This window comes from Enterovibrio sp. QJM3NY_24, from assembly GCF_057786035.1.
Window position 1 is genome coordinate 979,034 of record NZ_CM173520.1, and the last position, 115,343, is coordinate 1,094,376.

Here is a 115,343-nt window from a genome sequence, read left to right on the forward strand (position 1 = left end):
TTTTCCACCCCAATATTCAGCGCTGGACCCGTCAGGGGATAGACGGCAAGGTGGAAGACCACTCGATATCTCAAGAAATAAAACGATGGTTGCCCCACCTAGAAACACTGGCTGCATTTTGTTCACTACTCATTTTCGTGATGTGGCTTTATGGATGACAAATATATGCCTTTGCCAAAAAGGTTACTGACGTAGAAAACGGCTTCGGGGAATAAAGCAAAATCGTATCTGCTCCCCGTTCTAAGGCCTTATTACGTAACTGGTTCACCGCTCCTTCCGTTAACACACCGTCACCAATCAACCAAAAATCATACCAATGCCCCTGAGAGCCAACGACCACACCCTTATCTTCACAATCGGTCATTTCAAGTGCGTCGCCCCACAAAACATTAATATTTTCACTTTCTGGCTCTGCCGTAGTCACACAAGCTGAGAGCACAAATGGAACAAAAAATGGTAGCCATTTTTTCATGCTTTTCTCTACGTTTATTATTGTCTTAATCCCTGTGAGTATATGCATTTCTTAACCCGCTTGCGACGCTTTCAGCCTGCGACTATCTCGATTGACACAGACAGAAATGCAGTAAATCACACTTGCTCTCTCATTAAGATCCCCCTAGAATAATACTGTACATATATACAGTATTATTGATTATGCTTGATAACATTCTTGCTCTGCATTCTGGGATCTGGACGGCGAATCGCCTCTACCAACCCAACACACATTGCCGACCCAGTGGCCATGCCATTATTGATGAAAAGCTCGATGGTGGTTGGCCTGAATCTGGCGTGGTTGAACTGCAGCTCCCTTGCTTTGGCATTGGTGAACTGCGATTGGCTTTACCTGCCATCGCACGTGCAATGAAAGACAGTGAACTCATCTTGTTTGCTTCGCCTCCGGGAGAACTCAACCCCCTTGCACTTTGCCAAGCTGACCTCGATTTGGACAAAGTGATTATCTTGGATGCGTCTTTACCATCAACATTGTGGTGTGTCGAACAAGCACTAAAAAGTGGTTGTTGTCGCACAGCTGTCTTGTGGGGAAAATCATTGTCGGTTACGCAAGCAAGGCGCTTGCAATTGGCAGCCGCTGAGAATGATTGTTTGCTGTTTATGTTCACGCACCAAAAAAGTACCCAAGGCTTGCCTGTCAGCTGTCGATTGTCCGTCACTCCATCCGCAGATGGACTCACGATCAACGTGGTTAAACGCCGGGGGCAGACTGTTCCGCCCTTCTCATTGTCACTTCCAGCCGTTTACAGCACCTATTCTCACCATCACTGTCGACATGACTCTGACACTGCCTGCATCAATGTCGTTCCACTGTTTCGCTGATGCTGTGGCTCTATTTGTATTTTCCAGCATTGCTGCTCAATACCATAGAACGTGATAACGGCTCTAAGTCACCCCTGATTGTGCTTTCTCACACTAACGGTGAAGTGTGCCAGGCAAATCTTGCAGCCCGAGAACATGGCATTGTTCCTAGCAACGATTTGGGTACCGCGAGTGCACTTTGCCATGGGCTTCATGTGATAGATTACGATGAAAAACAAGAAGCTGAACGCCTATTGCAACTGGCAGCTTTGATTTATCACGTCAACGCAGACATTGTGCTTTATAAGCCCAATGGGTTATTGATGAAAGTGAGTCCGATGCTCAAGCTTTATGGTTCACTCGATCATTACTGGCAGGCATTATTGCCCGTCTTAAAGAACGAGCAAATCACCTTCCATTTTGCGTTAAGCCCTTACCCTGAAGCGGCGAGATATCTGGCACAAGCAAGCGCTGACAAAGGCTTTCTCACCAAAGAAATCACAGAAAGTGCATTAACAACCCTGAGCGTGCATCAATTAGGATTCACCCACAAGCAAGCAGTTCAACTAGAACGAATGGGGATCCGCCACGCCAAGCAGTTGTTTGATTTGCCTATTGCTTCTCTCGGCCAACGCTTTGGGAAAACCTTTTCTGCGCAACTTCGCGCCCTGACACAGAGCCACATTGCACAGCAGGCGTTCTTTTCGCCTCCGGAATATTTTCATCAATCGCTCGAGCTTCTGCATGAGATTGCCAACAGCCAAACCCTCAGCTTTCCACTTCAACGCATGTTAAGGGAAATGGAGAAATTCCTTTTCGCAAGGGAGGCCGTTGTACCCAATATCACGCTTACTTTCAGGCAGCGTGAACATGACGACGATAAGGTAATCAGCCTCTCGGCAGCCACACCTGAATCAGCAGCAAGCCGTTGGATGCCTCTGCTGCAACTGTACTTGGAAAAGCTAAAGCTCGATGCGCCCGTCACGCATATTCGCATCGACGCTAACACCTTGCTCGCCAAACAATCCCCCACACAGGATCTCTTTGCAGGAAAACGCGGACAGCTTACACCAGGGGAGCTGATCAGCCTGATGCAGGCCAAAGCCGGAAAACAGGCGGTATACAGTTTAACGCTAGAAAATGATCATCGACCTGAGCGCGCATTTCGTCGCCAAAACCCCTTACAACCGTGTGCGCAAACATTGCCTTCCCACCTTCCTCCTCGCCCCTCATTACTGCATGTCACCCCACGTCCATTGCTTTCGCGCCCAGACACGCTTGCAGGGCCTGAGCGTATCAGCGGGGGATGGTGGGACAAAGCCCCCATGCAGCGCGATTACTTTGTTGCACGCAATAAACAAGGGCAGCTGTGTTGGGTGTTTCGCACTGCAACGGGAGAATGGTTTGAACATGGTTTGTTTTGTTGAGAGAACACAACATGTCGCATAAACATTCGCCTTGGTTTAGCGAGTTTCACTGTAAAAGCAACTACAGCTTTCTGGTTGGCGCTTCACACCCCGAAGAGCTGGTCGTACGCGCGGCCACCTTAGGCTATAACGCACTCGCCATTACGGATGAATGCTCACTTGCTGGCGTAGTGCGTGCTTACACCGCAATTAGAGATCAACAGCTAGATCTGACACTGATCATAGGTTCTGAGATTCTCTTTAAAGGAGAAAAATTAGTACTGCTCTGCCCCAACCGCATCGCTTATGGTGAACTAGCCCGATTAATCACCCAAGCGCGAATGCGAAGCGAGAAAGGTCACTATCAAGTCTTCAGCGAGGATTATAGTCACATCAAACATTGCCTGTGCATTTGGCTCCCGACATTGGAGCATGAACAAAAAAGTGATTCTGTACATTTCCAGTATTGGGTTAAGCAAACCTTCGATGGTCGACTTTGGATTGGTGCTGAGCGCCTTCTTTTGCCCGATGAAGCTCGGTATCTCACTCTGATAGATACCCTTGCCAATACCTTAGATTTACCTGTTGTCTGTACCAACGATGTATTAATGCACCACCCGCGACGCCAGCCCTTACTTGACGTGATCACCGCTATTCGCCTTCGCAAGCCGCTAAATGAATGCGGATTATCACTGCCACGCAATGGTGAGCAAGCGCTTAAGCCTCTCGATAAAATCGCCAAACTCTATCCTGACGCATGGATACAAGAAACCGCGCGCATTACGAGTCGATGCGATTTCTGTCTAAGTGAATTACGTTATGAATACCCAGCCGAGTTGGTTCCCGACGGATTTACCATTAGCCACTACCTTCGTCACCTTGTCGAAAAAGGCATCATTCTGCGTTTTCCTGACGGCATAAAACCGGAGGTTCGCGCTATTATCGAAAAAGAATTGGTGCTGATTGCCGAGCAGAAGTACGAGTACTTTTTCCTAACGATTTACGACATCGTTCAATTTGCGAAATCCCAAGGGATTTTGTACCAAGGACGGGGATCAGCCGCTAACTCCGTGGTGTGCTATTGCCTTGAAATTACGGCGGTAAACCCAGAAAAAATCAACGTACTCTTTGAACGCTTTATCTCCAAAGAACGTGACGAGCCCCCCGACATTGATGTGGATTTTGAGCACGAACGTCGTGAGGAAATCTTCCGCTATATTTACCAAAAATATGGCCGTCAACGCGCAGCATTGGCGGCGACCGTGATCACCTATCGCTTCAAAAGCGCCTTTCGTGATGTCGGCAAAGCACTTGGCATCCATGAAACGCAACTGGATTACTACATTAAAAACCTTAACCACAGAGACAAGGAATTAGACAAAGCCGAACAGCTCAAAAATCTCGGACTAGACACCCACTCTCACCTTGGACGCTGGCTATTAGAGTTGGTGGAAGAAATCCGCGGCTTTCCGCGCCATTTAAGCCAGCACGTAGGCGGGTTTATTATCTCGGCAGGGCCATTGTATGAACTGGTTCCGGTTGAAAACGCTGCCATGGCTGAGCGCAGTGTGATCCAATGGGACAAAGATGATCTGGAATCTCTAGGCTTATTGAAAGTTGATATTCTCGCCCTTGGCATGCTCAGTGCGATTCGAAAAGCCTTCGCAATGATCAGTCAGCATCATCAACGATCACTATCTATCGCAGACATAACCGCAATGGGCGATGACCCCGTGGTTTACCAACAGCTACAAAAAGGCGATTCTGTGGGTCTATTTCAGGTCGAATCTCGCGCACAAATCAACATGCTGCCAAGGCTAAGACCCTCTTGTTACTATGATTTAGTCATCCAGATCGCCATTGTACGTCCAGGCCCCATACAAGGGGATATGGTGCATCCCTATCTCAAGCGTCGGTGGGGACAAGAAGCCGTTTCATACCCATCAAAAGCGGTGGAATCTGTATTGTCGCGAACCATGGGCGTGCCGATTTTTCAGGAACAAGTTATTCAACTGGCGATGGTCGCCGCTGGTTTTACCGGCGGTGAAGCCGATCAACTTCGCCGAGCCATGGCGGCATGGAAACGCAATGGGAAATTAGCGCCGTTTCGCGAGAAACTGATCGATGGGATGCAAGCACGCGGCTATGACCTCGCATTTGCCGAGCAAATTTTCAAGCAGATACAAGGCTTCGGCGAGTACGGGTTTCCGGAATCTCACAGCGCTTCATTTGCGGTGTTGGCATATACCTCGGCATGGCTCAGACATTACTACCCCGTCGCTTTTTACTGCGCCTTACTCAATAGCCAACCCATGGGGTTTTACAGCCCATCCCAGCTATTACAGGATGCAGCACGTCATGGTGTGAAAGTCTTACCAGTGTGTGTCAATCACAGCCAATGGGATCACCAGCAAATACTGGAAAACGACCTACCCGTTTTACGCTTGGGTTTTCGTCTCGTAAAAGGCTTTTCCGCTCAAGGTGGCGAGTTGTTAGTGTCTCGTCGTCCCCAGCACGGATTCCAGCACTTGAATGCTCTGCGTCAAAGCGGCCTCAGTCGTGGCGACCTTCAAGCACTCGCCAGCGCCAATGCCACACAAATACTCGCCAACAACCGTTTTTCAGCGCGCTGGCAAATGATGGATGATACGCACACGTTGCCACTACTGGTAGACACAACACCAACAACCGACGACACCCAAGCCATTATTTCGCCCACCGCGATAGAAGATGTGATTGAAGACTACGCCGCAACAGGATTAACACTAGGCCAACACCCTATTGCGCTGCTCGACGAGAACGGAAAGTTAGGGAAACATCGCCTAGCCAACGAGTTAACAAGGATTCAATCAGGCACAGCGGTGACAGTGGCAGGAGTGGTCACAGGGAGACAACGCCCAGGTACCGCCAGCGGCGTCACTTTCATGACGTTGGAAGATCAAACCGGGAATATCAGCGTGGTGGTTTGGTTAGCAACGGCAAGGGCGCAAAATACGCCGTTTGTGACTGCGAAGATTTTAAAAATAAAGGGGATTTTGGAGCGAGAGGGCGATGTGGTGCATATTATTGCGGGTCGCCTGATTGATATGACTCCAGCACTTGATCAGCTACTTATCCAAGCGAGGGATTTTCACTGATTCCGCCATGACTCACGATGGCTAAGCTCATAAATTGACATTTCCAACGAAATATCATTTTTGCCACTATTTGGGATGATTTTCATATAGCCTCGCGATTAGGCGCTATACAAACACGATAAAGTGATCACCCTAAAACGTTTCGACAGATAACTAGTCATTAAAGAACGCCTTAGCCTGCATGATATTATCCGGATAATTTATGTTAAATATAACGCCTTCACACCTCCCCCAGACAACCACATCAATTCTTGAATTTTTCTATCAATATTATGAAATTAGCTAGCGAAATTACGATCTGTGTATTTTACTTAACGTTAGAGTAAGGAAAGTTCATGGACGGAAAAATGACTAACGAAAACAACCTCAAAAAAAACTCAAAACTTGATTCAGTTGAGCCATCTAGGGCCCAATCAGAACGAGCAGTAAAACAGAGAAAACGTAAAAAAGTTCGATTGCATTCGAGAATTCAGGTTAATGTGCCCTTAACTCAGTCTTTGATGCTGATCCTTCCTTCGTTAGCAAAACATGATTCAGCTGAAACGACGAACATCACTGAAACTGTCAACATCGCTGATGATGTCACGTCGGAGAATCAAAAGTCCGTCAACAATCAAGAAAGTACCGCTCGTAAAACCACTGATATTTCTAAAGACCAAAATCAAAAACCAATAACAAGAAATATTCTAGAACCCGATGACACTATTGTTCATGAACATACCTCTCAGGGCGGAGGGAGCACTCTAAGGCCTTCACATCACCTTTCAAACGTATCTCACCCTCAGGTGCATTACGTCCCTGCAAGTTCGCTCGCCTCTATTGAACCAGGTGGAGTCGTCACACCAAGCAACAAACCACCTACAACGCCCAGCGTCCCTGTCACCTTTACTCAGGAAGTTATTAAAGGAACCTACGGAGAACTTCACGTTGATGCGAGCGGTAAATACACCTTTGTATTAAACCCGCTTTCGCCTCAGTACATTTTATTGCACCAAAATCAACCTGGCACAGATAAGTTCGTGCTTCACTTATCGAATGGCTCCAGTGTTGTTGTACAAATACCGGTTGCAGGAAAACAAGACAGTCCATCCATTTCCGGAGATTTACACGGCATTGTGACTGAAGATCTGAACGCGGATTCTAACGGCTTATTGAATGCGGCAGGTAAGATTGATGTCGTCGATCCTGACCACGATCAGAGCGCTGTAATTGCTGAAACGATTATAGGTAAATATGGCACTCTGACTATCGACGTAAATGGGGCATGGCATTACCAAGTCGACAACTCACTCCCTAACATACAAGCACTGACCTCACTCACTAGCCTTCATGAGTCGTTTGTCATTCATACCATAGATGGCACGCCTCAATCGCTCGAAATGACAATTGGTGGTATTGATGACAACGCCGTTGTCACTGGCCTAGATAGCGGGACTTTAATCGAAGATGCAACCATACATATTCATGGGCAACTGGCCGTTTCAGATTCAGATTTAAACCAAGATCACTTTCAAGCGGAACAACTCCAAGGCCATTGGGGTAACTTATCGATTCGAACAGACGGCTCTTGGACTTACGATTTAGATAATACCAACCCAAAGATTCAATCGTTGGCGAAAGGCTCCACAGAGACAGACATCATCACTGTTCACTCAGCTGACGGCACACCGCACCAAATTACGTTGACGATTAGCGGCACCAATGATGCCGCAACCGTGAGCAGCGCTAGCGTTGCATTCAGCGAAACCGACACTCACATTACCACTTCAGGCACCTTAACCACCACCGACATTGATAACCCTGATAACGCATTTATCGCTAGTTTGATTACAGGAAACAATGGCGACTTAGCCATTGATGCAAACGGTCATTGGGTATTCACCGCGAACAGCGCATTTAACCAACTCAATGTGGGCGACAAGGTCGAAGAGACATTTACTGTAGCTTCCGTTGATGGCACTCAGTCAACCATCAAGGTAACCATCAACGGTACGAATGATGCCGCAACCGTTAGCAGTGCTTCGGTTTCTGTAGATGAAACCGACTCTGCGATAATCACATCTGGCACCTTAACCAGCACCGACATTGATAACCCTGATAATGCATTTACACCAGATTCGATCACGGGTACTCATGGCAACTTAACCATTGATGCAAACGGTCACTGGGTATTCACCGCTAACAGCGCATTTAACCAACTCAATGTGGGCGACAAGGTCGAAGAGACATTTACGGTAACGTCAATTGATGGAACTCCATCCAACATCAAAGTCACCATCAACGGCACCGACGACAAAGCTGTGATTGGCGGTGTCTCAACGGACTCAGTTAAAGAAGACATCGATCCTGGCGTTAACTCTTATGGCAACTTTGGTGGTAGCAATTACGCTAGCTCGCATTGGCATCAATTAACAATTACCGATAGTGACAATAGCGTCGATCAGGTCAACATTGAATTTGGCGGTAAAACTGTCACTTGGCAAGTTGGCTCGCCTCTTGATATCCAAACCAATTATGGCAAGTTCGAGCTCACAACATTTTCGCATGGCCCTCACAAGGGAGAGCTTGTTTGGTTGTATAACGGTGATAATCGCAACCCATCGATTCAAGGTTTAAAAGAAGGAGAATCTTTACACGAAAGTATCACTTTAGTTGCGCCAGATGACACTCGCCAGTCCTTATCTGTCGAAATTAAAGGGACCGAAGATCACGTTGTTATCGATTCACCCAATCATCTTGGTGATGTGATTGAAGATCAAAACGCGGGTGCACAAATTACAGGACAGCTACTCGCACATGATACTGACACACATGACTCTGTAAGTTGGACTGTCACCCAAACTGCCGGTAAATATGGTGATTTTTCGGTTGATGCTGATGGCAACTGGCAGTTCATTGTTGATCAATCTAAAGCGATATCTTTAGGTGAAGGCGATGAATGGAACGAGCATTTCACCATTGAAGCGTTATCGACTGATGGAAGCAAAGTCAGTAAAACGGTCACTGTCGTCGTGCACGGTAGTAACGATGCTCCAACTGTGACCGGTGGACTTGTGTTAACCCAAGGCATTGAAGATAAACAGGTTATATTAACCCAACAGGATTTGTTAGCCCATGCCAGTGATAGTGACCGCAACGATCAAGGCTGGCTAAGAGCCACCCACTTAAGCGCCGACCATGGTTCAATCAGCACCAATGCCGATGGCAGTTTCACCTTTACGCCAGAAAAAGACTACAACGGAGATGTGCACTTTACCTATGATGTCATTGATCGCCACGGGGGGACTACGCACACAGACGCAACGATCAATTTAGTTGCTGTCAATGATGCTTCCGTACTTGCGAATGCGTTATCTAGCAACGAAGTAATTGAAGATCATCTTAGCGGTTCCTCTTCTCATACTTTAACTTCTTATTGGAAAAATCTTGATATTACTGACACCGATGCTCAAGCAGATGCACAAATTGTCAAAATTGAAGTTAATGGTGTTGAGCATAGCGTCCCCGCCAATTTTGCAATGACTTTACAGGGTGCTCACGGTTCATTTGTCAACACTCATGGCTTTGATGGACATAATAAATGGCGTTATATCGCAGATAATAATCACCCTGAAATTCAACAATTAAAAGATGATCAAAGTCTCACCGATCACATGACATTGATCACCGCAGATGACACACGCATTCCTATTACAGCGACGATTAAAGGCACAGAAGATAGCGTCATTATCGATACTCCCGATTCGTTAACAGCATCGATAGGCACTGCCATTGAAGATCAAAAAACCTCCCTATCGGGCACATTACAAGCACACGATGTTGATAAAGATGACAGCGTGCATTTTCAAACGCAGAATTTAACCGGTAATTTTGGCAGTTTCAGTGTCGCGAAAGATGGTACTTGGCATTACCAATTAGATCCGGCCAAAGCACAGCACTTAACGGCGGGACAAAATCAAACAGAAGGATTTGATATTGTCGCTATTTCAAGTGATGGCTCTACAGCAACACAACATATTCAAATTAATGTTCAAGGTAGCAACGACTCTGCGATCATCGCAGGTGTCGATACTGGCAGTGTTACCGAAAACAGCGCGGGTGTCGACATGTCACCTGACTATGCGCAACCAGGCATCGCCACACTTGGCAATACAACACTCTATGCTGATGGTAAGCTGACCATCACAGACCCCGATGTAGGCGAGTCAGGATTTGAACGCCAAAGCAGCAATGGTTATGACTATCACGGCACCTATGGCGATCTAATCTTACTCACCGATGGCACCTGGCATTACCATGTCGATGCTGGGCATCTATCAGGTATAGGTGCCAGACCCACAACGCGTGGCACTGCGATTGACCAGCTTGGTGAAGGCCAAAACCTAACCGACACGATTACGGTTCACTCAAAAGATGGTACAACACACGATATTGTTATCACCATTCATGGCAGTAATGACCGCCCCTATTGCTCATCCGAGGTCGTACTACAAAGTGGCAGCGAAGATACACGCCAAATCTTAACCACCGCGCAACTGTTAGCGAATACCGTTGATGTCGATAAAAACGATGCTGGATTACTGACCATTGAAAACCTACACGCCGACCATGGATCGATATTAATAAATGGCGATGGCACCTTCACCTTCACCCCAGAAAAAGACTACAACGGAGACGTACATTTTACTTATGACGTAAAAGATGCTCACGGTGGTATTACACATACAGGCGCCTCCACCAACCTAGCGGCCGTTGATGACAAGACAGTGTTTGGCGGTGTCTCAACGGACTCAGTTAAAGAAGACATCGATCCTGGCGTTAACTCTTATGGCAACTTTGGTGGTAGCAATTACGCTAGCTCGCATTGGCATCAATTAACAATTACCGATAGTGACAATAGCGTCGATCAGGTCAACATTGAATTTGGCGGTAAAACTGTCACTTGGCAAGTTGGCTCGCCTCTTGATATCCAAACCAATTATGGCAAGTTCGAGCTCACAACATTTTCGCATGGCCCTCACAAGGGGGAGCTAGTTTGGTTGTATAACGGTGATAATCGCAACCCATCGATTCAAGGTTTAAAAGAAGGAGAATCTTTACACGAAAGTATCACTTTAGTTGCGCCAGATGGCACTCGCCAGTCCTTATCTGTCGAAATTAAAGGGACCGAAGATCACGTTGTTATCGATTCACCCAATCATCTTGGTGATGTGATTGAAGATCAAAACGCGGGTGCACAAATTACAGGACAGCTACTCGCACATGATACTGACACACATGACTCTGTAAGTTGGACTGTCACCCAAACTGCCGGTAAATATGGTGATTTTTCGGTTGATGCTGATGGCAACTGGCAGTTCATTGTTGATCAATCTAAAGCGATATCTTTAGGTGAAGGCGATGAATGGAACGAGCATTTCACCATTGAAGCGTTATCGACTGATGGAAGCAAAGTCAGTAAAACGGTCACTGTCGCCGTGCACGGTAGTAACGATGCTCCAACTGTGACTGGTGGACTTGTGTTAACCCAAGGCATTGAAGATAAACAGGTTATATTAACCCAACAAGATTTGTTAGCCCATGCCAGTGATAGTGACCGCAACGATCAAGGCTGGCTAAGAGCCACCCACTTAAGCGCCGACCATGGTTCAATCAGCACCAATGCCGATGGCAGTTTCACCTTTACGCCAGAAAAAGACTACAACGGAGACGTGCACTTTACCTATGATGTCATTGATCGCCATGGTGGCGTGACACCCACGGACGCAAGCATGAACCTGGCAGCGGTGGCAGATAACGCATCCTTCTCTGGCCAGTTGCAAGGAGAGGTTATTGAAGATAAAGGCATGCTCTCAAATAACAATAATGTTATCGAAGTAAGCGGGCATATTTTTGTCAATGACCCCGATGCAGGTGAACAAGGGTTTCGATATGGTACGGGAACAAAGATCAATGACCCTTTTGATGGTGTTCTGCATATCTCAGCCAATGGCACTTGGACATACGACGTACATAACGACAAACTACAGCACCTTTCAGCCAACGAAGACGTACTGGTCACTCACCGGGTATACAGTAAAGACGGTAGCGCACAAGATATTGTCATCAAAGTCACCGGCACCAATGACAAACCGCTCGTAACAGAGGTACAGCAAGGCCCTCATGTTATTAGCGAGGATTCAAATCGTGATGTATCAGGACAGATAACGATTAGCGATGTTGATCATAGCGATCAACATTCTGTCACTATTGATAGCCAACATCAGCCACAGTATGGTTCTGTTACCTATAACAGCAATACACAAACTTGGGTCTATACACTTAATAACAGCAATAGCCATGTTAATGCTTTAAATAATGGCGAAAAATTGACCGATAAGTTTTCTTTGTTGGTCGATGATGGACACGGGGGCGTTACAACTCAAGAAGTTGAAATGCGTATTGATGGACACAGCGATGTTCCACCAATGCCAACCCTCGTTGCCCCTGCAAAAATTACCGGCAGTGCAGGCAATCAGAACCTGCATGTGTCAATTGGAGTTCCTCCAATTATTCACCAAGGTACCCCTACGTCAATGACAGGCTGGGGAATATCGGATGGCCATGGGCATTCATTGACGACCTTACATGGGCAATTCGGCACTTTGCATGTCAACCCTGCAACGGGAGAGTTGAATTACGATTACCAACAATCTTCAGGGGTCGTTAAAACACACACAGGAGGCTCATACGGTAGTGGTACAGACGAAACCGACTCGTTTGTTTTAACCTTAGGAGGCGATCAAAACTCACAAGTCGCGGTGCACCTGCATTTGCATTCGCAATCCGTCCATGGAAACAGTGGACATCACATTGACCAAACCACGCTAACTGGCATGGATTTATCGCCAATCGCCCCACCACCACCTCCCCCAGCACCCGGCATGAGCCAAGCGGATGAACCGGATGCCTCTTTCAGCACCCCTGATGAAGTGACTCATCATTTTGATGAGGTGACGGCAAACCTGGAACATACAGCGATAGGTGAACACGAACAGCGCTCTGGTGCCCATGCCTACCTCGACGCTCTGGGTATTAATGTTGACTCATCGTCTATGGATTCACCGCTACACCATGAGCCAATGGCACAGGATATCGATATCATTTTCAGTGAAGCCGAGAGTGCTTCTGAGGCCGAGAAAACTGACGATGGTATGAGTGATGGGCTGTCTCACCATACCGCTAACCCATCTATTGATGATTCTTTACACCATCATAATGACGTTGACGGACTGCCTGACATAGACCCAAATAACTAGAACATCACCCCTTCGGTTAGATAAAAAAGGAGCACGGCATGTGCTCCTTTTTTATGCAAGCCAGAGTGGATGACTTTACCGCTCTCCAAACGCCACGCTCACATTGGTATAAATCGGTTTCCATAAGTATTGGAACACCGACTTCTCGCCAGTTGTGATGTCTACTTCACCCGTCATACCCGGCAGTATGGAAAAGCTTTCAGGGTTATCACGGAAGTAAGGCGTATCAACCGACACTACAACTTCATAATAGATCTCGCCACGTTCGCTTTGACTTGTGGTCGGTGAAATACTCTCTACCGCCCCTTTTAAAGCCCCAAAGCGGCTGTAATCAAACGCATCAATCTTGATTCGAGTGGGCTGCCCAACACTCACAAAACCAATATCTCTTGGGGACAAACGTGCTTTGAAGTCAGCGTTCCCTCCGACAGGCACAATTTCAACTACCGTGCCACCCGGCTGAATAACACCACCATCCTGTGTGCTTGGTATGCTTTGCACCAAGCCTTGTAGCGGTGACACTAACAGGGTGTTTGTCAATTTCGCTTGGCTTGAACGCACTCTGGCATTCAGTGCAGATAAATCAGACACAGCTTTAGAACGTTCGTCGCTCACTTTTACTTTCGTCTCAGCCAAAAGCTGTTCAATTTTTTGATCATTGCTGTCTGCTTGCCTAATCAATACCGACTTTTTGCCACGAGCTTCTTCAATTTTCTGCTCGATGCTGGCCAGTTTTTGGCGCATTTCGAGCACACGTAAACGAGAAATATTGCCCGACTTATAGCCATCTTCCAGTAAGTTCAATTCTTGTGTGGTGGCGTCGAGTTCTTTCTCATAGCTAGGTAAAGACTTTTCAACACTGCGAAGCTGCTCTGCAATTTGCTCACTCTCTTTCTCAAGTACCACTCGTTTTTGGAAATAGAGGGCTTTTTGCGCGTTCAACTGCGCTTTTTGTTGGCTGACGATCTCTGGATAATCGACCTCGAATTCAGCCAGATTCGGCTCACGTTGTTCAAGTAAAGCATTCATACGCTCCACACTGGCGAGAAGCGTGACTTGTTGAGACTTCAATTCTTCAAGTGCCGAGCGCTGGAAAGTGGCATCGAACTCAACAAGCGGCTGGCCTTTCTCAACCAATTGGCCCTCTTTAACGAGAATCTGCTTTAACTTCCCACCGATTTCACTTTGTAATACTTGCTTCTCGCCCTCAGGAATCACCGCGCCTTTTGCTTTCGCAATTTCATCTACTTGAGTGATAACAGACCAAGTGACAAAAGCAATCACACACAAAGCAACCGACCACGTCGCTAGCGACAATGTACGAGCCGTATTTTGTGATTCCACAAGTTCACCGAAGCGCTTGCCCTTCTCGATAGGTTGTTTAGCCATTAGCGACTCCTTGCTTGGACTCTGATTGTTCTTGATGGGCTGCATTTTGTTGAGCAGACGGTTTTTGAGACGATTGAGGTTCTGAAGGCTGCTCTGCTTCTAATGGGCCTGAATAAACCACGGTACCTTCATTTAACACCACGACTTTATCGGCAAGCTTGATTAAACCCGGATCGTGGGACGTGAAGATCACCGTTGCTTTTCCTTTTTTGGATTGCACAAACTCACCAAATATACGCTTGGCATTTGGATGCGCATCAGGCACTGGGTTATCCATTAAGAACATTGGGTAGTCATAAACCAGCGCTTTCGCATCAATGAGGATCTGCGCGACACTGCCTGACAACATGTCAAAAAGGCTATCCGGCTGAATACTGCTAATGGACATATCTAGCCCACCAGCTAACGTCTCGAACCAACGCTTCCCGCCCACCATTTCAATCGCAGAAATCATTTTCTGATCTTCGACTTTATGTCCATCACTTAACCACTCCCGAATACTCAAGGTGAGCAAGTCAGGGTATGCTGCACGAATAAAACACCAATGGCGATAAAGCTGCGGGTCGTATTGCGCGAGGTTAACGCCTTCAAGCTCAACCATACCGTTTTGTATAAGCTGTAGGCCCGATAGCACTTCGATCAACGTTGATTTACCACTCCCAGAAGGGCCAGTAATCGCGACAATTTCACCCGCTTCAATATCAAAGCTCACGCCATTCAATGCCGGACGACTCTGCTTGGGATAACGCAGCGTCACCTGCTCTAATTTCAATCTAGGTGCTAGCATTGGCAACGGGTGATGCTGATAACTAAATTCACGCTCCGACGGTTGAGACAGAATACGGTTCACTTGCAACTTGGACTGACTAAAGCTATTAAAACGCATCGCGCTATTCACCAATACCTGAGCAGGGCCTGTCACTTTAGATATCAACATCATGGAAGCAATCAAACCACCGGGCGTCATGATTTGTTCAAAAATGAGCTCTATCCCTAACCCCATTACGGCCAATGTCGAGCCCACACCAATGAAGTAATAAATAGAGGTATACCGACTCTGGAGAACCGATTGATTGAAAGTCACTGTAGAGGCGAGAAGATTGGCCTTTTTAAAGCGTTGAATCCAGTGCTCAGAGAAGCCAGCACTGCGAATAAAGGCAAGCTTAGAGGACAGTTCATTCGTCATGTTTTGACGATTAGTACCAGCAACCGTCGATTGCATTGCACGCTTGCTACTAGCGCGGATAGAACGTTTTGCCAATAGGTAATAAAGAACCAAAGACACGATAGGAACCAGGACTAACCAACCGCCCAGCACACCTATCGCCAACACGAAAATAACAATGAATGGCAGATCAAACAGCGCATTTCCGAGTGGCCCTGACAACACATTTGAAATACGCTCAGACAGCATCACTTGGTTTTGTTGGCTAGAAGACGCCATTTGCTGATTTTGAGCATAGCTATTGCGAAGCAGGCGCTGAACCAGAGATTGAGATATCTCGCGGCTCACTCGGTTTGACACTGAAACAAAAACACGGCTACGCAATGTTCTTAGCCAGCCCATCATCACAAACAGCAATGCCGCACCAATGGCAATCCCCTGTAGTTCGTGTCCTGCATCACCACCAATAACATGGTCATAGATCGACATCGTAATGAATGGAACCGCGAGTGCAAACAAGTTGGTGACAAAACTAACCAGCAGTAATTTAGGAATGATGGGGAGAAACGCATGTAACCTTTCGCCAACCCAATCAGGAGAAGCCTTCTCTAAGGGAGGACCATCTATCACGATGCAAAACTGCGGGGCATCGACAATGTGCCCACTCGTGTTGGAAGCAACAAATCGCGTGGATTCTATATAACCGGAAACCAACTCGTTTTCACCAAGTACCAGTAATACTAACTTGTGATCACCTACCTCATTTAGGTTAGCAACCAATCGATATGGCAATGCAAGCCTATCGAACATGGCAAACATATCATCTATTGATTCAATGCCATTCTCATCGACCCATTGATGAGCGAACAACTGGATATTGGCGTTAACTTCCAGTTGTTTCAGAACAGAAATACTCTCGGTTTCTAAATGGCTCATTACCTTTTGTCGACTGTTCGTGTCTACACGATTACCAGCATCTATACGATTCATGCAGCAGCCTCCCGATCACTTGGGTTTTCAGTCTTAATTGCTCGACTCTCCACTGTGATGATTCGATTCGCTAATTCACGAAGTTTCGGATGATAGCTCACCATCAGTATCGTGCGTCCTGCCAACACTTCTTCTTCCAACACCTTCACTAGGTTTCGAAGGGCGTCTAAATCAAGAGATGAATCTGGTCTGTCCAACATCACTACGGGCTTGTCACTTGCTAGCTGAGCCGCGATATTGAGCATCTTCACGTTGCCCATACTCAACAAAGAAGCACTCGTATGGCCAACGTGTGTTTCTAACCCATCAGGTAAGCGAGTCATTTCTTTTGTTAATCCCAAACGCTTAGCGTAGTCGTTGGCGCTTTGCGTTTTTTCGGGATCAAAGCCACACAAATTATCGAGTATGGTGCCCGACACCAGTTGCCCTTTTACTCCACAATAAGCTGCAATCTTGTTTACGGATGCTATTGAAACGGATTCCCCATCAATGAAGCACTCTCCCGTTGTCATAGCATCAATACCTGCAATCGATGATAAGAAATGACTGTCGATATGGCGATTCTCACTCTCCAGCAATACCCATTCGCCTTTACTGAGCGTGATATCTGAAAAAGTAAGTTCACCATACCTTTCAACGGTCGCTTGCTTGATCTCGAGCACTTGAAAATCGCCCACCGCTCCAAGACCAGTCAGTGTAGTTTGAGATTGCTCAGAAATGAGCCGCTCGGAAGTGGAACCTTGATACGTCGAAGAATCAGAGAATTCACTTAACTTTTCTATTGCCTGATTAGCACTGTGTATGGAACTGAGCTTGATTCGAACACCCACCAAAGCGCTTAACGGTGCGACAGCTCTACCCGACAAGATGGAACATGCGGCCAATCCACCTGTAGTTAACTGACCATCCAATACCCACAAGCTACCGGTAATCACCAGTAAAACGGAAGTTGCTAACGCTGCGAGCTGAATACACTCTTGAGCAAAAGCGTTATGCTCTTCTTCCTTTGCTTTAGACTGAGATCGAACATTATTGAGGGATTTAAACTGATTAAATACTCGAGATTCAACGGCCTGACGTTTTACTCCCTGAATGGTTTGGCTTAGCAAGTTCAAGAACGCTTTTCGCTCCTGTTCATCTTTGGAAGCTTCTTCACTTAAGCTTTTAACGCGAAGAGAAGATAGCCAAACAATCCCCAATGTAATGAGCCAAACTGCCAAAGGTATCGCCACCAATCCGCCGCCGATGTAAGCCACCAAACCCAAGAAAATCAGCGCAAAAGGAAGGTCTATAAAGCCCGCAATTACCCCTCCCGAATACCAGTCTTTAACTTTGGATACGGCGCCCAGTCCCTCTTCAATGCCACCAACACCAAGTTGACGAATATGACGAGATGAAGTGCTCGTCACTCTTTCTACCAATGTTTGATACGTTGCTTTTTCGGTATTGCTCGCCGCGGCTGACAACAACCAAGTGCGCACAAATCGAATGATTGCTTCCATGGCAACGGCCAACGTCGCGCCAGCCAATAGTAGCGTGGCCGTACCGTAGCTTTGGTTAGGTAAAATACGATCGTAAATTTGTAAAACCGTTAACGGCACGGCGAGAGAAAGAAGATTTATGAGCAAAGTAGGAAGTAGGACTTTCCCTACCACTCCTTTGTTTTTCATTGTACGTGAGGGCATACACAATCCTTATCCATGCTTATGCAATAAGGTTGGTACATGGTGTCCGGTTTCGCAAGGTAAGGCGCTGATTTAATTTAATTTTAAAAATAAAAACAAGTCCTCTCCCTCGTACACGACAATGACCCCATAATGTCATGGCGAAAGACCACAGACACGATGTAATGCGGAAAATCACCGCGAAGGCGAGAGGTGTTCTATGACAAGACGGATATACTGCCTATTCAATATTTTAAATTTACTGCCCCAAAATAGGCCATGACAGCCTATATGAACCAAATGTTATATTGGGGTTACAGCCACATTTGTGCTGATCGTGTGTGTTTCAACAACTAGCATCAATCAACCAAAAACTTCTTCTACATCAACAACTTTTGAGCGATTCACTGTTATCTTCCAACGTTGTAGCGTCATGCTGCCATCTTGGTTTTTCTGCTTAGAAATCAAATTGAACTGATGACGTTTATCGATAGATTCCTGCGTCACTTTCCCTTCATTAAGGGTATAAAAACGCTGCTTACCACGCGCCATCAGACGAGAAAACGGACGGAAATCTACTTTCCACACTTCTCGTGTCATGTCATACCCACTGAGGAATTTCGTGGTCGACATTTGCGTCACCATTTTAATGCGAACAACAGACTCTTCCCGTTGACGAAGCTTCCCACGACGTACTTTTCGCACATCTTCAGGGATCTTGTCGAACGGAATATAATCGAGCCATTCAAGCTGATTGCCTATTCGCTGCCCCGACGTTGGGTCCGTAAACAACTTGCGCCATTTGGGGCGACCTTTACGAATCCAGCGCCACAATACATCACGAAGATCATCTTTAAAGATTTCACGTAATGCATATAAACCTGCCATCGCGAGAACAAACGACAAAGTGATTTCGCCAAGGAAACTTCGCATACGGATAATCGCGATAGTCACGAAAATCATCACAAGCCCAGTTGCTGTGCCCTTCGCAATCTTATTCAGTGTTTGTCCCAGAACCACGTCGTTTTGACGGATCGTTACCGGGTATTCAATCAAACGTCGCGCAAGACGCATTTTGTTTACCATGCGGGTTGGATCATTTTGCGCTTTGAGCGAGTTATAGTTGCGATCGAGGCGATAAGCCGCTTCTGATTCGCAGAATTTAATCAATTGCTCGCGGATAGGCTTGAACGCTGCGCTTCTTGGCATGTGAGCCACAAGAGACAGAAAACGCTGCTCGGTGAGCCATGACAAGTAATTATCAATATTATTGAAGTACTTGATCAGGCTGTCATCTTTTGGCTTATAACGGCGCAGACGACGCAAAATTTCCACCGCCATGTCCGTGATCACTTCAAGCTGCTCAACTGCATCCTCTTCTTCAAGATCTTTAAGAGAATCAAAAAAACGGTGGGTCGTTTTCTCTAAGGACAGTGAATACTGGTAAGCATACAAACTCAAACTGACGCGATATTTATCCGATGGGAGTTTGTCCCGGCTAGCCAAGCGTGAGTGTACAAGAGGAAGATGATATTGAGACGTAAAATACGTACGGGTGTTAGAAAGCACCGTGTTATAAAAATCGTCTTCGCTCAATACGTTCTTGGAAAAATCGAGTTCTCCAGGAACGAAAAGGTAGAATTCGACATCCTGTCGTTTTATCTCTTCATTTAGTATCGCGATCCGTGCGGTCAATCCCTCATATTTTTCAACAGAGATCAATTAGGTACTCCAAATTTTTCATTTTTTAACGGGCCTTTTCCACTTGTTGTACAGTTTAACGAATTTGCTTTTCAAAACCGAAGTAAAAGTGAAGAGTCTTACAAAATAACAAAGAGCGTGCAATTTATGACCACCCAGCCCATGTCGCACCACAGTCCGCGTCTTTCAAGGGTAAAAGCAATAACAACACGTAACACTCACTGAGTTATCCACAGAAAAAGTGAATAAAATCTCAGGCATACATAGTCACAGAAAGGGACTCGTCGTTGCCACGCAATGGTTTGGGCGACCTTGCGAAAAAGCAACGATGGGGTAAATGCGCAATATCGGTGAAAAGCGGGCAATGGCTTGCCGTGTATCTGTTCCCTCTTCTTCGCTTTTTCTAATAATTCACTTTTGCTCCAGCGCTTCTCGCATACGCGTTTGCACCACATCCACCAAGAGATCAGGTTGAAACTTAGACACAAAACGATCACAGCCTACTTTTTCAACCATGGCTTCATTAAAGCTGCCACTTAGCGACGTATTCAACGCAACATAGAGATTGCTCATTCTGCTATCGGCACGAACTTCGGACGTCAGCTTGTATCCGTCCATTTCTGGCATCTCAGCATCGGTGATCATCAACAATATTTCGTCAGTGACTTTTTTGCCTTCATCACACCATGACTTAAGCAAATTCAATGCATGCGCGCCATTTTTCATCTCAATGCATTCAATGCCAAGTTGTTTCAATGTTTCTGTTACTTGTTTTCTGGCGGTGGACGAATCATCAACCACCAAGACTTTTCTGCCCATTAAGTGATGTGACAAGTCCTGATCAAGCACTTCCTCAGAAATACCGATGTCATAGGAAACAATCTCAGCCAACACTTTTTCAACATCGATGATTTCAACCAGCTTATGCTCATTTTCATGCTCTAGCTTGGCGATCGCCGTCAAGTAGTTACCGCGCCCAGTACTCGGCGGCTCCATGATTTCATTCCAGCCCATATTCTTGATATAAACCACTTTACCCACCAAAAAAGCCTGAATGGAGCGGTTATATTCGGTCACGATCAGGTTCGCATCCTGATCTTTTTCAAGTGGGCGCATCCCTACTGACTGGCGCATATCAATCACAGGAATCGCGTTACCACGAATGGTCGCCACACCACAAATTTTAGGGTGAGAACCTGGCATCTGATTAAGATGTGGCACTTTAAGGACTTCACGAACTTTGAAGACGTTGATAGCAAAAAGCTGTCGCGTACCAAGTTGAAAAATCAATAACTCGAGTCTATTTTCACCAACGAGGCGGGTGCGGGAATCTACGGAATCTAAAATACTCGTCATGGTTCTACTAACCGCTCTTTGATCACTTCAGTATGTGGATACTAGTGTCTAATTCAGATGACCAGTAAAACACATTTCATTGCACGGCTCATCATCGCGTTATTATTTAGCGCGTAACCTATCAATTACCCTTAATAATAGAAAAAATCCTTGAACAAAGCGAAACCTCAATCGCCAAGCCACATAACAGATCCTTACAAATCAAATCACTATCACAGAATTTTTTGCTAATCTTCACTGATAAATCAGAAGAACCTAGGTGTTATCATGACGATGAAAAGCTACAATTAAAGAACAAGCATTAAAACACATCTGCTTACTGACAGGCGCTCATATGAAAAGCAAGGCCAATGAATCTCAGGGAATGTTGCTCTTTAAACTTTCTGCCATGCAGACATTTGCTATTGGCACGCTTAAAGTGAGAGAAATCGTTCCCTTCTGCCCACTGACAGCACTTCCTGGCTCTCACCACACCGTCATTGGCACTGCCAACATGCGGGGCATCACTACCCCTGTCATTGATATGGCGAAAGCGATTGGCTATCCACCCGTAAGCAAAGAAGATTACAAAGACTGCTTTATCATCATTACAGACTGCCAACGTCGTGTGGTTGGGTTTCTCGTGCGAGGCATTGAAAAGATCAGCGAATGTGACTGGCGAAATATCACCCCTCCACCAAACACATTAGGATTGCACGCATTCCTGACCGGGGTAATGCATGTGGATGAAAAAATCGTCCAACTGCTCGACGTCGAACTCATTATGTCTAAAGTATTTCCGACCTCTTACGATAAGCTACATCCGATCCTTGCTGATGTGGACCGTGAAAAACTTAAACCCATGCATATCCTCTTGGTGGATGATAGTAGCTTAGCTCGACGTCAGCTTTCAGAAGCGCTCGACAGCATTAATATCCCCTATGTCGTGAGTGCCAACGGGCTTGATGCGCTCGAAAAGTTGAAGAGTTCCGCCTTAGAAGGCAGACCATTTGATATTGTTGTCAGCGATATTGAAATGCCGGGTATCGACGGATATGAGTTGGCGTTTGAGATTCGGAGTAATAGCGCAATTTCAGAGGCTTATCTGATTCTTCATACCTCATTATCAAGTGAAATCAGTGTTGACCGCGCGAAGCAAGTTGGCGCGCATGAAGCACTGGAGAAGTTCGATGCGACAGAACTGGTTAATGCCATGCTTCGAGGAGCCAACTTGAAGACGGAGAATGAGCATGTTTGCCTAGAGGGCACGATCGAGTAATTTACTTTCATTTGTCATCATGTAGCGTAAACATACCGTACAATGTACTCCTTGCATGATGACAAATGCATCCCAATACACATCTGCACTCCACGTCCATTACATCTTTAGCAATTACTCGCTTTTCCTTGATCAAAAGACTGTTTCCCGCTCCCTCGATGTGGTTTAATTTCGTCAGGATCACACATAGAAGGTTAAAGACCTATGAACAATGTATTCGAGATCGTTAAGTTCTCTCGTCGCAAAAATAAACTGAAGCGGGAAATTCAGGACAACGAGAAAAAAATCCGCGACAACCAAAAGCGCGTTACTTTGCTTGAGAACCTGCTTGACTACATTCAGCCAGACATGACTCACGACGAAATCGTTGAAATCGTCAAGAACATGAAAGCAGACTATGAAGATCGCGTCGATGACCACATCATCAACAGCGCGGAAATCTCTAAAGAACGTCGTGAAATCAGCCGCCAAATCAAAGAACTGACTCGTCAGGAAAAAGAAGGCAAGAAATAATCCTTTCACGCATGTGATTGGAGCCAATCGTTGTTATGGTCTATTTCTTAGTTGTCACTTATCGCTTCGAAATAGGCCATTGTTACGCAATTTATTAACACCTTGACCCAAAGCGGTTTGCGCTTCATTTTTCTGCTCTCCCCCCCGCGATACTTCATATTCGTTTGCTCAGATACAAACGTGATAATTGTACAAATAATAAGACACCACTGTCGCTACTGTTTGTATAAAGTCTGTCCTATGAATCGATTGTAGGCATAGTCATTTCTTGTTCATCAATATGAATATGAACACTCATTTTTCTTAGTTTATCAATGATAATATGTGCGTTCGAAACTGGAGTCCCATGAGATACACGCCAGAGCATTAACCAATATATTAATTTTGGCTAGCACCCTTCACTTTGATGGGAAAAATACCCAAGATAGACCTTTTGGCTATTAACATTGAACTATGGCAGAATTTTATCAAAAGCATGGAAGCGGCATTTCGCAAAGTTTATCAATACGCTGAACCAAACCTGACACTCGTGAGCTGGATGGGATTAATTGGCTTTCCGGCTTACTATTTCATTTGGCAATTTATATATCCTCAAGCTTATGAAAACTTGCCTCTTCGACTGTTTTGTTGCTTGTTTTTTGTCATTGTATTAGTAAGAAACAAGCTAAGTCCCGCACTGAAAGAACGTATGCACTGGTTCTATCAAATCGCCATTTCCATTGTTCTTCCCTTCTTTTTCTTCTATATGCTATTGATGAACAATTGGTCCACCGTTTGGCTACTTTCCTTTATGGCCGCAATTTTCCTTCACATATTGCTGGTACATATTACTTGGGTAATGTTTGCTCAAACATTGGCAGGTATTACCATGGCAACGATCTGGGCCTGGGCTGAGAAGGGGTATCACCTCGCATTCTCGATGGATTGGACCTACATGCCAGTGTTCCTTTTCATCTACCTTTTCGGCAATTTATTTTTCTTCCGCAATCAACAAGAGCATGAAACCAAAGTGTCGATTGCCAAAGTGTTTGGTGCAGGTATTGCTCACGAAATGCGAAACCCGCTCAGTGGTCTTTGCTCTTCCATTGATTTAATACGTTTGACGATTCCGGATCCTAAGGACAGCAACAATCGGGTTTATCAACTCCGCGAAGAAGACGTCTTGTTACTCCGTGAGATCAGTGACGACGCGATGAACATCATTCGTGCCGGTAATGAAACCATCGATCTTCTGCTGACGTCCATTGATGAAAACCGCGTTTCCCGTTCAACGTTTAAAAAGCACGCTGTCAAAAATGTGCTTCAACATGCTGTCGATAGTTTTGGTTTCACGAGCGCCACAGACAAAACGGCGATCACCATTAGAAACACCGATACCTTTGATTTTTTTGGCAGCGATACCCTGCTGAAGTACGTTATCTATAACCTGTTTAAAAACGCTTTTCATCATCGAATCGGAGAAGACTTTGCGATAGATCTGATGGTGGAAGTCGGTGATAGGGAAAATCGAATCATTGTTCGTGACAATGGTCAGGGAATATCCAGTGATATTCTTGACCTCATTTTCGAGGACTTTTACACCACAGGAAGAACCGGAAATTACGGACTGGGATTGCCATTTTGCCGAAAAGTCATGCGTTCCTTTGGTGGCGAAATCAGTTGCGATTCTAAGGCCGGGGAGTGGACTGCGTTCACTCTCACCTTCCCCACATTAGACTCCTCAATTGCTCAAGATATCAAACACAACCTGATCAAGCTTAAATCGATGCTGATGGTGACCAATGACGCTGATTTAGTCCGGCGTACGGCGAAAATCAGTAAAAAAATGGGCTTCAACCAGCAAACTATCGATGTGCTGCACGTTCTGAAGAAGCCCGAGTTTGATTTTGAATACGATGTCATCATTGTCGATTTGGAGAGTGTAGGAACAAATGGTGATGTGCTTGGCCATATAGAACCTTTACTTTCGTTCACTGAAGCAAAAATCATATACCTGCACAACAGTTCATCGACCGGCCCTCAATCGCATGCTGTGTACAACCCAATCTGGATTGAGGGGCTAGCATGGCGCTTGAATACCCCAAGGGTGATTGAGCAGTTATTTTTCGACACCGTAGATGCTTCAATACCCAACAAGCGTTCACAAACCCCAAACAATACCGAGACACAAACCATTATGGTAGTGGATGACAGTGAGTCACTCCGCCAAATGACTTCTATCGTTTTAGAAAAACAGGGGTTTAACGTTATTCAATGCGCCAATGGTCACAATGCAATAGCGATGCTTAAACAAGATAAACAGCATGTGGATTTGATCCTGATGGATATCGAAATGCCTGTGATGGATGGGCTGGAAACATCGCGTCGTATTCGCTCTTCACTCCAAGCTTATGCTGATGTCCCTATTATTGCTCACACAGGTGACAATTCTCGACCTACTCTCGAAAAAATCTCATCCTCAGGCATGACAGACTTCATTATCAAACCTTCCGAGCAGCAGCAATTGAGAGACAAAATAACGACCTGGCTTTCATAAAAAACTCTGCCATTGCAGAGCTTCTTATCCATACATGATTTACCAAGCCTTACTTCAATGGAAGGTGAGATCAGAATTTTCATAAGCAGCCTGACAAACAGTCAGCACATGATCTACCTCCCGATAGCTCATATCAGCATTCAAGGAGAACCGGATCAATGCTTTGTTCTTTGCCGTTGCCGGTGCACAGAACACCGCACCGAACACACCGTTGCTTTCCAAAAAATCCCTCACATGTTCTGTGTTTTTCTCATCACCACACTCCAGAGAAATAATTTGGGATTCACTACGGATTTTAAAGCCGATATCACGAAGTCCTATGCGCAGCACATCCGAGATTTCAAACAAGCGCTTTCGCTTCTCATCGCCCTTTTTTATCACGTCCAATGTCGCATCAAGCCTTGCGACCTCCTGCGGCAATACAGTGGAACTGAATATCGCAGGGAACGACACAAACGGTAACGCTTTGATAAGACTCGCTGGACCAAGTACTGCCCCAGCTCGATAAGCAAACGCCTTTGCAAGACTGGTCGTAACAAAGTCCACTTGATCCCGCACTTCCATTTCATTAATTAGGCCCGAGCCGTCTGGCCCATGCGTGCCAAGCGAATGCGATTCATCAACCACCAACGCACAATCAAACTCCTGAGCCACTTCGTAGATGGCGCGAAGCGGTGCGATGGTACCTATCGTGCTGTAAACCGAGTCAATCAATATAATACCAGGGCCGTATTTTTTAATTTGTCGTTTAAGGTTTGATACGCTGTTGTGAATAAAAGGGATAATCCGTGCACCCGCAATCCGGGCGCCTTCCCATAGTGACATGTGCGCAAAGAAATCGATATATACGCATTTTTTCGGCTCACAGATGGTTTGCAATAAGCCGATATTCGCCGACCATCCAGATTGAGAAAGTACACAGCCCTCCAACCCCACAAACTCTGCCAGACGCTTTTCAAAGTCCGGTTTATGATCCTCATCCTGAAGAAAAACAGCAGACATCACCACATTTTCATTCGACGCAATAATGGCGTCCACATGTGCTTTCTGAATATGGCTATCAAGACTCAACGACAAGTAGTCATTACTTTGCATGATCACCGCATCTTTTCCCGGTCGACTGCTGACGGGCAATGGCCGACCATTTTCATATGGTTCAGTCATATCACGTAGAAACGAATTCAAACGCGCATCGACGAAAGAAGGAAGCTTTTTTCTCATTGTAGATTGATGTTCCATGGGCCTAACCTCGTCCTGTTAAAGAAAAACGCCGAATTCGGCGCGTTTTTTATCAAGAGCAACTTAGAGATACCCCGGAGAGAAATAAGAGGCATCTATATATTGCCTGAATATATGGCATATTATGAATCAAACTTGTTTTCCGATTATTTTTAAGTTTGCGAATATTCACACCTATTATATGAAACTTTTTTAATACGGGTATGGGTATAAAAATGGCTGAAAGCATTAAAAAACCTTCCTTGTATTTATAAATAAAACCCCGACATTCACCTTTCGTACTGACTAACAACGATCAGATCACTTACCTATTTCCCTTTATAAAACTTAGCGTTAAGTCCGGCATTGAGACGTTGATCTTTTAGAAGCCAACCTTGTGCTTTTAAAGCCAATCATTTTGCACTTAGCGGATCAAAAATCGTCTTAGCCCTCCTTTTTTTAATGCCCTGCATTTTTGCAATAGAAAACCGAAACATGATGCTATTTTGGTGCAACGAAAAAAGCCCAGCGCGAGGCTGGGCTTTCAAAGCAGTGTGAAGTTTAAGCGTATTTAGTGGAAGTGATTACCAGTAAACGCGTGCACCGATGGCGAACTGAGCGTCACCGTCGACAACACTAGGTGAAACACTGAAACCATCATTTTTGTTGTTCTTGTAACCCAAAGTGACACCGTCTGAGTATGCCGCTTCAGCCCAAAGGCGGAAGTATGAATTGAATCTGTGTACTGCACCTACGTAAACATTGGTGTAGTCATCTTTCTCAGCAAGTCCAACTTGGTCAGCACGCGCTTCAATCTCAGTGAATTCGTACCCGCCGTAGACGTCAGATTTAGCTGACAATGCATAGTTCAGCGCTAGTGTGTAACCTTGGCGATCAATGTCTACGGCCAAAGCATCACTTTCAATTGCGCTGGTTGCGAACTGAGCACTGACGGTCAAGTCACCAAACGTACGATCTGCCCACAATGTGTAGTAAAGATCGTCTACTGCACCTGCCTTAACGTTAACAGTCTTGGTTTCGTTAACCTTGTAGTCAAATGCGCCATGCTCTTGCTCAGCAGAAGATACACCCGCTGTTACAGAAAAACCTGCAATGTCTTTGCTTACGAATAGTTCAGCTACTTGTGCTGCTGAACCGTCTTCACCCAGACCGTAGCTTGCGTCAAATGTTGCAAAATCAGTCTCAAGAATATACCGAACAGCGCTGTCATGTTTACCGCCAGAAACTGTACCTTCTACGATGTGAGAGCCACCGAACCAGTAAGAGTTATCAACACCCCATAGGTCATCAGCAGTCAGGTACTGTTTACCCAGAATGACTTTACCGAAGTCACCTGTAAATCCGAAATAGCCTAGACGGTTAGCCATAGCATCTTTGTCGTAGCTGATGCTGTACTCAAGTCTTGCGAATACATCAATGTCGTCAGTGACAGTGTAAAGAGCGTTAACACCTGCACGAGAGCTGCCATCATTCAACGTAATATCTTTGTCTGGGGCTTTAGAAAGCGTTGCACGAAGTTGTCCGTACACTTCTACTGAGCCCGCATCGCCATTATATGCTTCGAATGCACTGACATTGCCTGCGAAAAGTACTGCTGGGATTACTACTGCCAAAAATTTCTTATTCATATACTACGTCCTGTAATTCTTATCATCATTCCATTTGCAACGATGCTGCGAAATAAAATTAACATCCATGAAACACAGGGATCAACGATACATTTTCTAACAATTACAACGATTAATGAATATATTGGCTGATTTACAACCAATATAAGGTGATTAATGCAGATGATAGATAGCGCATAAAGAGTCGCATTTATGATGCTTTTGTTGCAGTAAATGGGGATTTAATTCACGCGAAGAATGAATTTATTCGGTATCAAGGGGCATCTAAAACGTTCAATAAATGAACGTATTTTGTAAAAAAACTCATCAGACCATTTGCGAGCCACATCTAATATTTATAACTTTATCAATGGAACTTTTTACTAAGATGCTCAAGAGCGCGCAAATAAAACGTGCAACAGAACACTGATAACGCACAAAAATCGCTGCCATTATCGCGTAAATCGCCCTATTTCAGACCGAGTGAACGCAGTCGCTTATAGATAGTGTTGCGACTCACACCAGTGAGTTGCGCTAAGCGGGTAATGTTTCCATCGGACGACGCATAAAGCGCGGGAAGGGTATCGCGCCAGCTCGCAGACTGTGCAACCGGACTTGCTACGTCATTTTCTGGCAGGGTGGAAATAGAAGGCGATTGCACATCCAAGAAAAAATCATCGGGCAAATGATGAGTCTGTATCCGCTCCCCCTGTGACAACGCCAATGCCACACGGAGGGTATTGACCAACTGACGAATATTTCCCGGCCATGGGTGCTGGGCAAATAAGTGAAATACTTCTCGGTCGATAACCACATTTTGATCGGCTGCAAGTTCAGGTAACAACGCACTGACTAAGGGTTCTATATCTGATCGTTCGCACAATGCGGGTAAAAACAGCGTTAATCCGTTGATACGATAGTAAAGGTCATCTCTGAAGCGCTTCTCAGCAACCGCCGACCTCAATGACTGATGGGTTGCGCAAATCACGCGAAAATCGACAGGGTAGCTTTCCGTACTGCCTAGCGGTGTCACCGCTTTTTCTTGCAGCACCCGCAACAATCGCGCTTGAACATGCAGTGGCATATCGCCAATTTCATCCAGCATCAAGGTGCCACCATCAGCTTGACGAATATAGCCCATGCTGCCTTTCGCATTGGCCCCCGTAAACGCGCCTTTTACGTAACCAAACAGTTCTGATTCCACCAGCTCAGCAGGGATCGCGGCACAGTTCACCGCCACCATTTTTTTCTTAGCGCGGTTTGACGAAGCATGTACCGCCTTCGCAAACACCTCTTTGCCTACCCCCGTTTCGCCTTGTATAACCAAAGGGATATCGCTGTTAACCACACTTAACGCTTGGCGTATTGCCTTTTGCATTTTCAGATCACCAAGGTCGAGATGTGGCAACTGGCGATCGCTAGGCGCAATAGCCGCTTTTTTTGGCATTGGCGCAGATGAGTTGGGCGAGAATGCAGGCGTCTGCGTTGAAAAGGGGGAGCGAATTGTCCGCGTCATAGGCTGCTTGATCGCGCCAAACAAACGATATTTAGACAGACCAATAAAGGAAAGAGAATGATTTTCAGGATGTGCAGAAAGCTTTAGCGCTGATATACCCGTTACATATTCTATGTTCAAACCTGCCAACGTCTGACCCACTAATAGATCGGCACGTCGATTTGCAGCAACAATGTCTCCGCTTTCATTAAACACCAACAACCCCGCCCATTGGCTCGTGAGGTTATCACTGCTGGTATTGAAAATAAGCATGTGGTGATGATGACGATAGGTTGCGATGATCAGTTGGTTCTCTACCGCCTGCGTCATTACCTTCACCATGCCGTTCACATGTGAGGTGGGCAGATACGCATCCGACGATATGTTCAACACACCCACAAGATGACGATCACTGTTATAAATTGGCGCTGCAGACGCCGTCATATAACGGTTGGCGATCAAGTAATGTTCATCGCGTCCCACCGCAACAGCTTCACCTGTTTGCAAAGCCGTTCCGACTGCATTAGTGCCATTGTATTTTTCTAGCCAGCTTGTCCCTTGGTCAAACAAATGCTTTTCCATTTGGCTAACAAAACCCGGTCTTCCCCAGCGGCTTAGCAAATTGCCATCATTGTCTGCCAGCAGCACAAGGCTATTGCTGTTCACCAATATATTTTCATAAAAAGGCAGGACTTGCTCCTGAGTGGTCGCAATGAGGTCATTAGACCGATCGCGGGCATCATGCCATTGACCTTGATTCAACTGCACGATTTCAGGTGTGGCCTTTGGTGACAGCCCAAGGGACTGACATCGACGCCAAGAGGCCTGAATAATCTCATCATGAGTGTGAGCTATATCGCTCATTGTGAATCCCTTCCATGCGCATTCGAACAGAAAATGAGCGTTAAGCATTGTTCACATTCTGTTAACAGTCAACAAAATGGGTGACACTTTTTTCACACACCTACTGTTCACCCTCTCTTAAAATATCTATAAATCAATATCTTAACATCTCATTAACTATTGGCACGGTTCTAGCGTATGTCATTCGGAATGTGATGACGATGCGCGTTTTCGCCAAACGTATTGTTGCACCGCGGCATCGACCCCAACACTTATCAGGGAGCCTTCATGTCACTTGAATTGAAAAATGTCACAAGGGTAAGTAACAACGAAGTGTGGCTAGACAACATAGACCTTCGTATTGAGCCCGGTTCTTTCAACGTATTACTTGGTCGAACATTGGCAGGGAAAACCAGCCTAATGCGGCTGATGGCAGGGCTCGATAAGCCTTCCTCTGGAACGGTCTTGTTCAATGGGCAAGATGTCACTGGCGTACCGGTTCGCGAGCGAAACGTGTCTATGGTGTATCAGCAGTTTATCAACTACCCCAACATGACGGTGTATGAAAACATCGCTTCACCACTGCGATTAGAAAAACACCCTAAGCACATCATCAAAGAGCGCGTGCAGGAAATAGCTGAAATGCTGCACATTGAATCTTTTCTGAATCGGCTTCCTCTTGAATTGTCAGGTGGGCAACAACAGCGCACAGCCATGGCAAGAGCGTTAGTGAAAAATGCCGATTTGATTTTGTTCGATGAACCCTTGGTGAACCTTGATTACAAACTGCGCGAAGAGCTCAGACAGGAGATGCGCGAACTGTTTGCCGAACGCAACACGATCGCAGTGTATGCCACCACCGAACCGAATGAAGCCTTGGCGCTGGGTGGCAACATATTGCTCATGCATGAAGGTCAAGTGATCCAATCTGGCCCCACGGCAGAGGTGTACCACCACCCCGCGTCTGTCACCAGTGCCGAACTTTTTGGTGAGCCGCCAATTAACCTTATTCGTGGTAGCGTCGGCGAAGGCAATGTCTCTTTTGACGAACATATCCATTTCCCGCTCAACACGAATCTCGGCGAGTTAGAAGACGGTCAATACCAATTCGGTATTCGACCAAACCATCTCAGTCTGGTCCCCCACAACGATGACGACCTTGAACTTTCCGTCGACGTTGAGCTAGCAGAGATCAGTGGCAGCGAAACTTTCCTTCACGTACGCAATCGTGACATCAACATGGTGCTGCACCTACCTGGTGTTCACGACTACGCCGTAGACGCAAAAATCAGCATCTATGTGCCCACGCATAAGCTCTATGTTTTTGATCAGTCAGAGCAGCTCATTCAATCTGCGCGCCGTTTGTGAGGAAATAAGCATGGCAGAAATTATTCTCGATTCACTGGCGCATTCTTACTCGCCCTCACCACAGGGACGAAGCGACTACGCCATCAGAAAAATGACACACACTTGGCGCAACGGCGGAGCCTATGCCCTGCTGGGCCCATCAGGCTGCGGTAAAAGCACCATGCTGAATATCATTTCCGGCTTGCTAACGCCTTCTGAAGGCAAAGTCGTGTTCGATAATCAAGATGTCAGCCAACTTGCGCCACAAGAAAGAAACATCGCGCAGGTTTTCCAGTTTCCTGTGGTGTACGACACCATGACGGTGTACGACAACCTCGCCTTTCCACTTCGCAACATGAAAACCCCTGAAGCCAAAGTCCGGTCGCGAGTCAGTGAGGTTGCAGAACTTCTCGAACTCACGTCCGTGCTGAACAAACGGGCCAGTAACCTTACCGCGGATGAAAAACAAAAAGTCTCCATGGGGCGCGGGTTAGTTCGTGAAGATGTCTCGGCGATTTTGTTCGATGAACCACTGACGGTGATCGACCCGCATCTGAAATGGAAACTTCGCCGCAAGCTCCGTCAAATTCACGAACAGTTTCATATCACCATGATCTACGTGACGCACGATCAGCTAGAAGCCGCCACCTTTGCCGAAGAAATTGCCGTGATGTATGACGGTACCATCGTGCAATTTGGTACGCCTCGCGAGTTGTTTGAATCCCCCAATCATACCTTTGTCGGCTTTTTTATCGGCAGTCCCGGCATGAATCTTCTCACCGTGCAAAGAACCGATGATGGCAATGTCAGTTTTGAAGACATTGCACTTCCGCTGACAGTTGAACAGCGCGAGGTATTAGCCGCGACAGAAAGCGACAACATCAAAGTCGGCATACGACCCGAATTTGTTCATCTGTGGCAGGAAAAGCGCGATCACGCGTGGCAAGTGCCCGTGCAATACATCGAAGATCTTGGGACATACAAAATCGTGACCGTTCGGTTTGGTAGCCAAACGTTAAAGCTGCGTATCGCAGAAGAAGCGCCCGAGCCAAAAGACCACGCCTACATCAGCTTTCCCGCGCAATGGTTAAAACTGTATGTGGATGAATACCTGACCGGTGAACCGCAACACCCCACACTGGAAACGGGAGATCAGGATGCAGACTAAAACTGAAAATAATCGCGCATGGTTGCTGGTGATGCCCGTGTTCCTGCTGGTTGCCTTCTCCGCCATCATTCCGCTGATGACGGTGGTGAACTACTCGATTCAGGACATTTTCGACCAAAACACCCGCTATTTTGTCGGCACCGAATGGTATCGCGAAATTCTTAATGACCCCCGCCTCCACGATTCGTTAGTACGCCAGTTTATCTACTCCTTCTGCGTATTGGCGATAGAAATCCCACTGGGTATCGCCGTGGCGTTGACCATGCCAGCAAAAGGCTTAAAAGCCTCCATTGTGTTGATTGTGTTGGCTGTACCGCTGCTGATCCCTTGGAACGTGGTAGGGACAATTTGGCAGATTTTCGGGCGTGCCGACATTGGCTTACTGGGCTGGTTTCTCAACAACATTGGCGTCAGTTACAACTATGCGTCCGATCCCGTTGATGCTTGGATCACTGTGCTCGTCATGGACGTGTGGCACTGGACCTCACTGGTCGCACTTTTGTGTTACTCAGGCTTACGCGCTATTCCCGATGTGTATTACCAAGCGGCGAAAATCGATCGCGCATCTAACTGGGCAGTGTTCCGATATATCCAGTTACCCAAGCTTAAAAGCGTGCTGTTGCTCGGCGTCCTGCTGCGTTTTATGGACAGCTTTATGATCTACACCGAGCCGTTTGTGCTTACGGGCGGGGGCCCCGGAAACTCCACCACCTTCTTGTCACAAGCACTCACAAAAATGGCAGTCGGTCAGTTTGATATCGGCCCCGCAGCCGCTTTCTCCATTATCTACTTTTTGATCATTTTGCTGGTTTGTTGGGTGTTCTACACCGCCATGACCCGCATGGACGCGAGGAACTAAGCCATGACAAAAAAATCGATTGGCCTATCTGCCTACATCCTCTTCTTGATGCTGCCGATTTATTGGTTGCTAATGATGTCGTTCAAAACTAATGAGGAAATATTGGGTGGCCTCACCTTCTGGCCACATTCTTTTACCTTGGATAACTACATCGTTATCTTCTCTGATCCGAGTTGGTATAACGGTTACCTGAATTCACTGACTTACGTCACCATCAATACCTTGTTGTCGCTTTCCGTCGCTTTGCCTGCCGCTTACGCATTCTCACGCTATCGGTTCATTGGCGACAAGCACCTGTTCTTTTGGTTGCTCACCAACCGCATGGCGCCTCCTGCTGTGTTTCTGTTGCCATTTTTCCAGCTCTATAGCTCTGTCGGTCTCTTTGATACCCACATTGCTGTTGCCCTCGCGCACTGCTTGTTCAACGTGCCATTGGCGGTATGGATATTGGAGGGCTTTATGTCCGGCGTACCGAAAGAAATCGACGAAACCGCACACATTGATGGTTATAGCTTTCCCCGCTTCTTTGTTCGGATTTTTCTTCCCATGATCCGCTCGGGTATCGGCGTCACCGCTTTCTTCTGTTTTATGTTTAGTTGGGTGGAACTGCTCTTGGCACGAACGCTCACGTCAGTGAACGCCAAGCCCATCGTTGCCACCATGACCCGTACCGTGAGTGCGTCTGGTATCGATTGGGGCGTGCTGGCAGCCGCGGGCGTGTTAACCATTGTTCCCGGACTATTGGTGATTTGGTTTGTTCGAAACCATGTCGCGAAAGGTTTTGCATTAGGACGTGTGTAATACCAATCGGCGTAAGTAATTGGTTTAAGGAGAAATACGATGAGTTGGATGGCCTGGACACTCCCAAGCACACTGTTTTTTATCACTATTGGCTGCATGTTGACAGCAATGACCGTACTCGAAGTACTTCGGCCTTGTGTAGAAAGGAAAGGATTTTTGCCTATCAGCACAACCCGAGGTGATCGATTATTTATAGGCCTGCTTAGCAGCGCTTATATCCACCTTTTCTTCATCGGAATGACAGATCTACCCATCTGGTATCCCTTCGGGATGTCAATCGTGTGGTTAGTGGCCGTTATTCGCTGGGGTTAGGGAAAAACGACAAAGGAGCGAAACTATGAAGCAATTGTCTGCTGTACCCAAGTGGACCCCTTTCGGGTTCATGATCGGGCTGTTACTGGCACCGGCGGCGCTCGCCGACCAGTACAGCGATGCGGCAACGAAGTGGGTCGATGATAAATTTACCCCTTCAACGCTTAACAAAGATGAACAGCTGAAGGAAATGGCGTGGTTCACTAACGCTGCCAAACCTTTCCGCGGTATGGAAATCAAGGTCGTATCCGAAACCAACACCACCCATGAATATGAATCAAAAGTGCTGGCAAAGGCTTTCGAGCAAATCACGGGCATTAAGGTCACGCACGATCTTATCCAAGAAGGTGATGTGGTAGAAAAGCTACAAACTGAAATGCAGTCAAACCGGAGTATCTATGATGCCTACATCAATGATTCTGACTTGATAGGTACTCACTTCCGTTACGGTAAAGTGTTCCCAATCAGTGATTACATGGAAAGTGAAGGCAAAGATATCACGCTGCCAACGCTGGACCTTAATGACTTCATCGGCCTCAGTTTCACCACTGGCCCAGACGGAAAACTTTACCAACTGCCTGATCAGCAATTTGCCAACCTTTACTGGTTCCGCGCCGATTGGTTTGCTCGTGCAGATCTCAAAGCCAAGTTCAAAGAAATATACGGCTATGAGTTAGGTGTGCCCGTCAACTGGTCAGCCTATGAAGACATCGCCGAGTTCTTTACCGTTCATGTTAAAGAAATCGATGGTGAACGCGTTTACGGCCATATGGATTACGGTAAGAAAGACCCATCACTTGGCTGGCGCTTCACCGATGCATGGTTTTCCATGGCAGGTGCAGGTGACAAAGGCATTCCAAACGGGATCCCTGTCGATGAGTGGGGCATCCGTGTCGATGGTTGCTCGCCAGTCGGTTCAAGCGTTGAACGTGGCGGCGCCACAAACGGCCCAGCTGCCGTGTTTGCGACCACCAAATACGTGGACTGGCTGCAAAAATATGCGCCACCAGAAGCACAAGGCATGACCTTCTCTGAAGCGGGACCTGTGCCAGCGCAAGGGTACATTGCACAGCAAATCTTCTGGTACACCGCATTTACGGCAGACATGACCAAGCCAGGTTTGGCCGTCGTTAATCCTGACGGCACCCCGAAGTGGCGCATGGCACCATCGCCACGCGGCCCTTACTGGGAAGAAGGCATGAAGCTTGGCTACCAAGACACAGGTTCATGGACACTGATGAAGTCCACCGAGCCTAAGCGTCGTATGGCAGCATGGTTGTATGCACAGTTCACGGTTGCCAAAACCGTGTCACTGAAGAAAACACTGGTCGGTTTAACGCCAATTCGTGAGTCTGATATTAACTCTCAGGCAATGACAGACGTTGCACCTACTCTTGGCGGTCTGGTGGAATTCTACCGCAGCCCCGCGCGTGTGCAGTGGACACCGACCGGTACCAATGTGCCTGATTATCCAAAACTGGCACAGCTTTGGTGGCAATACATTGCTGAAGCATCAAACGGTGAGAAAACACCACAAGAAGCGTTAAACGGACTGGCAGCGGCACAAGACAAAGTATTGCAACGTCTTGAGCGTGCCAACGTGCAAGGCGAGTGTGGTCCTAAGCTGAACAAACCGCGTGATGCTGAATACTGGCTAAACCTGCCAGGTGCACCGAAAGCGAAACTGCAGAACGAAAAACCAAAAGGGCAAACCATCAATTACGATGCGCTGCTTGAAGAGTGGAAATCGGCACTTTAATGACATGACGGCCACTTCCTATTCATACCGGAAGGGGTAACCCAGCGTTTCTCGTTGGGACGACATGACGCAAAACGCCTGCGAGAGATCCGCAGGCGTTTTTTATTCATCATCAATGATTGACCCATCATCAGTGCTCGTGATTCTCCAGCACACAAGGCTCTGTGTTAGCTAGTCTTGGCTTTTTCCTGCACAGAACCTGGCATGTACATTTTTATCATGCGCTCCAAGTCATCTTTTCTCACTGGCTTAGCAATATAGTCATCCATACCCGCTTTTAAGCAATCATCTCTGTCTTGAGCCGTCGCATTTGCGGTTAATGCCACGATGGGTGTGTGCTGTGCATAGCCGTGTTCTCGAAGCAATCTTGACGCTTGATAGCCATCCATTATCGGCATTTGACAGTCCATAAAGATCAAATCAAAGCATTCGTCTTCACACATATCTAACGCGATTTTACCATTTTCAGCCACAACAACTTCAACCCCTAAGCGCGCCAACATCGCCTGTACCACGCGCTGATTAACCAAGGTATCTTCGACGACCAACACGCGTCCTTCATAAGAATCAGATTCTTCTGCATGTCGAACAGGAAGTGTCTTCTCTGTTTTTTCTCCAGTCATCGAAATCACCCCTAGCTGTGCTTGGTGACTTCGCAGGATTTTCGCTAAGATATTCCGAAGATCATTGAACTTGTAAGGGCGAGATAGATAGCCTTCAATATGAAAACTCTCCAATTTTACGCTGTCATGCATTTCTGGGGCTGCGGTGATCATAATTAAACTTGGGCACCGCTTACCAAAGCGGTTACGCAATTTTGATGCAATTGAAAAGCCATCTGTATTCGGCATCAATTTATCGAGAATCACTATCTTATACGGTCTCGCCGTATCAATACGCTCGGCAATCATGTCTTCTGCATCTTCGGGATGCACACAACAAGAAATCTGAGACCCCATATTGCCAAGCTGCGCGCTGGTAATGCGCATGTTCAATCGGCTGTCATCCACCAACAGCATGGCTGCGTCAGCAAATAATTGAGAATCAACGGGTATACTTTCAGGGATCGACGCACGGTCGAAAGTCAAAACGAAGTAAAAGCGACTGCCCTCCCCTTCGGTACTTTCTAACAGCAAGCGTCCACCCATCAGGTCAACAATTTGGCTGGAAATAGCCAGCCCTAAACCTGTGCCACCAAAGTTGCGGCTCATGCCGCCATCAGCCTGTTCAAATTTTTCAAAAATTGTATCTTGCTTCTCCGCCGGGATACCAATTCCGGTATCACGGACTTCGAACAATACCGTGCACTGTTCACCAACATCTTCAAGCTGCCTGATCCCAACATGAATACTGCCATGCTGAGTGAATTTCACTGCATTCCCTACCAAATTGATCATCACCTGACGCAACCTAGCTGCGTCGCCCATCAAAATAGGCGCCAAGCTATCCTCTACCTCGCACTTAAACTCGAGGTCTTTTTCTTTGGTTCTTAGGCGGAAAAGATGTTCTATGTCTCGATTGAGCTCAAACAGATTCAGCTCCAGCACTTCAAGTTCGAACTTGCCTGCTTCAATTTTTGAGAAATCCAGAATGTCATTAATAATGTCTAGCAACGATAGCGATGACGTCTCGAGCATATCGATGAATTCTTGCTGCTCATCATCCAGTTTGGTGCCTTTAAGCAGTGACGCCATGCCAATAATGCCGTTCATCGGCGTACGGATTTCATGACTCATGTTAGCCAGAAACTCACTTTTCTTAAGATTGGCACCTTCAGCATGCGCCTTGGCTTCATGAAGATCTGCGCTGTACTCACGCATTTTTTCCACCGTGGTATTGTACTGGGTGTAAAGCGTCACCAGCTCTTCGCCCATTTTACTTTTTGGCGTATCAATGGTTAATGGCAAATTATCAACATCAAATTTGGTCACACGCTGAGAAATCCAAATCAATGGCCTCACAACATCCATGTAAACAATGAAAAACACCAAGCCACCCAAAATCAATGTGGCGCCACCTAAAAACAGCAACAGCATCACAAATCGCTCAGTCAGCGCGTTGTAGACATCTTGTAGACTGACCTCAATTTGCACAAAACCAAGTTCATACTCTTTACCAAATTGGTTCTGAATCAAGGGCCATTGATAGGAAATTTTGGGTTCAGGCGGGCTTTTACCTTCTTCAGCAACCAGTCGACCTGCATCGAAAACGCGAATATAGCTAACGTCGGGGTGTTGGTAGATCCCCTTCGTAATCACGCCCACTTGGTCCACATCCTCTTGCCACAAACTGTTCGAAATACTTGGTAAATCCGTTTCTTGGATCAGCAACGTATTTTCTCGTAACAGTTCAGTGCGTGCCTGATAATCCAAATACAACGCAAAGGCCGCGACTAGAAATGCCAATAAACTGCAGACGAACAAAATTCGACCCACCAATCTGGCGGCCATGCTGGAAGGCTGACGAAGATTCTCTTTTTGATTCAACATAGTCTAGGCTTATGAGTGTCTTATATGTGGATCATATTTCTCTAATAATAGTCATAAAACACAAACTTGGATGACGATTACCATGTCCAGAAAAAAACCATTTTTCTCTTTTCAGTCCACAATGACCTTGTCAATTTTGGCTGGCTTCTTTTTCAGTACCAACGCCACCGCTTGGACACTTGATTACTATGTTGTTCAAGACCAATCAGAACCTCTGCAAATTCAAGAGGAAGGCCAAAATCACCGCGGCATTATAACGGACGTACTCTACAAGGCGCTGGAAGGAACGTCGCATCAGCTCCGAATCCATACCTATCCATTTAACCGCATGCTCGCTGAACTCACAGAATCTCAAAAACAGAATTGGGTCACCTATGGCAGTCCGCTATGGGGCGGAATGCAAGCAGCAAATCTTTCGTCACTGCCTCTATTTGAGATTGAACACAGTATTGTCAGCAACGCCAACAACGTTTTGCCTTATGACAACCCTGACGATCTCGATGGAAAAGTTGCGGTGTTGCTGTTTGGGTTTGATTACCCTGGGCTCGACGCAAAAATACACAAAGGGGTGGTAAGTGAAGTACGAGTAAAAAACTATGACGCAGCATTTCGAGTAGTCGATCGCCTTAAAGGCACAGGGGGGTTTGTCGAAATGGATATTCGCCTCAAATATCATTTGAAGCGCCTCGGGTTTACACCTGACGATTACAATCTTCGTAAAATTAGTAACTTGATCCCCAACTACTCTATTCATTTAGCCTATTCACCAGGCATTGATCCCGAGATTCAACGCTTCCTCGACATGCGTCTAACGCAATTGTTTGAAAACAATGAGATCAGCATGATTGTAGACAAATATCAGTAGAGATACTCATGCCCTGGTTTATCGCATAACCCAACAAGCAATGGAACATAACTATGCAATCACTAAAAACTGAGGGGTCCGATAGTTTCTACAAGCTGCTGGCAGTCGGTGCCCGATTAAATATTGAGCTTTCTGATGATCCAAAGAAAATGCAGGTTGCATCTCGGCTCGTGGGTTATCGAAAAGAGCAATTTCTTTTGATTGATTGCCCAACGGGAAAAGACCCTTTTATCGAACGATTCTATATTCCCAACAACGAAATCATCGTTCGTGCTATCACGGATAGTGAATTTAGGGATGTCATCGCATTTCGTTGTTTAGTCATGGGCGTCATACAAAGGCCCATCCGACTGCTTATCGTTTCCATTCCTGAGAACATTGCACACCGACAAATCCGCCAAGAACCCCGCATAGACACAAACATGTCTATTCGCATCCAAGGCGGTGAAGGTATCTTTAGCGGAAGAATGACTGACTATTCAGTGTCAGGGTGCTGCTTAGAAATCACTGCCGATGAGCATTTGCTGTTTGAAGATGAAACGTTAGAAATCATCATTGATTACGGTAATGATTTGAGCGGTAAAATCAAAGGCACTGTTGTTGCAGTCAATAACGAGAAAGACCCACCCACGGCAGGTCTTCGGTTTGACGAAAGCGGCGCCTCACTGCGAAAAGAGTTTTTCTATCAACTGCTGTTTGATATCCGTAAAAACGACAAATCGCTGGACGTCTGACTAAGTATTTGAAAACAAATACCGTCCAACAGGCTGTCACTCTCAGCAAGAACGACAGCCTGGTTCCATCTCTATTATCTCATTATCATCCTGCGTCCAACACGCCTCGACGTATCTGGTCCATTTCAATCGATTCAAACAATGCCTGAAAATTCCCTTCGCCAAACCCTTGGTTGCCTTTACGCTGAATAATTTCAAAGAACACAGGACCAATCACGGTATCGGTAAATATCTGTAACAGAATACCGGTACTCTCATTGCCATCAATCAATACACGCAGTTCGCGAAGTTTATTCAGGCTTTCATCGTGTCCTTCTACTCGCCCATTGACGTTCTCGTAATACGTATCGGGCGTATCCATAAAACGCATTCCACGCGAGCGCAAAGTGTGAACGGTTTGGTATATGTCGTCAGTGCTCAATGCGATATGTTGAATACCTTCGCCATTGTAGGCATCAAGGTATTCCGCAATCTGCGATTTATCATCACTCGATTCGTTAATGGGGATACGGATTTTTCCACAAGGGGCGGTTAATGCGCGAGATTTCAATCCCGTCAGTTTTCCCTCGATATCAAAAAAGCGGATTTCTTTAAAATTGGCGATACGATCGTAAAAATCCGACCACACATCCATGTTACCTTTTTCGACATTGTGCGTGAGATGATCAATCACCTTCAACCCCGCATCCGCAGCCTTAAGCGTTTCCTGCCAATTAGGGTAGTAACTAAAATCAATGTCGTATATCTCACTGTCACCGTAACGATCGACAAGATAGAGATACGAACCGCCAATACCATGAATGGCTGGGATGTTCAGCTCCATCAAACCGATGCGAGGTTCACAAGCTTCTGCGCCTTGCTTCACCGCATAGCTCATTGCGTGGCTAGAATCATTGACCCGAAACGCCATGGCATTCACGCTGGCGCCATGTTGCTTCGCAAAACCTTCCGCTTGTGAATCATGTTCGCCGTTAACGATGAAATTGATGTCGCCCTGACGATACAGCCACACGTCTTTATGTTTGTGTTTGGCAATCTCCGCGAAGCCCATCAGCGAAAAAAGGTTTTTCAGATCGGCAATGCCTTTTGCATTGGGCGCCGTGTATTCAACAAACTCGAAGCCATCTGTCCCCATTGGATTGATTGTTGTCTCTGCCATCTTCATTTCTCCTGCCAAGCCATCAGCCATTGGCGTCCCTCTAAAATGCACCGAACCATGTGCAGACCATCCCAAATCAATGATGCTGAGTCTGGGGTATGCCTTTAAAGGGATAGCAGTCTGTAAGCAGAAACAGCAACGCAAGCGTGCCTTCACAAGGAAGCACACTGTAAAGGAAGTTGTGTACAAGGAGATTGACAGTACGTGATGGCGCGCTGTTAATTGGGCAAGCTGACCTGTAAATATCGTGCAACCATTTCAGCGGCTTCAACTTCTTCTCCACAAAGATCAGCCCCCCAATCTGGCCCCAACATCACGGCATCTTTCGCGAGATCCACCAGCCATTCGTCAACAAATTCGGGAATGGTAATGGCCATTGGCGCAAAATCCTCCCACTCGTCAACACAATGAATGGCCGCTGCTTCTCTTGAAGACCAGAACGGCATGACATCAGTATCTTCATAAATGGATGAATCACAGATCACCCACCCTGTTTTACATTGTAAACCCCAGACCTCACCGTGATGGCGGGAATTGGCAACGAACCGCTCTACGGGTGTCGCTTCAATGGTTGTCATGCCCTTTCTCCTGATTTGCGCAAAGTCTTCTATGACGCCAACATATGGCAAGCTAACACTTCAATTTATGCAGTAGAGATGGGGCGTTGTGTATCAAGATTGAGGATTTAGTATTAGTGACCGCGGGCTTGCTCTCTACGAAACACGGCAGGCGTAGCGCCCACTCTCAATTTGAATTGTTGAGAGAGGTGTTGTTGAGATGAAAAACCACATGCAGAGGCGACATCGACCAATGACAGGCTATTTTGGGTAAGCAGAATTTTCGCCAGTTCCACACGTCGAAACAGCACGTATTGATGCGGGGTACAGCCGAAACTGGTTTTGAACATACGAGCAAAATGGAACTCACTCAACTGCGTCAAGGTCGCCAAATCACTGAGCGAAAAAGACACGGATAAGCTTTCTTCTACATATTCAATCACTCGCCGCTGGTTTTGTGGCGACAAGCCCCCTGAAGCGACCGTAAGTTTCAACGGTTGATGACAATATTGTCTGACCATGTGTAGCAGCAACATTTGCTGTGCGTGAGACAACATGAGCCTGTCGGTGCTTTGCGACCAATCCAATTTCAACATGGTTTGACGCACCAGTTGGCTGACAAACGGATCATCAACAAAGGTACATTCTTTCAGCTCAATATGACGGCCTTCTTTATCGAACACCTGCTCAGCAAAGCGCTGCAGGTGCGCTTGCTCAAAATAGAAATGAAAGAAACGGAAAGGGTCAGAAAACGCCCAGTCGGAACGATGATCTTTCGGCATCAAACAAAGCTTGTCTTCACCGCCATACAAATCACCTGCGCCTGAACATCGTTTGGTGTTTTGTCCACCCGCGACATAAAAACTCAGGGTGTGATGACCCGGCTTGTCATAGCTCGCGCTGCCGTGGCTGTTGCTCCACACCGCCGCACCCATGCCATTGTCTAGCCAGATATCGCCATGCAGCTTTGCCGTATTCTCTCGCAATACGTTGTAAACACGCTGCCTTTTCATCCCCTGAGGTGAATCCTTGTCCATACCACTCCTACTCCTGTCTCTTTTCAATATATCCCGAGTGAGAGGTTGTGGGTACTAACTGCAGGAGAAAAGCGCAAGAATCTATAAAATCAGCAGGAATATGAAAGTCAGCCGACAATCTTCGGAATAAGGTGTGGGCATAAAAACAACAATGTCATCTGGCTAGTAAGAAAAAGGAGTAGTGGCACATGAATGCAATATTATATGCAGTAACTGTGTTTATTTGGGGGTCAACTTGGCTGGCTATCGCATATCAGATCGGCGACACACCTGTTGTCGTCTCTGTTGGCTGGCGTTTTGGGTTGGCATCCCTCGCCCTATTTTTCGTATTAATTGCGCGTAACGCGCTGCCCAAATTAACCCGTGAAAACCACAAAATGGCAGCGCTGCTGGCCTTGTGTCTGTTTTCCAACAATTTCCTGTGCTTTTACGCCGCAACACAATACCTGCCCAGTGGGCTAAACGCCGTGGTGTTTTCACTTGCTCCCATCTTGAACGCATTGAATCTTTGGTGGCTTGATAAACGTCGCCCGACAGGCACCTTCGTCCAAGGCGCATTGATGGGCTTTACCGGGGTTGTCTTTCTTTTCGGCTCGCAGTTCTTAAATGCCGATATGGATATCACCATTTTCCTTGGCCTTGGCTTGTCTTTGGTGGGCACTTACTTCTTTTCGATGGGCAATTTGGTCTCAGCCCGCGCTCAGAAAAAAAACATGCCGCTGTTGCCGACCACGGCGTGGGCAATGGGATACGGCGCAATCTACCTGTTTGCCATCGCACTGTTCATGGGGCATTCATTCGCCATTTCTACCACACCTCTGTACGTTTCTGCACTGGTCTATCTCGCGATTATTGGCTCTGTGGTTGGTTTCAACACCTACCTTGCTTTAGTCGGACGCATAGGGGCGGCCAAAGCGGCTTACTGTACCGTGCTGTTCCCTTTGGTTGCACTATCACTTTCCACCGTGTTTGAAGGCTACGAATGGACGTGGATGTCCGCCCTTGGCGTGATGTTAGTGATTGCCGGAAACCTTCGTGTGTTTGGCGTACCCGAACCCGTTAAGCGCTGGTATCTCGCGCACCGATAACGATGCCCAAACAACCTCACGTAGCTCGCACAGAGCGAGCTACTCCGCCGCAAGTTGAATCACCCACACAATGCAGACCAACACCGGCCATAACCAACTGGGTATGCCGAGTGAAAATCGATTAATCGCGTGGGGATTTTGTTTATTATTGTTGTCCATGAGTTTGTCCTCGTACTGTTCACTAAGGACAATTAAACCCCATCAAATGGGCGCTAGCGGGGAAGACAAATGGCAATGTGGCGAGCAATGGTGGCGGAAATCTGGCAAAGCACTCAATCTAGCGCGTGTGATGGTGTGATGACTACACCTTGAAATCGTAGCTGCGTTCGCCATTTTGCGGGGTAATGGTTTTTTCTACTTGTTGCAACAGTTGCTGCTGACCCTGGGTGTAGGCGGAATACTTCGCCATTTTAGCTTCTTGCTCGGCAACACGGTCAATCAAACCACGATAATCACCGCGCTGTGGTGCGGCTTCTGCCTGCTTTTTCTCTTCACGCTCTTTACGCAAAACCTCAGCGCGTTCACTGATTGATTGTTCTTTCGCTGATGTCACACCGTCATTACGCGCAGCATTAGCATCTTCGCGTTCTTTCTGGCGAGATGTCATCAAGCTATTGGTCGAATAACTGGTGTTGATCAGGTTTGGCATTGCATTTCCCACTTTCTATGTTGCTGGCTATGTCGATGAATATCACCTGTCAGCATTCTTGCCAACGTACTCTTAACTCTAGTACAGCCCCCTCTTATACGAAGCGTTTTTCTGCTCAACATCACAAAAAAATAAGCAAGCATCAAATGAATGATGCTTGCTTATAGATATACAGAAGCGTTTAACTCTCTGAAATAATACTATTTAAACGTCCGTTGACGCGTTTTCTCTAACTTCTTCAAAATGGCATCAATGCGATCAGGGTGCACCATATATTGTTGGAACCCCTTCATTCCTTCTTTCGCCATCGCAGGGTCAGTATCGCGGTCATAAAACTGCGCTGTACCCTCAGCTTCACCCAGCATCACAACACCTGCATTAAGGTATTCATCATCTTTCGGCGTTGCTTTGTTGTTGGTGGGAATTTGCAGCATCGCTGCATTGATCATGGTCTGGATTTCAGGTTGAGCCACAAACGCGAGGAACTTACGCGCATCTTCTTTGTTTTTAGCTTTGCTTGGAATATGCAACGTATCCATTGGCGCATCTTCTGCCATTGGCACCGTCGAATCGATCACCGGGAATTGGAAGAAACCCATATTCGGACGCACTTCATCGGTGAAGTTCGCTGCCAAGAAATTACCCATCAGGTACATGGCCGCTTCGCCGTTGTAGAGGAAAGGTTGTGCTTCTTGCCAAGAATAAGACGCGTGATTTTTGAGATAGTAACCCGGCTCAACCAGATCATTCCACTTCTCAAACACGGCTTTGACGCGCGGATCCGTGTAAGGGATTTTGCCGTCCATCAAGTCGATATGAAAATCGAGACCGTTCACGCGCATGTTCAAGTAATCAAACCAGCCCGCTGCCGTCCAAAGGTACTTGGTACCAATGGTAAATGGCGTCACACCGTTGTCACTCAGTGTCTTCGATGCGGCAACCAGATCTTCCCACGTCTTCGGTACGGCAATACCGTATTTGTCGAACAAATCTTTACGGTAGTAGATACCCCATTGGTAATAGGTGTAAGGCACACCATATTGCTTGCCTTTGATCGTCATGGCTGGGGCTGCGCTGGCGAAATCTTCGACCATGCCGTTAGCTGTCCAGATATCGCTGACATCTTCAAACAAACCGCGATCGACAAAGGTTTTCATGCGATTGCCTGCGTACCAGAACACCACATCCGGCGGAGAGGTCACCAGCCAGTTACGAATCGTTGTTTTGTAGGCTTCGTGATCATAAAGGTTATATTTCACCTCAATGTCAGGGTTTTTCTGCTCAAACTTGGCGATCACTTCTGCCCACGCTTTTTTCGGCGCCGGATCAGAGGCATCTGAATTAATCACCAGCGTCCCAGCCGCAACCGAGCCACTTAGCACAAGCAATAGGGAGCAAAGTGCGCCCAACCCTTTTTTCGCAAGTGTTCTCATTTTCGTCTTCCTTATTGTCGTCAAACCGAGATCAGCCTTTTGTCGCGCCCAGCGTTAACCCGGCAATAAAATGTCGCTGCATGGTGAAAAACAAAGCCACAGGAGGAAGTGCAGCAATCACCGCCCCTGCAGACATGTACTGCCACGATGCTAACCACTGTCCTTGCAATGCATTCAGTCCAGCCGTAACTGGGCGAACCTCATCGCTTTGCACCAGCACTAACGCCCAGAAAAAGTCGTTCCATATAAAGGTAAAGACCAAAACGGACAATGCAGCCAGTGCGGGCCTCACTAAAGGGAGAACCACATACCAAAAAATTCGCCACTCACTCACCCCTTCAACACGTGCCGCTTCAATGAGCGCATCAGGAATGCCGACGATGAAATTGCGCATAAATAAGGTGCAAAATCCTGCTTGGAATGCCACATGGAAAAATATCAGCGCCCAGTGTGTGTCATAAATACCCAGATCGATAGTGAGGTCACGGACTGGGATCATCAGGATTTGGAAGGGGACAAAGTTACCGCCAATGAACAGGGCAAACAGCCACACATTGGCGCGAAATTTATACTTCGCCAACGCGAAACCCGCCAAGGTAGACACAACAACGGCGCCTGCAACCGCAGGAATGCTGATCAGCAAACTGTTGATCAGATAACGCCCCATTGGGGTGGCGATAAACACTTGAGTATAATTTTCAACCAGTTGCAGCTCATCGGGCATGCCCCAGTAGTTGCCAGCATTAATGTCGGCAATCGATCGCACTGAGGTCATCAGCACGGCAGCAAGTGGGATCAACCACAAGCAAACCGCAACATACAGAGCGATACGATACGTCACGTTAGCGACCGCTCCACGATTCTCTATCGGTCTTGGAAACATTAGCGCTCTCCTTTCAACATGCGCCACAAGAACCAGGCGATATATACAAGCATGATCAGGAACAGTACGACTGCAACCGCAGCGCCGTAGCCCATTCGATAGTTAAAAATAGATTCTTCATACATAAGGTATGCAAGGACTGTTGAGCTGCCCCAAGGGCCACCCGCTGTCATGGTCGCGACTAAATCGAACGAGCGCAATGCGCCAATCACGGTGACGACGACGGCAATAAAGGTTGCCGGTTTCAGTTGTGGCACTACCACATACCAAAGCATCCGCCAGCCTTTCGCACCATCTAAGCGCGCGGCTTCTAGCTGCTCTGGGTCGAGGTTATTTAACCCCGTGAGATACAAGATCATGCAATAGGCAACTTGCGGCCAAAGACCGGCGGCGATAATGCCGTAGGTCACCAAATCTTCGTCAGCCAAGATGGAAACAGGATCAAAGCCCATTGCCACCATCATCTGCGTTAGCAACCCGAATGATGGGTCATAGAACCACGCAAACACCAAACCGACGACCACTTGTGAAATAACAAAGGGAAAGAAAAACAATGCCTTGATGAGGCGAATACCTTTGACTTTCTGATTCAAAAACAACGCAATCAGTAAGCCAATAGGCGGAGCGAGCATGAACAAAACCATCCAAATGAAATTGTTCACCAACGCCGTGTAGAAGGCATCTGAATCAAACAATTCGATGTAATTGCCCCATCCTACCCACGTTTTTTCGCCAAGGTCGTCCCACTCAAAAAAGCTCAACCAAACGCTTTGCATGATGGGATACAGCACATAGAGCGAGAAAATCACAATAGCGGGGGCGAGAAACAACCAAGGCGCTGCGATAAGCCGACTTCGCTTAGGCCTTACGGTAGGAGATGCAGTAGAGGAAAGCCCTGTCATAAGTACGTCCTGTCCGTTTATCCCTTGTTTTGAAAAAGGGAGAGAAAGCGCTGATACACCCTGAAACTTGTTGCTTTAATGTAAATGCACTGTTGTGTTTAAATTTAATCTAGTTTAAAAAATATCTCATGTAAACGTTTCCATTGCACAAAAAAAGCACTATTTTAATTAAAGGGTGAAGTGAACAACGAAATCTAAATTCATCAAAAGCAACTCGTAGCATAGGACTTGCAGCATGGCGGACATTACACTTAGAAACGTTATTAAGCGCTTCGGCAAAGTAGAAACAATTCACGGCATCGATCTGGATATCTCGGGCGGGGAGTTTGTAGTTTTTGTTGGGCCATCCGGCTGCGGCAAGTCGACGCTTCTGCGTTTGATCGCCGGATTGGAAACCATATCAGACGGAAAGATCTCCATTAACGGCGTCGAAGTCAACGACGTAGATCCTGCTGATCGCGGTGTGGCGATGGTGTTTCAATCCTACGCTTTGTACCCGCATATGACAGTGCGTGAAAACATGGGCTTTGGCTTGAAAATGAATGGCGTTGATAAAGATGACATCGCCAAACAGGTTGATCGCGCTGCGAAGACCTTGCAACTCGACCCTTTGCTCGATCGCAAACCAAAAGCGCTATCCGGTGGTCAGCGTCAACGCGTGGCCATTGGTCGAGCGATTGTTCGCGACCCGAAAGTGTTTTTGTTTGATGAACCCCTTTCCAACCTTGACGCCGAATTGCGCGTGGAGATGCGACTGCAAATTGCCAAGCTCCACCAAGAACTAAAAAACACCATGGTGTATGTCACCCACGATCAAGTCGAAGCCATGACGCTCGCCGACAAAATCGTGGTGTTGAGAGACGGCAACATCGAACAAGTTGGTTCACCGCTTGCGCTTTACCACAACCCCGCCAACCTGTTTGTCGCTGGGTTTATTGGCTCACCAAGAATGAACTTTGTGTCGGGTACCGTTTCGGTCACTAATGGTACCGAGGCGACCATCACCATGCCTGACGGCCAATCATTAACTGTGCCGGTGGCGAAACCTGTCAACGAAGGTGAAGCCGTTACCGTGGGGATCCGCCCCGAGCATATTCAAATTGGCAAAGGCCCCGGATTCAACTTTGAATTTCACAGTGAAGTGGTTGAACGACTCGGCAATAGCACCTATTTGTTTGGGCAATATAGCGGCGTAGATAGCTTCAAAGTGCACATTCCCGGTGACAACGCGGTAAAAGCGTTCCAAACCGTATCCTTGCATTGCTCTCCAGCCGATATCCACCTGTTCGACAGCAATGAGCAAGCCTTAACGTTTCGTGAGCCGACGGTTACCAAAAGCGCCAGCCTTGAATCTGATGAATAGATGAACAGCTGTAAACGATAAACCAGTCACTCATGGTGATAGCGCTAACCGAGATCCGTATTCTGGAGAGATCAACGATGAGCACAGCCCATGGCAACAATTAAAGATGTAGCCAAACATGCAGGTGTTTCTGTTGCCACGGTATCACGGGTACTCAATGGTTCACCGCAGACGCGACCAGATACGGTTTCACTGGTTAAACAGGCCATGGTGACATTGGGTTATCGCCCCAATGCCGCTGCACGTACTTTGGTCAGTAAAAAAAGCCTCACCATTGGTGTTGTGGTGGCAGATGTGTCCGACCCCTTTTTTGGTACGCTGGTTAAACAGGTCGATACCATTGCGCATTATCGCGGGCATCAACTGTTGATTGGTAATGGTTATCACGATGCCGTACGAGAAAAACAAGCCATTGAATCGCTGATCCAGAACCAGGTTGGCGCACTAATCGTCCACAGCAAAGCACTGGACGACGACACCCTTCGCGCTTACGCACAAGAACTCCCCGCCATGGTGTTTATCAATCGTCTCATCGAAGGGTTAGAAGATCGGTGCGTGTATCTTGATAACTATCGAGGTGCCTATTTGGCGACTGAACATCTTATCCAGCAAGGCCATCACCATATTGCCTACATTGGCTCAGACCATCACATTGAAGATACTCAGCAACGTCAGCAAGGCTATCTTGACGCCTTAGCCGTCCACCATTTGGAAAAACCAAATAACGGAGACGACACACAAAGCTCAATGGCTTTTTCCCCGCCCGACGAACAAGGCGGCGAAACCGCGATCAACGCACTGCTAAGCCGCAATCAAAAGGTCAGTGCCCTCTTTTGTTACAACGACGGCATGGCGGTTGGGGTCATCACCGCACTGACGGATAAGGGTTATCACGTGCCGGAAGACGTGTCTGTGATTGGTTTTGATGACAGTCTTGTGGCCCGTTATTTACACCCAAAACTCTCTACCGTGCGCTACCCCATTGCAGAAATGGCAACGGAAGCCGCCGAAATTGCCATTTCGCGGTTACTGCACAGTGAAACGCCAGCCAAAAATGGTCGCTACCAACCTATATTGATAAAGAGAGATTCTGTCCGAAACGTGAATCGCTCAAAGCCTTAATGAATATTTCACAAGCAGTGGCGCAAACATCGAAAAAGTGCGCCCGCTCAAGGGATGACAAACATGGTGACAACCCCAACTTCATTAAATAAGACGCCAGCAGAGCGTTTCTTGCATCTTCAGTCTGCGAACAACAGTTTGATTGTCCAGCTTGAACCTGCCCCTGCCATTGTTTACTGGGGCAACAAATTTAGCCGTGAACAGCCGCTTTCAGCCGCCTTGTTTGATGCTCCCGTCGGACAAGCACGATTAGATAGCCACATTCCGTTGGCGCTTTGCCCCGAACAAGGGCGCGGTGATTTCGGCAGCCCCGGTATTGAAGGCCACAGGAACGGGAAAGATTGGGCCCCCGTCTTCGAACTGATCTCCGTTACCGAAAGCTTATCTTCTGCGCGTTTGACCATCTCTGATCCTCGCGCTTCGCTTGAGATCATAATTGAACTCGCCTTGGATGAAGACAGCGATGTGTTGACGCTTAAACAGCGATTAATCAACACAGGCAGCGCCGACTACACCGTAAATCGTTTTGCCTTGACCTTGCCGCTGGCAGAGACATTTTCAGACATCATCTCCTTTCATGGTCGCTGGTCGCACGAATTTCAACTGCAGCGCACCCCGCTCGAGCACAGTGGATTTATTCAAGAAAATCGCCGTGGTCGCACCTCACACGAGTCTTTTCCAGGCATGATTGCGTTGCATCCCAACAGCAACGATCTCAGCGGTGACGTGATAGGCATGCACTTTGGCTGGAGCGGAAACCATCGCCTTCAAGCCCAAGTGAAAAGTGACGGACGCCGTTACTTGCAAGCTGAAGCGTTATTAGCCGCCGGCGAAGTGATGCTCCCACCCGGAGAAGCCTTTGATACGCCCACCTTGTACGCCGTTTTCTCTGCTAAGGGCTTAAACGGCATGATGCAAAAATTCCATCAATATGTACGTTCATCGCTGCTGCAATTCCCGCCATCTAGCGCTCGCCCAGTGCATTTCAATACATGGGAAGGTATCTACTTCGACCACCAGCCAAGGCGTATTATGGCAATGGCCGACGCAGTTGCACGTCTCGGCGTCGAGCGCTTTATTCTTGATGATGGTTGGTTTATTAACCGCGATAACGACACCCGTGCGCTCGGTGATTGGCAAGTCGACAAACGCAAATACCCAGATGGTCTTACGCCCATGATCGATCACATCAATCAGCTCGGGATGGAGTTTGGTTTGTGGGTGGAACCGGAAATGGTCAGCAAAGACTCCGAACTGTTCCGCAACCATCCTGATTGGATGCTAGGGCTTGATACATTGGGGTACACACAACCCTCAGGCCGCTATCAATTTGTGCTCGATTTGCAAAATCAGAACGCCTACCACTATCTCTTGTCGTCGCTCGATGCCCTGCTAACCGAACACAACATTGCTTATTTGAAGTGGGACATGAACCGTGAACTCGTGCAGGCTGGCCATGATTCTCGTCCAGCCTATCACTTACAGACACTCGCGCTTTATCAACTCATCGATGACTTAAGAGCACGTCACCCCTATGTGGAAATCGAATCCTGCGCATCTGGCGGGGGTCGCATTGACTATGAAGTGTTAAAGCGCACCCACCGATTTTGGACATCCGATTGCAACGATGCGCTTGAACGCCAACGTATTCAGCAGGGCATGCAACTGTTCTTCCCGCCAGAGGTGATGGGCAGTCACATCGGTCCGCGCCAAAGCCACACCACACGTCGTTGCCACGATATGTCACTTCGCGGTATCACCGCTTTGTTCGGTCATATGGGCGCAGAACTTGACCCCGTCGGGCTGGAAGACAACGAATTGCGCGCTTTTGCCCGCTATATAGGTTTACACAAGCAATACCGACCGTTACTGCATCATGGTAAATGCTTCAACCTGCCGTCACACGATCCCAACACCCGCATTTATGGCGTGATGGATGATTCCGTCACACTGCTCGCTGTCGCGCAACTTGCTATGCCGCAATACGCCCTTTGCGGACAGCTTCGTTTACCTGTGTTGTGCGCCAACAAACGCTACCGTGTCGAAGTGCTCGATTCACCTGCCGCATTTTCCCACACCATGAAGCACAAGCCTGTCTGGATGGATAAACCATTGACGATTCAAGGTGATCAGCTGATCCAAATTGGACTAAGCTTGCCATTAATGGACCCGGAAAGTGCCATGCTGTTGTCCTTCACCTTGGTATGATTTTGAACACGAACCATGACGCATCAGATAAAGAGAAGCACAGTATGACCCGCTATACAGAGTTAATACGCCGTCGTCACTGGGAAAACCCATCGATCACTCACCTGAATCGGCTACCTGCCCATTGCCCGATGTCCTCCTACCCCAGCATAGAGGCCGCATTAGACGATCAAGGCAACGCCATTCCTGTCTCGCGAAACCGCCTATCACTGAACGGACAATGGAAATTTGCTCTGTTTGATATGCCTGAGTCTGTGCTACCGCTGTCCGTCTGCCGCGAGTTTGATGATTCAGAATGGCGAAACATGCCCGTGCCGTCGAATTGGCAACGTCAGGGAACAGACGACATTCCTATCTACACCAATGTGCAATATCCGTTTGAATCCATTCCTCCCATCGTGCCAGAGCACAACCCGACGGGGGTGTATCGCACCACGTTTTCGCTGCCAGAATCACGGCTAACATCTCAGATTATTGTGTGTTTTGAAGGTGTCGGCGCTGCCTTTTATTTATGGTGCAACGGCCACTTTGTTGGCTACAGCCAAGACAGCCGTTTACCCGCAGAATTCGATTTAGGCCCACATGTCACCGCCGGAGAAAACCAACTTACCGCTGTCGTGCTACGTTGGAGCGACGGCAGTTACCTTGAAGATCAGGACATGTGGTGGCTGAGTGGTATTTTTCGCGATGTCACCCTGCGGATAAAACCTTTAAATCAAATTGTCGATTTCGACGTTAACACTCGCCTTGACCCTACTCATCAAATCGGCATCTTGTCAGTCACCACCACCTTGCGTGGTATTCATGACCGGGTCGCTATTCAGCTGTTTGATGAGGGTGTTGATATTTCAGGCCCTGTCATATCACGCTGTGGCGAGCGCCCGATCGACGAGCGAGGCAGTTGGTCTAACCGCGTTGAGCATCAAATCACCATCTCCTGCCCTCGACTTTGGAGCGATGAAGATCCGCACCTGTATCGACTAGTTGTCACCTTACTGGACGAGAACGACGAAGCTATCGACATTGAAGCGTGTAACGTTGGCTTCCGTCAGGTTGAGATCATCAACGGGCAACTCACGATCAACGGACAACCTGCGCTTATTCGTGGCGTAAACCGTCATGAATTTCATCACGAACACGGCTACGTTCAACGCGTTGAAGACATCGAAAGCGACATCAAACTCATCAAGCAATACAACTTCAACGCTATACGGACTTCGCACTACCCCAATCACCCCGCTTTTTATCAACTGTGTGATAAATACGGTTTGTACGTGGTCGACGAAGCCAATATCGAAACGCACGGCTTAGTGCCCATGTGCCAGTTGTCTGACAATACCGAATGGCTGGGTGCCTACATGGAACGCATGACTCGCATGGTCGAGCGTGACAAAAACCACCCCTGCATTATTATCTGGTCGCTGGGCAATGAGTCCGGCATTGGTACCAATCACCATGCCATGTACCAATGGGTAAAACATCGCGATCCTAGTCGACCCGTGCAATATGAAGGTGGCGGTGCAAACACAAAAGCCACCGACATTGTGTGCCCTATGTATGCGCGAGTCGAACAAGATCAAGACAACATCACGTTGCCCAAGTGGGCATTGCCAAAATGGATCGGATTACCGAACGAAGATCGCCCGTTGATCTTATGCGAATATGCCCACGCCATGGGAAACAGCCTTGGCAGTTTCGACAAATATTGGGATGCATTCCGACGCTACCCACGCCTACAAGGCGGTTTTATTTGGGATTGGGTCGATCAAGGCCTTTTGCGGAAAGATGATCAAGGTTCAAATCAGAAACATGATCAAGAGCATTGGGCCTACGGCGGCGATTTTGGCGACACACCAAACGACAGGCAGTTCTGTATCAACGGACTCATGTTTCCAGACAGAACCCCTCATCCGTCCGCTTTTGAAGCCAAATACCATCAGCAACGCTTTGGCTACACACTCAACAGCGCTTCGCCTCTGAGCGTTACCTTGCGCCATGAATACGTGTTTCATCCACCGGAAGCACTCTCCCTTCGTTGGACATTGCAAGAGAATGGCAAGCAGATCGCTTACGGGGAAGAGGCCCTCCACCTGCATCTTGGTGAAGACAGCCAACACACGCTTTTAGAACGCCTGCCCGAAGCCAAGCCTGGCAAAGCCTACTTTGTAAATCTCGAGGTTGTACTGTCAGAACCAGAACCTTGGGCGGACAAAGGCACTGTGATTGGTTGGTTTCAACTCGCCTTACCGGTTAATTCAAGCATACCGCTACCCGACATTTCACCAGACCGACTGCCAGAGGTGTTCGAAGATACCGATCATTGGACGATTCGCGGCGAGCATTTTGAGCTAGGGTTCGACAAACAAAGTGGGCATTTAGTGCAATGGCTCATTGATGGTGAAGAACAGTTACTCGATGCGCCCAAAGACAATTTCATTCGTCCACCTATCGACAATGATATCGGTGCGAGTGAAGCCGATAACCCTGACCCCAATGCTTGGCTCAATAAGTGGCAAGAGGCAGGGCTATTTTCGTTGCGTCATGAAAACCTATTTAACACCGTTGATGTCCTCAGCGACCAAATTCAGATTCGCTCTCATCATGGCTATTTTTCTGGCGACACGATGGTGATCACCACCCTTTGGCGCTATGAAGTGAATGTGTCTGGAGAAATATTGCTGACCGTTGACGTGAACGTCGCACCTGGTATGCCCGCGCTGCCTCGCGTTGGACTAGAGCTTGCCTTGCCGCTCACCGATTCTGTCGCGTGGTTCGGGCGAGGACCATTTGAGAATTACCCTGACCGTAAATCAGCCGCTATGGTCAGCCGATACCTCGCCCATATTGATGACATGCACACCCCCTATATTTTTCCGTCGGAAAACGGACTGCGATGCGATGTACGACAAATGGATATCGACAACCTGCGCATACTGGGCTTATTCCATTTCTCGGTGAGCCGCTACAGCCAAGAGAGCCTCGCCGACGCCAAGCATCAACATGAATTGGTACAAGATGACCACTTGTATTTACGTATCGACGGCCATCATATGGGCGTAGGCGGGGACGACTCTTGGAGCCCCAGTGTGCACCCAGAATACCTGCTCAATGCGCTGCATTATCGATATTCGCTCACCCTAACCATGAAGCAGGAATAGTGTGAACGATTGGCATGAAAAGAAAGTGCTCGATGGCAGGTCTAAACATAGGCAAGATAAACGTTTGTACGACAAAACCGCAGTACCTTGAATACGCCTTGAATGCGCCTTGATTATATCTTGATCGCTTCGAGGCACTCGGAGGCACCCACAAATTACTCTATCAAACCTTAAGGAACAAGAATGCCAAACCTAAGCGCTCATAGCCTTTATCACAAAACCTTCTGCCCATACTGCGTCAAAGTACGTGCGGCACTGAAAATGATGAGCCTAGACGTTGACCTGGTTGATGTTGGCGCAGACAGAGAAGCGTACAACACACTGGTGACGCAAGGAGGAAGGGGGATGGTGCCATGCCTTCGTATTGCCCATGACGATGGCTCAATAGAATGGATGTATGAGTCAGACGACATCATCGACTACTTCAAAGAGAATTTTTCGAAGTAAGCCAATCCTCCAGCGCTACGTTCATCGTGGCGCTGATTGCTTCTTTTTCAATGTCACATCGTCATACTTTTATCTTTCTTATCTTTTTTTGTCGCCTTTTTGGCTGCCTTTTTGGCTGCCTTTCTTTTTTCTCGCTTTCTTTTGTCTTCTATCTCTCTCCTTGTTATCTCACATTTCCATCTTCCCTCATCGACAAAATCTTGGATGCATATTCAATATTAAATGCCAGCAGTGAAAGAAGTATCAATATTGATTCCTCTGCCTTAATCGCTTTTATCGCGTCGTGAATTAAGTTTGTTGTATTTACCGAAAACGAGACAATCCAAAACGGGATGGATCTTTACTATGACGGGATACGAAAGCCAGCGAGCAAGATTTCACGCCATATTATCAAGACTTTGCTCGTCAAATTATGGGGACAGACAAGCTGCCTTTTATGAGAATTTTTCTACTATCGCTAACGTTTTTAATTTCAACACTGGTGAACGGTGAACCCCATCCACTGCGTGTTGTGTCCGAAATACTGCCACCCTTTCAAACCATCAATGACGGCGGTGAATTTCAGGGAAAAGCCGTTGATATGGTCAACGCCATTTTGGACGAAGCAGGCTATAACGAAGCCACTATTGCAGTGATGCCTTGGGCGCGTGCTTACAAAAAAGCACAGAAAGAAACGAATGTCGCCATTTTCTCTTTGGCCTATTCCGAAAAACGTTCCACGCTTTTTCATTGGGTTGGCGCATTGTATGCGTTAGAGCGATCCTCGTTAATCGGCCTTAAACGCCGTGACGATCTGAATGTACCGACCCTTGAAGAGGCTAAAAAATTTCGTATTTGCTCAGAGCTTGACACGCACTCGTATCAATATCTAAAAAGCCTCGGTTATGAGCCGAACAAGAACCTGTTTTCCGTTAGAAGCGTGCTGGCGACTTATCGCACCGATAATGGCGGTATTGCACGTCCGGCTCTCAATCTCACGCTCCTCAACGCAAAAAAATGTGACTATGTGACAGGACTTTGGTCGATTTATGCCTACAGCGAAAATGCCGATCAGAGTCTGAAGCCATTTTTCTATCTCGGACAACCAAGCAAACCCTTGGTACTGCATTTGGCGATGAGCCTGAACTCTGATCAAGCAGTCATTGATAACCTAACAACGGCATACAAAACCCTAAGAGAAAATGGCGATCTCCATCGCATTTGCATCGGTAACGATTCAGCGAAACTCTACGAGCGTTCTTGTAAAGCGACCTTACCCACGTCCAAATAGGTGCAGCAATAATGCAGAAAATATCGAACGCCAGCACACCGCTTCTCAGACGGTTTGTCACGTCCGTGATGTTAGTAAGCATCATTGGCGGTACTCTATTGAGCGTCATTATTGCTTCGGTACAACTTAATCGACTCCATGATCAGAAAGAACAAACTGCGCGCTTGCGGATTGAAAACATCCTAGACAGTGCCGCTTATGCCGCATTTAACCTAGACTCGGCACAGGGCTATTCACTACTGAAGAGCTTTCAAAATGACACACTGTTTCATGGGATTGCGCTACTCGATAATTACAAAGATACCGTCGCAGAGATAGCACCGCTCAACGGTTCCGCTGCCGCAGAAAGGTCATGGACGGACGTTTTCTTGTCAACGCCGCCACATACCAAACTGACGTATCCTCTGGTTTTCCATGTACACAGAAACAATCAATATGTCGATGAGCCAGTAGGCTACCTTGTCGGCAACGTTAACTATCAAACAACGCATCGTGAATTTCTTCAACTGCTGTGGACCATCGGGCTATCGACCCTGGGCGAGGTGTTGCTGGTCGCGATCATTCTGACTATTTTCTTCCATAAACAGATAGGCAGACCGCTCTCAAACATTATCGAATCTATCGATGAAAGTGCCCGAATTGGTCAACAAAAAAACACCACGATCCAGAAAGTAAAAGGCCATGACCGCGACGAATTTGGTCGTTTGGTGGATGCCTACAACAACTCTGTCATGCAAGCGACGAGCTACATGACAGATCTAGAAGCCGCGAAATCCGAGTTGAAGTCACTGTCGGAAATTGACCCCCTAACCAATGTGGCAAACCGTCGCGCTCTTCTTGCTGAACTGACCAAGCGATGCGATCAAGCATTGCCATTCGCCGTCGTGTCACTCGATATTGACGACTTTGGCAGTTACAACGATGCCTACGGACACCAGACCGGTGATGCCCTTTTGGTGACCCTCGCCAACACTCTCAAAGAACATTTACCAAAAGGCACGCCGATTAGCCGAACAGGGGGCGATGAGTTTGTCTTCATTTTGCCAAACAAAAAGAACCATGACATTGTGCTGAAGCTTTTGAGTCCCCTGCTGACTATTTCACTGAGCGAGCAGTTACCCGGAGGCACACACCATATCTCTTGCTCGTTGGGCGTCGCGTTCTTCCCCGATGATGGCCAAAACCCACGACAGCTTTCTCATGCCACTGACATCGCGTTATATGTCGCCAAAGACGCAGGCCGAAAATGCATTCGTTTCTATGACAAACAAGCAGATTTAGCCAGAACTCGGCAAGAAGCCGTCCGCAAAGCATTACAACAGACGATAGAAAACAAAGATTTCAATCTGCTTTACCAACCCAAGGTCAACATGAGAACAGGAAGCATCACTGGCTGTGAAGCCCTACTTCGACTGAACAATACAACACACACACATGTTGAAATCATTGAAGAGGCTGAACGAAACGGCTTGATAGTGGCACTGGGAAGAGAAGTGATGCATCGCGCTTTTTCTGACATGAGTCAAGTGCTCGATAAACTGCCAGAAGACTTTAGATTCAGCGTCAACGTATCCCCACGACAGCTTGTTTCCGAAGGCTTTATCGTTGATCTTTTGGCCACGGCGACAAAATACAATGTGCCGCTGCGATATCTGGATATTGAAATTACAGAGTCCACCCAGATGTTTGACACAGCATCGAGCAGCCAAACCCGTCAATGGCTCAAAAACGCAGGTGTGACGGTGACGCTGGACGATTTCGGCACTGGCTTTGCTTCGCTTGAATACTTGATGACTTATGGCTTTGATCAAATCAAAATCGACAAACACTTCACTCAGGCATTACCCATTGATGAAGACGCTAAAGCGATTTTCAATGTGGTGCAGTACCTTGCCGACAAGCTCAACATGGCGATCGTCGCAGAGGGCGTGGAAACCCATGAGCAAGTAACCTACTTACTCAACCAAGGTTTTGAGTGTGCGCAAGGCTACTTCTACTCAACCCCACTATCGGTTCGTGATTTGTTGTTGTTTCTCGTGAAACGCCAGCTTTCCAACCAAATATGTGTTGATGCCTCCTGAAACCCCTTGATCATTCTCGATAGAACCATTAATTACAAATAAATCATATGGATAATGGGGAGCCCCCTCCCCACATCTTTTGGAAATACAACGTATAACACCAATAAAAGTATTAAATATCCCGACAGTGGTGTTTCGATCTGAATACACTATCGCCATATTGAGATAGAAATCGCTTTTAATAGATCGGGAATTGAATAAAGATTAACCCATAGCAACGAGAGTTAATCACAAAGAAAAACGCTGGCGGAGAAATTGTCGTAACAGCTAACTGTATATGTTGTACCGATCATCTGTATTTTGTAGTAACAGTTAATCGGGTTTGTTGTTGCAGTTATCGGTATTATTTCTTCGCTGGCAACCTATTACGTAAGTGCGCACTTTTTTCGTGCATTTACCGGGCGATAGCATCGCTATTCATGTTAAAAGGAATTAACCATGAAATTTCTATTAAACAATCGCTTGCTCAATACGCATGAAAGTAATTTTTCCATCTATATCATTACAGAAAGAAACTTTCACTTGCTTATAAATAAGTAACGTAGCGCGATTAAACCAGTAATGAATCGACCAACTCCATTCATTACCACAAAGAATTTACTGACATCATGTTGTACCTTGATGACATTTTGGTAAATCCACAGGGAAGTCCTTTGCAATAAGTGAAACATTTTTAATGCACTTTGCATTTAGGACAGGTAAGGGTTATTTCTATGCGGACTCTATCTTGCCTGTCCTTTTATTTCTCTCTCCCCCCCCCCCCTTTCATGTCATTTTCGCCACCACTTCCCTGTCTTTTGTTTCTAGCCACGCCCAATCTCTTACATAAACCCTCTAATACACACTTTCAAACAATCCACTCTTCCTCGTCATGGCTTCTTTGTATGTTACGTCTGTTATATTAGGACACTGGCACATAGCCATAGGCGCAGAGAATGTTTACTGTAGTCTGTATTGAGCAACACCTATTACTTAACGCAAAAAAAAAAGCACTATAAAGGATGCACGTTAACCATGGAATTCAGGTTTGAACTCGTTCACGCAAGCGGCGCAACATCGACATTGAACATTGGCAGTTGGGTGATTGACAATCAGCAATCCTGGGCCGTTTTCAGCACAGAGGGCGACATTGGATCGCTGCTCGGCAGCTTACTATGTGACGAATTGCCTTTTTCCGGCACGCTAGAAAAAGGCGCAGGCAACATCGCCCAAGTTTCGTTGGTCACGCAGCAGCGATTGCTGGATGACGAGATCGCCCACGACGATACTGATTTCCTGGACCGCATCGACACAGGCACCACGGTGTACGATCTGATCTACGCCAACAGCCTGAATAATAAAGCGCTAACGCAGCAACTGATCGACGATTTGGATCTCAACCATCTTGCAGACAGCGGCTTTCGGGTATTGTCGACCGGAGAAACCCGACGCGTGATGCTGGCGCGTGCACTGGCAACTCAACCTGATTTTCTGGTATTGGATAATCCTTTCAGCGGCCTAGATGTGGCCCATCGCGCGGCATTAGCACACTACCTCACAACCCTGTCCCAAACCGTGCCAATGATGGTGACATTTTCACGCGAAGAAGACATGCCAGAATGGGTCGACCACATTGCCCTGTTCAACCACGGCAAGCTAGAAGGTCTAATGGACAAGAACGCGTGGAACACTCACCCGGTGATCACGCAAATCAAGGCCCAATCGAAAGAACAAAGCGATGACATGATGACGTTGATTCGCCGTCATCAGCACAATTCTCCCTTTGAGAACCCCATCTTTGAACTCAAACACGGGCACGTGGAATACACCGCAAAAACCATTTTTACCGAGGTGAATTGGCGCATCGATAAAGGCCAACATTGGCAAGTGAAAGGCCCGAATGGTTGTGGCAAAAGTACCCTGCTCGGCATGATCTTTGGTGATCACCCGCAGTGCTACAGCAATGACATTCACATTTTCGGTAAGCAGCGTGGTTCTGGCGAAACCATCTGGGAAATCAAAAAGCATATCGGTATGGTGTCGTCAGCCTTGCACCTGCAATATCGGGTTAACTGCAGCGCGTTAGAGGTGATTATTTCGGGTTTCTATGATTCTATCGGCCTGTACAACCAACCCACACGCAAAGAGCGAGAGCTTGCCAAAGAATGGCTGGATATCCTCCATATGGGCCAGTACGTCAAAACCCCGTTTCGCCAGTTGGAATACGGTCAACAACGCTTGCTACTCATCGCCCGCGCCATTGTAAAACACCCCACCTTGCTGATCTTGGACGAACCCTACCAAGGCTTGGATTACCTCGGCCGCAGGCTGATGAAAAGCACCTTGGAGCTTATCGCCAAGGAAAATCTCAGTCAATTGCTCTATGTTTCACACTATCAGGATGATGAACTGGCAAGCATTCGAAACACGCTAACGTTTGTGTTTGATGAGGCGAGTAAGTGTTATCGGGCGAAGATTTCAGGGTGTTAATTGGCTTGATGTAAGGCTACTCGTACCACCAAAAAAAAGTGATTTCGCGGTTTGCAGATATCACTGAGGCTATCCAAGAACAGTGACTATCTGCGTATTCACAGCAATCATATCAATGCCATGCCTCACCACATAAAAAACCGCCATTTTAAGGTGTGTTAGCGTGTAGATTTACGCGAGAACACACGCCAATAAGCGTGCTTCCACATCATCGAACTGACCATCCGAGACAATTTCAATTCGGCTTTCCATCGCATCATCCAACGTCATTTTTTCAAGTGCATCCAAGGTGAGGTTATACCCAAACACCCCAGTGTCTGTGATAAAGACGGCCTTCATCCTCACTGCTTTTATGGTCGGTAAAAATCGCGAGAGGGTTTTATAGTCAAAGATCTTGTCTGGCGAAAAACGCCACCCGATGCTCGAATAACCGTCATCTTGGTTTGCTGCTTTAATAAAACCACAGGCAGGGATAGGACGCTCAGATGCCAATGGCTTGTCTTGTTTATGCTGATGGTGATGGTGATGGTGTGGGTCCAACAAGTGATTAACACTTGGGCCAGACAGGAAAGAAAACGGAATGTCGCCGTTTTGGGTTAACACAATTTCTGTCTGCGCCGCAGCGTGTTCTTTTACATAGTTGGCCAATCTCGCTGTGTCACCTTCTCGATATAAATCGACTTTGTTGCCCACAACAAGATCGGCCATCGCTATTTGCTGATTGAAGGTGGCATGGCTGGTGTAGCGTTCGTCTGACAATGCTCGTGCATCCACCAAGGTCAGTGTTTTTTGTAACGCGAGTACCTCTTGGTAATATTCCGATGTCAGTACTTCCAGTACTTCTTTAGGGTGACCTAACCCTGTGGGCTCAATCAACAAACGATCAGGTCTTGCCTCAGAAAGCAGTTGTGATAGCGCAATTTGCATGGGAAGACCCGCCGCACAACACATGCAACCACCGGGCACTTCTCGAATAAATACCCCCTGTTGTTTGGAGTGTGTGCCTTCAAACAAGCTGCCATCAACACCAATTTCTCCAAATTCGTTCACCAAGACGGCCCAGCGTTCGTTAGACGGTTTGCTTTTCAGTAAATGTAAGATCGCGGATGTTTTTCCAACCCCCAAAAAGCCCGTGATGATATTCGTTGGAACGGCGAGTATTTTTTGGGGTTTAGAATTCATTCGCTAACCTTTTGTAGCCTTCGACTAAGACATTGTTTGCTGACACAACAGACTCTGAAAAACTGGAATACTCAGGTGGGACTTTTTCGATCGTATCGAGATCGAACCCTGGGCCAATGTTCATCATTGGTGGGACGTGGTAAGTGGCGGGTAAATCTACGCCATCGACAACGCAGTTATGACGGATCACACAGCCATCGCCAATGGTGGTGCGAAACACCACGCTATTGAATCCGATGAACACATTGTCTCCAGTCTCACAGGGGCCATGCACAATGGAGCGATGCGCAATAGATGTTTGTTTGCCAATCGACACCGCCGCCCCGCTTTTAGAGTGAATAACCACGCCATCTTGAATGTTGGAGTCACTGTGAATAGTGATCGGCTGCATGTTGCCCGAATCATCGACTTCATCTGCACGAATTACCGCGTAGGGCCCTACAAACACATTTTCTTCAATAATAACGTGACCGCAGATGATGGCAGTGGGGTCAATGAAGGCGCTTTCGGATACATGTGGATAGTGGCCAGAAGGATTTTTTCTCAGCACGTCATTCTCCCTAACGTTTTTCGATGAAACAGCAACTACCTTGTCGGGTAAGCATGGGGTTTGATGTGATGTCTCTTATCAAGAGCCTTGTTGTCGTTAACGATCGCGACAGGTACCGTTCTCTTTTTCCGTCTGATGTAATGCGATTTTTTCGCGCAGCAGCATGAAAAGCTTTGCGGCAAGGTTGGTCACCATAAACAGGAAGGTGCAAACACACACGATCGTGGCACCTGTTGGCGTGTCGAAAACGAAGGAGCTGCGAAGGCCGATCAAACTGGCACATACCGCGATGAATGCAGCCATGATCGCCATGGTTTCAGGCGTTCGACTTAAAGGGCGAGCAGTGGCGGCTGGAACAATCAACATGGCCGCAATCAAGAGCACCCCAACCACTTTGATGGCAACGGCGACCACAATGGCCAAAGACAGAGTGAGAATGAATTGCTCACGTTTGGGGTCAAAACCGCTCGCGAGCGCGAGATCAGGGTTTAACGTAGACAGCAGCAACCCAGACCAACGATACGCAATGAGCGACAACACCAAGGCTGCACCGCCCCAAATGAGCCAAATATCGGTTTGGCCGACGGCCAAAATATCCCCGAAAAGATAAGACATCAGGTCAATCCTGATACCAGAAAGAAAAGAAACAGCGACAAGACCTATCGCCAAAGAAGAGTGTGCAATCACACCTAGTAAAGTATCCATGGCAAAGCCCCGCCCGCTAAGGCTTGAAACCGTCATTGCCATTAATAGAGACACAACCAACACGCCAGCAAAAATCGGGGTCGATAGCGTGAGTGAAAGTGCCACGCCCAGCACCGCAGCGTGTGCCGTCGCATCACCGAAATAGGCCATGCGTCGCCACACAACAAAGCAACCTAACGGGGCAGCAGCCAAGGCAACGCCGACACTGGCTAGCATTGCTCGGATTAAGAAATCATCAAACATTCAGAGCGTTCCGGTTGCAGATTGACGGCGAGATTCGCGCAGATTTAAAGCGGTATCGTCATGCGCATCAAGACCAAACAAGGCGCGATATTCGTGTGAATCACTGATGACATCAGGCTCACCTTGGCAACAAATATGCCCATTGAGGCAAACCACCCAATCAGTTTGTTTCATCACCACATGAAGCTCATGGCTGATCATGACAATGGCACACCCTCGCGTTTCCCTTACCTTGGCGATTTGTCGATAGAAATCGGCTGTCCCGCGATGGTCTAGCCCTTGTGTGGCTTCATCAAGTAGCAATAAATTCGGTTCACCGAGCAGCGCTCGTGCGAGTAGCACGCGCTGAAATTGCCCGCCTGACAAATCCATCACTTGTTGTTTATCCAGTCCTTCAACACCTGCATCCACAAGTGCCTGAGCCACCACGTCACGTGAGTGTGCACGGGGTAAATTCATAAATCGCGAGACAGTGATTGGCAGGGTTTCATCGATGTATAACCACTGAGGCACATACCCTATGCGTAAATCCGCGGCTTTTTTTAATTCACCGCCACTGGGGAAAAGCGCGCCAATGATAGTTTTGAATAGAGTGCTTTTTCCTGCGCCATTCGGACCGACAAGCGTGATAATTTCACCAGCATGCACGGAAAGATTGATATTCCGGAGAATATCTCGTTGACCGAGACGAACGGACACGTTGTGGCACTCAATCAACATTGATGTATTTCCTTTACAACCTAAAAATCAAACAGCGCTAGATCTGACTGGTGACGCCTGATATGTTTGTTATGTTATAACATAACAATTGAGTTTACTAGATCATCAATGGATGACCATTTGAAAGGGAGAAATTCATGCGTCACTCACTATTCGCTTTCGCAGCTTTTGGCGTCAGCATGTCTTTTACAGCCCATGCAACGCCCAGCGTTGCAGTTGATATTGCACCGCTTCATTCGTTAGTTAGTCAGGTAATGGAAGGTGTGGGTGAACCAAACTTACTGATCCCCGCTGAAGCATCGCCGCACGAATACACTCTACGTCCTTCACAAGCAAAAGCCCTGTCGAATGCCGATGTGGTTTTTTGGATGGGAGAAGGCTTAACGCCGTGGCTTGAAAAAGCCTTGGACAATGTAGCGGGTTCTGCTGAAAAAGTGGAAATGCTCGCGCTGGAACAAACCCACACCCACGAATACCGTGAAGGTGCGACGTTTGAAGCCCATAGCGACCACGGTGATCAACACCAGGAAGATGAGCATCACGACGAAAACGAAGATGAACATGATGCTGCTGAGAAACACCATGACGAGCACAAAAACGATGATGATCATGACCACCACGGCAACGACCCACATGCATGGCTAGACCCTGAAAACGCCAAAGCGTGGGTAGCTGTGATTCAGGAAACACTGTCTGCCGCTGACCCTGATAATACGTCAAGGTACAAACGCAATGCTGCTGAAGCGACAGTGTCACTCAATGCGCTTATCGCGGATACCCATACCAAACTTGGCAAACTCGGAGACGTGAAGTTCATCGTTTTTCACGATGCCTACCAGTATTTTGAAAAACGCTTTGACGTTATAGCAACAGGTGCAATCTCGTTAGGGGATGCGGAAGATCCAAGCCCTAAGCGCATCAAAGAAATCAGAGAGGCAGTCAAAGCACTGAATGTGAATTGCGTGTTTACCGAACCTCAATACAACCCAGGTTTGGTGAAGAACGTGTTTGAAGGCACAAGCATTACAACCATCGGTGTCATGGACCCATTAGGCGCAGCCATTCCTGTTGGCAGTGCGCAATATCAAACCTTGATTGAAGCCATGGTGAACAGCCTGAGCCAATGTAAATAGACGGCGATTAATCCTTAATGGCACGCTTCAAATTCACTGGCTGGATCAAGATAAAACATCTTTTTCCAGCCTTGGGTTTCCGTGGTCATTCTCCATGGGTAAGGCGCAAGCGTTAGCACGGAATAATGGAGATGAGCAGGTTTGTTGAATGCATTGCCCGTTCGCCCAACAGAACCAATTTCTTCTCCCTGAGTGACCCAACGACCAAGCGCTGGTGAGATGTCTTTAAGATGAGCGTAATAGTGTATGCGCCATTTGGGGCCCAGAATGGCGATCACTTTCCCGCCTTTACTCAGTTCACCCGAAAAGGTCACCAAACCGCGGGTTGCAGCCAGTAATGGCGTACCTTCATTAGCGAATACATCAATGCCTTTGTGTACACCTGAACTCCCCCAGGGTTCGAACCAGAATGTTTTTGTATTCCAATCGTTACACAGGCCGTTTTTAACCGGAATGATCGCGTCAGAAGGCATTAATAGCCCCGTACAAAAAAGCACAAGCAGGAGGATAAAAACCCGTTTCATGTCGTTAGTCCTTTAACCTAGGTGTACAAGAATAAATGCAAACCAAAGAACAGCGTAATACTGCCGTCCAAATGATTTGTCAGGTAAGAGTTAAAGGAGAATGCCCACGTGAAAAAAGAATGTGGAAACAAAAACAGGCAATTAACGTTCTATTGCTAAATGCGGCTCATACCTCTTGTTTCAATATGACCGTGCTTAAGTTTTGTGATCGAACAAAGGCTAGTGCTAGAGTGTTATTTGTTTGGATAATGACTAGTTATACCTAGGCAACGTCAAGGTACATTTTCAGTTGGCATTATCGGCTCCCCTGCCGTTGATTAACTAGTCCGTCATCAATGTTTTAAGGAGAAACCATGAGCGACAACCAATATACACCGCCAAAAGTTTGGGCAAATGAAGCAAGCAGCGGTAACAAATTCGCGAACATTAACAGCCCTGTGTCAGGCGCAAGGTTTGATCGGGATTTACCTGTCGGTGAACATGGATTTCAGCTTTATTCGCTTGGCACCCCAAACGGTCAGAAAGTGACCATCATGTTTGAAGAGCTTTTAGCACTTGGGATTGCAGAAGCCGAATACGATGCGTTCCTGATCAACATTGGTGAGTCAGACCAGTTTTCGTCTGGGTTTGTCGGGGTGAACCCGAATTCTAAAATCCCTGCGTTGGTTGATAAGTCCGGTGATGAACCCGTTAACGTGTTTGAATCCGCTTCTATTCTTGTGCACTTGGCTGAAAAGTTCGGTCAATTCTTACCGCAAAGCGGTGCAGCAAGAACACAAGCCTTTAACTGGCTGTTCTGGGCACAAGGTTCAGCGCCATTCCTTGGTGGTGGCTTTGGTCACTTCTATGCGTACGCCGATGTGAAACAAGAGTACCCAATTAATCGCTTTGCGATGGAAGCGAAGCGCCAGTTAGATGTATTGGACAAGCAGCTTGCTAACAACACTTATATTTCTGGTGAAGAATACACGATTGCAGACATGGCGATTTGGCCTTGGTATGGCAGCCTCGTGCTTGGCCGCTTATACGATGCCGCTGAGTTCTTGGAAGCGAACACGTACACCAACGTGGTCCGTTGGGCAAAACAGTTAGATGCCCGTGAAGGTGTGCAGCGTGGTCGTGTGGTCAATCGTTCGTTTGGTGAAGCGTGGGAACAAGTCCCCGAGCGTCATTCCGCGGAAGACATTGATAAGGTGCTGAAACTACGCCCGTAGTGTTGACGTGATTTGACTGTGAAAGCGCATCTTTAAGATGCGCTTTTTTCTGATCCAACACTTTAATGACAGATAGAACCCTCACCTAAACACCGCGATCTCGGAGTAGCCGACACCTAAAGTTTAATGTCCAACTTGTTTCGCACATATGTTGGGATAGCCAGTTGCTCATCAAGGTCATTGAACTCTGCTTCCTTGGGCATGGATTCGACGATTATCGTTAGTTCTTCGAAACTGATGCCAACGACTCTGCATGCTGTCATCAGGCCATTGATAAAGCACTTTTTCTCGCGCTTTTTTCGATCCTCACTGGTGGGAATGGTAGCGTAAGCTTCACACTCTTTTGATAACAGCGCTAACAACTCCATTTTTTGCGATACCATAGTTTTCTCTGATGATTAATAGGTGTTCGACCCATTATCAAATAATATGAATTTCAATACCAAGACATTGATCTAGTTAAAGATATTAGGAATGAAAGAGTGCCGCGGCATCAGACTTGGCGAAACGAAAAACACATCACACCGGCCCATTCCAATCTTATCCCCAATTTCTGTGGGTAAGTGTCGCGCAATCGATCGCTTCAATGACTTGTAGATTGCAAGCTATTGCTCAAAATTCGTTCGATGTGAGACGGTAAATTTCGCATACAAAAAGGGCAGGATAATCATCCTGCCCTTTGGTTTTTTCAGCCATTTTTTATGGGACTGACTTTGTCAGTAAATAGCCTCTAAGGCTGGATTACACTGCCATACTCATCGACCTGAGCCACATAGATGGATCTGTCGTTGCCATTTTCTGCTGAATCCTTGCCGCCAAACGTGATGGTAAAGGCACCTTTATTCCCGACTGGCGTGATATCAAAACCAAGGCTACTTTCGCTAGCATCTTGACCTGTGAACGCCAATTCGTTACCGACTTTAGCGCCGTCTGAATTGAACTTCTGGACGCGAACTTCATATCGTTGATTGTCAGCGATTGCCGCCCAAACAACCACGTAGTCACCGTCAGTACCTACGCCAACAACTTTCGCTGGGCCATGTCCACCCGTTGCCTGGAACTTATCAACTGCACTGCTTGACGCACCATCTGCACCAAAGTGCTGCATATAAGTGTGCCACTCATTGTTTTCGATACCGCGCCATACAACAACGAAGCGGCCATCGGTACCAACCGAGGTGATTGATGGTTGATCGTTAGCTGTCGTGCCCGCCAAACTCAGGGTTTGGGTGGCGTCCACCACGGCTTCGTTGTTGGTGCCATTCATCAGTGTCAACTTAACCGTTCCACCAGATGAACCCACCACGGCGAATTTACCGTTACCAATACTAACAACATTGGTTTCGTAATCTCCGACGCCATCAGTGCCACCAATACTGAGTGTTTGTGTATTGCCAATTTTGTTGCCATCTGAAGATAGCATTACAAGGTTAGTGGCGGTCGCTGTAGAACCTTGATTCCAGGAAATGACATAGTTGCCATTTTCCAAAACGCTGATTTCAGGTTTTGATTCAATTGAATAGCCATTAGAGTTGGCGGAAACGGATCCGACGACGTTAGCTGTTCCTACTTTGTTACCGACAGTATCAAGTACCTGCATGTATACGGAGAAACCGTTTTGCCAAACGATCACGCTGGTTTCACCAGAGTGCTCAGAGGTAACAGATCGTAGCGCTGACGCTCCCAAATCCATCACGGGTCCCATCGTTGCGCCATTGTGTTGGCTTGGGTCTGCATAAATAACTTGGGCATAAGAATGCGTATTGAGGCTGCTACTGTTGTTGTAGCCCGTCCATGTCGCCAGCATATCGCCATTGTCGTTTAGCATGGTGACTTGAGGTGACTCTATTTTCTGCCTAGTGCCGAATGTCAGCTCATCACCCTTAAACGTCCCATCGGCGTTGAAACTTTGAAGGTAGACTTTGTTGTTTCCATTGTAATTTGTATCCCATCCTCTCCACACTACCGTGTAACTGCCATCGGCTTTGGTTGTGGTGATATAGGCAGAGTCATCGACGGTGTTTTCCCCGCTTCCTTCCAAATTGGTGGTGACGGTACCTGAGCCATCATCGTCAGCAATTTTGATGTTTTTGCATCAGACTATTTCATCTTTCTGGTGATCGAGAATGATAAATGAATGGGAATAAGTGAATGAAGAGTATGGAGAATGAATGAGAAAATAGTGCTAAGACGACAGGACGCCTTTTTGATGGTTCACATCTGAAAAGCTTTCGTAAAAATAAAACGTCAACAGAAACGCATTATATCAACTAATATGCATATGGTTAACATGAAGAGACAGATGCTTTTATAAACCAACTGATTCAAATATAACGCCATCGACACATAACGAGTAAAACGAACAACGGGTCGATACGGAACGCAGACAAACAAAATGAACAAGCTGAATACTACCCTCAATGGGCTTTCTTCGATCCTACCCTAGATGGGTCAGTACTCTGCCTTGGGTATGAAGCGAAAATATAGCTATTTTGACGACAAATTTAGTAAAAAAATGTGTGATAACAGCGTTAAAACCTCGAAAAAACATGCGTGTTGTGTTTTACTCAGGAAAAATCTGCCAAACGAATAAGAAGCAGCATATCAAGCAATATTTTGTATACATGAGTCTCATTGCGTTACATTTTTTTGCCTCTTTCACAGCCAGTGCAGATGGCCGTGAACCTCGTCATATCTTCAACCTCCACAAAAATCCGACATGGCAAAATCTTCTACATCATGAACCCAGCTGGTTCGGCTCAGAAAGCCTGATAAACAGTGCTGATTTCTTTCTATCACCTGATGGAAAATACAATGCAGCAGCGGAACTTTCCGCGACGTTAGACGCCTTCACGTTAGAGCCTCAAACACAGTGCCGCTTTCCCGCGAGAAAAATGTGGCTTGAGCAGGTATTGCCCAACATCCCGTTCCCAAAGGTCGATTGCCGTGAATACGAAACGTATATGCAGGCATTCTCCGCAGAAAGCGTCAGTTTGGTTTATGCCAGTGGTTATCTCGGCAATCCCGCCTCTATGTACGGGCACGTATTACTCAAGTTTAACAGCGCTCAAAATCACGAATTTCTCGACAATACATTCAATTATGGCGCTCGTGTACCGGATGAAGATAACAAACTTGTTTATATCTACAAGGGCATTACTGGCGGCTATTCAGGCCAGTTTACTAACCAGAAATACCATCACCAAAACCTCACATACAACGAATCTGAGCTAAGAGACTTGTGGGAGTATCGGCTACGCCTTTCACAGCAAAAGGTTAACTTCTTGCTCGCCCATCTCTGGGAGTTGGAAAATAGCAGCATGACGTACTATTTCTTCACAGAAAACTGTGCGTATCAGCTAGCTAAAGTTTTAGAGATGGTGATGGAGAAACCATTGATTGCCGAGGGAAAAGTCTGGGTAATGCCATTCGATATTGTCATGATGTTGAACAAGCCCCAAACAAACGCATTTGTTGATGACGTTATCTATCACAAATCACGTCAAGAGCAACTCTATCAGCGCTTTGCCCAACTCAATGAAGACCAGCAGGAAACGATCGCTCGTATCGTTGACACTCCGACATCAGAGATTCAACAGCAATTTGATGATCATTCACACAATGAAGTCATACAGATCGTCGATACGCTCTATGACTATTACGCATTTATCGATGTGAAAAATGAGGGTCTCAACGATGTTCAAACGGCAAAACTTAAGGCACTCCTAGCGTTACGGTTTAGCCTGCCTGCATCAGAAACTGGGTGGATTGAACCCAAACAAACGCCACCTCACAAAGCCCAGAATACGACAATGCTTCAAGCTTCAGCAATCTACAACGAGGCGTTTGGCGAAGCATTGGCACTTAGGTTCCGCGCCAACTATTACGACCTGTTAAACATGAATTCCGCAAGGATTCCAGACTCAGCCCTGAATACCTTTGACCTGACATTTCTCTATACCAAAGAGGATGATTCGGTTCGACTACGAGAGTTTACTCTCATCGATATTATCAACTTAAATGTCTCCCAAACTGGGCTACCTGGTGATAGTCAATTGGCTTGGGGGATATCCGCTGGCTACAAGCCCACGGCACTAAATTGTATAAATTGTTCAGATACCTCATTCGAAGGCTTTGTCGGTAAAAGCTGGAAAACCTTTGACAGTCTCGTTAGCCATTTGGCGTTAGCGGGAGATGTACAAATTAATTCACTAAAAGATATCAATCTGTTTAGCGGACCAGAAATTGGGGGAGTCTTAACCGTGACTCCTTATTGGGTTACCTCAATGAAATTAGGCGGTTATTTTAATATAAACAAAAAATGGCAATACAATAATCATTTAGCGTGGGAACAACGTTTCTTTGATCATCAAGCTTTTGATCTCAGAACCACTGTTCGTTATGACGAAGGATTTGAGTATGCCGCTAACTTATCTATTTATTGGTGAATAATATGAAAAAAATTGCGCTATTAGCTGTCGCTGCTGCTTTTATGTCGGGTAATGTTGCTGCCGAGGACAAAGAAGGAATTAACCCTTGGACACAATGTGGTATTGGAGCAATGATTTTTAACGATATTCCTGCTGCTGCAGGTATCTCAAACGTTATCTGGGATTTGGGTACAACGGCTGTATCGTCTAATATCTCTTCGCAAGGAACATGTGAAGGTAGCGAAGTGAAAGCTGCCATGTTCATCCAGAACAACTTTGACCAAATGATGGAAGACACCTCTAAAGGTTCTGGCGAACACATTAATGCTATGTTGGAAATTCTAGAAGTAGAAGCCGCGAACCAAGAAGGCGTAATCACGTCTGTTCGTGCCAATGTTGCAGGTCAACTCGCAGTGGACGAGGTAACACCTCAGTCATACTACAATGCTGTTGTAGCAAGCCTGTAGTCGCATTCAGCAGGGAGCCTTTGTTCCCTGCTTGCTCTCATCCACGTGGGGTTACCTACACGCTGCGTGCTTTTCTTGTTTTTGGCGGTTGAACCATCGCCATTTTCTGAGCATTTCTTCATCACTATGCTTTTACAGCAAATTGTCAGCCTTTAGCTTTTGTATTTTCTCCTTCCTTGCCCCATGATGCCCCCACTTTTATTGCCGGAATACAGCGTGGAGCAGTCGTGAAATCGGGCTTAGATATTCAATTACGTGATGCATTTGATTCGTTTTTTAGAGCACTAAAAACAACCCATGAAAAGTACTTTGAAACGTCAATCCGTCTCGTGTCTTTGCAAGATTGGAAATACGTCGGTATTGGCATGGGCGTTCAACCTCCCCAGCGAACAAGTGAAGCGCGTTGGGTTGCATTGCCAAACAACGATGATGAAGCCTCGACGAAAAAGCATTTCTATTGCATCGCGCGAGACGCTGACGTTTGGGCAATCAACATCGCAGGTAAAGGGCGAAGAATCGCACTTGCCCGCCGAAATTCACATGATGCCATGGCGATTTTGGACCAAGATGCATTTATTGGTCACGTCATTTGGGATGCGCCGCTAGGCGATGCTGGTCAAGGTGTGTTGCCCGTGAATCGGATGGTGTTAGAGATAGAAGGCGAAGAACACGCTTTTCACCTATGCAGTATGCGCGATGAGAACGGCAACCTAGCGATTCATGTGAACGGCCATGAAAAACTGGGATTGACGGCTTCTCGTTACATTGACAAAACCCTACATGGCGTTGGTGAAATCTGCTCGCAAGCTAAGATCGGCATACAACCTCTTTCAGACTCCCCGCTGAACAACTCGCCGTTTTTAGCCCTTGTCGAGTCGCAGCAAGACGATGATGTGCTGTTCAAGCAATTTCCCTTTCTCTCGCCGCTAACGTTTCAAAAGGTAAGAAATGAAATCGCCAAGTCTCGGCATCTCGTTCAAACCGCGATGAAAAAAGCCGTGTCAGCAAAACGCGTCATGCTGTTGGCCGTTCCAAGCGCATTGGCCGTGTCTGTGTCTCTATTTTTCATGTTTAATCTGATATTAAGCAACGGAACATCGGCAGGTGTTCTTTCAGCGATCGAGCCATTCATGGACGCTTTCATTGGCGCGAAGCAATCCATACTGCAGCACTACTTCGCGCTGTGGGGGAATGTGACGTATGCCTTCGCGGGATTAGGGGTCATCGTTATAACAGTCTCTGAACTTGTCGATTACGGCGCCAACAAGTGTAAGAAGCAGGGCATGTTATTCCCCATCGTCGCGAAACTGACTTACTACTGTTTTGTCGCCGTCTTTTTGATTGATCTTTTGTTACTCATCATGAGTGCAGCGAATCCAAATATCATCACAGTGGCATTGGCGTTTGCTATGTATCTCTTGCCCGTCACGGTTTATATCAGCTTCCAGTTTTTGAAGAAGAAAGCCGAGAGCAAAGTTTTGGCACCCTTGAAGATATTTACTTGGTTTTCTGTTGAGAAGCCTTTGCGATAGGGCAATAAAAGAGGGTGGGGTGAAAGGGTATTGGGGAGCAGTGACGTTGGGGGTGATCGATCAGCTGTTTCAACGACACCTATTGGCTATTGAATCGAACAACACTATTTTAGCCACTTTGACATCTTACTCTTTGCCTCAGCGTGTTTTGTCACTTTACCTTCAGCAACGGACCTTTCGCCACGTGCGATACCTTCCAGTAGCGCAAGGCGATTTTGCATGAATTCATATTCTTCAACATCCACGAGATAGGCAGATGGCTTGCCATCTTCAGTGATCAGAACAGGTTCTTTGCTTTCGCGCAGTTCAGATAAGATCTCGGTTGCTTGGCGTTTTAACGACGTCACTAATTCTATTTTCATCCACACTACCTCGAAGAAACACTCAAAGTGACACTATTCGATCACTTTGAGTATGGCAAGGTTGAATTAATTAAGCGCTTATTCTTTCTGATACTTTAGGTTTTGCTTTGTAATTTTTTTTATTTGCATAAATTCCGCCAACAATCGTTGGTTCAATGAAAATTATTTTCCTTTTTGTTGCTCCTAATCCATATGGCTGCATTCTGAAATGACCTTTACGCCAATGCGCTTTCTTATCTTTAACTTCTGATTTGTGCTGATGATTAGCATCGCTTGTATACTTAACGTTATCTTCTGGCTTGATTATTACTCTATCATAAGATTTTCTGAGTCTATTTTTGTATTTTTTTATTTTTGAGATGCTTTTCAGTGATGCTATCTTCTTTTCAATTTCACGCCTCTCGTTAAAAGCAGTGTCTCTGTACTGTTTACAGTTAATAAAAAGAAGGACCTTAGCCATATGGTTTAGAATTTTTAATAAATAAGGTAAGTCACCTACAAAATCCAAATCACTCCCATATTTATCCTCAACATTTTTCAGCTCTTCAATGATTGTTTTTCCATTATCTTGTATATAAAAACTTTGAAGCCTTAATGCATCATCTTTGTTATGAGATTTACCTACTGGCGATCCTGTAAACATGAGGTCCAAGACACGAAGGTTCTTGGTAATATCAACATCAGCCTTAGTGACGAATGCCTTCATTTCTAGAGTTCCAGGCAATACTTCAGTTTCTGAAATGTAAACCCCTTCCAATATATGGTCTCCGGTTTCTTTATTGTAAACATATAAAGAAGAGCTGCGATTTTCTGTAAATTCAATATAACAACTCCCAAATGGCGGCCTTAAGTGTGAAATTGGTATATCATCACCAATGTCCGTATTATCCAATATAAGATCAATCTCATTTGATGTTGTTAAAATAGCTCCTTCATCATGTCGAAATTTATATGGCAGGGTTGTCGACGATATAGCAATCATTGCTTCATGAATTGTCATACCTCGTTCAGTATAAACTCGAACTAGTGAGGGGTGATTTTTTTGCACGATTGCTGCGATATAGTCCAAACAGCAATTTCCTATATTCACATTAGATAAAATAGAATCATACATTCTATTTTGCATTTCCACTTCCCTTTCATAAGTCTCATTACATGAGATCCTAACAGGGTGTGGCAATTTATATGTAATATCCACTTGTTTGCTCTATGTTTAAGTAATTTAGAAAGCGACTTGTACGGTAGATTTCAAGGTAGTTGACCAGATTTTCTCATTAAGCGGCTCTTTTTTGACCGCCATGTTCGTTATTGTCTGCGCTTTTGGGGTTGAGTATTACCGAACCAACGGGTGACCAGTCGCGAGTCTCCCTTGACCAACGTTCAGGATGCTTGGCTTTTGCCTGCTGATACACGGCATGCCGCTTCGCCAGCACTGTTGTATCTAAGTTTCTGTGTCTTTCTGCTGGAGTGACGAACTTAATCGCACTGTGGTGATGCTCGTTGTTGTACCAGTTTACAAAATTCAGCATCCATTCACGTGCCTCTGCCAGCGTTTTGAAGCCATGCTCCGGATAGTTAGGCCGGTACTTGGCTGTACGGAACAATGACTCTGAATAGGCATTGTCATTACTAACGCCCGGACGATTGAAGGATGTTCGGATGCCCATTTCATCAAGCTTTGCACGCAAGGTGAGTGACCTCATGGGGACCCGTTGTCAGAATGTAAATAATGAGGCTTCACGAAGCAGCGTTCACTGAAGGTGGCTCGCTCAATCAGCTGAGAAGCAAGCGTCCCGCATTCGCAGTCATGGACTTCCCAACCCACAATTTTGCGACTGTAGATATCAATGACCATATAAAGATACCAGTACAGACCTCGAACCTTCGCGGGCAGATAACTGATATCCCAAGTCCAGATCTCATTGGGCTTTGTCGCCACATGAGAAGCGGGCTCCGTCGTAGGCTGTGGCGGTTTCGCCCGTCCTCGATGGTGCAGTTGGTCGTTAGCTTTCAGCACACGATATATGCTTGACTCACTGGCCATATATTCTCCCTGATCGGCCAGTTTCGGCACGATTTGACTGGGCGGTAAATTGGCATAGTCAGCCTCATTGCAGACATTCAGAATATGTTGGCGCTCTTGCTCTGACAGCTTGTTTTTCGGCTCTGGTCTGATAGCCAGAGGACGAAGATCGGGCAACACATGACCCTGTGACGTACGCCAGCGGCGCAACGTTCGCTGTGGAACTTGCATGAGGTCTGCAGCCTTGTACTGAGGCGCGCCATTAGCAACCGCTTCATCAAAAAGCGCCAGCAATGTCTCGCGCATATCGAGAGGAGTCAGTCCTCCTCGCTGTCGCTCCCGTACAAGGCCTTGAGCTTTTTTGACAGCACCAATAGCGCCGCCGTTTCTGCCAGGGCTTTGTCTTTACGATGCAGCTCTGCTTCCAATTTTCGGATACGCTTTTTATCCGCTCTACGCTCTGTCTGCTCTGCTTTCTTAGATTGCTCTGCTTGACCCGCACCGCTGATACAAGCGAGTTTCCACGCTTTAACTTGTTCAGGGTACAAACCTTTCTGGCGACAATACTGGCTAAGCTCAGTTTCTGACAAACTGGCGGTTTCGATGACGGTGGCGAACTTGGCTTCAGCTGACCAATGTTCAGAATTTTTTTGATTACCTGGCACAGGTTTACCTTCGGAGCGGAGTTTATTACGCCAATTGTATAACGTTGCTTCGCTGATGTGATCCTCCGCAGCAACTTCTGGAATGGTTTTGTTATGCGGTGGCAGTAGCTTCTTCAAGATGGCAGCTTTTCTTTCTTCGGAATATCTCGGCATAGTGTCCTTCGTTAGCCCTCCATTGCTGGATTTTTGGGCGTTCTAAGATCTGGACAACTATCCTGACACCGGGGGTGTAAGTACTATGGAAGAATATACACTCGATCGGAACAATCACAACTGAAAATTTCACCATATAAATAATAAAATCAGATGTTTAGAGAATGTGCGAATGAAGGTGTGCAAAATGCTCCTCGATCTAAAAAAGCAATGTTTTGACTATGCGAAGTTTAGACAGTCTTTCTGATGGTATGTAGTGTTAAACCGAGGGCTGAATCTAGGTGACGCTACCCCCAACCTTATCCCCAATTTCTGTGCATAACTCTCACGAAATCGATGGCTTCAATGGCTTATGGATTGCAAGTGATTGTGTGATTTTTGTTCAATTAAAACCTGTAAACGGCGCATACGAAAAAGGGCAGGATTCTCATCCTGCCCTTTGCAATTTTCGCCTTGCTTAAAAGGCGATTTGCACGCGGTGCTTACACGTCGTAGGTGGTAGACGAGATGTTGCCGCCTGTGCCAGTCCAGTTCGTGTGGAAGAACTCGCCACGTGCTTTGTCCGTGCGCTCGTAAGTGTGCGCGCCAAAGTAGTCACGTTGTGCCTGAATCATGTTCGCTGGAAGGCGAGCCGTGGTGTAACCGTTCAGGAACGTCAGTGCAGAAGACATACATGGCATTGGTAGGCCGCTTTCGAACGACTTAGCCACCACTTTACGCCATGCTGGCAGGCTGCCTTGCAGGATGTCTTTGAAGTACGCATCTGTGCCTAGGAACGGCAGTTCTGGGTTTGCTTCAAACGCATCACGGATGTTGCCAAGGAATGCGCTACGGATGATACAACCGCCACGCCACATGAGCGCCACGTTGCCGTAGTTCAGTTCCCAGTTGTTCGCTTCAGACGCTTCGCGGATCAGCATGAAGCCTTGCGCGTAAGAGATGATTTTAGATGCAAGCAACGCTTGGCGTAGGGCTTCTAGCCACTCTGACTTATCGCCTTCAACCGGTTGGATTGGGTTGTCGAACAACGCAGCCGCTTCAACGCGTTGGTCTTTCATTGAAGACAGCACGCGCGCGAACACTGACTCGGTGATAAGCGTCAATGGAATACCCAAATCTAACGCATTGATACCTGTCCATTTGCCCGTGCCTTTTTGGCCAGCCGCATCCATGATTTTCTCAACCAGTGGTTCGCCGTCTTCGTCGCGGTAACCCAAAATGTCAGCAGAGATTTCGATCAGGTAGCTGTTTAGCTCGGTGTTGTTCCACTCGGCAAAGGTCGCTTGCATTTCATCATGCGACATACCCAAACCTTCTTTCATGAAGTGGTAGGCTTCGCTGATTAGCTGCATGTCGCCGTATTCGATACCGTTGTGAACCATTTTCACGAAATGACCTGCACCTTCACGGCCAACCCAATCACAACATGCTTCGCCGTCGTCAGTTTTCGCTGCGATTGCTTGGAAGATAGGTTTCACGAACGGCCATGCTTCTGGGCTGCCGCCCGGCATGATTGACGGTCCAAAGCGTGCACCTTCTTCGCCGCCAGAAACACCGGTACCGACAAAACGAATGCCTTTTTCGCGTAGCTCTGCCACACGGCGGTTGGTATCTGGGTAGTTGGTGTTACCACCATCAATGATGATGTCGCCTTCGTCTAGCAGCGGCACAAGTGCGTTGATGAATTGATCAACAACATCGCCAGCACGAACCATCAACATCACTTTACGTGGTGATTCTAGTTTGCTCACCATGTCTTCTAGCGAGGTAGCACCCACAATGTTGGTGCCTTTCGCTGGGCCTTCAAGGAACTCGTCCACTTTGGCGACAGTACGGTTAAAAGCAACGACTTTGAAGCCGTTGTCGTTCATGTTCAGGATCAGGTTTTGACCCATCACGGCCAGTCCGATTACACCAATATCAGCTTTCATTTATTTCTCCTTAGGCCAGCTCTTGGGCTGCTTCTGAATCTAAATACCACTCGGTTGTATCCGCTTGTTTTTCACAGCGAACTTTTGCAGCAGGGTAAGCCTCGGCTGCTGGCGCGTTGTCAGCGATTTCTTTCAATACCGACGCTTTGCTAGCGCCCAATACCAAGTAGGTAATGCGTTTTGCGTTTTTCAACAGATGCGCAGTTTTGGACACACGGAACTGATGGCTCTCAGGGTGTGAAGCAATGGTCGCAATTTCTGTGGTTTCGTAATCTGTTTTACCTGGGAACAGGGAAGCGGTGTGGCCGTCTGTGCCCATGCCAAGCAAAATCCAGTCAAATGCTGGTGTCTTACCTTGGTCTAGTTGACCTTCGCTATCTGGAATCGTGTCATACATCTCTTCCGTAAAACGAATCACTTCGCCTGCCACGAAATCTTCACCACGGATACGGTGAATGTTCTCAGCAGGGATCTGGATGTGGTCAAACAACAGTGCCTTTGCTTGTCCGTAATTGCTTTGCTCATTATCTGGTGCCACGCAACGTTCGTCGCCCCACCAGAAATGCAGGTTCTGCCACTGAATACGCGTGGCGTAATCCGCGTTTGCCAAGTAACTGAAAAGCTGTGATGGCGTGCTGCCACCAGACAGTGAAATGTGTATAGGACGTCCCATTTCGCTGTATTCCAACAAGCTCTGAGCAAGGGCTTCAACCACCTGCTGAGAATCATCGAATACGCGATAGTTCATGTTACTCATAGTTCACAATAATCCGTATCTGCTAAGTTCTTACAAGGGAAGCGCCATGAACGATCTTCGTCGTTCAGTAGTTCATCAGCTTCTTTTGGCCCCCACGTCCCTGCGGCGTAGCCGTATAGGTGCTCAGGGTTTTCCTTGTATTCCAAAATCGGTTGAACGAATTCCCAACACGCTTTCACTGCATCGGTTCGCGCAAACAATGTGGCATCGCCTTTCATTGAGTCGAGCAGCAAACGTTCGTATGCCGTGAGCATTTGGGTTTCTTCAAGGGTGTCGTAGTGGAAGTCCATCGAGACTTCCTTGGCTTTAAAGCCTGCGCCCGGTTCTTTCAAACCAAAGCTCATTTGAATGCCTTCATCAGGTTGAATACGAATAATCAGCTTGTTCTCTGGGGCATTCGCGCCAAACACTGGGTGCGGCGTTTTTTGGAAGTGAATGACCACTTCCGTCACTCGCGTTGGCAAGCGTTTACCGGTACGAACGTAAAACGGCACGCCGTTCCAACGCCAGTTATCGATAAACATCTTCAATCCGACATACGTTTCCGTGCGGGAGTCATCTGCTACACCATTCTCTTGGCGATAGCCTTTGAGGTGAGCACCACGCACATCAGACTCAGTGTATTGTCCCAGTACCAGGTTATTCTTCAACTTTTCTTCGGTCAGTGGCTGAAGGCTGTTCAGCACTTTCACTACTTCGTTACGCATTGAATCTGCGTTTATGACCGCAGGCGGCTCCATACCCACCATTGCCAATACTTGCAGCAGGTGGTTTTGGAACATGTCGCGCACGGCGCCCGCACCGTCATAATAGCCGCCACGTTCTTCTACACCCAGGAACTCAGCCGCAGTAATTTCAACATAATCGATGAAGTTGCGGTTCCAAAGGGGTTCGAACATACCGTTAGCGAAACGGAAAACCAGCAGGTTTTGAACCGTTTCTTTACCAAGGTAGTGGTCAATGCGGTAAATCTGATGTTCTTGGAAAGCATTGTGAAGGGTTTTATCGAGCTGTTCAGCGGTCGCAAGATCATAGCCGAATGGCTTTTCAACGATCAGGCGTTTCCAGCCGTTGTCTTCTGTGTTCAGGCCATGAGCAGCAAGGCTCGTTGGGATAACGCTGTACAAACTTGGCGGTGTCGCCAAATAGAAGGTGGTGTTGCCACCGGTTTCGTACACTTGCTCGATATCATCCAAGCGCGCTTTCAACTTGCCGTAATCGTCGACATCTGACGTATCAATCGGCTGGTAATGAACACGCTCAAGAAACTCTGTCAGCATTTGCTGATCAACTTTCTCATTCGCTGTTAGCGAGATTTTGAGTTTTTCTTGAAATTCGGCATCAGAGTAGTGGGTACGACTGACCCCTAGAATGGCGAATTTTTCTGACAGTAATCCATTAGCAAAAAGATGATAGAAGGCAGGAATTAATTTGCGATGGGTCAAATCACCCGACGCGCCAAAGATGACGATACAATTATTTTCTGGTTTGACCATAATGCAATCCCACTTGCCTGAAGCCCTCAGAGCAAGTCATTCATTTTTTAGTGATAGAACTATAAACAATAAGCTGAAAAGTAACAGTCGTTTCTGTCTATCAAATTGATAGATAGACCCGAACAACCTCAATAGCAGAGATTCAGGCGCAACTATATACCCAAGCAGCCTTCAAGATGCTTGAGTATATAGCGCTTTCGTCAATTCACCCGCTGAAATTGCTTTGCAACCTGATGTATTTTGTCCACACCAAAGTGGCGTGAAATCATCACGGCCTTGCAATTCAGCTTGGCTTCGAAGAGGGGTCGCCTCAACCGAGGCGAACGGAAACGTCGGGACGAGTGGATGGATACAACCCAGCTCTTTCATGGCGCGATTGACGATGCCACGAGCGGGTCTGCCTGAAAATATGTTCGTCAGCGCGGTATGCGGTGATTGGCCGCTCTGAATAGCAGCACGGTGCAATGGTGAGGTCTTAGCTTCCACGCACAATAAATACGCGGTTCCAACTAGCACAGCATCGGCACCTAGTGACAAAGCGCCTTGCACGTCGTTACTGTCACCAATACCACCCGCGCCAATCACAGGCACATTGACACGTTGGGCGATTTGCGAGATCAGCGCAGCGGCTCCCTTTTGGGTGGTAAGGTCATCCGTCAGGAACATGCCTCGATGACCGCCCGCCTCTATGCCTTGCGCAATAATACCGTCAGCCCCATTGGCTTCTAACCATATAGCTTCTTCAACCGTGGTCGCAGAAGACACCACTTTTGCGCCCCAGCTTTTTACCCGCGCCAAAAGTTGTTGATCGGGAAGACCAAAATGAAAACTGATAAATGGGGGGCAAAAAGGTTCTATGGCATCAGCAATATCGTGGTTAAACGGCATTCTGGTTGCGCTGTTGGGCAGGTTTGCTGCATTCACATCAAACTCTTCAAAGTACGGCGTCAGCACAGTTCTCCATTTTGCGTGTTGGCTTTGGTCGAATTGCGGCATGTGATGACAGAAGAAGTTGAGATTGTAGGGTTTGGTCGTCGCGGCTTGAATCGCTTCTATCTCACTCACGATTTGATCGATACTCAACATGCCACAAGGCAAAGACCCTAACCCACCTGCTTCACTCACTGCGATGGCCAGCGTGCTGTCTTGCACGCCTGCCATTGGCGCTTGAATAATGGGAAGTTCGGTACCGAGCAGTGCCTTGATGTTGCTGTCGAAGTTATCGCTACCCCTATTGGTGATCTCTCCGTTATGCATCAGCGTTCCTTTTCTGACGTATTCGTTATCGGTTGGGCTAACAGCGCAAGCAATAGACATGCGAGATATACGCAAGTGACCTCAAGATGCTTGGGTTTATCACTCTAATCACAAAACGCGCAGAGTGCGCGAACAAAGGTCTGATATTGACCATTGGTTGGTAGATTTAAGTCTGTTTAGGCGAGGAGATTAGCATTGGGGATCGTTCAACGAGAAAACGGAGGCGTACCTCCGCTTTGGGATATTTTCGCGAAAACTTAAGTCTAAACGAAAACTGAGGTCTAAACGAAATCAAACATGCTGTTATCCAGATCGGATGCATTGAACTTATCGAGTACGATCTTGGTTTGCGCATTATCAAACGTCATGACCACATCTTCACCAGACTGACGGATGTTGATGTCGCCCATTTTGGTTGCGAGTGTTTTTTGAAGCGCAATGGTGTCGTACTTGCCGTTGAAATCCAGAATGATGTCGTTTTCACTGCTGTTGTTGAAGAAAAACACATCCGAACCTGCCCCACCAGTGAGAATATCTCGACCCATACCACCATCAAGGTAGTCATCGCCGCCACCGCCGTTTAGGCGATCTAAGCCATCATGACCGTACAACTTGTCGTTGTCCGCTTCACCAAACAATTTGTCATTACCCAATCCGCCACGAAGCGTATCTTCACCAGACCAACCGTACAGCACATCGTCTTCGGTATGGCCGTCAATGTAATCATTACCAAGGCCACCATAGATGGTGTCGTTACCTTCAAGTCCTATCAAGTAATCGTTACCTTCTTCGCCAAGAATAGTGTCATCACCTGAGCCGCCATTCACTTGATCATCGCCAAGGCCACCGCTGACGTAATCATCACCCGCGCCGCCGAACACGGTGTCATCGTCACCGCGCCCAAACAGGGTGTCATTACCTTCACCACCGTGCAGTTCGTCTTCGCCATAACCACCATTAAGCATGTCGTCACCGTTGCCGCCGTTCAACAGATCATCGTCAAGGCCGCCGAATAACTCGTCGTGGCCATCGCCACCTTGAAGGTTATCGTTGCCGTCTTTTCCGTAAAGAAAGTCGTTCCCGGCTTGGCCATACAGGGTATCTTTACCATCATTGCCGTTAATGATGTCGTCGCCTGTTCCGCCGTAAAGTTTATCGTCACCCGCTTGGCCGAACAGTTGGTCGTTACCCGTATCGCCGTATATCGCGTCGTTACCGTTTTCACCGAAGATCACGTCATTGTCTTCGTTGCCGTGCATCACATCAGCACCGTCACCACCGCGTATGGTATCGTTACCCGCACCGCCGTTCATGGTGTCGTTTCCAGCGTCACCCCAAAGCACGTCGACACCGTCATCGCCATTTAATGTATCGTTACCGTCACCACCAAACAGGATATCGTTTCCTACGCCACCAAACAGTTTGTCGTCACCCACGCCGCCTCTTAGGCGATCGTTGCCCGCATCACCGTAAAGTGTGTCGTTACCTTCATCACCTTGCAAAGAATCGTTGCCGTTGCCGCCATAGAGAAGGTCTACTCCCAAACCACCCTCAACGATGTCATCACCATCATCACCGAACAACTCGTCGTTACCAAAGCCACCACGTACAGAATCATTCCCTTCGCCACCACGTACAACATCGTCGTTGTCGCCGCCAATTACGGTGTCATTACCACGTCCACCGTCAACATAATCGGTATCGCCATCGGCCTGAATAAAGTCATTGCCGTCCAAGCCATAAATCTCGTCAGCGCCGGGTGTGCCGCGAAGAACATCATCGCCATTGGTTCCATTAATGATATTTGCCATCGGTATCTCTTCCTTAATTGGTGTTGATAGAGAGGTGCATGAGAAGAAATCGCTTTCTCGCGCACGAGTACAGAACGAAATACTTCAGCAAAGCCAATTAAGTCATCTTTGTTTGAACGGATTTTTAAGGCAGTAAAACAAAAATGCCTTTTACATTGAAATTGGGGAGGATGATATTCATACACAATTAGTGTGGATTTTCGATTAACGATGTGATCTTTTTTACGTGATGGGTGTCGTTAGAGAAAAAACTGCGAACAGCATTCAAAGACCGTCGATTCTAGCTCAATGCTTATGTGTAAAAATCGCACGAATCGAACCTGACAAATTTTCGGACAATGACAGGCGTCTAGAAAATAATGGAACCGTCCTGTCATGCTTTTTTGGTACTCATTACGCCCATAAACAGGGCGGCCTTTCCGTTAGACATAGTCATTCACGCCAGCGAAAAAAGCCTAAGGTTAAGGTAAGGTCACACATTGATATCGCTTTCTTTGGTAAGTACCTCTTTAATACCCCCCATCATGGTTTTCACCTCGGCAAGTACCTGCTTTACCTTGCTAATATCTGATTTATTCGTTCCCATCACGTCAAAGAGCGCACTCAATGACAGAGCACCGCTTGATGCGGAGGATCCTTTTAAGCCATGGGTAAGCACACCAATCTGTTCGATATCATTGTCTGAAATGGCTTTTTCCAGTAAGGCCATGTCAGAGATCAGTGATTCCCAAAAAATGGTCAACACTGCATTCATCATTTTTTTGTCACAGGTGCCGATCATGCTCTCTAAGTGATCGAAGTCGAAAAGCTCAGTGTTCAGCGCAATCGATGTGCCAGGCAGTTTGACTGGCAATGTCGATACCGCATTAACCGGCATTTTTATGACATTTCTGGCCAGTGTTGATTTCAGTTTGACGAGCTCAACAGGTTTGGAAATATAGTCATCCATTCCCGCTTGAATGCAGTTTTCCGATTCGCCCGCCAATGCATTGGCTGTTATCGCAATAATGATGGTTTTATCACGCTGTTGTTCGGCTTCTAATCGACGAATTTCAGCGGTGAGTGCAAAACCATCCATTTCAGGCATGTGGCAATCCGTTAATACAACGGGATAGCGACCCGATTTCCATTTCATCAGGGCTTCCACACCGTTTTTTGTCATTTCATAGTGATAGCCAAGATTAGTAAGCTGGCGCTCCAGCACCATTCGATTGGTAGGCTGATCCTCAACGCATAGAACAACAATGCTGTCTTTCTCAATACCATCATCATCAACGTCCTCAGCTGTGGTGTTGAATAATGAATAATCTACATTAGTGAAATCCGGTTTTTCAAAGCCACAGAGCACAAATAATGCCGTGATCAACTCGCTTGGGTTGAACGGTCGAATGCCCAGATAATAGAGCTGTGGAGCAACATAACCTGCGAGTTCGGAGACTTCCGTATCTAACACAATGTTTTTTAATTTCTGATCGTTGATATGGAAAGGCTCATTAATCGTAATGACAATGGTTCGACAATCATCAATAGAGGTAGGCATTTCACGTGTGATCATCTTAGGCTGACATTGCAAAATAATTTGTTCGCAGGTGCGATAAATTTCTTCGTCTTCGATCATCACAACGAAATGGTAGTCGTGAAAGTCATAATTATTAAGCAAGGTTTCATCTGATGTACTGTGATACAACGGCAACGTCACCGTAAAGTCACTGCCTATTTCAGGCTCACTGGTGACACAAATATTACCTTTCATCAGTTCAACAAAGGATTTGGAAATACTAAGACCCAGTCCCGTGCCGCCATATTTTCGCGTGGTAGAGCTATCGGCTTGTGTGAACGGCATAAATAGCTTATCGACCTGCGCCTCTGTCATCCCGACGCCAGTGTCGGAGATAGAAATACGGAGAGAGCGGTTGTCTTGAAGATATTCCGTGCTCACAGTAACAAACGCCTTTTTATCGGGTCTGTAAGAGAACTTAATGGCATTACCCACTAAGTTGAGCAATACCTGTCGAATGCGCACCGAATCCATTTTTATTTGCTTAGGTAACCGAAAATCGTAGTGAATCCTCAGTACCACGTTGTTTTCTTGCGCCGTTACCCAAAAAACATCAAGTGTTCTTTCGATCAGACCCAGCAGATCCGTATCTCGGTACTCCAACTCCATTTGCCCCGACTCAATTTTCGAGAAGTCGAGAATGTCGTTGATAATCTCAAGCAATGAAAAAGATGAATCTCGAATTGTGGTCACCATCCGTTGCTGATCTTTGGTCAGTTCACTCTCTCTGAGTAAATCAATCATGCCCACAACACCGTTCATTGGTGTGCGGATTTCATGGCTCATGGTGGCAAGAAACCGAGACTTGGCTTCGCTCGCTTTCAATGCTGTTTTTGATTCCTGCTCCAGCTTTTTCTGCAACGTGCGCTCATCGGTGATATCGAGATTAATGCCAAATAACGTATACTGCTCACTATTGGGATTATGGTAGACATCGCCCGCCGCCTTTATCCATCTCACCTCTTTCGTAAAACCATGAACAATACGAAACTCGGCATTAAACGCAGTATTCGCATCAAGCGAGCGACGCACTTCATTTTCGGCATAGTCAACGTCATCGGGGTGTATCGTTTTTCGCCAGTCTTCATACGTCAAAGCATTCGCTTTGGAAAAACCATAGAGGTTGAACATACCTTCGTCCCATTTCAATTCACTCGTGTGAATATCCATAGACCAGTTACAAATCCCACCGGCATTTGAGGCCAGTTTCATCCCACGAAGTAATTCGTCTCTGGTTTCTTTCGCACTGAGAAGCTCCTTCTCTGCTTCCTTTCGCTCTGAGATGTCTTCAACAACTTCAATGAGGTACTTTGGCTCCCCTTGGTCATCACACACTAAAGAAACGGATGTCGTGGAGCAAAACTCCTCACCGTTACTTCGAATGTATTGTTTTTCCAAGGTAAACGACTTCGTTTTGTCGGTAATCAACTCATCAATTAACGCTTTAGTGATTTGTCGACAGTCTGGATGAGTAATCTCATAAAGGCTCTTATTTAGTATTCGCTCTTTGTTATATCCCATGAGCGCGCACATTTTATCGTTCACTTCCAAAAAACGACCATCCAGTGAGACCCTTGCAATACCAACGGCCGCCTGACTAAAGGCCGCTCTGTATATGATGTCACGCTCGCCTTCAGCATGAATATCGACCAATGATGCGACCATTGGCTCCGGTTCATTTAGGCTAGACATCTTGGAGACAGGTACATGAGCTTGGTTCTGACCAATCAGATTAACAGCGCCAGTTGAAGGGTTCATTGGCACAACAATGCGCCGAGAAAGGTAAAATGCGAGCGCCAGACCGAAAGTAACAAACATCAATGCGAAAAGTATGGCGTTGCGAACTAAGGTATCAGACGCAGCAAATGCTTCATCTACTCCCACACGAATAAATGCTGACCAAGACAATCCTGGATAACCGTACGCGCCATTGGAATGTGCATAACCCGTGACTTGCTGAATGTGTTTCCGAGAGTGCATAGAAATGTTAGCGCCGCTAAACCCAGACACGGCGAGTTTCGCCGCTTCTACGCCACGCTCTTTGAGGTTTAACTGTCCGATCGTGGTGAAATCTCGCTGATAGTTGGCTGCTTTTTGCCCCACAGGATCCATGTCGACAATAACGTAGCCTTGGCTATCTAACAGAGTCAGCTCTACACCGTTGTAACCTTCAGACGACAACAGTACATAGGTTTCTTCAATGATTCGCTCAATCGCTTCAAAATCAACCACATTGACCCAAAGCCCCAGAGGGTTACCTGACATATCACGCAACACGGTTGAGAAGATCATGTCGTAGTGATTACTGTCGTTTTCCAGAAGATTTCGCTCTGGTCCAACAACAAATGTGCCATTAGGCATCTCTGGATTAAGGGATTCACCCTGAATTGCGCGTTGAAACCAATCACGTTCTCGTATTGCTGCAGGGGATATAGACAGATCGGCGAGTGGCTTACCAAACGTATTTTGACTGTTTGCCGCAACAACGTTGCCTTCAAGATCGAAGACAACCATTCGACGATACATGTTGTCATGTCGAACATAACCGTTCAGCGTTTTAGCAAGAGCGGCCGTTTCCCCCAAGCCTTTCAAGCGCTGCTCATCAAGACTACCAAGCGAAAGAGGGAAGGTTTTTGTATCGTTATAACGCGCAAGAAGCTCCCTATCTATGAGTTTGATCAGCAGCGCCGCTTCGCGCTCAATACTCGTCAATACGGTGGATTGCGCAATGTCTTTTCCTTTCAAAGACACCGTCGCGACCATAACAACCATGAGCAATGCTAGGAATAAGAAAAAGGCGGAGAGTTTGATCGAAAGCTTCATTTTACTGACTCTTTTCTTGGGCAGAATGTCGTACGTCAAATGAACCACTGATAAGCCACATCATCATTCTGCTCAATCAGCGTCACGCAACTTGTCTTGTTAACAACACATATTGAGTAAGATTAGTTGCATATATTATAATTGCGACATAACTGTCGCTGTTTAGTGGTGCTCTCTCGGCGTAAAAACCGATATAGCTTCGCTTTCATCTTTAGGAAGAGGCACACATCAACAATGCGTGATTGGCTCAAAATCCTGCCCGATGTGGTCAAGCGAATTGGCCTTCATTTACTGATGAATAGATTAAAAAACGGGAAGCTCGCATGGTGAGTCTTGTGAAAGAGCCGCGAGAAAGGGGGATTTAAATCGGGAAGAAAGTCATCGATGCAAACCCGTGCACCACCTGATTGATGTGACGGTTGGTGCTGTCGGCCACCATTTTCGCCATCATGTCTTGGATAACCATCATTTGACCTAACACGCGCTCATAACTGTAATTGGGCACGCCCTCTTCGGTGAGACCATTGCTCAATAGCATGAGATTGCCGTTACTGTCTGTGCGAGTGTTCAGCAACCATGCGACAGTTTCTAGGTTGCGGGCGCTGTTGTAGAGCTTTTGCTGATCAATATCGTCCAGCAAATAGAACTCCAGTTGGTTGTTGTAACTGCTGCTGATCATGCCCGTGATACCGACCATCAGCGCGAAGACACGATCCCCTTCGAATTCCTCCGCAAACGCAAGATACAAGGCATCTACCCCGTCGATGTTGCCAAGTTCTTCATAGCCGTTTATTGGGCGTTTAACGGTCATAAACGAAGCAAGGCGGGCGTTCACCGTTGCGCCGGGCACTTTGGTGAGCTCTCTTGGGTTACGTTTGTAGAGTTTGATGGTGAGGGTTTGAATTAAATCGCGGATCTCCACAATATGAATATCCGTGATCAAATCCATGTCGGATTTAGCAAGATTTTTAAACGCAAAAGGACGACTGCCACTGCTACAGGCACTCAATGCGAGAACCAGTACCACACACAGCCAATGTCGTCGCATCATTCCTACTCCGCGTTTAAGAGAACTTAAAAAGTGTAGGTGGCGCACTATTGATTTGAAAAGCGTGCTACATCCGGTCTGAGGGGTGAATCTAAAAAAATCGCGATATTGTTACTCACGGCACCATCCTTTAGAATTCGCCCAATCAAATTGATTTCGCAAGGCAAACCATGAACAAGAGTTTTCTGACTAACATCATCGCTGCTGCCATTTTCGCGGCAGGCTATTACCTTGACCAACCCATTGCCCTTTATGGCGGTTTATTTGCGTTGTCTGGCTCACTCACCAATTTGCTGGCTGTGCACATGCTATTTGAGAAAGTGCCAGGGCTTTATGGCTCCGGGGTTATTCAAGCGCGTTTTGAAGCCTTTAAGTTGGGGATCAAATCTTTGATGATGGATCAGTTCTTTACTAAAGAGAACATTGATCGCTTCCTTAACAAAGAAATGTCAGGCGGCGCCAACCTGAACCTTGACCCTGTCATTGAGAAAATTGATTTCAATCCGACGTTTGACGGCTTAGTTGACGTGATCAATAACAGCCAATTCGGTGGCATGTTAATGATGATGGGCGGTGCAGAAGCGCTGACCCCGTTGCGTGAACCGTTCGTGGCGAAAATGCGTCAGTCCGTGATCGACATTACGCAGCAAGAAAATTTCCGTGAAGCACTCAAAGGCCAGATTGAACAACCAGAGATGTTAGGCGATATCACCACCAACATTGAAACCGTTATCGAGCAACGTCTTGATGAGCTAACCCCTGACATGGTGAAAGACATTGTTCAAACGATGATCCGCGAGCACCTTGGCTGGCTGGTTGTTTGGGGTGGCGTGTTTGGTGGTTTGATTGGTGTCGTCTCTGCACTCGTCACGGCTTAACAACTAAGCGAGCGGTGATCCCAGTTCGCTGGCATAAAACGCGGACATATGATGCTTATGGCACCTTCGGGTGCCGTTTTTGTTTCACAAGGTCTCGCCATGCTTTGGGATAGCTCACAAATCTCTGTTCTAATTACAAAATTACCCTCAAGTTCCCCGCAGTTGGTCCGATTCACTCCTAGAATAAATACATATTGCGCGTCGCATAACTGACACACTTTAACCGTCTTTCACATGAGGTGAATTTATGGCCAAAACACGGATTTTCACATTAGCTACAGCGCTTGTTGGCGCCATGTTTGCGTCTTCTGCTTCTGCACTGATATTGCCACTTTCGGTAGGTGCCGATGCCGGTGTTGCGGATGTTAAATATAAAGGGCGCAGTGCGACAGGCTACTTTTGGGCCGTCACGGGCAACCTAAAACTCACCAGTATGACCAGTATTTACTCAGGCTATGGTGAAACGACGGCTGAAATCCCCGATATTGATGGCGTTGATCAGGATTTCACGTCTATCTCTGTTCCACTGGCACTGCAGGTTAACCTGCCGATTGTGTTGGGTGATGTCTATGTGCGCGGCGGTGGTAACTATTACGAAAACACCTATGGCACCGAAGTCGAAGACGGCTATGGTTTGATTGGTGCAATAGGTCTGAGCCTTGCACCCGCGATTGGTCCAGGCATGGCAATTGAATTGGGTTATCGTGACCGTGGCAATGCGGAAACCAGCAGCATTTCTATTGGCGCTCGCTTAAATTTCTAAGCCGATTCAGCCTTTAGACCCAAAGCCAAACAAAGAAAACCAAAACAGCGCCCTATCGGCGCTGTTTTTTATTGGGTGTTTATATCAAGAGCGAGACCAAGAACTAGAGCGCGTACTTAAACCTTAAGCCATAGGCTAGAAAGGTTTGGCTACAGCGCTTGATGGCTTTCGAGGTAAGCCTCTGCTTGCTCTTTACCCATATATCGTCCCAATGTCTTCGCTTGTACGTTGCGCAAGTCGACCACAATCAACCCATCTAACGCGTTGTTAAACGCCGGATCGACATTGAAACACACCAACTTCCCGTTCAAACCAAGGTACTGGCGCAGTAACACAGGCACACCCAAACCGCTGCTCATTCTGCTTATTACTCTCGATAACACTTGCATGTCACCCAACGCAGATAGCATTGAGGTGTGCCATGGCACAGGCTCTGAGGTTTCTAGTGGCGTGGTAGGTTTCACCAACTGTGCCATGTTGTCGTCGTAATGATGAACGCTCAAGCTTTCTGCCAATAGACGTCTTGCTGTCAGGGGATAATCATTGCTGATGCTCACAGGGCCAAACAGAGTGGTGATATGCGAATGTCGGCTGACATATTCCGCAATGCCTTTCCAAAGTAATAACAATGCCGACAAGCTACGCTGATATTTTACATCGATCACCGAGCGTCCCATTTCCAGCGATACGTTCATGCTGTCGACAAACCGCTCATCATATTGAAACAGACTGCGCGAATAGAGCCCTTCAATTCCGTGTGTTTTCACAATGTCCTGGACCTGCCCTAAACGATAAGCACCCACCATTTGTTGTGCTTCTCTGTCCCAAATAAACAAGTGCAGATAATAGTTATCGTAGTCATCCAGATCGCACGAAAGCCCTGTCCCTTCGCCCACTGCTCGGAAGTTGATTTCACGCATGCGACCAATTTCTTTAAGAATGCAGGGGATGTGCTCGCTGGTTGTGCAATACACATCAAACTCGCTCGACGACAGTAACTTGGCATCGTCTGGTAGGGTTTTGATTTCAGCTTCGATGACATCTGTCCCGACCGAATCAATGATAGGTTCGCCATCACTGCTAGCCAAAGCACTGACGGCTTTTTCTTGATTCAGCAGATAGGTGTTCAAACGCAAATAATTAACCAGTGCATCATCGTTTTCAAACGCCCGACACTCTTTCCATTTGATCGGTTCACCGATGGTCAGAGGGATAGGTTTTCCACGTTTGTTGAGCAATTCTCGCCCGAGCAACACAGTGCGAAGCAGTGGGTGAATCGTTCCTGCACGATAAAACTTGCGGCTGTTACGCCCACCGATAAACACTGGTACGACAGAGGCTTTGTGCTTTCTCACAATGGCCGCCACAGAGCGGCTCCATGCTTTGTCATTTAACAAGCCATTTTCGTCGAAGGTCGACACCTCTCCGGCGGGAAACACCAGTAACAATCCACCGTCACCAACGTGCTGATGCGCTTCTCGCAACGCGCGCATATTGGCACGACGAGCACTTTCGCCTTCAAACACATCTACGCCGATAAAGAGATCGCTCAGTTCAGGAATTCGTTTAAGGTAGTAATTGGCGAGCACTTTCACATCAGGCCGCACTTCACGCAGCACTTTGGCAAGGATAACCCCTTCCACACCGCCTAACGGATGGTTGGCGACAACGACAGAGCTTCCTGAACGGGGAATATGATCAACTTCTTGTGACACAACTTGATAATCAATGCCCAACACATCAAGGGTATAGGTCAGGAAATGATCGGTATCTATCCCTTCTGGGCGAAGGCGATAGTATTTGTCTAAAGTGCGGAGCCCAGTTAAGGACTCCACTGTTTTTTCAACCACGCCAAACGGCGTTTTTCTTGGCAATAGAAAGGGGCTGGTATTCATTCTCTCTCCCTGATGAAGCCAAGTACGTGCAACACGGTAAGTTGCAACTCGTGAATGCAAAATAGCACCGTGATGCCGTCTTTAGCCCCTTATCTATAATAAGGCGCCTCTCGTTTTTTCTAACGTTTCACCCAGTTCAAATCGCCCTGAGAAATGAAGCCGGGAACATCTTTTTCCCATTTGCCCTGAATCGATTTGTCGTAGTTCAGGTAAAGCTTTCCATCGACGATTTTCCAGTAAGCTGGGTCGCCAGGAGCAAGGTCATCTTTTTCTGCAATGGCCCATGCGCAATAGCCGCCATATTGAGGGGCGTACTGTTCGGGATTGGCCAAAAATTTGTCGAGATTGGCTTGGCTTGAAAACAGCCATTCCGCGCCTTGGTACTCTGTTTTAAAATCAGACTTCCCTTGCACAGGGCCGCCTTCAAAATAAGAAACCGTGTCGTATCCACTCACCGCTTTGTTACTGAAAAAACCCGTGTAAACGTCTTCAGCCGCGAACGTAGCCGCGGAAAAGAACAGTGAGATCAATAGTAAAATTCGAGACATTTCATCACTCCATTTTTTAATAATTCGTTGCTGAGAGATATGACCGAGCAGTGCACTTTTCCTTTCACGATTTTTCGCTTTTCTGCGAGGTTTTTAATCACTTGTTTGAATCGATATTCACGTCTATCTGCGACTTTAACCTTGATCACTCGCCACCAGCTTAAGTGGCTGGTTCTTTCTCACAAGCGCTGTCGTTACCGCCTCACCGTTTTGGCAGGGAGGGCCATCCACGTAGACCATTTCCACCTGCTCAGGGGTCACCTTAAGGTGGGTAAAACTCACAGTATTGGCGTCTTCACGGTGCATACACACCGATTTATAACCTGCCTCTGGTACATGACTGCGGTGAAATTCCCACGCTTTTTCAACGCTGCGCGGCGCCGTTAGAATCACAGTATGTGCCTGTCTTCGCGCCTGCATGACTTCAGTAAACGCAACAGAAGAGGAGATCATGGGCTCAATACTTGGCCTTTGGGTTAGTACGTGGTCGTCCCATTGAAAAGCGATCACATGACCTTGTCGTGACGACAAATCAGGTGCGAAAACCAGCAAGGTAAACGGCGCATACGATCCTAAATGGAGTGTGTTTAACGTCGCTACCACATCTGACACCATGGCCGATGGTGCGAGCATTTTCACCAATAATCCTCGGCTTATGAGCGGTAATTCAGGAATGTCACCTTGGTAGTAATTCAATAAGCAGAGCGACAAGCCATGCTGATTAGTCGCCATCCATGTGCCGCCACCATCAGGATCGACAGGCATCATAAAAGCCGTACTACGGTGCGCAAATAATTGAGGTGAGAAGGCGATAGCACGCCCTTTTTGTTCATCGCGATTGAAAAAAACGTCGTAGCCCGACTCATGCAGCAACCAACTTACCGTGCACATTTAGTCGCCTCCTCGATAAAAAGTCGCGGTCGCAGGTGCCATACCAAAGGTCTCGGCGGTTGATATATCCTGCGCACACAAACTCACACGGATCAACGCAAAGTGATGCACCGCATGGCTGGCAACAAAAGACAATTCACGACCAAGGGTGGATTGCGTGACGGACGCGACATGGTGTTTCAAACTGACTTCTCCGCTAACGTTCATGCCCGTTGAAAGGTTCGCTTCGCGTATCGTTTCCAGCCAATGATAGAGCGATATCCACTCTTCAATGGCAATGCTTTTTTCTCTCTCGACAGGATGAGCTCGGCGGCGAATATCGTAATCCACAAAATCAGAATTCGGCCACGCTGTGATCGCGTGAAAAACATCGAGAATATGGCGCATATGTTGCCCAATGGCACTTTGCAGGTATGGCGTTGCCACATGGTTATATTGCTCATCAGACAACTGATGCAACAACTCCAGAGCTTGTGCCGCGACATCCATTCCGCCGATAACTTCAGCTGGCACTTCAGCTAACGCATCTATAATTGCGCTTGGATTGCGATTACTTACAGCATCCTTTGCTAACATGCTTTCCCCTTCATTTTTCACACTCTTATTCTTTGTTGTTCGACCTAAGCTTGTTCATCAACTCAAGTTCAATCAGTGACTCAAGCTTCAATCTGTCGATGGATAATGTTGCACCAACGCTTTTTCACGCCGCCATGCTTTATAAAGCTCAACCAACGTCGGCACCTTGTGACCCGATTTACGCTGTAAATCGCCAATTTCAAACAAGATACGGTACTGTTCTAGCAAGGTTGAAAACGCATCTTTCAGCGTCGCACCTCTGTCCCAAATATGGGCGGCTTCACTGCTCGCTCCATTGACTTCGATAAGCGCGAAATCGTCACCTCGCATCAAGCTTTCCATGTCGCGGAATTTGAGATCAATGCGCCCATAGTGATAACCGGGGAAATCATCAAAAATTTCATCTAATCGAGCAACTAATGCGTCAGTAATGTATTCGCTGCCATTCCTAAAGATGGCACCTCGGCAATGACTGCCTGCAAACGCTAACCTAAAGGTCTCGCCCGTGGCTAATACCAAATCGAGCTTGTCTTCATGACGGGCACGATAAAGATGCCGTAATTTTCCGGCACGAGGGTCATCATCGATCAACTGCGCTAACGATCGCTTCCCATCACCAATCACGAAGGGATTGTATTTCAGCGTAAGAGAGAAAATTCGACCGCGTTTTTCACCGGGGTAACGCACATAGAAAACGCCCGCTTCAGCGTTATACGGCGCTTTTTTTTGCAGCATGAGCCGCGCGCCATCAGGGAAAAGGCGGAGGTATTCTTCCAATTCGGCTTTGTTTTCAACCAAACGTACACCCGCACCACGACAACCTAAATCCGGCTTCGCCACCACAGGGAAACCTAGCCCTGCTTGATGCAAAGTGGTGAGTGCCTGATGCGCTTGTGTTTCTAGTGGGACGGTGGACTTTTCCCACATCACATAAGGCAAAATCCATGGTTTGGCTTTTTCTCCCGCCAGCGACAATATGGCGTCTTTGGATTCGCCCACCATGCCACTGAGTTCAATACCAGGGTTAGCGATAAGGGGGAGACTTGCGCTGCGATATTTAATGCCATGCCAAATCCACTGCACGGCAACTGGGGTATAAAACACCCAACCGGGCCAAAACTCAAAAGCGGAAAATGGGTTACCTTCCATGTTCAATGGTGGCATCCCATGATTAACGGGTAAGGCAGGTGCTGTTTTTTCTTCCACCAATTTTAATCTGTGCAAACCGCTTTCTCCTTAAGCTTGTTGCCTGCAAAACGGTTAATAACAATAAGCAAAATCAGCACGACAGGAATAAGCGCCCAACTGACATTGCTGTTAATCCATTCGATTTCACCGAGTTGGTAAACCAAGGTGAACACCACGGCAGTCCATAGTGTTGTTGCAAACACCACAGCCATTAAAAAATCACGTAGCCCAACACGGAAAAAACCACTCAGGCAGAAGCCGACGAAACGTAAACCCGGAACAAATCGAATGAGAAAAAGATTGCCGATTGCGTGTGCGCGCAGTTTTTTTCGAATCACCCTTACACTCGGTTTCGTCAGCAAAAAACCACGTAAACGACGCCATTTTCGAGCCCAATATCCAAGCGCATACAAGCCAGCATCGCCCGTGGCGATACCGATAAAGATAGCGAGCAGTGCCATAGGCACAGACATTACGCCCTGAGAAGCGGCGACACTTGCCGTAATGATGGCGAGATCTTCAAGGAGATAGGACAGCAAAATTACCGCAAAAAAAAGCGTTAGCGGCGAATACTGTAAAAGGGTTGTTGTCACGTCATTCAAAAGGCGCGCTCATGTGGCTATTAAACTCTTAGAGAATAGACAGGTTCAACGACGTTTCGCTTTCAGATTATTAAGAAAGTCTTTAAATTCACAAAAATAGGACACGCTTTGCTTCAAATTTGTTCCATGGCGAGACATTGAGAATTTTCTGATTGACCATCGCGATCAAGCTATTTTCACCACATGATTAACGTGACAAACTGGCGTTCAAACCCCGTTAACAGGCAGTGGCAGCATGAAAAACACCGCGATATCTCCTTTTGTACGCTTACAAAGTGAACTGGCGAGTTTCGCCAAAGCACGTGACTGGGAGCAATTCCACAACCCGAAAAACCTCGTGATGGCCCTAAGCGGCGAAGTCGGTGAGCTGGCTGAATTATTTCAGTGGTTAACCCCAGAACAAGCGGCTGATTTTCCGCAAGAAAAGAAAGAAGCCTTGGCTCATGAACTGGCAGATATTCAGCTGTATTTGCTGCGCATTGCAGAGAAGTGCAATATTGATCTTGAAGAGGCCTGTGATAAGAAACTCGTGCTTAACAACGAAAAATATCCCGTCGAAAAATGTTATGGTCGCGCCGTTAAATACAACGAGCTATAGATTCTCCGCTCCTTTTCGTCAGGTGAAAGCGCCTAAATTAAGATCCCATAAATAAGACATGGGCTAAACTTTTGATAACGGACACGTACGCTCGGTATCCCCCTTTAAGCGGATACCGAGCACATTGATCTCCTCCATCCGGTAAGCAGTCAGGATAGGTAATTAATTTTTAATCATTAATCAATTTTTCGCGACTAAACAATGGATGAGTAGATGGCACTCTCTGACGAGCAGGTACAATCAAAAGACTTGTTTCCTAATGATGCCTTGCTTGTGCGCGCCATGCTGGTGTTTATTGGCTGCCTATCTTTATCGCTGGTAGCCATCTATCTACTCAGACAACCTGGCAGTGCAGCCTTCACTTGGTACGCAAATGGTTTAGCCATCGCGCTGATATCACTCGCACCGAACTCTCAACGTGCCGCGCTGACTGGTACTGCATTTATTGCCATATTGCTGGCTAATATGCTGTTTGGCGATGGTCCACTTCAGAGCATACAACTCGCTTTGTCCAACACCGCGACAATCACTGCTGGCTGCGTGGCTCTCGTTTATGCCAGTCGAAACGCTTCCCCCTTCTTATCAATGCAGAGCTTTTCCATTTTTATTGGTCTAACGGTTTTACTCAGTCCTTTGCTTGGCGCTATCGCGGGTGGCTATACATTACATAAAGCGCTTTCAATCCCCTTTAACGACGTCGCCCTGGCTTGGTATTTCGGTGATGTGATTGGCATTTTGGCGATGACACCCGTGACCTATATCTTGCTCAAGCGACCTATCGAACTGCCATCGTCATTTTCTAATATGAAAACAGTCTGTTTGATATTAGGTATCACGGCTCTGTCGGGCTATCTCCTCTCGCATGTGTCATACCCTTTCATTGCCATAGCCTTTGCACTGACTTTCGCCTGTGCCGTATTGGATCGACTCTCTGCGTTTATTACTGCATTTCTCGTATCCATGGTTCTCGATATTTTAATGGTTTCTCCGTCAACCAACCTCGCATTTTCGGATGCTGCCGCTAATCCTGCGGGCTTATTGCCCCCCATCGCTGGCGCAATGTTGATCGGTATCTTGTTGGCAGTGAAATCCGCCAAGTTGCGACAAATACAGAAAATGAGTGCTGAGAAAGCCGCCCTATTTTCCGGTGCCATGCATGCATCCGTGATCGGAATGGTCATGGTATCGCCTGAAGGTCGCATGATTAATGCCAACCGCAGTTTTTTAGCCCTTGTAGGGCTGAGCGACGAAGACCTTCAACGCAAGAATTTCAATCAGCTTGTGTTTCATTCAGACAAACACGATGTGAACGAGCAATGCCAAAAGCTAGCGGCAGGAGAGACGGATAGCTTCCAACTCGCGTTACGCTTTCTCACCAAGAATAAACAGGTGATATGGGTCCAAATCGGTGTTTCCGCCGTCAGAGATCAATGGACAGACAATGTGATTCATTTTGTCTACCAAATACAAAATATTGATAAAGAGCGTCGCATTGATGCAGAGCGAAACATGTGGTCTCAGAAATTTGAGTTTGCACTGGGCATAAATCGCATCGCGGTTTATGAAATGGAATGCCACACCAAGTACATACATCTGTCAGACAATGCTTATCAAGCCATTGGCATCAAAGCGTATACCGTCAAACGTCTGTATGAATGGATGGCACGTATACATCCAGATGATCTCAGAGAGTACCAACACTCTGTATCCAGAATTGGCATTGATCCAGTCGCCATGGAATACCGCGTGATTGACGATGAACAAAGCTATCGCTGGATACGTGATTGCAGTCAGCCTATTGAGCAGTTAGATCAAGACTCAACCAAGAAAGTCATTGGCACGATCACAGATATCAGTCATGAACGCGAGACCTCGAAAGACATCGAACTGATTGATCGCCCAGCATTAGCACTCAAAGCTGCCCAGTTTGGCGTGTGGGAGTACAGCCCCATAAACGATGTGTTGTATTGGAACCCTGAAATGTACGCTCTGTTTGGAATGAAATCGGGGGAGTTCATTGACAAACGCATCTGGCGCAACATACTCCACCCTCACGATCGCCGTCAGTTTGATGCCATGTTTGCATTGGCGATTAACGGCGCTCACTATCACACCCATGTACGCCGAGTGCTTGACGGTAAAGAAAACCCGCATCATTCACTCATGGCAAAAATCACTCTCGATGATAACCATCCGCACTTAGTTGGCGTGTGCACCGTGACACCACATGCTTCAGCAGCAAGCAACCTGCAAGAGAATGCAAAAACACAGCTAGCATCGGCTATCCATGCTTCGAGTGAAGGCATTATCGTGCTAGATACAAACCTCAATATTCAAGTAATAAACCAAAGTGCCCGTGATATTACCCATTGCAGCGCAGACAGCGTTGGAAGCCGCATTGATGCTTGTTTTTCACTGTTTGATGGTGAAGCGCTACTTTCGCTTGAGCGCATGTTAGTTAATACACCTAGCAACGATTTCATGCTAGATAGTGTATTTTGGTTGAAAACCACGCGAGGCCTTGACGTTCAAGTCGCGCTGTCTGCCAAACCCGTATTCTCTGAAGAAGGCGGACTTGAAGGATGGATTCTCACGCTGCAACATACGGCGAAAGCGAGCTGGATGGATAAATCAGACAACGATTTGCGATTGGATAGATTGACAGGTCTGCCCAATCGTCGCGATTTCGACCATATACTTCAGCATCATATCGACACGCAGCAACATAACGCTGGGGAACACACCCTCGCTGTTGTTCAACTTCAAGGGTTAGGGGCACTGACGGATTTACTCGGACGCCCAGCACGTGATCAAGTGCTCAAATCTGCTGCGCTTATTCTTAAAGCCAGCGTGCACAAAGCAGGATATCTAGCGCGGATCAGTGATGACAGGTTTGCCATTTTACTCCAACACTGCGCGCCGTCTCATGCGTTCGAAATCGCCAAAGAAATCACCACTAAACTGGATCACCTCAAATACACCCACGATGCCAAAGCGTTTTCAATAGAAAGTGCCATTGGTCTTACCGCAGCCAACACATTAGAGATTCCCCCTTTTCAATTGCTTTATCATGCTCAAGTCGCCTTGGCATTGGCTGTTGATGGTGAGGCTCCCCATGTGTCTCTCTTCGATGAATCAACGCCAAAGCAAAACATGCAACTCAGTAGAGATAATCTGCTGCAACAAATCGACACAGCAATTGAGCATGGTTCATTCACGTTACTTTGCATGCCGATTGTTCCCCGACGAAACGGCCTTGCGACATGGCATGAGCTTTTGATCAGAATGATCACAGAAGATGGACAGCTGCTGCTCCCGAATACGTTTTTTAAAGCGGCGGAGCAAACAGGACGCCTGATAAAAATTGAACGCTGGGTGTTTAGTGAAGTGCTGGAAAAACAAGCACAGGCATTACATGACGCGAATCTTTCTGTCGCTGTTAACCTTTCATCTGAAGCTTTCTACAACAGCGCCTTTGTTGAACATTGCACAACACTCATCAAACAGAGTGCGCTACCGGCTTCAAGCCTGTGTATTGAAATCAAAGAAAACACCTTACTGATAGACCCAATGAAAGCCAGAGATGTCGTCTCAACGTTCCGAGCTTTAGGCTGCTCAGTAGCCGTTGATAACTTCGGAGCTGAACTCACCTCATTCAGCCATTTAAAAACCCTAAATGTCACCATGCTCAAAATTGATGGCAGCATTATTTCTCTGATGCGATCGAGCCGAGTGGAGAAACGTATCGTTGAATCCATCAAACAGATTGGTGACACTCTCAACATCAAAACAGGGGCACAGAAAGTCAACAACGAAGAAGACTATCAGCAAGTACAAGATGCCGGCCTCGACTACACTCAAGGTTATGTGTTCGGCGAGCCTCTCCCACTATCGCGTGTCATATCCTCAGCAAAAGCGGGATTAAGCAACCACCTCTTATTCCCGAGATCCGCCAGCTAACTCGCCCAACTCTCGGACACTCGCATCACAGACTGGCCGATCCCTCCTTTTCATTTCGTTCATTTTCGCCTTCAATGCTAACGTTGAGCGATACGCTTTGTTGGACAACACGCTAGGACTGGCAAATGAAGAATTGTGACTATCTGGTAATTGGCGCAGGCATTGTTGGGCTTAGCGTGGCGCATGAACTGCAAACTCGCTATCCCGATGCACACGTCGTGGTGGTGGATAAAGAAGACCAAGTCGCCAGTCATCAAACAGGCCGTAACAGCGGTGTGATTCACGCAGGTGTCTACTACACACCGGGCAGCATGAAGGCCAAATTCTGTACCGAGGGGAACCTAGCGATTAAAGCGTTTTGCCGCGAGCACCACATTCCTTTTGAAGAGTGCGGAAAACTGCTAGTTGCCACAAGTGACATAGAGCTTGGTCGCATGGAAGCATTAAAAATCCGCGCCCAAGAAAACGGCTTGGAATTCGAGGTTTTAGACGCAGCTCAACTTCACCAAAAAGAGCCTAATATTGAAGGGGTTGGTGCGATATTTGTGCCGTCAACAGGCATTGTCAATTACCGTCAGATCTGTAAAAAACTCGGAACACTGATCAAGGAGAGCGGCGGCGAGGTTATATTCAATAGCAGCGTCGAATACATACAGGAAACCGAGGAAGGCGTGACGGTTGTTGCTGGCACCCAGATCCTCCATGCCGACAAGGTGATTGCCTGTGGCGGTGTCATGTCAGATCGCATTGTGCGTATGCTCGGCAAAACGCCAGATTTCCAAATTGTGCCTTTCCGGGGCGATTATTTCCAGCTTCCACAGCGACACAATGGGATTATTTCTAGTCTAATTTACCCCATCCCCGATCCCGCCCTGCCCTTTCTCGGCGTTCACCTCACCAAGATGATTGATGGCTCGGTCACCGTCGGCCCTAATGCAGTGCTAAGTCTTGCTCGCGAAGGGTACTCGCGGTTTTCACTTTCTTTCAAAGACACCGCAGAAATGCTGCAATATGTCGGCTTTTACAACGTTATTCGACGCAATTTTTCTTCAGCGATGAAAGAGTTGCGTAACGGGGTATGGAAGCCGGGATATCTCAAAGAAGTGCAGAAATACTGCCCGTTGCTAACCAAAGAGGATTTGCTCACATATCCTTCTGGTATCCGAGCGCAGGCGGTCTATCAAAATGGCGACATGGTGGATGATTTCTTATTCCATCAAACCCCACGCACCTTGGTGGTATGCAATGCGCCATCGCCAGCCGCCACGTCATGTTTTCCGATTGCGAACTTCATTGTCGATAAATTAGACGCATAGCGGCTGTTCTTACCTTATGCGCACAATATTTTGTTGGCCTCGACTCTCAAGATATTTTATACCGTTCAGATTAAGTAAGCGGTCATCAATTTGCACTCAAAATCATCCAAGACAATCTTGTCTTCAATGTCTATTGAGATAGTATTTTGCTAGAAAACGCTCATAATCTTGCTACAAAACACTTAAAGAAAAATTACCCATGACTGATTTTCAATACTACTTTCATCAACTTCCTTGTTTTAACTGTAAAAAAACCACAGTCAGCACGGATCTTGGTTGGTTAACGGCTGCGATGAAAGATGATGTCGTCGCGCAAATGGCTGCGATTATCGCGCAAGGCAACGTTGAACCAGATCTTTCAGTGCACGTTACTTGCACTAAAGACGAAGCGCGTGACTACTTATTGCTGAATTTCTACGGCTACTCCGAAGAAGAACTCGCAAATCAAGTGAAAGCGGAAGATGAGCAAGAGGTCGCGGATGAAATAGCAGAGTTACTGGCAGAGGGTAGCGACGCCGCCGTCTTTGAACATGAAATCGCACTGCAAAGTTGTACTGATTGCGACATTGATTAATCGTTAAACCAAGCGCAAATATTCAGCTTGCCCATGTTCGTCATACACAACATGATGTTCAATTTATTCAAGGCGTTAAAAACTTAGGGTTTGATAACGCCTTTTTCGTTTCTGCGAATTTTTTTAAGTACGATTTACAGTGTTTACCATTTACACATGTGAAAAGTTACACTCGTAAAATTCCAGAATAGGCTTTTCTTGCCATATCTTGAATAAAGGCAATTTTGTTCTTAGTCGGTTGAGGTTATCGATGTTTAAACGCATACAACAACACGCGAAAGGGGATCTGTTTATCTTTCTTCTTTTCGCTTTTTTAGCGTTATGGATGCATCATTTCAGTCATTCGGCAATATTGCGTTATTCACTAAAACCCGTTGAGGTTTTTCTCCATGAGGGCTCACACGCGCTTGCTACTTTACTGACTGGAAACCACCTTCAAAGCCTGCATCTAGCGTGGAGGGAAGGACATGTAGTTTCCGCGGTTAGTGGACGGATAGGTCAGATTATCATTGCTTTCTCTGGTTATGCGGGTGCGTCTCTTTGGGGGCTTCTCATCTACGCCACGAGCATTAACGCCAGCAAAAGTATAAAAGTTGCTCTCATTGCTTTCAGCGCTTTTTTCTTCCTGTATATCGACAGTCTGACAACGGGCCTGATTTTAAGCTTTGTGATCGGCGTGTTTGTCGTTAGCTGGTACCTTGGTAAAGCTGGCAGTTATTTCCTCCGATTCCTCGGCATTTTCGTCATGCTGAACTCCATCTACTCACCCACTTATTTATGGTCTTATGATCAGACGGGCGATCATGTGTCGTTAAGTAAGCTAACCTTCCTACCTTCGTTCGTGTTTATCCTGATCTGGCTTGGTATTGGTTTGTATTGCTTTAAGTTGGCATATAACATCACGCTCAAAAAACAGCAGCAGTGATACACAGCCTCTCTCTTTGAGCAATTCGCGCCAGAATCTTCAAACCATTGTTATGGTTTACATTGTTATCAGAAAGTCGAGTTCAACTGAAACGAACTGACGGCGTTAGGGATAATCGTCAATCGTGTTATTTCGCAACGCCCAGTTCGGCTTAATGTGGTTTTAAGTCGGTATTCACGCCAAACTTATGATGTCTGCACCACATAATCTCCCACAAATTCCTTTTCTTTTCTTAAGCCTAGGCATAGCATCGTCGCCTCTATTCAATAGGCGGAGGCTCTCCATTATTCTCCCGCCAACCATCTGATTAAAAAACACTCTTCACTCAGAAAAGAGATACTTAATTCATCATGAAAAAAACCGTTCTGTTTCTCTGCGCAGCCCTAATGACGGGCTGTTCGATACCACCTCAAAGCAATGATCATCATACGCCGCCGATTGCTGGTGAGCCGATTTCCGATAGCAACAAAAAAGCGATTGCTGCGCTGTTTTCATTGCTCGCCAAAGAAGCTAAAAAGCAATGGGGCGAAGACGAATACATCGAATCCAGCAAACACCGCTATGTGAAATATCTCGACGGTTATCAGACTCGGGCACACATCGACTTTGATGCGGGAAAAATTTATGTTTCAACCGTGTCGCAGCATAAGCCGATGGAAAAATTGCACAAAGCGATTGTTCAAACCGTGCTCATGCCCGCCGATCCTAAAGATGTTGAACAGTTCACGGACAAAGATATTCAGCTTAAAGGCAAACCGTTTTTCTTGGGGCAAGTGGTCGATCAGGAAGGGAAATCGATTGAGTGGGAATGGCGGGCAAATCGCTTTGCCGCCTACATGATTGAAAACAAGTTGCAATCCAAAACCATCAAGAAAGGTAACGCTTACTACGTCCAAATCGACATGGTAAAAGATCACCTTGCCCAACGTGAATATCAATACGCCCACTTGGTGCGCGATGCATCAAAGCGCTATGACATTCCTGAAGGCTTGATTTATGCCGTGATCAAAACCGAAAGTAGCTTCAACCCTTATGCAGTAAGCCATGCGGGTGCGTACGGTTTGATGCAGGTGATCCCAAAAACAGCAGGGGCGGATGTGTTTAATCTGGTAAAGAAAAAGCCAGGAATGCCAACCAAAGAATACCTGTTTGACCCTGCTAACAATATCGATACTGGCGCAGCGTATTTATACATTCTAAAAACGCGATATTTACGCGACGTCACCAACCCATCTTCACGGCATTTCAGTATGATTTCGGCGTATAACGGCGGAACGGGCGGCGTGCTGGCAACGTTCCACCCAGATAGGAAAAAGGCGATGGTTACACTGAACAAGAAATCGCCAAGTCAGGTATATGACGCGCTAACGACGAAGCATCCTAAAGATGAAGCCAGACGCTATCTGCAAAAAGTGCTCTATTTCCAAAAAGATTTTAAAGAAGGGAAAATCTAACTCAGGCAGCCTGCCCCCCACTAGCGACAGTTTTGTCAATTCGTGTGGGGGGATGAAATTGGGTGGGTAGCTTATCGCGGCAAAGTAACCATCACACCTAACCCCGGCTTGCGATCAGTCAGGCTAATCACGCCGTGGTGCAACCCTGCTACGGCTTTGGCAAGAGAAAGCCCCAACCCCAACCCGCCGTCTGTGCGGCTCTTGTCGACGCGATACAGACGTTCAAACACGCGCTCTTTTTCAGCATCTGGAATACCGGGGCCGTTGTCTTCCACTTTCAACCAGACTTGATTACTTTCTCGCGCTTGGCCACAGCTAAGCGAGATCTGACTGCCTTCAGGGCAATAACGCAGGGCGTTTTCAATCAGGTTTGCCACTTGTTGGATCAGCAGTTCTCTGTCGCCTTGGAACAGCAGAGGCTGCATGGGCTTTTCAACCACCAGCGACATGCCAGCATCTTCCGCAACATCGCCATAGATTTCGGCCACCGTATCGATAATGTGTACCAAATCAATCTGCGAGAAACGACTACGTCTCGCGCCAGATTCAATTTGTGAAATACGCAGTAAGGCATCAAAAATGGAGGCTAACCGCTGTGAGTCTGCCAGTGCATGATCCAATTCCTGCATAAAAGTGGCTTGTTCCGTCACCTTCAGCGTTTCCGCTTCTTCTCTCAGCGTCAAAAGGTTATGACGTAAACGAGTGATTGGCGTTTTCAGCTCATGCGCAATGTTGGATGAAATATCACTCATGGCGGCGACCGAACCTTCAAGACGCGACAACATTTCGTCCACTGACACCGAAATACGCGCCAAATCGTTGTGTGTATATCGCTCTCCGGTTCGCACAGACAAATCGCCATCTGCCGCCGCATTGAGCACACGTTCAATACGATTAATGCGCTTTTGGCTGATCCGCCCCATCGCCACGACCAGTACTGCGGTGAGTAATGACACCAAAACGCCAGCTAAGATGAATCCTGATGTTAATACCGCGAGGATTTCATCATCTTCAATCGGGTCATCATCAACCTTCCGCTGACCATGACCTTCAATTAATGCGCGGGATTCTTTCACTATCTCGCTATTTTGATCGCTCAGTTCATGCTCGACATAGACAAATGTCACTGCCGCCATCAAAAACAGGCTGAGCAATGACACTGCACCAAACATTAATCCCTGCTGTGTGGCAGAGGTTTTCATCCATTTAGGAAGCGCATCAAGCAAGCGACGGCACGATAAGTACTGACGAACAGAGGCTGAAAACTTTGCAATCATTTCACCTCTCCGCCGTCTTTATGTTCTAACTTGTAGCCCACACCGCGTAAAGTTTGGATCAGTGTGTCACCGAACGGTTTTTCCAGCTTATTTCTCAATCGACTGATGTGGGTTTCGACTACGCTGGTTTGCGGGTCGAAATGAATGTCCCACACGTGCTCTAGCAACATGGTACGTGTGATCACTCGTCCAGGATGGCGCAGGAAGAGCTCCAGAATACGAAACTCTTTCGGTTGCAAATCAAGCGAGATACCTTGTCGAATCGCCGTGTGTTCAAACAAGTTGATCACGACATCGCCAAAGCTCAATTCAGGGTTGGTTTCGTTGGATTTAAGTACAGAGCGGCGCGATAACGCCGTCACACGAGCCAACAATTCAGAAAAGGCAAAGGGCTTGGTCAGGTAGTCATCCCCACCGGCCTCTAACCCTTCCACTCGGTCATCAACGCCGCCAAGGGAGGTTAGAAATAAAATCGGAGTGCCAATTTGTGCAGCACGGAGCGCTTTAACCAGCGATAAGCCATCCAATCCGGGCAGCATTCGGTCGACAATCGCGACATCGTATTGTTCTGCCATGCAAAGGGTCAGCGCATATTTGCCGTTGTCGGTCACTTCGACCTGATGACCTGCTTCACGTAACCCTTTTTCCACAAAACTGCTGAGACTCACATCGTCTTCAACCAGTAATATTCGCATGTGAACTCTCTCTTGAAAGCGGCGGCTTATACCGCAGCAATAGGCTCGTTGTTGATATTATGATCTGTTGGGTTAGCGACGTTGTTTTTAAACTGACGTTGTTTCCAAGCAGCAATAATCACCGCAGTAACACCTGCTAACAGTGTGATTCCTAGTGTAACCAGTCCTAGCATGAAAAGCAGGGAAAAGCTCAATACACCCACAACCGCAGTGACACCATTTTCTCGAACTTGCTTTGCCAGCGCTTTGGCGCGTAGCCATAGCTTCGACATCGATAGCTTTGACATAGATTGACGTATAGATTTAACCATTATTCACTCCTTGAGGGCGTCAAACGACGACGCCCTTATTCTGTGTTTGTTAGTCTCTGCTTCGGCAACATCGCCTCAGTCATCACAATCGTTTTTGTGTGATTCTATTTTGCTTGTAACAAATTACTTGGCTGCAACCGCAACGGCATCAATATGTGTTTCTACGCGCTTGCCATTGGCATCAAGCATTTCCACGTCATAAGTTATTTTGCCGAAGTGATCGTCTACATCCACGCTCCACGCTTTACCACCAAATTCGGTTTCGGCTTGCATCACAGCTTGTTCGAGCGACAGATAAGTGCCGTTGTTCAAACCTGACAACCACATGGCATCTTCAACTTGGTCATCTTGATCGTCGTCATGGTCGCGGCGTTTTTGCATCAAAATCACTTCGCCTGTTTGAGCATTAATCACGGTGTGGATTTCTTGGCCGTCAGTTGCAGACAGTTCCACTTCGTAAACCGCTTGACCGTGTTTAACGTCGCGCTCTGCCTCAAGCGGAATACCGCCCGTTTCATTTTTCGCAATTTCAACCGCTTGAAGCAGTGACACCGCATCTTGATTTAGCGATGTTGGTGCATCACTCGCATTTGCTGAACCCATTGCCATCATGGCGCTCATACCAAGAAGTACAGAAATAGCAGCAGGCTTAAAGTTGATGTTCTTTTTCATGGTGGTGTCCTCGTTATTAGTTTTGGCTCAATCAGAATGTCTCTGTCGATGGAGCCACTCTACGCGCCGTCGTTGTCAGGAGGCTTTCCTGAACTATACATTTTTGTAAGGTTATGGATGGCGAGGTGTCTTCTTAATAACAATTTCATAAATCAGCGTTTTACAATGTAAATACATCAATAAAACAGAACGTAAAAACGCCAGCGATTTGCTGACGTTTAAGGGGGTTTTTGAACGTATGGGTTTGGATTTAACTCATGGTTAAAACGCCGTTGCGTTATGGACGCAGCGCTGCAAAGTCGACGGGCTTGCCATCATGCTTGAGCGCAAAGAATAAGGTTTCACCGCTGCTGTCATCAACGCCGTCGTTATCGGTGACTGCATATGCACGTCCATCTTTGGTGATGGCAAAACCTTCAATTTTATCGGTCACATAACCACCCGTCGCTTGTAGATCAGGGATAAAATCATACACCACATCTTTGTTGACTAATGGCAGTTCACCACTCAATGGGGCTGGTGTTACATCACCCAAGATAACGCGCGTCAATTGCTTCACTTTCGCGGCATCACCAATTTGGTTGTCACGCTCGATGATGTACAACGCGTCTTCGTAAGCGGTGATTTCAGATAATCCGACCCAGCCTTTTTTGACAACATCTGTCGGGTAACGCACCGCTTTCCAATCACCAGTACGGGTATTGTATTGCACCAGCTTGACGGTATTTTCAGGGTCATCTTTCCAGCTTCGCTGAATCGCTATCCACAGATTGTCGCCTACGCGTGTGATCCCTTCTGCGCCATAGCGCTTTTCAACCGCAAGCAGGTCGGCGGGGAAGGCAACGGTTTCGACAATCTTGCCGTTAGCATCGGTGCGATAAAGCGCGTGAGGAATGTTCTTGTCGGTACGCCCTTCAGAGGCAAGCCAGAATCCGCCGTTGCCATCGGTGGTGATGCCTTCTAAGTCCACATTTTTCGCAGGCTTACCGTTGACAGTAACAGCAATGCGCTGCGTGATTTTGGCCGGTGTCGATGATGCATCTATGACGAAAATTGACGGCTGTGCTTTATAGAAGCTGTCGTTGACGGCATACAAGGTGTTTTCGTTATTCAGATCCGCAACCAAACCGGACAATGCACCCCAGCCTAGTGGCTTGCCATCTATCATGACTGATTCAATTTGTGGGTAAGCAGGCGCATCGGACGTTACTTGATAAAGCATGACGTGCGAACGCACACCGCCATCTTCAATCAAATCCGTTTCATTGGTCGTCGCCAGCAAGCCACGGCTTGGGATTGCAACCGCAGACTCAGGCGAAATACCGGATGGCAACAGTTGCACAAATTCTGGCGCTGCACCTGTATCGCGATAGACACCGATCAATGAACCGCGCTCTGAGGTAACAAAGATAAAGCGCTCACCATTGAAGGTGCCTATTTCAAGTCCTTCAGGCTCAACGCCTTTGTTGCCTGAGCGTTTTTCAGGGTAGTGACCCGCCAACGCCGCGCGATATTCAAAATCTAACCCTGATTCAAACAACACGTTGCCTTGCTTGTTGAAGATAGTGAAACTGCGAGACCCCCCTTCGTAATCTCCTTCGTTGGCGGTCACGAAGCGATCATCGTCGATCCATTTCACGGCGTCGGGTTCACGTTTTCTCGCCATTTGCTTACCGTCAAATGTCAGGGCGCGCTCTTCATCCAAATCGACGTTATTAAGATCCACCGCACCCGCAGAAAAATCGGCGATCACAGTGCCTTTTCTGCCATCCACCAGCACAAGATGATTGTTCTCTTGAAGGGTAACAACCACTTCACCCAAACCGTTAATATCTACAAACTCGGGTTCAGGGTCGTTAGGCGCAATGTCAGACAACCCTGTCATCGCGACTTTCTTGTGGGCGTCGCAATCCATTACGCCGTTTGAAAGCGGGATAAGAGACAAGTGCCCTGCGGGGAATTGCGGCATTACGCCATCATTAAGATCTTCATCGCGCTCGTTCTCGATGGCGACAGCGACAAAGCTGCCATCTTTGGCCACGGCGACTGAGTCAGGCTGACCGCCGAGATCACACTTAGCGATTTGTTTGCCCGACTCTAGGTTACGTTGCACCAAAAAGCCGGATGGGTGGGTATAGCTTTCCGAGGTATTCACCGCAGTGACAAACGTCTCACCCACCACATCTATCGAGGTTGGCTCACCCCCCATCGTAATGAAGCCCTTGCCCATTGGCTTTTTCGGGTCACGAATATCAACAAGGCCGACGCCTTCAAGAGGGCTGTCTGAATAGACCAAGGTGTTGCCATCTTCGCTAACAGCAATAATTTCTGCCGAGCTTTCATGCGTCCTTTCCACGCCCGGCGGAATATTGTTGTCTGTAGAGAACGCACTGATGCGTTGGAACGCTTGATTATCCGCGGCGTGAACACCGGTGGCGATAGATGCTGCTAACAATGAAAGTAGAAGAGTGCGCTGTGTACGCATGAGGTAACTCCTGTAATACCATAAATAATGGCGCTACTTTTTCCTGTTGCGGTGACAGTCTCATGACAGTGAGATGGCAATTAGGTGATGCGAGGGAAATGTGCTTCTGAGGCCGCTTTATCTCCCTGTTTTTACATGTAACGCTAGTCTGCGTTCCATAACATTGAAAGCAATGTCACCGCACGGCATTTTGTTTACCTACACTGACGTTAGCATTGCTTAGAAAGTGGCCTTGATCTCAATGAACGGAGACGGCTTGATTTATCATCATCTCAATCAACTTTCAGAGGCTGTGCGGGGTTTCTAAGCCAATACGGACGTTATGCCTACACACGTTACCGTATGTTATACCCATCCACGCCCCTTATTTTGGAGTGCGCCAATGACGCAACACGGTAAGATAAATTACGTTGAATTTCCCGCCTGTGATCTTCTCGCCACCAAGTCCTTTTTCTCTGAAGCGTTCGGCTGGACGTTCACCGATTACGGCCCAGATTACACCGCATTTTCTGACCAAGGTTTAGATGGTGGATTCTTTCGTGCTGATCAGTTCGCCGACACAGCCAATGGTTCCGCTCTGATCGTATTATTCAGTGACTCACTGGAACAAACAGAAATCAACGTTCGCCAGACTGGCGGTAAAATCGTGAAACCTATCTTTGAATTTCCGGGCGGGCGACGTTTTCATTTTACCGAACCCAGCGGAAATGAATTTGCTGTGTGGTCTGATAAATAAAGAGCAATCTCAATCAACAGCATGATGTGAAAGTTGCAGAGAGACCATGATCGAAAAGGGCCGCCACATTGGCACCCCTTTTCGATGTTCATTTGATGCGATCTCGCATTACGCACTTAGCTGATTCGGTAAAGTTGCCCCAACACGAAACAACTTGCGGCAGCGTTCTAAAAACACGCCATATACCATGCCCAACATGCCGGAAAGCAACGCATTACTCGCCACTGCCGTGACAATTTGGTTTGGCTCTGCACCCACACTGAACAATATGCCAGCGTACACGGGAGATTGGAACGTCACGTAAGCAAAGAAATCTGCTGCGCGCTTGCCCAGCCGAGATGACGACCGACGCGTTGCAAATGCCAGTACACTGTCACGGAACACACCATAAGGCCAAGCGATCAAAATATTGACCGGTATCGATAGCAGTCTTGATGCCAGCGATTGTTCAAATGACATGCCAGACACAAAAATCTCGATCATCATGCCCGTCACAAAACAGAACACGACCATGGCAAACATATCAGCCACAACAGTACGAACGCGGTTAGCGCCTTTCATTTCTCACCCCAAAAATCGCATCAATCAAAAGCAGCAAAACACTGCAAAAAAGTCTTAAAACGTCAACACGTTGTTCGGCTATTAGACCAAAACACCTACAATTTTAGGTGCTATATTTTCAAAAATATCCAGTCATAAATTCTGTTAATTTACATAGAAATAGAATTTATAGCCATTCGTATCATTGTGATTTATTGGTGAGGATATCAGGCTAACTTGGCTTTCTAGAAAGGTCTCTGGCCATGATAAGTGCCAGCCCAAGTACTTGGAGGAAGAGAGCGAGGTTTCGGTAAGCGGAGATTTTGCTGCCTAAATCTCGTTGAGAGTCAGCCAACTGTAGGTTATCGAGATATAACGTATCAATTTTGTTTCGCAGAAGATCCTGCTGTTGGTCAATGGCGTCCATGATGAGTGGCATATTGTGCTGTGTAACCTCGGTCTCACTCATATCATTGAACGACTGCAGCAATCGACGACTAAACGGCAGGGGGAGAGAGTCCATATCAGGTTTAACAGCCAAAATGACCAGGATGGTTTCTCGACGACGTTCGAGCGCATCGAGCTGCTGCCAGCTAAGTTGAATAAGCTGATTATTGTTGGTTTGCGTTTCGATAACTGACGCGGATTGCTCGCCCAAGCCATCGATCACGAAGTTGGTCATCAACGCAGCAACAATGTTTAACACCAAACCAATGGCAACAACCGCCCACGTAGGTATTCCTATTCGCACGTTTTCGTCCTTTTTCTAAAGGTATAGTCGAGAACAGAACGTGACGAGACATC

At 46.9% G+C, this 115,343-nt stretch carries 85 protein-coding genes and 1 pseudogene (1 of these 86 cut by a window edge); 39 read left to right on the plus strand and 47 right to left on the minus strand.

Annotated features, from left to right (window positions below; all coding sequences use genetic code 11):
- A protein-coding gene (locus AC3CIC_RS20645; protein WP_488516051.1) for a glycosyltransferase crosses the window boundary here: on the plus strand, positions 1-158 show its final stretch. Its footprint begins 1,351 nt before the window's first position; 158 of the gene's 1,509 nt are visible here — the last part of the coding sequence; its start codon lies beyond the left edge, outside the window; it ends in the stop codon at positions 156-158.
- Here the strand turns inward: AC3CIC_RS20645 and AC3CIC_RS20650 are convergent.
- The gene (locus AC3CIC_RS20650) at positions 149-472 is read right to left on the minus strand and encodes a DUF4156 domain-containing protein (RefSeq protein ID WP_371733605.1); all 324 of its coding nucleotides are present in this window, start codon (positions 470-472) and stop codon (positions 149-151) included. The genes AC3CIC_RS20645 and AC3CIC_RS20650 overlap by 10 nt on opposite strands.
- Before the next feature lie 182 nt (positions 473-654).
- On the opposite strand from AC3CIC_RS20650, the gene imuA reads away from it, so the two are divergent.
- From imuA to AC3CIC_RS20670, 4 genes are all read left to right on the plus strand, one after another.
- Positions 655-1,335 carry a translesion DNA synthesis-associated protein ImuA gene (gene imuA / locus AC3CIC_RS20655; protein WP_488516052.1) on the plus strand — a complete coding sequence of 227 codons (681 nt, stop codon included), beginning with the start codon at positions 655-657 and terminating at the stop codon, positions 1,333-1,335.
- Positions 1,335-2,741: a Y-family DNA polymerase gene (locus tag AC3CIC_RS20660; protein ID WP_488516053.1), complete on the plus strand. Its 1,407-nt coding sequence runs from the start codon at positions 1,335-1,337 to the stop codon at positions 2,739-2,741. The genes imuA and AC3CIC_RS20660 overlap by 1 nt, the downstream gene beginning before the upstream one ends.
- Before the next feature lie 11 nt (positions 2,742-2,752).
- Positions 2,753-5,857: an error-prone DNA polymerase gene (locus AC3CIC_RS20665; protein ID WP_488516054.1), complete on the plus strand. Its 3,105-nt coding sequence runs from the start codon at positions 2,753-2,755 to the stop codon at positions 5,855-5,857.
- A gap of 347 nt (positions 5,858-6,204) precedes the next feature.
- The gene (locus AC3CIC_RS20670) at positions 6,205-13,155 is read left to right on the plus strand and encodes a VCBS domain-containing protein (protein WP_488516851.1); all 6,951 of its coding nucleotides are present in this window, start codon (positions 6,205-6,207) and stop codon (positions 13,153-13,155) included.
- Between the two features lie 75 nt (positions 13,156-13,230).
- Here AC3CIC_RS20670 and AC3CIC_RS20675 read toward each other — a convergent pair whose 3' ends face one another.
- From AC3CIC_RS20675 to AC3CIC_RS20695, 5 genes are all read right to left on the minus strand, one after another.
- A complete protein-coding gene (locus tag AC3CIC_RS20675) occupies positions 13,231-14,544 on the minus strand; it encodes an HlyD family type I secretion periplasmic adaptor subunit (RefSeq protein WP_407334275.1) in 1,314 nt (437 codons plus the stop codon).
- Positions 14,537-16,699, minus strand: a complete 2,163-nt coding sequence (locus tag AC3CIC_RS20680; RefSeq protein WP_488516055.1) for a peptidase domain-containing ABC transporter — start codon at positions 16,697-16,699, stop codon at positions 14,537-14,539. The genes AC3CIC_RS20675 and AC3CIC_RS20680 overlap by 8 nt, the downstream gene beginning before the upstream one ends.
- On the minus strand, positions 16,696-18,384 hold the full coding sequence (locus AC3CIC_RS20685; RefSeq protein ID WP_488516056.1) for an ABC transporter transmembrane domain-containing protein: 1,689 nt from the start codon (positions 18,382-18,384) through the stop codon (positions 16,696-16,698). Before AC3CIC_RS20685 ends, AC3CIC_RS20680 begins: the two co-directional genes overlap by 4 nt.
- Before the next feature lie 342 nt (positions 18,385-18,726).
- Positions 18,727-20,085: a hypothetical protein gene (locus AC3CIC_RS20690; protein ID WP_488516057.1), complete on the minus strand. Its 1,359-nt coding sequence runs from the start codon at positions 20,083-20,085 to the stop codon at positions 18,727-18,729.
- Between the two features lie 390 nt (positions 20,086-20,475).
- Positions 20,476-21,420, minus strand: coding sequence for a chemotaxis protein CheV (locus AC3CIC_RS20695; protein WP_016959810.1), 945 nt, complete (start codon positions 21,418-21,420; stop codon positions 20,476-20,478).
- Between the two features lie 334 nt (positions 21,421-21,754).
- On the opposite strand from AC3CIC_RS20695, the gene AC3CIC_RS20700 reads away from it, so the two are divergent.
- The 3 genes from AC3CIC_RS20700 to AC3CIC_RS20710 all read left to right on the plus strand — a co-directional run bounded on the left by AC3CIC_RS20700 (position 21,755) and on the right by AC3CIC_RS20710 (position 25,727).
- Positions 21,755-22,678, plus strand: a complete 924-nt coding sequence (locus tag AC3CIC_RS20700) for a chemotaxis protein (RefSeq protein WP_488516058.1) — start codon at positions 21,755-21,757, stop codon at positions 22,676-22,678.
- Between the two features lie 204 nt (positions 22,679-22,882).
- Entirely contained in the window at positions 22,883-23,191 is a 309-nt protein-coding gene (locus tag AC3CIC_RS20705; protein ID WP_016959812.1) for a DUF496 family protein, read from the plus strand.
- A gap of 475 nt (positions 23,192-23,666) precedes the next feature.
- Complete coding sequence (locus AC3CIC_RS20710) at positions 23,667-25,727, plus strand: hybrid sensor histidine kinase/response regulator (RefSeq protein ID WP_488516852.1); 2,061 nt, start codon at positions 23,667-23,669, stop codon at positions 25,725-25,727.
- Between the two features lie 54 nt (positions 25,728-25,781).
- On the opposite strand, the gene cqsA is transcribed toward AC3CIC_RS20710, so the two are convergent.
- The 3 genes from cqsA to AC3CIC_RS20725 form a co-directional block, all read right to left on the minus strand.
- A complete protein-coding gene (gene cqsA / locus AC3CIC_RS20715; RefSeq protein ID WP_488516853.1) occupies positions 25,782-26,948 on the minus strand; it encodes an alpha-hydroxyketone-type quorum-sensing autoinducer synthase in 1,167 nt (388 codons plus the stop codon).
- Positions 26,949-27,529: 581 nt separating this feature from the next.
- Positions 27,530-28,594, minus strand: coding sequence for a porin (locus AC3CIC_RS20720; protein ID WP_488516059.1), 1,065 nt, complete (start codon positions 28,592-28,594; stop codon positions 27,530-27,532).
- A gap of 448 nt (positions 28,595-29,042) precedes the next feature.
- Positions 29,043-30,932: a sigma-54-dependent Fis family transcriptional regulator gene (locus tag AC3CIC_RS20725; protein ID WP_488516060.1), complete on the minus strand. Its 1,890-nt coding sequence runs from the start codon at positions 30,930-30,932 to the stop codon at positions 29,043-29,045.
- Between the two features lie 267 nt (positions 30,933-31,199).
- On the opposite strand from AC3CIC_RS20725, the gene AC3CIC_RS20730 reads away from it, so the two are divergent.
- The 6 genes from AC3CIC_RS20730 to AC3CIC_RS20755 are packed head-to-tail and all read left to right on the plus strand — an operon-like array spanning position 31,200 to position 37,157.
- A complete protein-coding gene (locus tag AC3CIC_RS20730; RefSeq protein WP_017003881.1) occupies positions 31,200-32,279 on the plus strand; it encodes an ABC transporter ATP-binding protein in 1,080 nt (359 codons plus the stop codon).
- 10 nt (positions 32,280-32,289) lie between these two features.
- On the plus strand, positions 32,290-33,426 hold the full coding sequence (locus AC3CIC_RS20735; protein WP_488516061.1) for an ABC transporter ATP-binding protein: 1,137 nt from the start codon (positions 32,290-32,292) through the stop codon (positions 33,424-33,426).
- Positions 33,416-34,285, plus strand: coding sequence for a carbohydrate ABC transporter permease (locus AC3CIC_RS20740; protein WP_016959820.1), 870 nt, complete (start codon positions 33,416-33,418; stop codon positions 34,283-34,285). Before AC3CIC_RS20735 ends, AC3CIC_RS20740 begins: the two co-directional genes overlap by 11 nt.
- Positions 34,286-34,288: 3 nt before the next feature.
- Positions 34,289-35,086 carry a carbohydrate ABC transporter permease gene (locus AC3CIC_RS20745; RefSeq protein WP_016959821.1) on the plus strand — a complete coding sequence of 266 codons (798 nt, stop codon included), beginning with the start codon at positions 34,289-34,291 and terminating at the stop codon, positions 35,084-35,086.
- A 39-nt stretch (positions 35,087-35,125) separates the two neighbouring features.
- Positions 35,126-35,398, plus strand: coding sequence for a DUF2160 domain-containing protein (locus AC3CIC_RS20750; RefSeq protein ID WP_016959823.1), 273 nt, complete (start codon positions 35,126-35,128; stop codon positions 35,396-35,398).
- A 25-nt stretch (positions 35,399-35,423) separates the two neighbouring features.
- Positions 35,424-37,157 carry an ABC transporter substrate-binding protein gene (locus AC3CIC_RS20755; RefSeq protein WP_488516062.1) on the plus strand — a complete coding sequence of 578 codons (1,734 nt, stop codon included), beginning with the start codon at positions 35,424-35,426 and terminating at the stop codon, positions 37,155-37,157.
- A 167-nt stretch (positions 37,158-37,324) separates the two neighbouring features.
- On the opposite strand, the gene AC3CIC_RS20760 is transcribed toward AC3CIC_RS20755, so the two are convergent.
- Complete coding sequence (locus AC3CIC_RS20760; RefSeq protein WP_488516063.1) at positions 37,325-39,646, minus strand: response regulator; 2,322 nt, start codon at positions 39,644-39,646, stop codon at positions 37,325-37,327.
- Positions 39,647-39,728: 82 nt separating this feature from the next.
- Between AC3CIC_RS20760 and AC3CIC_RS20765 the strand changes: the two genes are divergently transcribed.
- Together AC3CIC_RS20765 and AC3CIC_RS20770 are read left to right on the plus strand one after the other, a co-directional pair.
- Positions 39,729-40,511 (plus strand): amino acid ABC transporter, encoded by a 783-nt coding sequence (locus AC3CIC_RS20765; RefSeq protein WP_488516064.1) that lies wholly within the window; start codon positions 39,729-39,731, stop codon positions 40,509-40,511.
- Positions 40,512-40,564: 53 nt separating this feature from the next.
- A complete protein-coding gene (locus tag AC3CIC_RS20770; protein ID WP_488516065.1) occupies positions 40,565-41,245 on the plus strand; it encodes a flagellar brake protein in 681 nt (226 codons plus the stop codon).
- Between the two features lie 85 nt (positions 41,246-41,330).
- On the opposite strand, the gene hppD is transcribed toward AC3CIC_RS20770, so the two are convergent.
- The 3 genes from hppD to AC3CIC_RS20785 form a co-directional block, all read right to left on the minus strand.
- A complete protein-coding gene (gene hppD, locus AC3CIC_RS20775; RefSeq protein WP_488516066.1) occupies positions 41,331-42,434 on the minus strand; it encodes a 4-hydroxyphenylpyruvate dioxygenase in 1,104 nt (367 codons plus the stop codon).
- Between the two features lie 188 nt (positions 42,435-42,622).
- Positions 42,623-42,982 carry a DUF2750 domain-containing protein gene (locus AC3CIC_RS20780; RefSeq protein ID WP_016959829.1) on the minus strand — a complete coding sequence of 120 codons (360 nt, stop codon included), beginning with the start codon at positions 42,980-42,982 and terminating at the stop codon, positions 42,623-42,625.
- A 113-nt stretch (positions 42,983-43,095) separates the two neighbouring features.
- Positions 43,096-43,998: a helix-turn-helix domain-containing protein gene (locus tag AC3CIC_RS20785; RefSeq protein WP_488516067.1), complete on the minus strand. Its 903-nt coding sequence runs from the start codon at positions 43,996-43,998 to the stop codon at positions 43,096-43,098.
- 188 nt (positions 43,999-44,186) lie between these two features.
- On the opposite strand from AC3CIC_RS20785, the gene AC3CIC_RS20790 reads away from it, so the two are divergent.
- Complete coding sequence (locus tag AC3CIC_RS20790) at positions 44,187-45,086, plus strand: DMT family transporter (RefSeq protein WP_017006461.1); 900 nt, start codon at positions 44,187-44,189, stop codon at positions 45,084-45,086.
- Positions 45,087-45,387: 301 nt separating this feature from the next.
- On the opposite strand, the gene AC3CIC_RS20795 is transcribed toward AC3CIC_RS20790, so the two are convergent.
- The 4 genes from AC3CIC_RS20795 to AC3CIC_RS20810 form a co-directional block, all read right to left on the minus strand.
- On the minus strand, positions 45,388-45,735 hold the full coding sequence (locus AC3CIC_RS20795; protein WP_488516068.1) for a hypothetical protein: 348 nt from the start codon (positions 45,733-45,735) through the stop codon (positions 45,388-45,390).
- Between the two features lie 200 nt (positions 45,736-45,935).
- Entirely contained in the window at positions 45,936-47,168 is a 1,233-nt protein-coding gene (locus AC3CIC_RS20800; protein WP_488516069.1) for an ABC transporter substrate-binding protein, read from the minus strand.
- A gap of 31 nt (positions 47,169-47,199) precedes the next feature.
- Positions 47,200-48,051 (minus strand): carbohydrate ABC transporter permease, encoded by an 852-nt coding sequence (locus tag AC3CIC_RS20805; protein WP_488516070.1) that lies wholly within the window; start codon positions 48,049-48,051, stop codon positions 47,200-47,202.
- On the minus strand, positions 48,051-48,953 hold the full coding sequence (locus AC3CIC_RS20810; RefSeq protein ID WP_488516071.1) for a carbohydrate ABC transporter permease: 903 nt from the start codon (positions 48,951-48,953) through the stop codon (positions 48,051-48,053). The genes AC3CIC_RS20805 and AC3CIC_RS20810 overlap by 1 nt, the downstream gene beginning before the upstream one ends.
- A 235-nt stretch (positions 48,954-49,188) precedes the next feature.
- Here AC3CIC_RS20810 and AC3CIC_RS20815 point away from each other — a divergent pair, with 235 nt between their 5' ends.
- From AC3CIC_RS20815 to modF, 8 genes are all read left to right on the plus strand, one after another.
- Complete coding sequence (locus tag AC3CIC_RS20815) at positions 49,189-50,316, plus strand: ABC transporter ATP-binding protein (protein ID WP_488516072.1); 1,128 nt, start codon at positions 49,189-49,191, stop codon at positions 50,314-50,316.
- A gap of 90 nt (positions 50,317-50,406) precedes the next feature.
- The gene (locus AC3CIC_RS20820; RefSeq protein WP_488516073.1) at positions 50,407-51,438 is read left to right on the plus strand and encodes a substrate-binding domain-containing protein; all 1,032 of its coding nucleotides are present in this window, start codon (positions 50,407-50,409) and stop codon (positions 51,436-51,438) included.
- Between the two features lie 63 nt (positions 51,439-51,501).
- A complete protein-coding gene (locus AC3CIC_RS20825) occupies positions 51,502-53,646 on the plus strand; it encodes an alpha-galactosidase (RefSeq protein ID WP_488516074.1) in 2,145 nt (714 codons plus the stop codon).
- Between the two features lie 44 nt (positions 53,647-53,690).
- On the plus strand, positions 53,691-56,804 hold the full coding sequence (locus tag AC3CIC_RS20830; RefSeq protein ID WP_488516075.1) for a beta-galactosidase: 3,114 nt from the start codon (positions 53,691-53,693) through the stop codon (positions 56,802-56,804).
- Positions 56,805-56,987: 183 nt separating this feature from the next.
- On the plus strand, positions 56,988-57,251 hold the full coding sequence (locus tag AC3CIC_RS20835; protein WP_394208899.1) for a glutaredoxin family protein: 264 nt from the start codon (positions 56,988-56,990) through the stop codon (positions 57,249-57,251).
- Between the two features lie 436 nt (positions 57,252-57,687).
- Positions 57,688-58,521 carry a substrate-binding periplasmic protein gene (locus tag AC3CIC_RS20840; protein ID WP_488516076.1) on the plus strand — a complete coding sequence of 278 codons (834 nt, stop codon included), beginning with the start codon at positions 57,688-57,690 and terminating at the stop codon, positions 58,519-58,521.
- 11 nt (positions 58,522-58,532) lie between these two features.
- Positions 58,533-60,602, plus strand: coding sequence for an EAL domain-containing protein (locus tag AC3CIC_RS20845; protein WP_488516077.1), 2,070 nt, complete (start codon positions 58,533-58,535; stop codon positions 60,600-60,602).
- Between the two features lie 1,014 nt (positions 60,603-61,616).
- Entirely contained in the window at positions 61,617-63,071 is a 1,455-nt protein-coding gene (modF, locus tag AC3CIC_RS20850; protein ID WP_488516078.1) for a molybdate ABC transporter ATP-binding protein ModF, read from the plus strand.
- 171 nt (positions 63,072-63,242) lie between these two features.
- Here the strand turns inward: modF and AC3CIC_RS20855 are convergent, their stop codons facing one another.
- The 4 genes from AC3CIC_RS20855 to AC3CIC_RS20870 all read right to left on the minus strand — a co-directional run bounded on the left by AC3CIC_RS20855 (position 63,243) and on the right by AC3CIC_RS20870 (position 66,471).
- Entirely contained in the window at positions 63,243-64,253 is a 1,011-nt protein-coding gene (locus AC3CIC_RS20855) for a CobW family GTP-binding protein (RefSeq protein ID WP_488516079.1), read from the minus strand.
- The gene (locus AC3CIC_RS20860; RefSeq protein ID WP_488516080.1) at positions 64,243-64,803 is read right to left on the minus strand and encodes an LbetaH domain-containing protein; all 561 of its coding nucleotides are present in this window, start codon (positions 64,801-64,803) and stop codon (positions 64,243-64,245) included. The genes AC3CIC_RS20855 and AC3CIC_RS20860 overlap by 11 nt, the downstream gene beginning before the upstream one ends.
- Positions 64,804-64,899: 96 nt before the next feature.
- Positions 64,900-65,751: a metal ABC transporter permease gene (locus AC3CIC_RS20865; RefSeq protein ID WP_488516081.1), complete on the minus strand. Its 852-nt coding sequence runs from the start codon at positions 65,749-65,751 to the stop codon at positions 64,900-64,902.
- Entirely contained in the window at positions 65,752-66,471 is a 720-nt protein-coding gene (locus AC3CIC_RS20870) for a metal ABC transporter ATP-binding protein (protein ID WP_488516082.1), read from the minus strand.
- Between the two features lie 137 nt (positions 66,472-66,608).
- On the opposite strand from AC3CIC_RS20870, the gene AC3CIC_RS20875 reads away from it, so the two are divergent.
- Complete coding sequence (locus AC3CIC_RS20875) at positions 66,609-67,604, plus strand: zinc ABC transporter substrate-binding protein (RefSeq protein ID WP_488516083.1); 996 nt, start codon at positions 66,609-66,611, stop codon at positions 67,602-67,604.
- 14 nt (positions 67,605-67,618) lie between these two features.
- On the opposite strand, the gene AC3CIC_RS20880 is transcribed toward AC3CIC_RS20875, so the two are convergent.
- The gene (locus tag AC3CIC_RS20880) at positions 67,619-68,128 is read right to left on the minus strand and encodes a M23 family metallopeptidase (RefSeq protein WP_488516084.1); all 510 of its coding nucleotides are present in this window, start codon (positions 68,126-68,128) and stop codon (positions 67,619-67,621) included.
- 353 nt (positions 68,129-68,481) lie between these two features.
- Here AC3CIC_RS20880 and yghU point away from each other — a divergent pair, with 353 nt between their 5' ends.
- Entirely contained in the window at positions 68,482-69,342 is an 861-nt protein-coding gene (yghU, locus tag AC3CIC_RS20885) for a glutathione-dependent disulfide-bond oxidoreductase (RefSeq protein WP_488516085.1), read from the plus strand.
- Positions 69,343-69,458: 116 nt separating this feature from the next.
- Here the strand turns inward: yghU and AC3CIC_RS20890 are convergent, their stop codons facing one another.
- Together AC3CIC_RS20890 and AC3CIC_RS20895 are read right to left on the minus strand one after the other, a co-directional pair.
- A complete protein-coding gene (locus tag AC3CIC_RS20890) occupies positions 69,459-69,725 on the minus strand; it encodes a hypothetical protein (protein ID WP_488516086.1) in 267 nt (88 codons plus the stop codon).
- 347 nt (positions 69,726-70,072) lie between these two features.
- On the minus strand, positions 70,073-71,383 hold the full coding sequence (locus AC3CIC_RS20895) for a hypothetical protein (protein ID WP_488516087.1): 1,311 nt from the start codon (positions 71,381-71,383) through the stop codon (positions 70,073-70,075).
- 583 nt (positions 71,384-71,966) lie between these two features.
- Here AC3CIC_RS20895 and AC3CIC_RS20900 point away from each other — a divergent pair.
- From AC3CIC_RS20900 to AC3CIC_RS20910, 3 genes are all read left to right on the plus strand, one after another.
- Positions 71,967-73,790 carry an Lnb N-terminal periplasmic domain-containing protein gene (locus tag AC3CIC_RS20900; RefSeq protein ID WP_488516088.1) on the plus strand — a complete coding sequence of 608 codons (1,824 nt, stop codon included), beginning with the start codon at positions 71,967-71,969 and terminating at the stop codon, positions 73,788-73,790.
- A gap of 5 nt (positions 73,791-73,795) precedes the next feature.
- A complete protein-coding gene (locus AC3CIC_RS20905) occupies positions 73,796-74,239 on the plus strand; it encodes a DUF3015 family protein (RefSeq protein WP_016959850.1) in 444 nt (147 codons plus the stop codon).
- 227 nt (positions 74,240-74,466) lie between these two features.
- Positions 74,467-75,771: a hypothetical protein gene (locus AC3CIC_RS20910; RefSeq protein WP_488516089.1), complete on the plus strand. Its 1,305-nt coding sequence runs from the start codon at positions 74,467-74,469 to the stop codon at positions 75,769-75,771.
- 104 nt (positions 75,772-75,875) lie between these two features.
- Here AC3CIC_RS20910 and AC3CIC_RS20915 read toward each other — a convergent pair whose 3' ends face one another.
- The 10 genes and pseudogenes from AC3CIC_RS20915 to AC3CIC_RS20960 form a co-directional block, all read right to left on the minus strand.
- Positions 75,876-76,133, minus strand: a complete 258-nt coding sequence (locus AC3CIC_RS20915; RefSeq protein WP_488516090.1) for a type II toxin-antitoxin system Phd/YefM family antitoxin — start codon at positions 76,131-76,133, stop codon at positions 75,876-75,878.
- A gap of 70 nt (positions 76,134-76,203) precedes the next feature.
- Positions 76,204-77,259 (minus strand): AcrVA2 family anti-CRISPR protein, encoded by a 1,056-nt coding sequence (locus AC3CIC_RS20920; protein ID WP_488516091.1) that lies wholly within the window; start codon positions 77,257-77,259, stop codon positions 76,204-76,206.
- 148 nt (positions 77,260-77,407) lie between these two features.
- Positions 77,408-78,974, minus strand: a pseudogene (locus AC3CIC_RS20925) (IS3 family transposase).
- 482 nt (positions 78,975-79,456) lie between these two features.
- A complete protein-coding gene (gene gnd / locus AC3CIC_RS20930; RefSeq protein WP_488516092.1) occupies positions 79,457-80,905 on the minus strand; it encodes a decarboxylating NADP(+)-dependent phosphogluconate dehydrogenase in 1,449 nt (482 codons plus the stop codon).
- A gap of 10 nt (positions 80,906-80,915) precedes the next feature.
- Positions 80,916-81,662, minus strand: a complete 747-nt coding sequence (gene pgl, locus AC3CIC_RS20935) for a 6-phosphogluconolactonase (RefSeq protein ID WP_016959866.1) — start codon at positions 81,660-81,662, stop codon at positions 80,916-80,918.
- Positions 81,659-83,158: a glucose-6-phosphate dehydrogenase gene (gene zwf, locus AC3CIC_RS20940; protein WP_016959867.1), complete on the minus strand. Its 1,500-nt coding sequence runs from the start codon at positions 83,156-83,158 to the stop codon at positions 81,659-81,661. Before zwf ends, pgl begins: the two co-directional genes overlap by 4 nt.
- A 171-nt stretch (positions 83,159-83,329) precedes the next feature.
- Complete coding sequence (locus tag AC3CIC_RS20945; protein ID WP_488516093.1) at positions 83,330-84,415, minus strand: NAD(P)H-dependent flavin oxidoreductase; 1,086 nt, start codon at positions 84,413-84,415, stop codon at positions 83,330-83,332.
- Between the two features lie 281 nt (positions 84,416-84,696).
- Positions 84,697-86,226 (minus strand): calcium-binding protein, encoded by a 1,530-nt coding sequence (locus AC3CIC_RS20950; protein ID WP_488516094.1) that lies wholly within the window; start codon positions 86,224-86,226, stop codon positions 84,697-84,699.
- Between the two features lie 472 nt (positions 86,227-86,698).
- Positions 86,699-90,607, minus strand: a complete 3,909-nt coding sequence (locus tag AC3CIC_RS20955) for an ATP-binding protein (protein ID WP_488516095.1) — start codon at positions 90,605-90,607, stop codon at positions 86,699-86,701.
- A gap of 361 nt (positions 90,608-90,968) precedes the next feature.
- A complete protein-coding gene (locus tag AC3CIC_RS20960; protein WP_488516096.1) occupies positions 90,969-91,658 on the minus strand; it encodes a hypothetical protein in 690 nt (229 codons plus the stop codon).
- Between the two features lie 167 nt (positions 91,659-91,825).
- Between AC3CIC_RS20960 and AC3CIC_RS20965 the strand changes: the two genes are divergently transcribed.
- Together AC3CIC_RS20965 and AC3CIC_RS20970 are read left to right on the plus strand one after the other, a co-directional pair.
- Complete coding sequence (locus AC3CIC_RS20965; protein ID WP_488516097.1) at positions 91,826-92,533, plus strand: DUF445 domain-containing protein; 708 nt, start codon at positions 91,826-91,828, stop codon at positions 92,531-92,533.
- A 247-nt stretch (positions 92,534-92,780) separates the two neighbouring features.
- Positions 92,781-93,296, plus strand: coding sequence for a hypothetical protein (locus AC3CIC_RS20970; protein ID WP_371733063.1), 516 nt, complete (start codon positions 92,781-92,783; stop codon positions 93,294-93,296).
- A gap of 149 nt (positions 93,297-93,445) precedes the next feature.
- On the opposite strand, the gene AC3CIC_RS20975 is transcribed toward AC3CIC_RS20970, so the two are convergent.
- The 6 genes from AC3CIC_RS20975 to AC3CIC_RS21000 all read right to left on the minus strand — a co-directional run bounded on the left by AC3CIC_RS20975 (position 93,446) and on the right by AC3CIC_RS21000 (position 98,996).
- Positions 93,446-95,191 carry a bifunctional lysophospholipid acyltransferase family protein/GNAT family N-acetyltransferase gene (locus AC3CIC_RS20975; protein ID WP_488516098.1) on the minus strand — a complete coding sequence of 582 codons (1,746 nt, stop codon included), beginning with the start codon at positions 95,189-95,191 and terminating at the stop codon, positions 93,446-93,448.
- Positions 95,192-95,310: 119 nt separating this feature from the next.
- A complete protein-coding gene (locus AC3CIC_RS20980) occupies positions 95,311-95,739 on the minus strand; it encodes a YHS domain-containing (seleno)protein (RefSeq protein ID WP_016959875.1) in 429 nt (142 codons plus the stop codon).
- Between the two features lie 135 nt (positions 95,740-95,874).
- Positions 95,875-96,630, minus strand: a complete 756-nt coding sequence (locus AC3CIC_RS20985) for an NRDE family protein (RefSeq protein ID WP_488516099.1) — start codon at positions 96,628-96,630, stop codon at positions 95,875-95,877.
- Complete coding sequence (locus AC3CIC_RS20990) at positions 96,631-97,206, minus strand: DinB family protein (RefSeq protein WP_029486404.1); 576 nt, start codon at positions 97,204-97,206, stop codon at positions 96,631-96,633.
- Positions 97,207-97,293: 87 nt separating this feature from the next.
- On the minus strand, positions 97,294-98,370 hold the full coding sequence (locus tag AC3CIC_RS20995; protein WP_488516854.1) for a D-alanine--D-alanine ligase: 1,077 nt from the start codon (positions 98,368-98,370) through the stop codon (positions 97,294-97,296).
- A 47-nt stretch (positions 98,371-98,417) separates the two neighbouring features.
- A complete protein-coding gene (locus AC3CIC_RS21000) occupies positions 98,418-98,996 on the minus strand; it encodes a DedA family protein (protein ID WP_488516100.1) in 579 nt (192 codons plus the stop codon).
- A 235-nt stretch (positions 98,997-99,231) separates the two neighbouring features.
- Between AC3CIC_RS21000 and AC3CIC_RS21005 the strand changes: the two genes are divergently transcribed.
- From AC3CIC_RS21005 to mltC, 6 genes are all read left to right on the plus strand, one after another.
- On the plus strand, positions 99,232-99,594 hold the full coding sequence (locus AC3CIC_RS21005) for a nucleotide pyrophosphohydrolase (RefSeq protein WP_017003054.1): 363 nt from the start codon (positions 99,232-99,234) through the stop codon (positions 99,592-99,594).
- A 213-nt stretch (positions 99,595-99,807) separates the two neighbouring features.
- Positions 99,808-103,554, plus strand: coding sequence for an EAL domain-containing protein (locus AC3CIC_RS21010; protein ID WP_488516101.1), 3,747 nt, complete (start codon positions 99,808-99,810; stop codon positions 103,552-103,554).
- Positions 103,555-103,679: 125 nt separating this feature from the next.
- Complete coding sequence (lhgO, locus tag AC3CIC_RS21015; protein ID WP_488516102.1) at positions 103,680-104,870, plus strand: L-2-hydroxyglutarate oxidase; 1,191 nt, start codon at positions 103,680-103,682, stop codon at positions 104,868-104,870.
- Positions 104,871-105,069: 199 nt separating this feature from the next.
- Entirely contained in the window at positions 105,070-105,444 is a 375-nt protein-coding gene (locus tag AC3CIC_RS21020) for a hypothetical protein (protein WP_488516103.1), read from the plus strand.
- Positions 105,445-105,652: 208 nt separating this feature from the next.
- Positions 105,653-106,369 (plus strand): M50 family metallopeptidase, encoded by a 717-nt coding sequence (locus AC3CIC_RS21025; protein ID WP_488516104.1) that lies wholly within the window; start codon positions 105,653-105,655, stop codon positions 106,367-106,369.
- A 350-nt stretch (positions 106,370-106,719) separates the two neighbouring features.
- On the plus strand, positions 106,720-107,823 hold the full coding sequence (mltC, locus tag AC3CIC_RS21030; RefSeq protein ID WP_394208863.1) for a membrane-bound lytic murein transglycosylase MltC: 1,104 nt from the start codon (positions 106,720-106,722) through the stop codon (positions 107,821-107,823).
- A 71-nt stretch (positions 107,824-107,894) separates the two neighbouring features.
- Here the strand turns inward: mltC and AC3CIC_RS21035 are convergent, their stop codons facing one another.
- From AC3CIC_RS21035 to AC3CIC_RS21055, 5 genes are all read right to left on the minus strand, one after another.
- Positions 107,895-109,100, minus strand: a complete 1,206-nt coding sequence (locus tag AC3CIC_RS21035) for a sensor histidine kinase (protein WP_488516105.1) — start codon at positions 109,098-109,100, stop codon at positions 107,895-107,897.
- The gene (locus tag AC3CIC_RS21040) at positions 109,097-109,795 is read right to left on the minus strand and encodes a response regulator transcription factor (RefSeq protein ID WP_016959887.1); all 699 of its coding nucleotides are present in this window, start codon (positions 109,793-109,795) and stop codon (positions 109,097-109,099) included. The genes AC3CIC_RS21035 and AC3CIC_RS21040 overlap by 4 nt, the downstream gene beginning before the upstream one ends.
- A gap of 26 nt (positions 109,796-109,821) precedes the next feature.
- Positions 109,822-110,106 (minus strand): hypothetical protein, encoded by a 285-nt coding sequence (locus tag AC3CIC_RS21045; protein WP_488516106.1) that lies wholly within the window; start codon positions 110,104-110,106, stop codon positions 109,822-109,824.
- A 123-nt stretch (positions 110,107-110,229) separates the two neighbouring features.
- Positions 110,230-110,778 (minus strand): PepSY domain-containing protein, encoded by a 549-nt coding sequence (locus AC3CIC_RS21050; protein WP_016959889.1) that lies wholly within the window; start codon positions 110,776-110,778, stop codon positions 110,230-110,232.
- 277 nt (positions 110,779-111,055) lie between these two features.
- Positions 111,056-113,263: an esterase-like activity of phytase family protein gene (locus AC3CIC_RS21055; RefSeq protein WP_488516107.1), complete on the minus strand. Its 2,208-nt coding sequence runs from the start codon at positions 113,261-113,263 to the stop codon at positions 111,056-111,058.
- 382 nt (positions 113,264-113,645) lie between these two features.
- Here AC3CIC_RS21055 and AC3CIC_RS21060 point away from each other — a divergent pair, with 382 nt between their 5' ends.
- The gene (locus AC3CIC_RS21060) at positions 113,646-113,999 is read left to right on the plus strand and encodes a VOC family protein (protein WP_017003059.1); all 354 of its coding nucleotides are present in this window, start codon (positions 113,646-113,648) and stop codon (positions 113,997-113,999) included.
- Positions 114,000-114,107: 108 nt separating this feature from the next.
- Here the strand turns inward: AC3CIC_RS21060 and AC3CIC_RS21065 are convergent, their stop codons facing one another.
- Entirely contained in the window at positions 114,108-114,560 is a 453-nt protein-coding gene (locus AC3CIC_RS21065) for an L-alanine exporter AlaE (protein ID WP_488516108.1), read from the minus strand.
- A 211-nt stretch (positions 114,561-114,771) separates the two neighbouring features.
- Positions 114,772-115,290 (minus strand): hypothetical protein, encoded by a 519-nt coding sequence (locus AC3CIC_RS21070; protein ID WP_488516109.1) that lies wholly within the window; start codon positions 115,288-115,290, stop codon positions 114,772-114,774.
- Positions 115,291-115,343: the final 53 nt, after the last annotated feature.

Excerpts from the sequence above, each read along its gene's own strand:
- AC3CIC_RS20780 (WP_016959829.1), bottom strand. The coding sequence starts at position 42,982 with ATGACAACCATTGAAGCGACACCCGTAGAGCGGTTCGTTGCCAATTCC.
- AC3CIC_RS20835 (WP_394208899.1), top strand. The coding sequence starts at position 56,988 with ATGCCAAACCTAAGCGCTCATAGCCTTTATCACAAAACCTTCTGCCCA.
- AC3CIC_RS20660 (WP_488516053.1), top strand. The coding sequence starts at position 1,335 with ATGCTGTGGCTCTATTTGTATTTTCCAGCATTGCTGCTCAATACCATA.
- AC3CIC_RS20920 (WP_488516091.1), bottom strand. The coding sequence starts at position 77,259 with ATGCAAAATAGAATGTATGATTCTATTTTATCTAATGTGAATATAGGA.
- AC3CIC_RS21035 (WP_488516105.1), bottom strand. The coding sequence starts at position 109,100 with ATGATTGCAAAGTTTTCAGCCTCTGTTCGTCAGTACTTATCGTGCCGT.
- mltC (WP_394208863.1), top strand. The coding sequence starts at position 106,720 with ATGAAAAAAACCGTTCTGTTTCTCTGCGCAGCCCTAATGACGGGCTGT.
- cqsA (WP_488516853.1), bottom strand. The coding sequence starts at position 26,948 with ATGAGAAAAAAGCTTCCTTCTTTCGTCGATGCGCGTTTGAATTCGTTT.
- AC3CIC_RS20955 (WP_488516095.1), bottom strand. The coding sequence starts at position 90,607 with ATGAAGCTTTCGATCAAACTCTCCGCCTTTTTCTTATTCCTAGCATTG.
- AC3CIC_RS20880 (WP_488516084.1), bottom strand. The coding sequence starts at position 68,128 with ATGAAACGGGTTTTTATCCTCCTGCTTGTGCTTTTTTGTACGGGGCTA.
- AC3CIC_RS20865 (WP_488516081.1), bottom strand. The coding sequence starts at position 65,751 with ATGTTTGATGATTTCTTAATCCGAGCAATGCTAGCCAGTGTCGGCGTT.
- AC3CIC_RS20945 (WP_488516093.1), bottom strand. The coding sequence starts at position 84,415 with ATGCATAACGGAGAGATCACCAATAGGGGTAGCGATAACTTCGACAGC.
- AC3CIC_RS20800 (WP_488516069.1), bottom strand. The coding sequence starts at position 47,168 with ATGAGAACACTTGCGAAAAAAGGGTTGGGCGCACTTTGCTCCCTATTG.
- AC3CIC_RS20905 (WP_016959850.1), top strand. The coding sequence starts at position 73,796 with ATGAAAAAAATTGCGCTATTAGCTGTCGCTGCTGCTTTTATGTCGGGT.
- AC3CIC_RS20845 (WP_488516077.1), top strand. The coding sequence starts at position 58,533 with ATGCAGAAAATATCGAACGCCAGCACACCGCTTCTCAGACGGTTTGTC.
- lhgO (WP_488516102.1), top strand. The coding sequence starts at position 103,680 with ATGAAGAATTGTGACTATCTGGTAATTGGCGCAGGCATTGTTGGGCTT.
- AC3CIC_RS20755 (WP_488516062.1), top strand. The coding sequence starts at position 35,424 with ATGAAGCAATTGTCTGCTGTACCCAAGTGGACCCCTTTCGGGTTCATG.
- AC3CIC_RS20760 (WP_488516063.1), bottom strand. The coding sequence starts at position 39,646 with ATGTTGAATCAAAAAGAGAATCTTCGTCAGCCTTCCAGCATGGCCGCC.
- AC3CIC_RS21045 (WP_488516106.1), bottom strand. The coding sequence starts at position 110,106 with ATGGTTAAATCTATACGTCAATCTATGTCAAAGCTATCGATGTCGAAG.
- AC3CIC_RS20990 (WP_029486404.1), bottom strand. The coding sequence starts at position 97,206 with ATGTTAGCAAAGGATGCTGTAAGTAATCGCAATCCAAGCGCAATTATA.
- AC3CIC_RS21010 (WP_488516101.1), top strand. The coding sequence starts at position 99,808 with ATGGCACTCTCTGACGAGCAGGTACAATCAAAAGACTTGTTTCCTAAT.
- AC3CIC_RS20765 (WP_488516064.1), top strand. The coding sequence starts at position 39,729 with ATGTCCAGAAAAAAACCATTTTTCTCTTTTCAGTCCACAATGACCTTG.
- AC3CIC_RS20725 (WP_488516060.1), bottom strand. The coding sequence starts at position 30,932 with ATGAGCGATATAGCTCACACTCATGATGAGATTATTCAGGCCTCTTGG.
- AC3CIC_RS20685 (WP_488516056.1), bottom strand. The coding sequence starts at position 18,384 with ATGCCCTCACGTACAATGAAAAACAAAGGAGTGGTAGGGAAAGTCCTA.
- AC3CIC_RS20840 (WP_488516076.1), top strand. The coding sequence starts at position 57,688 with ATGAGAATTTTTCTACTATCGCTAACGTTTTTAATTTCAACACTGGTG.
- AC3CIC_RS20785 (WP_488516067.1), bottom strand. The coding sequence starts at position 43,998 with ATGGACAAGGATTCACCTCAGGGGATGAAAAGGCAGCGTGTTTACAAC.
- AC3CIC_RS20915 (WP_488516090.1), bottom strand. The coding sequence starts at position 76,133 with ATGAAAATAGAATTAGTGACGTCGTTAAAACGCCAAGCAACCGAGATC.
- modF (WP_488516078.1), top strand. The coding sequence starts at position 61,617 with ATGGAATTCAGGTTTGAACTCGTTCACGCAAGCGGCGCAACATCGACA.
- yghU (WP_488516085.1), top strand. The coding sequence starts at position 68,482 with ATGAGCGACAACCAATATACACCGCCAAAAGTTTGGGCAAATGAAGCA.
- imuA (WP_488516052.1), top strand. The coding sequence starts at position 655 with ATGCTTGATAACATTCTTGCTCTGCATTCTGGGATCTGGACGGCGAAT.
- AC3CIC_RS20815 (WP_488516072.1), top strand. The coding sequence starts at position 49,189 with ATGGCGGACATTACACTTAGAAACGTTATTAAGCGCTTCGGCAAAGTA.
- AC3CIC_RS21020 (WP_488516103.1), top strand. The coding sequence starts at position 105,070 with ATGACTGATTTTCAATACTACTTTCATCAACTTCCTTGTTTTAACTGT.
- AC3CIC_RS20745 (WP_016959821.1), top strand. The coding sequence starts at position 34,289 with ATGACAAAAAAATCGATTGGCCTATCTGCCTACATCCTCTTCTTGATG.
- AC3CIC_RS20720 (WP_488516059.1), bottom strand. The coding sequence starts at position 28,594 with ATGAATAAGAAATTTTTGGCAGTAGTAATCCCAGCAGTACTTTTCGCA.
- AC3CIC_RS20795 (WP_488516068.1), bottom strand. The coding sequence starts at position 45,735 with ATGCCAAACCTGATCAACACCAGTTATTCGACCAATAGCTTGATGACA.
- AC3CIC_RS20970 (WP_371733063.1), top strand. The coding sequence starts at position 92,781 with ATGGCCAAAACACGGATTTTCACATTAGCTACAGCGCTTGTTGGCGCC.
- AC3CIC_RS20750 (WP_016959823.1), top strand. The coding sequence starts at position 35,126 with ATGAGTTGGATGGCCTGGACACTCCCAAGCACACTGTTTTTTATCACT.
- AC3CIC_RS20810 (WP_488516071.1), bottom strand. The coding sequence starts at position 48,953 with ATGACAGGGCTTTCCTCTACTGCATCTCCTACCGTAAGGCCTAAGCGA.
- AC3CIC_RS20825 (WP_488516074.1), top strand. The coding sequence starts at position 51,502 with ATGGTGACAACCCCAACTTCATTAAATAAGACGCCAGCAGAGCGTTTC.
- AC3CIC_RS20870 (WP_488516082.1), bottom strand. The coding sequence starts at position 66,471 with ATGTTGATTGAGTGCCACAACGTGTCCGTTCGTCTCGGTCAACGAGAT.
- AC3CIC_RS21060 (WP_017003059.1), top strand. The coding sequence starts at position 113,646 with ATGACGCAACACGGTAAGATAAATTACGTTGAATTTCCCGCCTGTGAT.
- AC3CIC_RS20875 (WP_488516083.1), top strand. The coding sequence starts at position 66,609 with ATGCGTCACTCACTATTCGCTTTCGCAGCTTTTGGCGTCAGCATGTCT.
- AC3CIC_RS20960 (WP_488516096.1), bottom strand. The coding sequence starts at position 91,658 with ATGATGCGACGACATTGGCTGTGTGTGGTACTGGTTCTCGCATTGAGT.
- AC3CIC_RS20805 (WP_488516070.1), bottom strand. The coding sequence starts at position 48,051 with ATGTTTCCAAGACCGATAGAGAATCGTGGAGCGGTCGCTAACGTGACG.
- pgl (WP_016959866.1), bottom strand. The coding sequence starts at position 81,662 with ATGAGTAACATGAACTATCGCGTATTCGATGATTCTCAGCAGGTGGTT.
- AC3CIC_RS20695 (WP_016959810.1), bottom strand. The coding sequence starts at position 21,420 with ATGACGAGTATTTTAGATTCCGTAGATTCCCGCACCCGCCTCGTTGGT.
- AC3CIC_RS20890 (WP_488516086.1), bottom strand. The coding sequence starts at position 69,725 with ATGGTATCGCAAAAAATGGAGTTGTTAGCGCTGTTATCAAAAGAGTGT.
- AC3CIC_RS20965 (WP_488516097.1), top strand. The coding sequence starts at position 91,826 with ATGAACAAGAGTTTTCTGACTAACATCATCGCTGCTGCCATTTTCGCG.
- gnd (WP_488516092.1), bottom strand. The coding sequence starts at position 80,905 with ATGAAAGCTGATATTGGTGTAATCGGACTGGCCGTGATGGGTCAAAAC.
- AC3CIC_RS20995 (WP_488516854.1), bottom strand. The coding sequence starts at position 98,370 with ATGCCACCATTGAACATGGAAGGTAACCCATTTTCCGCTTTTGAGTTT.
- AC3CIC_RS21055 (WP_488516107.1), bottom strand. The coding sequence starts at position 113,263 with ATGCGTACACAGCGCACTCTTCTACTTTCATTGTTAGCAGCATCTATC.
- AC3CIC_RS20770 (WP_488516065.1), top strand. The coding sequence starts at position 40,565 with ATGCAATCACTAAAAACTGAGGGGTCCGATAGTTTCTACAAGCTGCTG.
- AC3CIC_RS20730 (WP_017003881.1), top strand. The coding sequence starts at position 31,200 with ATGTCACTTGAATTGAAAAATGTCACAAGGGTAAGTAACAACGAAGTG.
- AC3CIC_RS20985 (WP_488516099.1), bottom strand. The coding sequence starts at position 96,630 with ATGTGCACGGTAAGTTGGTTGCTGCATGAGTCGGGCTACGACGTTTTT.
- AC3CIC_RS20680 (WP_488516055.1), bottom strand. The coding sequence starts at position 16,699 with ATGAATCGTATAGATGCTGGTAATCGTGTAGACACGAACAGTCGACAA.
- AC3CIC_RS20650 (WP_371733605.1), bottom strand. The coding sequence starts at position 472 with ATGAAAAAATGGCTACCATTTTTTGTTCCATTTGTGCTCTCAGCTTGT.
- AC3CIC_RS20670 (WP_488516851.1), top strand. The coding sequence starts at position 6,205 with ATGACTAACGAAAACAACCTCAAAAAAAACTCAAAACTTGATTCAGTT.
- AC3CIC_RS20740 (WP_016959820.1), top strand. The coding sequence starts at position 33,416 with ATGCAGACTAAAACTGAAAATAATCGCGCATGGTTGCTGGTGATGCCC.
- AC3CIC_RS20855 (WP_488516079.1), bottom strand. The coding sequence starts at position 64,253 with ATGAATTCTAAACCCCAAAAAATACTCGCCGTTCCAACGAATATCATC.
- AC3CIC_RS21005 (WP_017003054.1), top strand. The coding sequence starts at position 99,232 with ATGAAAAACACCGCGATATCTCCTTTTGTACGCTTACAAAGTGAACTG.
- AC3CIC_RS20950 (WP_488516094.1), bottom strand. The coding sequence starts at position 86,226 with ATGGCAAATATCATTAATGGAACCAATGGCGATGATGTTCTTCGCGGC.
- AC3CIC_RS20710 (WP_488516852.1), top strand. The coding sequence starts at position 23,667 with ATGGAAGCGGCATTTCGCAAAGTTTATCAATACGCTGAACCAAACCTG.
- AC3CIC_RS21050 (WP_016959889.1), bottom strand. The coding sequence starts at position 110,778 with ATGAAAAAGAACATCAACTTTAAGCCTGCTGCTATTTCTGTACTTCTT.
- AC3CIC_RS20675 (WP_407334275.1), bottom strand. The coding sequence starts at position 14,544 with ATGGCTAAACAACCTATCGAGAAGGGCAAGCGCTTCGGTGAACTTGTG.
- AC3CIC_RS20980 (WP_016959875.1), bottom strand. The coding sequence starts at position 95,739 with ATGTCTCGAATTTTACTATTGATCTCACTGTTCTTTTCCGCGGCTACG.
- AC3CIC_RS21065 (WP_488516108.1), bottom strand. The coding sequence starts at position 114,560 with ATGAAAGGCGCTAACCGCGTTCGTACTGTTGTGGCTGATATGTTTGCC.
- AC3CIC_RS20705 (WP_016959812.1), top strand. The coding sequence starts at position 22,883 with ATGAACAATGTATTCGAGATCGTTAAGTTCTCTCGTCGCAAAAATAAA.
- AC3CIC_RS21040 (WP_016959887.1), bottom strand. The coding sequence starts at position 109,795 with ATGCGAATATTACTGGTTGAAGACGATGTGAGTCTCAGCAGTTTTGTG.
- hppD (WP_488516066.1), bottom strand. The coding sequence starts at position 42,434 with ATGGCTGATGGCTTGGCAGGAGAAATGAAGATGGCAGAGACAACAATC.
- AC3CIC_RS20790 (WP_017006461.1), top strand. The coding sequence starts at position 44,187 with ATGAATGCAATATTATATGCAGTAACTGTGTTTATTTGGGGGTCAACT.
- AC3CIC_RS20900 (WP_488516088.1), top strand. The coding sequence starts at position 71,967 with ATGAGTCTCATTGCGTTACATTTTTTTGCCTCTTTCACAGCCAGTGCA.
- AC3CIC_RS20665 (WP_488516054.1), top strand. The coding sequence starts at position 2,753 with ATGTCGCATAAACATTCGCCTTGGTTTAGCGAGTTTCACTGTAAAAGC.
- AC3CIC_RS20700 (WP_488516058.1), top strand. The coding sequence starts at position 21,755 with ATGAAAAGCAAGGCCAATGAATCTCAGGGAATGTTGCTCTTTAAACTT.
- zwf (WP_016959867.1), bottom strand. The coding sequence starts at position 83,158 with ATGGTCAAACCAGAAAATAATTGTATCGTCATCTTTGGCGCGTCGGGT.
- AC3CIC_RS20830 (WP_488516075.1), top strand. The coding sequence starts at position 53,691 with ATGACCCGCTATACAGAGTTAATACGCCGTCGTCACTGGGAAAACCCA.
- AC3CIC_RS20735 (WP_488516061.1), top strand. The coding sequence starts at position 32,290 with ATGGCAGAAATTATTCTCGATTCACTGGCGCATTCTTACTCGCCCTCA.
- AC3CIC_RS20820 (WP_488516073.1), top strand. The coding sequence starts at position 50,407 with ATGGCAACAATTAAAGATGTAGCCAAACATGCAGGTGTTTCTGTTGCC.
- AC3CIC_RS20975 (WP_488516098.1), bottom strand. The coding sequence starts at position 95,191 with ATGAATACCAGCCCCTTTCTATTGCCAAGAAAAACGCCGTTTGGCGTG.